The organism is Candidatus Nitronauta litoralis, assembly GCA_015698285.1.
Lineage (GTDB): Bacteria > Nitrospinota > Nitrospinia > Nitrospinales > Nitrospinaceae > Nitronauta > Nitronauta litoralis.
In genome coordinates this window covers 2,825,900-2,941,242 of the sequence record CP048685.1, presented here as the reverse complement: position 1 = coordinate 2,941,242, position 115,343 = coordinate 2,825,900, and the positions used below count along the sequence as shown (strand labels likewise).

Annotated in this window: 106 protein-coding genes and 1 pseudogene (1 of these 107 cut by a window edge); 57 read left to right on the top strand and 50 right to left on the bottom strand. The window is 46.8% G+C overall.

The genetic code is table 11. The features are described from left to right. On the bottom strand, positions 1-1,170 hold the beginning of the coding sequence (locus tag G3M70_13380; protein QPJ62814.1) for a copper-translocating P-type ATPase. The gene continues 1,311 nt to the left of window position 1, outside the view; 1,170 of the gene's 2,481 nt are visible here — the first part of the coding sequence; the start codon lies at positions 1,168-1,170; its stop codon lies beyond the left edge, outside the window. A 168-nt stretch (positions 1,171-1,338) separates the two neighbouring features. Further along, positions 1,339-1,746, bottom strand: a complete 408-nt coding sequence (locus tag G3M70_13375; protein QPJ62813.1) for a hypothetical protein — start codon at positions 1,744-1,746, stop codon at positions 1,339-1,341. A 439-nt stretch (positions 1,747-2,185) separates the two neighbouring features. On the opposite strand from G3M70_13375, the gene G3M70_13370 reads away from it, so the two are divergent. Then, positions 2,186-2,917, top strand: a complete 732-nt coding sequence (locus G3M70_13370) for a formylglycine-generating enzyme family protein (protein QPJ63814.1) — start codon at positions 2,186-2,188, stop codon at positions 2,915-2,917. Between the two features lie 406 nt (positions 2,918-3,323). Here G3M70_13370 and coaBC read toward each other — a convergent pair whose 3' ends face one another. Continuing rightward, positions 3,324-4,529: a bifunctional phosphopantothenoylcysteine decarboxylase/phosphopantothenate--cysteine ligase CoaBC gene (gene coaBC, locus G3M70_13365; protein QPJ62812.1), complete on the bottom strand. Its 1,206-nt coding sequence runs from the start codon at positions 4,527-4,529 to the stop codon at positions 3,324-3,326. A gap of 190 nt (positions 4,530-4,719) precedes the next feature. On the opposite strand from coaBC, the gene galT reads away from it, so the two are divergent. The 10 genes from galT (at position 4,720) to G3M70_13315 (ending at position 14,031) form a co-directional block, all read left to right on the top strand. Further along, complete coding sequence (galT, locus tag G3M70_13360; protein QPJ62811.1) at positions 4,720-5,721, top strand: galactose-1-phosphate uridylyltransferase; 1,002 nt, start codon at positions 4,720-4,722, stop codon at positions 5,719-5,721. A 1-nt stretch (position 5,722) separates the two neighbouring features. After that, the gene (locus tag G3M70_13355; protein QPJ62810.1) at positions 5,723-7,174 is read left to right on the top strand and encodes a glycogen synthase; all 1,452 of its coding nucleotides are present in this window, start codon (positions 5,723-5,725) and stop codon (positions 7,172-7,174) included. A 17-nt stretch (positions 7,175-7,191) separates the two neighbouring features. Further along, complete coding sequence (locus tag G3M70_13350) at positions 7,192-9,111, top strand: GAF domain-containing protein (GenBank protein QPJ62809.1); 1,920 nt, start codon at positions 7,192-7,194, stop codon at positions 9,109-9,111. 126 nt (positions 9,112-9,237) lie between these two features. Next, positions 9,238-9,597 carry a response regulator gene (locus tag G3M70_13345; GenBank protein QPJ63813.1) on the top strand — a complete coding sequence of 120 codons (360 nt, stop codon included), beginning with the start codon at positions 9,238-9,240 and terminating at the stop codon, positions 9,595-9,597. 36 nt (positions 9,598-9,633) lie between these two features. Next, a complete protein-coding gene (locus tag G3M70_13340; GenBank protein QPJ62808.1) occupies positions 9,634-10,275 on the top strand; it encodes a deoxynucleoside kinase in 642 nt (213 codons plus the stop codon). A 203-nt stretch (positions 10,276-10,478) separates the two neighbouring features. Then, a complete protein-coding gene (panB, locus tag G3M70_13335) occupies positions 10,479-11,330 on the top strand; it encodes a 3-methyl-2-oxobutanoate hydroxymethyltransferase (GenBank protein QPJ62807.1) in 852 nt (283 codons plus the stop codon). Beyond that, positions 11,330-12,196 carry a pantoate--beta-alanine ligase gene (locus tag G3M70_13330; protein ID QPJ62806.1) on the top strand — a complete coding sequence of 289 codons (867 nt, stop codon included), beginning with the start codon at positions 11,330-11,332 and terminating at the stop codon, positions 12,194-12,196. Before panB ends, G3M70_13330 begins: the two co-directional genes overlap by 1 nt. Next, positions 12,178-12,570: an aspartate 1-decarboxylase gene (locus G3M70_13325; GenBank protein QPJ62805.1), complete on the top strand. Its 393-nt coding sequence runs from the start codon at positions 12,178-12,180 to the stop codon at positions 12,568-12,570. The genes G3M70_13330 and G3M70_13325 overlap by 19 nt, the downstream gene beginning before the upstream one ends. Beyond that, a complete protein-coding gene (locus G3M70_13320; GenBank protein QPJ62804.1) occupies positions 12,567-13,331 on the top strand; it encodes a tetratricopeptide repeat protein in 765 nt (254 codons plus the stop codon). The genes G3M70_13325 and G3M70_13320 overlap by 4 nt, the downstream gene beginning before the upstream one ends. Before the next feature lie 151 nt (positions 13,332-13,482). Beyond that, a complete protein-coding gene (locus G3M70_13315) occupies positions 13,483-14,031 on the top strand; it encodes a helix-turn-helix transcriptional regulator (GenBank protein ID QPJ62803.1) in 549 nt (182 codons plus the stop codon). A gap of 17 nt (positions 14,032-14,048) precedes the next feature. Here the strand turns inward: G3M70_13315 and mutL are convergent, their stop codons facing one another. After that, a complete protein-coding gene (gene mutL, locus G3M70_13310; protein QPJ62802.1) occupies positions 14,049-15,926 on the bottom strand; it encodes a DNA mismatch repair endonuclease MutL in 1,878 nt (625 codons plus the stop codon). 144 nt (positions 15,927-16,070) lie between these two features. Between mutL and G3M70_13305 the strand changes: the two genes are divergently transcribed. Both G3M70_13305 and G3M70_13300 read left to right on the top strand, forming a co-directional pair. Beyond that, positions 16,071-17,486 carry a motility associated factor glycosyltransferase family protein gene (locus G3M70_13305; protein QPJ62801.1) on the top strand — a complete coding sequence of 472 codons (1,416 nt, stop codon included), beginning with the start codon at positions 16,071-16,073 and terminating at the stop codon, positions 17,484-17,486. Positions 17,487-17,515: 29 nt separating this feature from the next. Beyond that, positions 17,516-18,082 (top strand): tetratricopeptide repeat protein, encoded by a 567-nt coding sequence (locus G3M70_13300; protein ID QPJ62800.1) that lies wholly within the window; start codon positions 17,516-17,518, stop codon positions 18,080-18,082. 30 nt (positions 18,083-18,112) lie between these two features. On the opposite strand, the gene rnd is transcribed toward G3M70_13300, so the two are convergent. Together rnd and G3M70_13290 are read right to left on the bottom strand one after the other, a co-directional pair. Beyond that, the gene (gene rnd / locus G3M70_13295) at positions 18,113-19,294 is read right to left on the bottom strand and encodes a ribonuclease D (protein ID QPJ62799.1); all 1,182 of its coding nucleotides are present in this window, start codon (positions 19,292-19,294) and stop codon (positions 18,113-18,115) included. A 172-nt stretch (positions 19,295-19,466) separates the two neighbouring features. Further along, entirely contained in the window at positions 19,467-19,676 is a 210-nt protein-coding gene (locus G3M70_13290) for a hypothetical protein (GenBank protein QPJ62798.1), read from the bottom strand. Positions 19,677-20,011: 335 nt separating this feature from the next. Between G3M70_13290 and tsaB the strand changes: the two genes are divergently transcribed. Together tsaB and G3M70_13280 are read left to right on the top strand one after the other, a co-directional pair. Further along, positions 20,012-20,701, top strand: a complete 690-nt coding sequence (gene tsaB / locus G3M70_13285; protein ID QPJ62797.1) for a tRNA (adenosine(37)-N6)-threonylcarbamoyltransferase complex dimerization subunit type 1 TsaB — start codon at positions 20,012-20,014, stop codon at positions 20,699-20,701. Positions 20,702-20,826: 125 nt separating this feature from the next. Then, positions 20,827-21,054: a DUF465 domain-containing protein gene (locus tag G3M70_13280; GenBank protein QPJ62796.1), complete on the top strand. Its 228-nt coding sequence runs from the start codon at positions 20,827-20,829 to the stop codon at positions 21,052-21,054. Positions 21,055-21,099: 45 nt separating this feature from the next. On the opposite strand, the gene G3M70_13275 is transcribed toward G3M70_13280, so the two are convergent. The 3 genes from G3M70_13275 to G3M70_13265 all read right to left on the bottom strand — a co-directional run bounded on the left by G3M70_13275 (position 21,100) and on the right by G3M70_13265 (position 25,754). Continuing rightward, a complete protein-coding gene (locus tag G3M70_13275; GenBank protein QPJ62795.1) occupies positions 21,100-22,407 on the bottom strand; it encodes an NAD(P)/FAD-dependent oxidoreductase in 1,308 nt (435 codons plus the stop codon). Between the two features lie 25 nt (positions 22,408-22,432). Next, positions 22,433-23,149: a methyltransferase domain-containing protein gene (locus tag G3M70_13270; GenBank protein ID QPJ62794.1), complete on the bottom strand. Its 717-nt coding sequence runs from the start codon at positions 23,147-23,149 to the stop codon at positions 22,433-22,435. Positions 23,150-23,237: 88 nt separating this feature from the next. After that, positions 23,238-25,754 (bottom strand): DUF1749 domain-containing protein, encoded by a 2,517-nt coding sequence (locus G3M70_13265; protein ID QPJ62793.1) that lies wholly within the window; start codon positions 25,752-25,754, stop codon positions 23,238-23,240. 502 nt (positions 25,755-26,256) lie between these two features. Between G3M70_13265 and G3M70_13260 the strand changes: the two genes are divergently transcribed. The 5 genes from G3M70_13260 to G3M70_13240 all read left to right on the top strand — a co-directional run bounded on the left by G3M70_13260 (position 26,257) and on the right by G3M70_13240 (position 33,353). Next, positions 26,257-27,678, top strand: a complete 1,422-nt coding sequence (locus G3M70_13260; GenBank protein ID QPJ62792.1) for an MBOAT family protein — start codon at positions 26,257-26,259, stop codon at positions 27,676-27,678. Next, the gene (locus G3M70_13255; protein QPJ62791.1) at positions 27,653-28,741 is read left to right on the top strand and encodes a hypothetical protein; all 1,089 of its coding nucleotides are present in this window, start codon (positions 27,653-27,655) and stop codon (positions 28,739-28,741) included. Before G3M70_13260 ends, G3M70_13255 begins: the two co-directional genes overlap by 26 nt. Positions 28,742-29,930: 1,189 nt before the next feature. Beyond that, positions 29,931-30,698, top strand: coding sequence for a phosphatase PAP2 family protein (locus G3M70_13250; protein QPJ62790.1), 768 nt, complete (start codon positions 29,931-29,933; stop codon positions 30,696-30,698). Positions 30,699-30,879: 181 nt separating this feature from the next. After that, a complete protein-coding gene (locus G3M70_13245) occupies positions 30,880-32,316 on the top strand; it encodes a hypothetical protein (protein QPJ62789.1) in 1,437 nt (478 codons plus the stop codon). An 8-nt stretch (positions 32,317-32,324) separates the two neighbouring features. Continuing rightward, positions 32,325-33,353 carry a peptidase M14 gene (locus G3M70_13240; GenBank protein QPJ62788.1) on the top strand — a complete coding sequence of 343 codons (1,029 nt, stop codon included), beginning with the start codon at positions 32,325-32,327 and terminating at the stop codon, positions 33,351-33,353. 123 nt (positions 33,354-33,476) lie between these two features. Here the strand turns inward: G3M70_13240 and G3M70_13235 are convergent, their stop codons facing one another. After that, positions 33,477-33,830: a hypothetical protein gene (locus G3M70_13235; GenBank protein QPJ62787.1), complete on the bottom strand. Its 354-nt coding sequence runs from the start codon at positions 33,828-33,830 to the stop codon at positions 33,477-33,479. 850 nt (positions 33,831-34,680) lie between these two features. Here G3M70_13235 and G3M70_13230 point away from each other — a divergent pair. Genes G3M70_13230 through G3M70_13220 form a run of 3 tightly spaced genes read left to right on the top strand, consistent with a single transcriptional unit; the run spans position 34,681 to position 40,384 of the window. Continuing rightward, complete coding sequence (locus tag G3M70_13230; protein ID QPJ62786.1) at positions 34,681-35,820, top strand: efflux RND transporter periplasmic adaptor subunit; 1,140 nt, start codon at positions 34,681-34,683, stop codon at positions 35,818-35,820. Next, entirely contained in the window at positions 35,817-38,939 is a 3,123-nt protein-coding gene (locus G3M70_13225) for an efflux RND transporter permease subunit (GenBank protein QPJ62785.1), read from the top strand. The genes G3M70_13230 and G3M70_13225 overlap by 4 nt, the downstream gene beginning before the upstream one ends. Next, the gene (locus G3M70_13220; GenBank protein ID QPJ62784.1) at positions 38,939-40,384 is read left to right on the top strand and encodes an efflux transporter outer membrane subunit; all 1,446 of its coding nucleotides are present in this window, start codon (positions 38,939-38,941) and stop codon (positions 40,382-40,384) included. The genes G3M70_13225 and G3M70_13220 overlap by 1 nt, the downstream gene beginning before the upstream one ends. Positions 40,385-40,486: 102 nt before the next feature. Here G3M70_13220 and G3M70_13215 read toward each other — a convergent pair whose 3' ends face one another. After that, a complete protein-coding gene (locus G3M70_13215; protein ID QPJ62783.1) occupies positions 40,487-41,470 on the bottom strand; it encodes a transposase in 984 nt (327 codons plus the stop codon). Positions 41,471-41,830: 360 nt separating this feature from the next. Here G3M70_13215 and G3M70_13210 point away from each other — a divergent pair, with 360 nt between their 5' ends. Beyond that, positions 41,831-42,097, top strand: a complete 267-nt coding sequence (locus G3M70_13210; GenBank protein QPJ62782.1) for a hypothetical protein — start codon at positions 41,831-41,833, stop codon at positions 42,095-42,097. 176 nt (positions 42,098-42,273) lie between these two features. On the opposite strand, the gene G3M70_13205 is transcribed toward G3M70_13210, so the two are convergent. Together G3M70_13205 and G3M70_13200 are read right to left on the bottom strand one after the other, a co-directional pair. Next, positions 42,274-42,414, bottom strand: a complete 141-nt coding sequence (locus G3M70_13205; protein QPJ62781.1) for a hypothetical protein — start codon at positions 42,412-42,414, stop codon at positions 42,274-42,276. Positions 42,415-42,547: 133 nt separating this feature from the next. Continuing rightward, a pseudogene (locus tag G3M70_13200) lies at positions 42,548-42,802 on the bottom strand (hypothetical protein). A 545-nt stretch (positions 42,803-43,347) separates the two neighbouring features. On the opposite strand from G3M70_13200, the gene sucC reads away from it, so the two are divergent. Beyond that, a complete protein-coding gene (gene sucC, locus G3M70_13195; GenBank protein QPJ62780.1) occupies positions 43,348-44,511 on the top strand; it encodes an ADP-forming succinate--CoA ligase subunit beta in 1,164 nt (387 codons plus the stop codon). After that, a complete protein-coding gene (sucD, locus tag G3M70_13190; GenBank protein ID QPJ62779.1) occupies positions 44,508-45,377 on the top strand; it encodes a succinate--CoA ligase subunit alpha in 870 nt (289 codons plus the stop codon). Before sucC ends, sucD begins: the two co-directional genes overlap by 4 nt. Positions 45,378-45,420: 43 nt before the next feature. On the opposite strand, the gene G3M70_13185 is transcribed toward sucD, so the two are convergent. Together G3M70_13185 and G3M70_13180 are read right to left on the bottom strand one after the other, a co-directional pair. Then, the gene (locus tag G3M70_13185; GenBank protein ID QPJ62778.1) at positions 45,421-45,861 is read right to left on the bottom strand and encodes a DUF1841 family protein; all 441 of its coding nucleotides are present in this window, start codon (positions 45,859-45,861) and stop codon (positions 45,421-45,423) included. A gap of 56 nt (positions 45,862-45,917) precedes the next feature. Further along, positions 45,918-46,205: a hypothetical protein gene (locus G3M70_13180; GenBank protein ID QPJ62777.1), complete on the bottom strand. Its 288-nt coding sequence runs from the start codon at positions 46,203-46,205 to the stop codon at positions 45,918-45,920. Between the two features lie 153 nt (positions 46,206-46,358). On the opposite strand from G3M70_13180, the gene G3M70_13175 reads away from it, so the two are divergent. The 19 genes from G3M70_13175 (at position 46,359) to G3M70_13085 (ending at position 63,284) form a co-directional block, all read left to right on the top strand. After that, positions 46,359-46,658 (top strand): hypothetical protein, encoded by a 300-nt coding sequence (locus G3M70_13175; GenBank protein QPJ62776.1) that lies wholly within the window; start codon positions 46,359-46,361, stop codon positions 46,656-46,658. A gap of 383 nt (positions 46,659-47,041) precedes the next feature. Then, positions 47,042-48,262, top strand: coding sequence for a ferredoxin oxidoreductase (locus G3M70_13170; protein QPJ62775.1), 1,221 nt, complete (start codon positions 47,042-47,044; stop codon positions 48,260-48,262). Positions 48,263-48,379: 117 nt separating this feature from the next. After that, on the top strand, positions 48,380-49,249 hold the full coding sequence (locus tag G3M70_13165; GenBank protein ID QPJ62774.1) for a ferredoxin oxidoreductase: 870 nt from the start codon (positions 48,380-48,382) through the stop codon (positions 49,247-49,249). Positions 49,250-49,267: 18 nt separating this feature from the next. Continuing rightward, on the top strand, positions 49,268-49,981 hold the full coding sequence (locus tag G3M70_13160) for a ferredoxin oxidoreductase (GenBank protein ID QPJ62773.1): 714 nt from the start codon (positions 49,268-49,270) through the stop codon (positions 49,979-49,981). A gap of 21 nt (positions 49,982-50,002) precedes the next feature. Then, complete coding sequence (locus G3M70_13155) at positions 50,003-50,266, top strand: pyruvate ferredoxin oxidoreductase (GenBank protein ID QPJ62772.1); 264 nt, start codon at positions 50,003-50,005, stop codon at positions 50,264-50,266. 91 nt (positions 50,267-50,357) lie between these two features. Continuing rightward, on the top strand, positions 50,358-50,774 hold the full coding sequence (gene ndk, locus G3M70_13150; GenBank protein QPJ62771.1) for a nucleoside-diphosphate kinase: 417 nt from the start codon (positions 50,358-50,360) through the stop codon (positions 50,772-50,774). A 33-nt stretch (positions 50,775-50,807) separates the two neighbouring features. Continuing rightward, positions 50,808-51,275 (top strand): hypothetical protein, encoded by a 468-nt coding sequence (locus G3M70_13145; protein ID QPJ62770.1) that lies wholly within the window; start codon positions 50,808-50,810, stop codon positions 51,273-51,275. A gap of 83 nt (positions 51,276-51,358) precedes the next feature. Next, the gene (locus tag G3M70_13140; GenBank protein QPJ62769.1) at positions 51,359-51,568 is read left to right on the top strand and encodes a zinc ribbon domain-containing protein; all 210 of its coding nucleotides are present in this window, start codon (positions 51,359-51,361) and stop codon (positions 51,566-51,568) included. A 43-nt stretch (positions 51,569-51,611) separates the two neighbouring features. After that, complete coding sequence (locus tag G3M70_13135) at positions 51,612-52,037, top strand: 6-carboxytetrahydropterin synthase (GenBank protein QPJ62768.1); 426 nt, start codon at positions 51,612-51,614, stop codon at positions 52,035-52,037. Then, positions 52,021-52,584 carry a GTP cyclohydrolase I FolE gene (gene folE / locus G3M70_13130; GenBank protein ID QPJ62767.1) on the top strand — a complete coding sequence of 188 codons (564 nt, stop codon included), beginning with the start codon at positions 52,021-52,023 and terminating at the stop codon, positions 52,582-52,584. Before G3M70_13135 ends, folE begins: the two co-directional genes overlap by 17 nt. Positions 52,585-52,667: 83 nt before the next feature. Further along, on the top strand, positions 52,668-53,708 hold the full coding sequence (locus tag G3M70_13125; protein QPJ62766.1) for a PhoH family protein: 1,041 nt from the start codon (positions 52,668-52,670) through the stop codon (positions 53,706-53,708). After that, positions 53,709-54,176, top strand: a complete 468-nt coding sequence (ybeY, locus tag G3M70_13120; GenBank protein ID QPJ62765.1) for an rRNA maturation RNase YbeY — start codon at positions 53,709-53,711, stop codon at positions 54,174-54,176. 30 nt (positions 54,177-54,206) lie between these two features. Then, on the top strand, positions 54,207-54,695 hold the full coding sequence (locus G3M70_13115; GenBank protein QPJ62764.1) for an HIT domain-containing protein: 489 nt from the start codon (positions 54,207-54,209) through the stop codon (positions 54,693-54,695). An 8-nt stretch (positions 54,696-54,703) separates the two neighbouring features. After that, positions 54,704-57,364, top strand: coding sequence for a DNA mismatch repair protein MutS (gene mutS, locus G3M70_13110; GenBank protein QPJ62763.1), 2,661 nt, complete (start codon positions 54,704-54,706; stop codon positions 57,362-57,364). After that, entirely contained in the window at positions 57,361-58,275 is a 915-nt protein-coding gene (locus tag G3M70_13105; protein QPJ62762.1) for an NAD-dependent epimerase/dehydratase family protein, read from the top strand. Before mutS ends, G3M70_13105 begins: the two co-directional genes overlap by 4 nt. Then, positions 58,244-58,948 (top strand): DUF4390 domain-containing protein, encoded by a 705-nt coding sequence (locus G3M70_13100; GenBank protein QPJ62761.1) that lies wholly within the window; start codon positions 58,244-58,246, stop codon positions 58,946-58,948. The genes G3M70_13105 and G3M70_13100 overlap by 32 nt, the downstream gene beginning before the upstream one ends. Next, positions 58,926-61,205 carry a HAMP domain-containing protein gene (locus G3M70_13095; GenBank protein QPJ62760.1) on the top strand — a complete coding sequence of 760 codons (2,280 nt, stop codon included), beginning with the start codon at positions 58,926-58,928 and terminating at the stop codon, positions 61,203-61,205. Before G3M70_13100 ends, G3M70_13095 begins: the two co-directional genes overlap by 23 nt. Positions 61,206-61,364: 159 nt before the next feature. Further along, on the top strand, positions 61,365-62,804 hold the full coding sequence (locus G3M70_13090) for an aldehyde dehydrogenase family protein (GenBank protein ID QPJ62759.1): 1,440 nt from the start codon (positions 61,365-61,367) through the stop codon (positions 62,802-62,804). Positions 62,805-62,861: 57 nt separating this feature from the next. Next, complete coding sequence (locus G3M70_13085) at positions 62,862-63,284, top strand: DUF1566 domain-containing protein (protein ID QPJ62758.1); 423 nt, start codon at positions 62,862-62,864, stop codon at positions 63,282-63,284. Here G3M70_13085 and G3M70_13080 read toward each other — a convergent pair. From G3M70_13080 to G3M70_13000, 17 genes are all read right to left on the bottom strand, one after another. Then, complete coding sequence (locus tag G3M70_13080; GenBank protein ID QPJ62757.1) at positions 63,281-64,906, bottom strand: hypothetical protein; 1,626 nt, start codon at positions 64,904-64,906, stop codon at positions 63,281-63,283. The two genes, G3M70_13085 and G3M70_13080, sit on opposite strands and share 4 nt — an antisense overlap. Positions 64,907-65,034: 128 nt before the next feature. Further along, a complete protein-coding gene (locus G3M70_13075; protein QPJ62756.1) occupies positions 65,035-65,388 on the bottom strand; it encodes a MerR family transcriptional regulator in 354 nt (117 codons plus the stop codon). Continuing rightward, positions 65,366-65,689: an integration host factor subunit alpha gene (locus G3M70_13070; GenBank protein ID QPJ62755.1), complete on the bottom strand. Its 324-nt coding sequence runs from the start codon at positions 65,687-65,689 to the stop codon at positions 65,366-65,368. Before G3M70_13070 ends, G3M70_13075 begins: the two co-directional genes overlap by 23 nt. A gap of 29 nt (positions 65,690-65,718) precedes the next feature. Beyond that, positions 65,719-67,815, bottom strand: coding sequence for an elongation factor G (fusA, locus tag G3M70_13065; GenBank protein ID QPJ62754.1), 2,097 nt, complete (start codon positions 67,813-67,815; stop codon positions 65,719-65,721). 83 nt (positions 67,816-67,898) lie between these two features. Continuing rightward, positions 67,899-70,352 (bottom strand): cyclic nucleotide-binding domain-containing protein, encoded by a 2,454-nt coding sequence (locus G3M70_13060; GenBank protein QPJ62753.1) that lies wholly within the window; start codon positions 70,350-70,352, stop codon positions 67,899-67,901. Continuing rightward, positions 70,282-71,628: a ribosome biogenesis GTPase Der gene (locus tag G3M70_13055; protein ID QPJ62752.1), complete on the bottom strand. Its 1,347-nt coding sequence runs from the start codon at positions 71,626-71,628 to the stop codon at positions 70,282-70,284. Before G3M70_13055 ends, G3M70_13060 begins: the two co-directional genes overlap by 71 nt. A gap of 14 nt (positions 71,629-71,642) precedes the next feature. Next, a complete protein-coding gene (locus G3M70_13050) occupies positions 71,643-73,472 on the bottom strand; it encodes a hypothetical protein (protein ID QPJ62751.1) in 1,830 nt (609 codons plus the stop codon). A gap of 110 nt (positions 73,473-73,582) precedes the next feature. Then, positions 73,583-74,329, bottom strand: a complete 747-nt coding sequence (locus G3M70_13045) for a metallophosphoesterase family protein (protein ID QPJ62750.1) — start codon at positions 74,327-74,329, stop codon at positions 73,583-73,585. Positions 74,330-74,384: 55 nt separating this feature from the next. Then, the gene (gene nusB, locus G3M70_13040) at positions 74,385-74,819 is read right to left on the bottom strand and encodes a transcription antitermination factor NusB (protein QPJ62749.1); all 435 of its coding nucleotides are present in this window, start codon (positions 74,817-74,819) and stop codon (positions 74,385-74,387) included. A gap of 3 nt (positions 74,820-74,822) precedes the next feature. Continuing rightward, positions 74,823-75,299 (bottom strand): 6,7-dimethyl-8-ribityllumazine synthase, encoded by a 477-nt coding sequence (locus tag G3M70_13035; protein ID QPJ63812.1) that lies wholly within the window; start codon positions 75,297-75,299, stop codon positions 74,823-74,825. Positions 75,300-75,334: 35 nt separating this feature from the next. After that, on the bottom strand, positions 75,335-76,555 hold the full coding sequence (locus tag G3M70_13030; protein ID QPJ62748.1) for a bifunctional 3,4-dihydroxy-2-butanone-4-phosphate synthase/GTP cyclohydrolase II: 1,221 nt from the start codon (positions 76,553-76,555) through the stop codon (positions 75,335-75,337). A 25-nt stretch (positions 76,556-76,580) separates the two neighbouring features. Then, positions 76,581-77,195 (bottom strand): riboflavin synthase, encoded by a 615-nt coding sequence (locus tag G3M70_13025; GenBank protein ID QPJ62747.1) that lies wholly within the window; start codon positions 77,193-77,195, stop codon positions 76,581-76,583. Continuing rightward, positions 77,195-78,265 carry a bifunctional diaminohydroxyphosphoribosylaminopyrimidine deaminase/5-amino-6-(5-phosphoribosylamino)uracil reductase RibD gene (gene ribD, locus G3M70_13020; GenBank protein QPJ63811.1) on the bottom strand — a complete coding sequence of 357 codons (1,071 nt, stop codon included), beginning with the start codon at positions 78,263-78,265 and terminating at the stop codon, positions 77,195-77,197. The genes G3M70_13025 and ribD overlap by 1 nt, the downstream gene beginning before the upstream one ends. 108 nt (positions 78,266-78,373) lie before the next feature. Beyond that, on the bottom strand, positions 78,374-79,177 hold the full coding sequence (locus G3M70_13015; GenBank protein QPJ62746.1) for an OmpA family protein: 804 nt from the start codon (positions 79,175-79,177) through the stop codon (positions 78,374-78,376). 18 nt (positions 79,178-79,195) lie between these two features. Then, positions 79,196-79,984: a motility protein A gene (locus G3M70_13010; GenBank protein QPJ62745.1), complete on the bottom strand. Its 789-nt coding sequence runs from the start codon at positions 79,982-79,984 to the stop codon at positions 79,196-79,198. Positions 79,985-79,993: 9 nt separating this feature from the next. Continuing rightward, positions 79,994-81,340, bottom strand: coding sequence for a response regulator (locus tag G3M70_13005; GenBank protein QPJ62744.1), 1,347 nt, complete (start codon positions 81,338-81,340; stop codon positions 79,994-79,996). 292 nt (positions 81,341-81,632) lie between these two features. Beyond that, complete coding sequence (locus G3M70_13000; GenBank protein QPJ62743.1) at positions 81,633-84,020, bottom strand: SUMF1/EgtB/PvdO family nonheme iron enzyme; 2,388 nt, start codon at positions 84,018-84,020, stop codon at positions 81,633-81,635. 261 nt (positions 84,021-84,281) lie between these two features. On the opposite strand from G3M70_13000, the gene G3M70_12995 reads away from it, so the two are divergent. Beyond that, positions 84,282-84,932 carry a rhomboid family intramembrane serine protease gene (locus tag G3M70_12995; protein ID QPJ62742.1) on the top strand — a complete coding sequence of 217 codons (651 nt, stop codon included), beginning with the start codon at positions 84,282-84,284 and terminating at the stop codon, positions 84,930-84,932. A gap of 15 nt (positions 84,933-84,947) precedes the next feature. Here G3M70_12995 and G3M70_12990 read toward each other — a convergent pair whose 3' ends face one another. Both G3M70_12990 and G3M70_12985 read right to left on the bottom strand, forming a co-directional pair. Beyond that, the gene (locus G3M70_12990; GenBank protein ID QPJ62741.1) at positions 84,948-85,145 is read right to left on the bottom strand and encodes a hypothetical protein; all 198 of its coding nucleotides are present in this window, start codon (positions 85,143-85,145) and stop codon (positions 84,948-84,950) included. A 53-nt stretch (positions 85,146-85,198) separates the two neighbouring features. Next, complete coding sequence (locus G3M70_12985) at positions 85,199-86,452, bottom strand: competence/damage-inducible protein A (GenBank protein ID QPJ62740.1); 1,254 nt, start codon at positions 86,450-86,452, stop codon at positions 85,199-85,201. A 156-nt stretch (positions 86,453-86,608) separates the two neighbouring features. On the opposite strand from G3M70_12985, the gene G3M70_12980 reads away from it, so the two are divergent. The 6 genes from G3M70_12980 to G3M70_12955 all read left to right on the top strand — a co-directional run bounded on the left by G3M70_12980 (position 86,609) and on the right by G3M70_12955 (position 93,893). Then, entirely contained in the window at positions 86,609-87,073 is a 465-nt protein-coding gene (locus tag G3M70_12980) for a tetratricopeptide repeat protein (GenBank protein QPJ62739.1), read from the top strand. Positions 87,074-87,112: 39 nt separating this feature from the next. After that, positions 87,113-88,339, top strand: a complete 1,227-nt coding sequence (locus tag G3M70_12975; GenBank protein QPJ62738.1) for an MFS transporter — start codon at positions 87,113-87,115, stop codon at positions 88,337-88,339. A 99-nt stretch (positions 88,340-88,438) separates the two neighbouring features. Next, positions 88,439-91,624 carry an SUMF1/EgtB/PvdO family nonheme iron enzyme gene (locus tag G3M70_12970; protein QPJ62737.1) on the top strand — a complete coding sequence of 1,062 codons (3,186 nt, stop codon included), beginning with the start codon at positions 88,439-88,441 and terminating at the stop codon, positions 91,622-91,624. 81 nt (positions 91,625-91,705) lie between these two features. After that, positions 91,706-92,344 carry a threonylcarbamoyl-AMP synthase gene (locus tag G3M70_12965; protein ID QPJ62736.1) on the top strand — a complete coding sequence of 213 codons (639 nt, stop codon included), beginning with the start codon at positions 91,706-91,708 and terminating at the stop codon, positions 92,342-92,344. Positions 92,345-92,527: 183 nt separating this feature from the next. After that, entirely contained in the window at positions 92,528-92,905 is a 378-nt protein-coding gene (locus G3M70_12960) for a holo-ACP synthase (GenBank protein ID QPJ62735.1), read from the top strand. Between the two features lie 67 nt (positions 92,906-92,972). Further along, positions 92,973-93,893, top strand: a complete 921-nt coding sequence (locus G3M70_12955) for a lysophospholipid acyltransferase family protein (protein QPJ62734.1) — start codon at positions 92,973-92,975, stop codon at positions 93,891-93,893. Between the two features lie 66 nt (positions 93,894-93,959). Here G3M70_12955 and G3M70_12950 read toward each other — a convergent pair whose 3' ends face one another. The 13 genes from G3M70_12950 to G3M70_12890 all read right to left on the bottom strand — a co-directional run bounded on the left by G3M70_12950 (position 93,960) and on the right by G3M70_12890 (position 105,784). Further along, positions 93,960-94,721, bottom strand: coding sequence for a FliA/WhiG family RNA polymerase sigma factor (locus tag G3M70_12950; protein QPJ62733.1), 762 nt, complete (start codon positions 94,719-94,721; stop codon positions 93,960-93,962). Between the two features lie 14 nt (positions 94,722-94,735). Further along, positions 94,736-94,987 carry a hypothetical protein gene (locus tag G3M70_12945; protein ID QPJ62732.1) on the bottom strand — a complete coding sequence of 84 codons (252 nt, stop codon included), beginning with the start codon at positions 94,985-94,987 and terminating at the stop codon, positions 94,736-94,738. Next, a complete protein-coding gene (locus tag G3M70_12940) occupies positions 94,984-95,811 on the bottom strand; it encodes a MinD/ParA family protein (protein QPJ63810.1) in 828 nt (275 codons plus the stop codon). Before G3M70_12940 ends, G3M70_12945 begins: the two co-directional genes overlap by 4 nt. Positions 95,812-95,900: 89 nt before the next feature. Beyond that, positions 95,901-97,007 carry a flagellar biosynthesis protein FlhF gene (gene flhF, locus G3M70_12935; protein ID QPJ62731.1) on the bottom strand — a complete coding sequence of 369 codons (1,107 nt, stop codon included), beginning with the start codon at positions 97,005-97,007 and terminating at the stop codon, positions 95,901-95,903. Next, a complete protein-coding gene (gene flhA / locus G3M70_12930; GenBank protein QPJ62730.1) occupies positions 96,997-99,063 on the bottom strand; it encodes a flagellar biosynthesis protein FlhA in 2,067 nt (688 codons plus the stop codon). Before flhA ends, flhF begins: the two co-directional genes overlap by 11 nt. Positions 99,064-99,325: 262 nt before the next feature. Then, a complete protein-coding gene (gene flhB / locus G3M70_12925; protein ID QPJ62729.1) occupies positions 99,326-100,408 on the bottom strand; it encodes a flagellar biosynthesis protein FlhB in 1,083 nt (360 codons plus the stop codon). A gap of 28 nt (positions 100,409-100,436) precedes the next feature. After that, a complete protein-coding gene (gene fliR / locus G3M70_12920) occupies positions 100,437-101,213 on the bottom strand; it encodes a flagellar biosynthetic protein FliR (protein QPJ62728.1) in 777 nt (258 codons plus the stop codon). After that, on the bottom strand, positions 101,213-101,482 hold the full coding sequence (gene fliQ, locus G3M70_12915; GenBank protein QPJ62727.1) for a flagellar biosynthesis protein FliQ: 270 nt from the start codon (positions 101,480-101,482) through the stop codon (positions 101,213-101,215). Before fliQ ends, fliR begins: the two co-directional genes overlap by 1 nt. Positions 101,483-101,490: 8 nt before the next feature. Continuing rightward, positions 101,491-102,246 carry a flagellar type III secretion system pore protein FliP gene (fliP, locus tag G3M70_12910; protein ID QPJ62726.1) on the bottom strand — a complete coding sequence of 252 codons (756 nt, stop codon included), beginning with the start codon at positions 102,244-102,246 and terminating at the stop codon, positions 101,491-101,493. Then, positions 102,243-103,535 (bottom strand): FliO/MopB family protein, encoded by a 1,293-nt coding sequence (locus G3M70_12905; GenBank protein ID QPJ62725.1) that lies wholly within the window; start codon positions 103,533-103,535, stop codon positions 102,243-102,245. Before G3M70_12905 ends, fliP begins: the two co-directional genes overlap by 4 nt. Positions 103,536-103,800: 265 nt before the next feature. Then, on the bottom strand, positions 103,801-104,175 hold the full coding sequence (fliN, locus tag G3M70_12900) for a flagellar motor switch protein FliN (protein QPJ63809.1): 375 nt from the start codon (positions 104,173-104,175) through the stop codon (positions 103,801-103,803). A 12-nt stretch (positions 104,176-104,187) separates the two neighbouring features. After that, entirely contained in the window at positions 104,188-105,168 is a 981-nt protein-coding gene (gene fliM, locus G3M70_12895; GenBank protein ID QPJ62724.1) for a flagellar motor switch protein FliM, read from the bottom strand. Between the two features lie 46 nt (positions 105,169-105,214). After that, entirely contained in the window at positions 105,215-105,784 is a 570-nt protein-coding gene (locus G3M70_12890; protein ID QPJ62723.1) for a hypothetical protein, read from the bottom strand. A 576-nt stretch (positions 105,785-106,360) separates the two neighbouring features. Here G3M70_12890 and G3M70_12885 point away from each other — a divergent pair. From G3M70_12885 to G3M70_12865, 5 genes are all read left to right on the top strand, one after another. Continuing rightward, positions 106,361-107,647 carry an ammonium transporter gene (locus G3M70_12885; protein ID QPJ62722.1) on the top strand — a complete coding sequence of 429 codons (1,287 nt, stop codon included), beginning with the start codon at positions 106,361-106,363 and terminating at the stop codon, positions 107,645-107,647. A gap of 222 nt (positions 107,648-107,869) precedes the next feature. Continuing rightward, positions 107,870-109,042 (top strand): porin, encoded by a 1,173-nt coding sequence (locus tag G3M70_12880; protein ID QPJ62721.1) that lies wholly within the window; start codon positions 107,870-107,872, stop codon positions 109,040-109,042. Positions 109,043-109,238: 196 nt separating this feature from the next. Continuing rightward, positions 109,239-109,574 carry a hypothetical protein gene (locus G3M70_12875; protein QPJ62720.1) on the top strand — a complete coding sequence of 112 codons (336 nt, stop codon included), beginning with the start codon at positions 109,239-109,241 and terminating at the stop codon, positions 109,572-109,574. Further along, entirely contained in the window at positions 109,561-110,604 is a 1,044-nt protein-coding gene (gene ltaE, locus G3M70_12870; GenBank protein QPJ62719.1) for a low-specificity L-threonine aldolase, read from the top strand. The genes G3M70_12875 and ltaE overlap by 14 nt, the downstream gene beginning before the upstream one ends. 76 nt (positions 110,605-110,680) lie before the next feature. Next, positions 110,681-110,902: a DNA-directed RNA polymerase subunit omega gene (locus G3M70_12865; protein ID QPJ62718.1), complete on the top strand. Its 222-nt coding sequence runs from the start codon at positions 110,681-110,683 to the stop codon at positions 110,900-110,902. A gap of 267 nt (positions 110,903-111,169) precedes the next feature. On the opposite strand, the gene G3M70_12860 is transcribed toward G3M70_12865, so the two are convergent. From G3M70_12860 to G3M70_12850, 3 genes are read right to left on the bottom strand one after another with little or no spacing between them, the layout of a single operon-like run. Next, entirely contained in the window at positions 111,170-112,903 is a 1,734-nt protein-coding gene (locus tag G3M70_12860) for a c-type cytochrome (protein ID QPJ62717.1), read from the bottom strand. A gap of 51 nt (positions 112,904-112,954) precedes the next feature. Then, positions 112,955-113,968, bottom strand: coding sequence for a cytochrome c (locus tag G3M70_12855; GenBank protein QPJ62716.1), 1,014 nt, complete (start codon positions 113,966-113,968; stop codon positions 112,955-112,957). A 14-nt stretch (positions 113,969-113,982) separates the two neighbouring features. Next, positions 113,983-115,338 (bottom strand): cytochrome C, encoded by a 1,356-nt coding sequence (locus G3M70_12850; protein QPJ62715.1) that lies wholly within the window; start codon positions 115,336-115,338, stop codon positions 113,983-113,985. Between the last annotated feature and the right edge of the window lie 5 nt (positions 115,339-115,343).

The following is a 115,343-nucleotide window of genomic DNA, read 5'->3' as shown; positions in this document are numbered from 1 at the left end:
CGCACCAAGCCGTGTTGCTTTGACTTTGATGAATCCCGTGAGATTTACGCTCGCTCCTACAACATCGTGCCCGGTGGTTTTTTCAACTGGCAGGCTTTCTCCAGTCAGCATGGATTCATCAATAGTTGTGGCGCCTTCCAAAATTTCACCATCCACTGGAATTTTTTCTCCGGGACGAACCAGAATTACATCCTCTGATTGCACTCGTTCAACAGCAATTTCGATTTCCTCTCCATCTTTAAGGACCCGAGCGGTAACAGGCCTTAGATCCATCAATTTTTTTATGGCATTTGAGGCCTTGCCTTTGGCACGTGCTTCCAGCAGGCGTCCCATCAAAATAAACGTGGTTATCATGACGGCAGTATCATAGAACACAGCATCACCGGCCCCTTTAAAGACCTCGGGAAAAATGGTAATCGCCGTGCTGTAACTGTAAGCAGTGAAGGTTCCGAGCGCAATGAGTGTATTCATGTCCGAGTAACCGTGGGTCAATCCTTTCCACGCTCGAACAAAGAACAGACTGCCTCCATAAAACAACACAGGAGTGCTCAACCCCAGCATTATCCAACGAGCCATTTGTGCGGGTATCCCGCCGCCAAAAAGAAGATCCTGCATACTGATCAACATAACGATAGCGCTGGTGACCAGACTGAACAGAAACCTGTTTTTTAGAGAATGGTATTCCTTTTGATGAGGATCATCCTCTTCACCTGTCTGAAGTTCAGATTGTTCAGGTAGTTTTATTTCGTAACCTATCTCTTCCAACGCCTTTTTAAAATCCGCCGGGCCAACTTTGTTTTCCAAATACTCCAGAGCAACCTCTTCTGTCGCCAGGCTGGCTCTCGCTTCCAATACACCGGGCAGGCTTGCAAGTTTGGACTCAAGCCGCGATACGCAGGACGCACAGGACATTCCGACCACACCAAAGGTTCCAGAGGATTTTCTGACCTCAAAACCAATAAGTTCAATCTTGTCGATAATTGCTTGTGGATTGATACTAGACGAGTCAAAATCAACCGTGGCCTGCTCTGCGCCAAAGTTTACAGACGTTTTTTCCACCCCCTCAAGGCTCCCAACAACTTTCTCGATTCTGGAAGCACAACCGGCACAGGTCATCCCCCCTATCCCAAAGGAGAGCGACTGAATTTCGGTTGTTGGTGACGTCGGCATGACAAATATCCAAAAAATTCTAATAAGTTAAAAAAAACCAGAGAACTATGAATATTATATCGAAAATCAGGTCCTACTGGTAAAGGTCGGGTTGAAAGAGGAAATTAAAGAGGGAGAAAAGGATAAAACCGATTCAGGGAAGAGGCCCCAAAAGAAACTATTGGGTAGTCACTTTTTGTTGAAAAGGTTCTTGATCGTCATAAATCCATAAAGCAGGAACAAAACAGCGATCAGGGCATTCGAAAAGGAGCTTTGGGTCAGGGAATGGGAGAAAAAATAAAGTCCGACTGAGCTCAATAAAACACCCAACACAAAAAAAGCCAGATTTCGTAACCAACCCTTTTCAGGCTTTTCATTCTGTAAATTCTGGCGTTTCTGTTTGAGCTGCCACCGCCAGCGGAAGATGTAGTAGGTCTGGCGAATCCAGGGAATCAGGCCGGTTTCCTCTGCAAGGCTGGTCTGACAATACATGCAGATGGTATCAGACTGGCGATTGGGAAACCCGCAGTTCAGGCATAATCTGTGCTGCTGGTTCTCAGGGTTGAGAATGATGGGTTCTTTTTTTGGTTTATCCATCTTAACCGTAAGCGCTCGAGTGAAATCGAAAATTTGAACCAAACACCAATTGCCCAATTTGTTGTATGCTTAAATTAAACTGATTGGGCAAGGAGAACCCAAAACTCAAGCTAACAACGTTATTTTTGGTTGCAGCAAGGCACAACCCACAATTTTTCCCGATGGACCTTTAAATTCTAGCCCGATCCTTAAAGGGTGTCAATGAGGTGGTCTGGAATTGACTCTGACATGCAGGAAACATTGTTTTATAATGGGCCAATCCAATAGTTTTGGCCAAATACAGGTCAGAAATTAACTACTCGGCATCTGTTCGAATCAATTTTTTTAAGGTGATTTCATGGTAAAGGTTTTTCATTTTTTTCTATTACTGTTGCTAATTTCGAATCCCTCATTTGCGGATTCTCCAAAGAATGCAAAAACTCCTGAACCCCCTGAGGGTATGGTGTTAATTCCTGAAGGTTTCTATGAAATGGGAAGCAGACGATCCCTCCGGGAACTGAATCCTACGGCATTATTCCAGGCTGACCGGCATATGCTGGGTCCGGAAGATCCCGCCCATGAAGTATTCACCGCTGCCTTTTTTATCGATAAGAACGAAACCACTAACGCCCAATACAGGAAATATATTGAGTCGACCGGAGCCCGTGCTCCCCGCTTTTTTAAAGACGACAAATTCAATCACCCGGACCAGCCGGTTGTGGGAGTTAATTTTAAAGAAGCACAGAGCTATTGTCTTTGGGCAGGAAAACGTCTTCCCACAGAAGCCGAATGGGAAAAGGCCGGCCGCGGACAAGCTCCCGTCCATTTTCCCTGGGGGAATGAACCGCCAGATGGCACACGTACCAATTTCAATGAAGAACATGGAAAAACCACAATAGTTGGCTCGTTTGAATCAGGCAAGTCAGCTTACGGGGTATATGATTTATCCGGCAACGTTGCCGAGTGGGTGCAGGACTGGCATTTTCCTGAGTACTATCTGTTTTCTCCCAAGAAAAACCCGAGGGGCCCGGACAAGGGACAGTACAAAGTCATCCGTGGAGGCAACTGGCGCAACAACGGGGCTGATATTCGACTGACCTACCGCAATGCCACCACACCAAAAAACAGGAGTAATTCGATAGGTTTCCGATGCGTAAAAGATATTGGAGACCGACCCGTACCGGAAGATTAGCAGATAAAACTGTGCCGGACATCACTTCGCCTCAATATTTCATTCTTGATTTAATTCGGGTTCGGGGATGAAAAGGAACTGGCTCAAAACCATAACTCTCCCCCTCTGGATATTTGCAAATATCACAGTTTTCGTCATCAGTCTGATCAATATTGAATCAGATTTTATGCATGATTTTTTTGCCTGGAGTATGATTTATTTAGGATTCCCGGTGAACTATGTCCTGCTGGCAATTATTGGTATCTCGCTTGAGACTCTTGAGGATAAATTCTCAATAACATTTGAGTTTTTAACCATACCGGCTTATTACCCAAGATTGATTATTTTTTGGATATTGTTGTTTTCTGCCGGGTATCTGCAATGGTTCAAGCTCATTCCATATCTATATAAAAAATCCAACTTATTTTTAAAGACGCGACAGAATCCGGTTCAGTAAACGATCCGCGATTTCCACCTTCAACATTCTAGGCAGGTTTTCCTGATCCCCGGGTCCACTGATCACAGTCACCTGGTTTTCTTCGGATTGAAATCCAATTCCCGGTGCACTGATATCGTTGGCCACAATCATATCGAGTTTTTTACGATCCATTTTATCCAGAGCATTTTCCAGAACATTTTCCGATTCTGCCGCAAACCCGACCACGAAGGGCCTGGTACTGAGGGCACTGACTTCTTTCAGAATATCCGGTGTGGGGATCATTTCCAGCGTGATTGAGGCATCCCCCTTTTTCTTGATTTTTTCTTTGTTGATCTCACGTGGGGCAAAATCACCCACCGCCGCTGTCATCACAAGAACATCACATCCCGGAATGTGTTCCATAACCAGATCACGCATTTCAGAAACCCGCTCACAGGATAAAAACCTTACACCACAGGGCGGTGTGAGAGCTGTAGGACCTGAGATGAGTGTTACATCAGCCCCCCGCAATCGAGCCTTGTCAGCAATGGCATAGCCCATTTTTCCAGATGAGCGATTAGTGATAAAACGAACAGGGTCTATCGGTTCACAAGTCGGCCCGGCAGTGACTAAAACATGCTTACCTTTAAAATCAATCGCCTGTTCCAGTCGCGTTGCAACCGCCTTCAGAATCACCTCCAGTTCCGCCAACCTCCCAGGACCAATGGCACCACAGGCAAGTTCTCCTGCCTCCGGTTCGACTACGGTAACCCCTCTTGCCTTGAGTATCCTGATATTGTCCTGAACCGCCGCGTGAGCCCACATTTGGTCATTCATTGCTGGTGCGACCACAACTGGACCTTTAAAGGCAGAATAGGTAATCGACACTGGATCGTCAGCCAATCCCCGGGCCATCTTGGCAAGAGTATTCGCAGTCAATGGGGCAACCAGCAACAAATCGGTACTTCCAGCAGAAACGATATGTTCCATCCGCCCTGCACCTTCTTCAAATATTTCGTGATAAACCAACTGTCCCGACAAAGCTTCAAAAGTTAAGGGAGTGATAAACTGTTTTGCGCCAGGAGTCATGAGAACAGAAACTTCTGCTCCGGATTTTTGCAGTAATCTCAGAAGTTCGGCTGACTTATAGGCAGCAATACCACCTGAGACACCGAGTGCAATTCGTTTACCTGAAAGAAAGCTTTCTCTTGGCATTTTGGTCGGGTCGTTAAGTTAATTGATTGAAAAGATTATACATTACACATGTGAGTTTTTCGACCTTACAAACGGCCAGTCAAATTGACTTTACTCCCGGCATTCATTAGTATGGCTCCGCTTCTTTCATCCACATTATAAAAAGGGAACCTTCTGCAATCACTATAAATCAGAGGTTTACTCCATTAATATGCCTGAACTCCGCAAAGACCCGATAGTTGACCGTTGGGTCATCATTTCTGAAGAAAGAGCGCACCGACCCGGAGACTTTCCAAGTCCTTCCCAGAAACAGCAAGTCGACTTTTGCCCTTTCTGCCCCGGAAACGAGTCAAAAACCCCTAAAGGCATTCTGGCCCTGCCTGAAAGTGTTGGGCCAAATAATAAGGGATGGACGCTCAGGGTAATCCCGAACAAGTTTCCAGCCCTTAAAATTGAAGGGGATGTCACCCGAATTGGAGAGGGCATGTTCGACAAGATGGGTGGTTTTGGTGCTCACGAAATAGTCATTGAGCACCCCGATCATAAGCTCTCACTGGAAGAAGGGTCCGAAGGCATTCTTGCGGATACTCTATGGGCTTTTCAACAACGTTTTCTTGATCTAAAAAAGGATTCGCGGTTCCGCTATATCCTGATTTTTAAAAATCATGGTGAATCGGCAGGGGCAACGATTGAACACACACACAGTCAACTCATTGCCCTGCCAATCATTCCAGAAATGGTGCTTGAAGAAATTCAGGGGGCAAGGAGGCATTGGGAATATAAAGAGCGCTGTATTTTTTGCGATATGATTGCCCAGGAAAGAGGAAACGGATCGCGTGTGGTCATAGAGAATCAGGATTTTATTGCCCTGTGCCCGTATGCTCCCCGATTTCCTTTCGAAACCTGGATTCTGCCAAAATACCATTTGGCCCGGTTCGAGAACGACACCCCGGACCACTATGCCCAAGCGGCAACTTTGCTGAAAGAAGTCCTGCTTAGAATTCGCGCAGCTTTAAAAGTTCCGCCCTACAATCTGGTATTTCATACTTCTCCCATTAACGGGGATCACGACGCAATTTACCACTGGCACATTGAAGTGATGCCAAAGCTTACCAAGATGGCTGGCTTCGAACAGGGTACCGGATTTTACATCAACCCCACACCTCCGGAAACGGCTGCGGAAATTTTAAGATCGGTCCGGATACAACCCTGATATGGGGTCACCGCTCAATATATTAATCGCTGCCTCCGAAGTCCATCCATTTGCTAAAACAGGTGGGCTCGCTGATGTATGCGGGGCGCTCCCAAAAGCCCTGAAACGACTTGGCCATAATGTGAAGGTTATTTTGCCTTTATATGGCTGCGTAAACCTGTCCCAATACAATCTCAAACAAAATTCGGAAACTGTCTCCGTTCCAGTAGGCCCACACAAGAAAGAAGCGGTCTTGTTTGAAGGTGAGCTGGCACCAGGGGTTTCTGTAATCTTTGTCGGTAGAAAAGAATATTTTGATCGTGAGCACCTGTATGGGCCACCTGGCAAAGCTTACAGTGACAACGCGGAACGTTTCATATTTTTCAGTCGAGCCCTGATAGAAACCTGCAAGGCTATAAAATTTAAACCCGATATAATTCACTGCAACGACTGGCAAACAGGTCTTGTTCCCGTTTATTTAAAAATACTCTACAACTACGATTCTTTTTTCAGAAAAACACGAACAATTTTCTCTATCCATAACCTGGGTTACCAGGGAGAATTCGACCGAAATAACCTGCCTGTTGCCAACCTGCCTTTCTCCTTATTCAATCCGGCAGAAGTCGAATCTTTTGGAGATTTTAATTTTCTAAAAAGCGCTCTGGTTTATTCAGATTTACTAACCACGGTAAGTAAAACCTACAGCCAGGAAATCCTGACACCTGAACATTCCTTTCGAATGGAAGGAATACTCAATTCAAGAAAAAACGAATTGTTTGGTATCACCAACGGTATCGATTATTCTGAATGGGGTCCTGAAAAAGATCCCTGGATCGCGAAGCATTTTTCTCCCACCAATCCTGGCGGAAAATTGGCTTGCAAGAACGCCTTGCTGGAGCATTACAAGTTAAAAGCAGACAATTCGCGACCCATAGTGTGCATGGTGACTCGCCTGACACCTCAAAAAGGAATTGACCTTGTTATCGAAGCTTTTGAACATTCTCTCCTCAAGGATTTTCTGTTTGTACTCATTGGATCAGGAGACTCCAGATACGAAGAATATTTACGCACACACAAGGGCAGTCAGCTTGGAGTTTACATAGGATTTGATGAGCCCCTCGCACATCGGATTTTAGCAGGATCCGATTTTGTCCTGATGCCATCTATTTACGAGCCTTGCGGACTCACCCAGATGCAGGCTATGAAATATGGCACGGTCCCCATCACCAGTTCCGTAGGCGGGCTGAAGGACACAGTCCAGCAATACGATATCAAAACCGGTGAAGGCCTGGGTTTCAAATTTTCCCCTTATGGCTTAGAATTTTTTCATCAGAGTGTGTTGGAAGCCCTCGGCATTTTTCGCGACAAAAAACATTGGCAACAGGTGGTCCAGAACTGCCTGAAAGCAGATTTCGGATGGGACCGCTCAGCAAGCGAGTACGAGCGTGTGTACAGGATTGCATTAACCAGATAATACCTGAGCCTCATTAAATGGATATTCCGACAAATATTGGGCTAGAGATTCTGAGCGAAGTTGGCCATATTTCCAACTCAACAATGGAAGTTGACACGATCCTGAGTCACACCATTAACATCATCAAAAACAAACTTCAGATCGATGCCTGCGCCCTTTATCTGACAGAAGGGAATCATCAGAACCTGCACTTAAAACTGAAGGCTTCAAGCGGTCTTCCAGTAAACCGCACAAGCAAAATATACCTCCCCTGGGGCAAGGGAGTCACCGGTTGGGTAGCAGAGCACGGCCAACCTCTGGCTCTCAGCGAAGCCATGCAAGACCCCCGTTTCATTTACTTTGCAGAGATCGAGGAAGAACGGTACCAGTCCATGCTCTCTGTCCCTATGAACTTTAAAAATGATTGTATTGGGGTCATCAACGTTCACTCCATCGAAAACCGGTTTTTTAAGCCAGTGGAGGTAACCCTTTTAAAAACCATCAGCGAGCAGATTGTCGGGTGTATCCGCAATGCCATGGAATATGAAAAAAGCCAGCTGATGTTGAGACAACAGACACTTTTGTATGAAATCAGCCAGGCGGTTCAGGCGGAGCCCTCACTTGAAAACAGGCTTTGGCTTCTTCTCATTGGAATTGTCCTTGGCGAGGGTAACGGATGCCATCGAGCCGGCCTGTTTCTGCTGGACGAACAACAGACTCGACTCAAGGGAACCATGGGTGTAGGCCCTGACACCGAAAAGGAGGCGGAAAAATTATGCAGAGACTGGCTGACACCTGGAATAAAAGGAAAACAATCCTATCCTTTGGAAAAAAACTGTTTTGATTTTCTGAGAAAAACAAAATTTCATCAAAATATCCAGAGCCTTGAGTTTCCCTATCTGAAAGAAAACAATATCCTGGCTGAAGCTTTGTTTCTGGACTCTCCTAAAATCGTGGCTACCAAAGAAATCAATTCCCCTGACACAGAGAAGTTGGCTCATTCACTTGAGGCAAACGAGTTCGCCATCGTTCCATTGATAGCCCACGACATTCCGTTCGGGGTCATTCTGATTGACAACCTTTTTACAGACACAGCCATCAAAAGCACCAACCTGCAACAGTTCATTCGCCTGGCAACCCAGATCAGCTGGGCAATCGAAAACTTTCGCCTGTTCACCAAACTCATTCAATCCAACCGGGAATTACTGAGCACTAAAGAACGATTAATCCAGAATGAAAAACTGGCCGCTCTGGGTGAATTGTCCGCAGAGGTAGCACATGAAATAAAAAATCCCCTGGTTTCAATAGGGGGTTTTGCCCGAAGACTGCAAAGCAAACTTTCCGGAAAATCTATTGAAGCCCCTTCACCAAATCTCGAAACTTTAGGTGAATATGCGGATATTATTGTCTCAGAGGTGGAACGTCTGGAAGACCTTTTAAAAAACATTTTGATCTTTCCAAAAGGGAACAAACCATATTTAAAGTTAGGCCATCTAAGCCCCATTGTCAGGCAGGTTTTAGATTGTTTTGAAATGGAACTGAGAGAAGCATCCATTGATGTTCAACTGGACTTTAAAAACGATCCCGGCCCATTGGCATTTGATGAGGAACAAATAAAGCAGGTCTTGATCAATGTAGTTTTTAATGCAATTGAGTCCATGTCTCAAGGTGGAACACTCGATATCAAAGTCGAACAAGTGGAACCTGAGCCTGGGTTATCTATGGCAGAAATCGTAATTAAAGACACCGGGGGCGGAATTGCCCAGGAAACTTTTCAGAATATTTTCAATCCTTTTTTTACTACCAAGGAAACCGGATCCGGACTTGGGCTCTCTATTTCCCGCAGGATCATGGAAAACCATGGTGGCCAAATCCTGATAAAAAACAATGTCAATCAGGGAGTTACCGTTCAATTGGTTTTACCGTTGCAAAACGACGGGCTTTCGAATAAAACATAGAAGTTCAATTTTGGCAGTAATAAACATATCTGGTTGATATTTAATTCCCCCGAAAGGAGATTTTTTCGGGGTTCTGCCAGAAATATTTTAAAAAATTCGGGAAATTGAGGCATTATGACATCCGAAGTGATTAAAAAGAAAGTCCTTGTGGTCGATGACGAAACCAACATTCGGCTTCTTTATAAGGAAGAGCTGGAAGACGAAGGTTATGAAGTCCTTTTGGCCCAGGAGGCAGAGGAAGCACGAAAAATTATTGAAAATGAATCTCCCGACCTGGTCACACTGGATATCAAAATGCCCGGATTGGATGGCATTCAATTTTTAAATCAATTGAAAGAAAAATACGAGGACTTACCCGTGATCCTCTGTTCAGCTTACGGCAGTCACAAACAGGATTTCAGGGTCTGGTCATCTGACGCTTATGTTGTAAAATCAGCAGACCTCCGGGAATTAAAACTCATGATCCGGGAGGTTCTGGGCTTTTAACCAATTCGGTCTCCCACCCTTTCATTTTTTTCTCACATGGAACTCGAACCCAAACTCATCGCTATTGAAGGCCCTATTGGTGCAGGCAAAACCACCTTATCAAACCTGCTGGCCCAGGAATTCAGTGCACGCCTTGTACTAGAAGTTGATGAAGAAAACCCGTTTATTTCAAAATTTTACGAAGACCGGTTGTCTAACGCCTTCCAGACCCAGATTTTTTTTTTAATGAGCCGGTACAACCAGTACCGTGCATTGGAACAGCGCGATTTATTCAGCCAGGTGATCATCACGGACTACCTGTTTCAGCGTGACCGGATATTTGCAGGGATAAACCTCGATGGAAACGAACTCCATCTCTATGAACAGATCTACAATCTGATAAAAATTAAAATTCCCCAGCCAGATCTGGTAGTTTATCTGCAGGCAGATACTCCTATTCTGTATGAACGTATCCAGAAGCGGGGCCGGGAATACGAAGCTCTTATTGAATATTCCTATCTTGAGGAGGTCAATCGGGCCTTCAATAATTTTTTCTTTTATTACACCGAAACACCTCTTCTGGTTGTCAATACGAATGAAATTGATATAGTGGACAAAAAAATTGACCTGCAGGAGTTGATAAAAAAAATCAATCAACATAGAATTGGAAGAGAATATTACAATCCGCTTGGATCCTGACGAGACCGGGACGGAGCTTTACCGACCAAATTGCAGCTACGCCATTATGGAAAGCGACCCTATAGGCGCTAAACCTGAAAGAGCGTAAAAGCATCAAGGTAAGAGACCTCCGTGCCCACCGGAAATTCCGGTAGGGCATTTTTAATTTTCGTCTCTTTCTCCCCCCGGCCCCTCTACATTCCAGGCATCAAAAAGGTTTCGCCATGCCAGGAAATCCGGTAACCATTCCTCAATTGATGGAATGGAAAAAAAGTCAACGAAAAATAACCGCACTCACAGCCTTCGACTTTCTAACCGCCCGCGCCCTCGACAACGCCGGTATCGATCTGGTACTGGTCGGCGATTCGCTCGCCATGGTTGCTCTGGGACACGACACCACCCTTCCCGTCACTGTCGATGAAATGCTGCACCACACGCGTGCCGTCGGGCGGGCTTTGAAGCGAGCCTTACTGGTTGGCGACATGCCGTTTATGTCCTATCAATCTTCCACGGAACAGGCAGTTGCCAACGCAGGACGTTTTTTAAAAGAGGCCGGTGCCCAGGCCGTCAAACTTGAGGGAGGAGCCCAGATTGAGTCTCAGGTAAAAGCCATTGTTGCAGCCGGTATTCCCGTGATGGGGCATCTGGGCCTAACTCCTCAATCAGTGCATCAATTGGGTGGCTATAAGGTTCAAGGTAAAAGTTATCTTGATGCTCGTCGCATCAAGGCAGATGCCGTCAAATTACAGAAAGCCGGCGCCTTCGCTCTCGTATTGGAAGCGATCCCGGCCGACCTCGCCGGAGAGATAACAGGTGAACTGGACATTCCCACTATCGGTATTGGAGCAGGCTCTCAATGCGATGGTCAAATATTGGTAACACAGGACATGCTGGGAATGAATCCGGACTTTGTTCCAAAGTTTGTGAAACAATTTGCTGACATCGGCAAACAGATGGAGCTTGCTTTGAAAGGTTACGCAAAGGAAGTGCAGGAACAAACCTTCCCCGAAGCCCAACATTCTTATCTAATGGATTCTGGAAACATTAAGTCTGTAAAACAAAAAAAGACCGGCTGATGAAGCAAATTTCCAACATCTCCGAAATGAAGAGCTGGTCCCGCGCTGTCCGCGGAAACGGACAGACTGTGGGGTTCGTACCAACCATGGGATATCTACATGACGGTCATTTAGCCCTCGTGAAGCATTCACTAAAAGAGTGCGACCGGACGGTAGTCAGTATCTTTGTAAATCCCATACAATTTGCGCCTGGAGAAGACCTGGATAGCTACCCCGCCAACCTGGAGCGAGACATAAACCTGCTTTCCAAGCTGGGAGTGGATGCGGTTTTTGTACCCACCAGGGATGAACTGGTCCCGAAGGATCTTGACACTTTTGTTGAAGTAAAAAATCTCACGGAACATTTATGTGGGAAAAGCCGACCTGAATTCTTTCGGGGAGTGACTACTATTGTGCTCAAATTGTTTCATATTGTGCAGCCCGATATCGCAATATTTGGAGAAAAAGACCGACAACAATTAGAGGTCATCCGGAAAATGGTGGCTGATCTAAATCTCGATATCAAGGTCCTGGGACTTCCCATTACCAGAGAACAGGACGGCATTGCACAAAGTTCCCGCAACACCTACCTGAATCCTGAGGAACGTATCTCAGCCAGATCTCTTTGCCAGGCCCTGGAATCGGGAAGGACCATGATTTTAAATGGTGAAACTTCTGCAAAAATTGTAAAGAATCAAATACGATCTGTAATAGAATCCCAAACCGGAACAAGGATCGATTATGTTTCGGTTTGCGATCCCAAACGCTTCGATGAAATAAGCCAAATTGGAAATTCCGTCATGCTGGCTCTTGCAGTCCATATTGGGAAAGCCCGTTTAATCGACAACTGTCTTGTGGAGAAAAGCTCATGCAAAGAACCATGCTAGTCGGCAAGCTTCACCGTGCTATTGTCACCGACAGAAGCATAGATTATGAGGGAAGCATTGAAATTGATGAAGACCTGATGGATGAGGTGGGAATACTGTCCTATGAACAGGTTCACGTGTACAATATAAACAATGGCAACCGGTTTTTGACTTATGTCATACCCGGAAATCGGGGGAGCGGACGTATATCAGTCAATGGTGCAGCTGCCAGATTAGTAGAGATTAAAGATCGAATCATCATTGCAGCTTATGGTATTATGGCTACAAAAAAGGAAGACGGGCACAAGCCCAAAGTGCTCCTGCTGGATGACAATAACGGAATCCTTGAACGGCAGGGGGCACTAGCATTCACCTCAAGCAAACTATCAGCATGAATATTTTTATTTTTCTGGGTGCAATATTATTGATCTGGATGGTCTGGGACTGGATCAAACGCAAAGAACATTTTGTATGGTTGATCATCATGTTCTTCCTCTTTCCTGTAGGGGCACTTGCGTATTTCTTTTTTGTCAAATCCAGAGCTCCGGACCCTGCGACTCCATCCGGAAGCCCGGGGTTTTTCAATAATCCGCCGCAGACAAAGGAAATTGACACCCAGGAAACCCTGCAGCTCAAAGACATGATCGGGAAATTCAACAAACCTTATCATCATCAGGAACTGGGCCTGCTTTACCTTGAGGAAAAAAAATATGAATTGGCAATTCCTCCGTTAAAAGAAGCCGTAACCCGAGATCCGGATCTGATCGATGCGCAATACGGCCTCGCAAAATCTTTCTATGCGTTACAAAGATATACGGAGGCTGCTGAGATTCTCGAAGAACTTGTTAAGGTAAACAAAAAGCACGATTATGGAAACGCTATATTCGGACTAGCAGAATGTTACCGGTTGTCAGGCGATGATGAAAAAGCCCTTAAAGCTTATGAAGCAGTCATTAACTCTTACCATTTCTTCAAAGCCTACTATCACTACGCCCTGCTCCTGGATAAACGCGGAAAGAAGCAGGAAGCTATCGACACAATGAAAAGTCTTATTGGGAGTTCAAAAGATCTTCCAGATTATAAACTGGAAAAAGAACGACACTGGATTGAAGAGGCTTACAAATTTCTTCGAAAGAACGGCATTGAACTGGCGTAAATGTAATTCTTAAAATTATTCTTCTCGCTTTTTTGGTAAAAAAAATCCCCCTCTCCTGCTAAAAAACAATTCTCCCTCCAGTTTATTTTTGCTATCATCCCTCGACTCTTTTTGGCGGATCTTTTTTATCCAATGAAAGAAAGTAGTGGTGATGACAATCCTTTCCAGAAACATGAAAGTAATTCGAAACAATCTCAACTGCACACAAACCGCTTTTGCGCAAGTCCTGGGCATAGGGTTTAGAACCTATGTCAGATATGAATCTGGAGAAAGGGATGTGCCCGCTGCAACCCTTGTTAAAATTTCGAGCCTTGGCAATGTCAGCCTGGACAGGCTCCTGACCACCCCCCTGGACTCAGAAGAACTAAATCAGCCTGATACCCTGATTCCTCCCAACAAACCGGAAAAATTATATGTAATCAGTGGTTCTCTGCCCGAAGGCAGATTGATGGTCAAAGGATATCGAGATGATTTTCTGATAACGGTAAATTCAAGAGAAAAAAAAATATTAAACCATTTCAGGAAACTGCCCCCGAAGACTCGGGAGAAATGTCTGCGGGATGTGGAAACCTTGAGCCTGGACAGCCAGACGATTCCAGCCAATAAGAAAAAACGTGCTTCCAGTAAAGCTGTTAAAAGAAAAAACACCAGCAAACTAAAAAAACTGGCACGCTCCATAAAAAAAATCACAATAAAATAAAAATTCACGTTCCTTATCTATTTCCGATGGAACTTCCTTAGTATTGAATCCATTTCAAACAGTAGAGCAATGGGTCGTCCGTGGGGACAGGTGAAGGGCATTTCAGTTTGCTCCAGGTCGTAGATCAGTTTTTGAATTTGAGGAAGATTCAACGGATGATTTATTTTGATGGCCTGTCGACAGGCCATCATGATCTGAACTTCATCATATTTATCCTGAAGTGGATCACTCCCCTGACCTCCTCCCAAAGTTTTCGCAATATTCCTTAATACCTCTTCATGATCCTGATTCTTCAGTATGGCTGGTACGGATCTCAGGATGAATCCTTGAGACCCCAGTGCTTCCATTTCCAGCCCCATTTCCTTTAACCAGGTTAGATGCTCGGTCACTACCGTTGCTTCAGCCGGAGAAAACTCGACTGCTAAAGGAAACATTAAGGTTTGCACCTCAACACTCTTTCTGCTTGCGGCTTCACGAAACCGTTCATAAAGCACTCTTTCATGCGCGATATGCTGATCTACCACCAGAATGCCTTTAGGCCCCTGCATGATGATAAACGAATTATTTAACTGGCCTAAAGGTTCAAATTCTGCATAAATCAGGTCCGAGACTGGCCGAGGAGAGGAATCGAACAAGTTTACGGGATTAGGAGACCCACTCCATTTTTGTTCCCTTTCATTATTTGAAGGGCTTCCGATAATCTGTTGCCAACTCTCTGTTGCAAACAATGAAGAAGGACACTCGGCCCCGGATCCCGCCATGCTTTGGGACGGATTTAATTGAGGCGAGTGGGGGCGAGAAGTATCTTCTACATTAGGAACGGCCGTTTTCTCATAGCCTTGATAAAAAGTCTGACCCGGTTGACCTGAAACATTTGTATCGGAGGGTGGCGACATCTCTTCGGGTTTAAAATTATCGCGAAGAGCATTTTTCACAGCCCTCATGATAAAAAGATGCACCTCCTGCTGGTGCGCAAACCGGACTTCCGCTTTGGCTGGATGAACGTTGACATCAACTTCCTTCGGGTCCATGGTGAGAAATAAAAAAATCGCGGGATGCTGGCCTCGAGGTAGCAAATGGCTGTAACCCAGTTGAGTGGCGCTCAGGATAATTTTGTCTTTTACAAACCGGGAATTGATGTAGCAATACTGGGCATTTCTGTTGGATTTGGTAAAAACCGGACTGGAAACAAACCCTTTAACCTGGAGAGATCCTTCTGTCTGGTCGACACTGATCAATTCCCGGGTCATGTCTGCACCGAACAATTCTGCAATACGGTATAAAGTTTGATCTGTGGAAAGAGTGTCGATCACCTTGCGACCTCCGTTGATCAACTGGAAGGCGACTTCAGGCCAGGCCAACGCCTGTTGCGTTACCACCTGGGTGATGCTTCGAGTTTCTGCAGAGTCGGCCTTTAGAAATTTTTTGCGGGCCGGGGTATTGTAAAACAGGTCGGACACTTCCACGGCAGTGCCTTGGGAATGGGCTATCTCACGAACAACTGAGGCACTGCCACCCTCAATCACCACTTCCGTCCCGGCTCCTCCACCGTCTTCAGTAGCTGTCGTGAGCCTGATCCTCGAAACCGAGGCAATACTGGGTAAAGCTTCTCCACGAAAACCCAGCGTTTCTATCCCGAACAAATCATCAGGGGTCGCCACCTTGCTGGTGGCATGCCGCTCAAATGCCAATGCCGCATCCGCAGGGGACATCCCTTTACCATTGTCAGAAATGCGGATGGTGTTTTTCCCCGCCCCCTCAATCTCAATCCTGATTTTTCGTGCACCGGCATCAATCGCATTTTCTACCAATTCCTTGACCACAGAAGCAGGACGATCAACAACCTCCCCAGCGGCAATCTGGTTAGCAAGGGTCTCAGGCAACACCTGGATCATAGAGGGCTCTGGGGTGGGAAGTTAGAAAAAAAGTGAATACCACTGTAGCGTATCGTGAATTCTATCCTAAATAAGTCCGATTTCAAGTTTACCTCAGCTTGATGGTATGATGGGACGTTGTCCCGCCAGAAATTAATTCGCCGCATGAATTCAACTTTCCTGAAAAATATCGAAGCTTTTAAAGCAGAAATACCTGCCCTTTCCAGACTGTCTGGATCGACGTCAAAGTCTGTTGAATTATTTCCCAGTCGATCAGGACCCACAACTGGACGTTTTAAAGATATTTTACTCCACAGCTCCTATGACCCTACAAAAGAAGCTGCAGGGTTCGCTTCAAAAATAACATCAGGTAGCCGAATTGGACTTTATGGTTTCGGGTTGGGATATCACATTAAAGCGCTCCTGAACAAAATTGGCCCGGAAGGTGAGCTCATCGTCATCGAACTCAACCCGGATGTTCTCACAGCGGCCTTCAGCTTAAACGACATGGCCTATCTTGCAAAAGATCCGAGGTTTCAACTGGTCTACTCAGACACTGAAACTGAAGCTGCAGATAAAATATCAGAAGCCATGGGCAGATTATGCCCTGAAGACGGACAGCCACCAATCTTATTGTTTCATCCCTCTTCCTACGAGTGTCTGCCCAAAAAATTTCCGAATATCTTAAGAGCTCTTGAGGTCCTGCGTCTTGAACGTAAAGTCCCTGCCCTATTTGGGAACCTGGAACAACAAAACGCTGAAATTAACTGGGGAATCGTGACTCAAAGCCCGGGAATTAGAATGTTGCAGAATAAATTTCCATCTAAGCCTGCCATATTGGTTTCTGCGGGCCCATCCCTGGACGGGATGATGCATTTCCTGCCTGCACTCACTGATTTTTGTATTACGGGTTGTGTGGACACGGCCTTCCCACTTCTCGAGTCGGCAAGTATTCAAGCCGATTATGTTTTTTCTGTGGATCCACAAAATGAAAGTTTTTTCCATTTCGAAAACCATCTTGCAAGCCAGACCTCGCTTGTTTTTCAACCAACATCGCACCCAAGAATAATTCGCCATTTTCAGGGAAATAAATTTGTGGTCTTTAAAGACGGCCATAAAATCACTCTCGACCATGCGTCGTTGGCCGCAGAAAAAGGAATGAGCAAAGCGGGAGGTTCTGTTTCCTGCCTGGCATTGGATTGCCTGATCCAGATGGGTTGTGACCCCATTCTTTTAGTGGGACAGGATTGTGCCTTCCCTGGTGGACGTGTCTACGGTCGGAAAGCGGAAAATCAGCTGGAAGAGGCAACAAACCTCACGCGCGAGATTGCGGCTGGTGGATTACAAAATACACGTTCCAGGAGGTATGAAAAAATCAAGGTCCCCGGGTGTCATGGACAAAACCTTTTCACCAGCCCTGCCCTGTTCAGTTATCTCAGAACGATTGAACAAATAGCGGAAACGCACCCGGAAATTCGCATCCTCAACCTTTCCTCACAAGGGGCCCATATTGAACGCGCGCCCTATATTGGCTCTCTCAAAGAATTGATGAACCTGTTTCCGGATTGCGGTATTCTTTAGAGAATGGAATCTTTGGGAAATATCTTTCAATGAGCAACGACTTTTCAAAAAAACCAACGCTGGCTTTAGCACTGATGACTATGGCTGCCCTTATCGCCGCATTTGTGGACGGGCCCGGACTTCATGAAAATAATACCTCCGCAACCAGTCACAAACATGAGGAGGGGTCCCATGCAGACCACCAGGATCCGGAAGCTCAACGGCGAATGGCCATTTTCCATTACAATAAAGGCAACCAGTTTTTGCGGTCAAATCAGTGGGACAAGGCGGTACACCAATACGAAATGGCCCTTGGCCATGAATCCCGGCTTCTTCCTGTTTATGTGAATATGAGCACAGCACTCATGAGACAGAAACGATTTCCCCAGGCGAGGCAGATACTGGATCGGTTAGAAAAACAGGCCCCTGAAATGCCTGAGCTTCATTACAACCTGGCTTGTTATTTTTCACTGACGGGAGATGTAGAAAAAGGATTGGAAGCTTTGGCAGAAGCTGTCCGCAAGGGATATAGCGATATGCAAGGGTTGGAAACTGACCCGGACTTGAAAGCCTTACGTGATCATCCAGGCTATTCAACAATCCCAAAACGATTATAAAAAACGTTTTTTAAAAATCAAAATGTCAACTCAGGACGAAGAAGGTTCGCTTCCTCCATAAACCAGGACTACGCGCCCCTGATCATTTATCGAAAGACCTGCTTTCCCTGTCAACATGTCATGCAGCTCTGCTCCAATCAAAGTGTGCCTCCAACCTGACAGTAGAGAGTGGCCTTCCAGGTTTTCTTTTAGCTCGTGACGTTTGACAAAATCGTGTATCTGTTTTCTGTCAGCCAAAACATGAGGCTCAATTTTCAAATCTTCTGACCTGACCTGAACATAGGCGATCAATAGTTCTTCGACCCCTCTTCGAGTGGAGTAACTGTTCGATTCTGGAATTTTCGGAATATTTTCCTCCGGCATTTCCAGTCCACGCTCAATAGCTTTCAATATTTTTTTCCCGCTGTTCTTGATTTCCTTTCCATGAATCCCCCGGATCATTTCAAGGGCTTTAATATCGCCGGGCGTTTTCCGGGCCATTTCCAGAAGCGGCTCATCACGGATAATAAATTTGGCGAGGCAATCCCGACGCATGGCCTCTTCTTCTCTCCAGGCTGCAAGCTCACAAAGGACAGCCAGGTTACGAGGTTTTAAGGTCCGGAAATTTTTTATCCTCATAAACTGACGGGAAGGTTCTGCAGGAGTAAAATTTTTGGGATCTGTCAACGGTAGAAACTCTTCCTCCAGCCAATCCAAACGACCCATTTTTTCCAGCGACTTCACAAGGTATTCATAGACAGGAACCAGGTAACGCACATCATCGATGGCATAATCAATCTGGCTTTTGCTCAAAGGACGTCGGCACCAGTCGGAATAGGTTTCCGTTTTATGGATCGTTTTTCCCGTTACGCGTTTGACAACTTTGGCAAAAGAGATTTGTCCTCCCCAACCTAGAAGAGAAGCTGCAATCTGGGTGTCAAAAATTGGATTGACTGCTTCTCCCATAAGGTTATAAAGGATTTCCAGATCCTGTTTGCCCGCATGAAACACTTTTAAAGTTTCAGGGTTTGCAATCAGGTTAAGCAAGGGTGTCAAATCCTTTATCGATATCGGATCTATTGCTGCGTAATGGCCTTCGGCCCCAACCTGCACCAGTCCCAGTCTGTGGTAATAGGTTTTTTCCCTGACAAACTCGGTGTCAATAGCCATCATTTCTGGCTGACCCAACTTTTCACAAAACTCGGCCAGTTGCTCCGGAGTGGTGATATACATAAAATCCCTTAAAAAATTAATGGCACTGGAAGGAAAGCCCCCCAGAGAAAACCATTGGCGTTAAACAAGCCTGTTATTCTACAATAAATAGAGGATTAAAATGGCACACTTCGCAAAACAATAAAAAAAGCCGGCCCCCATTCGGGAACCGGCTTATAAAATATAGCTTCGACTATTCATAAACTTCATTTAATACTTCAACCTTTCCACTAGAAACCTCAGGTTTCCATTCTGGTTCTGACTCCACTTCCTCGTAATTTTGCTTTCCTGAGAACTCTTGTGGCTGAGTATGCTTGTCCCAAAACTTCTTACTCAGTTTTTTAGATGAGATTACTTTTTTGATATCACCTGTTTTGTCTAAAACCCTGACTTCATAGAACATGCGGCCTCCTCATCCCCAATATGGATGGTTGGGATCCAAGTTTTATTAAAAAACAGTTCGCATCCTGTACAGCCAGTAATTTCAAACTCTTAGAGTTTAATTACCATTTCACGCACAGTAAAAATAATCCCGAACCATAAATTTGTCAAGAAAATAAGTTCAATAAATTCAATAGTTAAAAGGACCCCATCCGAAGAATTCCTACAAGAGTAACAGGCGTTTGACATTTTCCAGCCTATACCCTATTTTTAGTAAAGGAAAATTCAACACTTCTCTCTATAGGGCGCCGATGACTTTGTCCCTGAGATTCCCCGAATACAGCATGGAGCTGCGACATGAAGTTATTGTCGATTGACAGTTCCACACCGTTGCTTAGTGTCGCTCTTCTAGACAAACAACACATTTTATCCGAACAAGCCAGAGACCATTCCCCACCTGCACACAACCCACTATTATCATTGGTGGATCAGGTTCTATCCGACGCAGGCATTCCCTTGAAAGAAGTTTCCGGCTATATTTTTACCAATGGTCCGGGGTCCTTTACAGGATTAAGAGTGGGGCTGAGCCTGATCAAGGGGTTTGTTCTGGCAACTGAAAAACCCGTTTTAGGTGTATCGTCTTTAAAAGCCTGGGCAAGCCTGTCGGGGAACAATTCAGAAAGGGTCTGTTCTTTACTGGACGCGCGGAAAGGAGAGGTGTATTATGCCCTCTTTCAAAAATCAGGGGACGATCTGACACCCCTTGGAGATGAAGAAGTACTCAGCCCGACCGAAGTTTTAAACCGTATCGACCAGCCTGTAGAGTTTGTTGGCCCCGGGTCTGATCGGTACAAGGACTTTTTTACCGAGCATCTTAAAAACCGGTTTCAAAAGTCAGCTCCGCCAGGTTCCCCAACCGTGGCGGGGGCAGCAGGAAAAATCGGACTTAAAAACTTTGAAAAAAACTCCAGCTTCAACTTAAATCAATTGAACCTCCGTTACCTCAGAAAACCAGAGGCGGAAATTAACTTTAAAGGAAACCCATAGCATCCTGGGCGGTTCTGCGTAGCCACGGGGTTGCTTTAAAAAACCAAATTACCGGGCGCAAAAAAACCTAAACGAACTCCCGGAGACTGAACCTGCATAAATGCTTTTATCTGGAGGAAAATGGAATGGAAATTGAGCTTGGACTACTTGAAAAAATCAAGGGTGAAAATCTAGAGTTCAAAGAACTCTATGAAGAACACACAAAACTTAAAAACCGGGTGGAAGAATTAAATGGCATGAAGTTTTTGTCCCCCGAGCAGGAAGTTGAAAAGAAAACCATTCAAAAACAAAAATTGAAAACTAAAGATCGTTTGGGTGAAATTCTGGAACAATATCAAAGCAACCTGCATTGAGGCTAATTCCCAAATACAACTTAAGAAAATAAATATTTTTTCCGATTACAAAGAGGTATTTGTCAACGCCGGAGACTTTTCCATCTCCGGCGTTTTGTTTTTCCCATTGGGTCGAATATTTTTACCGGAATTACCTCCACCAAGAAAACCCGATACCAGCTTCATAGCAAATACAGGGGAAACCACTTTCCCCGGAGACAAATAATCTCCAATCACCCCCACCAGTGCATCTGCTAGGTCAGGACGCCTGTCCAATAGCGACACGGTACTTTTGCAAAGATACCGGCTGGCAATCAGATGTTGCAGCAATCGACATAATAAAAACTTTTTACCGAATTCGCTTTCACGTCGGGCCTCATATTCAGCCAGCACTGTCCTGGAAAAATTTTTGGTGGCAAAAGCATTCTGGGCGCAATCCACCGCCAACCGGGCAGACCTCAACGCAAGGTAAATGCCCTCACCGGTAAAAGGATCAATAAATCCCATCGCATCTCCCACCAGCATCAAACCGCCAACCGGTACGGAATCAATCTGAAATGCCAGAGAATCTATGGCTCTTACCTTTTCAAGAGGCCGGGCATTTTCCAGAAAGGATCGCCTTCGTGGATTCGACATTATGATTTCTCTATAGGCGGTATCTAACCCCCTTCCCTTAATAGCCTGATGATCCACCACCAGCACAACGTTTGCTCCACCCCCCGTTGTCGGGGACATGCCCGTGTATCCCGGTCGACTGATATGCATATAACAAAATTGTCCGGCAAAGGTCGCCCCTTCCCAATGGGCGGCCAAAGCAATTTTTTTACCTCCCTTTTCATTTTTTCGAAGGCCAAACTTTCGCAGGGAAACGGCGTTCCTTCCACCAGCATCGATCACGAGCGGTGCTTTGATCTCGAAGTCAGACTTGTCCGGGTCTCGCACATTAACACCAACAGCATGCGCGTCATCAATAATCAGGTCATACACCTGGTGCCCTTCCCTCACCTCTACCCCGACGGCCTTCGCCCGATCAATCAATAACTGATCCAGTTGCAACCGCTCAAACGACAAACTGGTGACCGGCCCCGTAATTCCTGGGCGTTCCGGATAAGGACAAACCACTTCCTTCCCACCGTAGGCGGAGACCGCCACGCCGCCCAGTCTCAATGGAGAATGCGATTCTATTTCCTCCAACACTCCAAGCTCGGACAAAAGGTCGTCTGCGGCGGGACTGATAAATTCGCCGCAAACTTTGTCGCGGGGAAACCTGGCTCGATCGAGAAGAACCACTCGCTTCCCCGACTGAGCCAGAAATATTGCCGAGGCGCATCCAGCAGGCCCACCACCAATGACAATGACATCAGGTGAATTCATATTTTCAGCTTAACAGGAGAACAGTTCAGTCGCCGGTCTTGTTTTCAACTAAAGCCAGCCGGTATGGAAAATGTCGGTGAACCTTGTGGTGCTTTAAACCAGCTTCACGCGCCATAGCCTCCATTTCGTCCGGAGTGAATGCGTTATACACCGATACCGGGGCATCGTAACGGGTCAGGCGATTTTTTGTCAGCAATCGGGTCAATATCCAGATGGCGGCATGGGCGACACGACTACGATGCAGATCGTTGATGATGAATCCCATCCGACTGAGCCTGGAAAACTCACTCATCATTTTTATCGCATGCTGGCGCTCAAAATGGTGCAAAGACAAATTGTTGATGACTACATCAAAACTGTTGTCCTTAAATGGGAGGTTGAGCACGTCGCCCTGAACAAAGCTGATCTCAGGATATCCTCTTGTCTCTTCTCTGGAAAAACGCAACATTTTTCGGTTGATATCAAGAGCGGTGATTTGGACGGGCCAGTTTTTCTGGCGTGCCAGCTTGATAACCGCGCGAGGTTGATCCGCTGATCCCGTCGCGGCGTCCAGGATGGAAAGCGGTGCACCCTTTGCTGCTTTGAAAAATTTTTCGATATGATGGAGGAGAACGCGATAACCGCTCAGATATTCATTGACCGTCTGGACATCTTTTAAACTGTCTTTTACTTCTTCAAACGGAGCTTGATCAAGATCAAGCAGCTCTTCACGGAATTTTCTTGGTGGGGTAAGGATAGACATATAGTTCCAGCATTATTTTCAGAATACACACAGGAAAATTTTGTCAAGCGGGCTTTCTTAAGAAAACCCGCTCGAATAAAAATTCCAACTATGGTTTTCCACTGTGGTAAGACCAGCCAGACCCCAGACCGAGGTTGAGTACGGGAGTATAGGCTGTGATAGTTGTCCCATCCTGTACAGCAGTCATCAGGTCGCCGGTTGACGTGTCAAAGATCAGAAAATCCGCCTTGTTACTGACGTCGTAGTTGCCAACATTGACAAGATCCCATTGAGATAACAGTCCGCCCGGAACATAAAAACTCTGGAATACGAGACCATCCATTACCAGCACACCGAGCGCCCCGGTACTATGGAGGATCAATACATCCGTCTTACCGTCACCGTTGAAATCACCCGTGTCTTTCACTGACCATCCGGTTGCCGGTGCAAAGGTGAATATGGATGTAGGGCCGGTAGCTGTCGAACCATCCATTTCGATCACAGCAGATTCACCCGTGACCGTGTTGGTGATGAGTAGATCCGTTTTATTGTCGGAATTAAAGTGTCCTGTATTTTCAAGTGTCCAGTTACCTGCGACATCAATGACAGTTGCCTCTTCAAAGGAGGAGAAAATACCACCAGTAAGATAAACCAGGCCGGTGAACCCGCTGGGAGGATGGTAGACAATGATCTCGACTTCACCATCGCCATCAAAATCACCGACGCCGCGTGGTTCAACACCAATCACAGGATCGATGGTGAACACCACCGTATCGCTTAAGACGGTGGCACCATCCAATAAAACGGTACGGTATTCACCGGTGGTTGTGTTGTAGAGCAGCAGGTCCGCTTTCTTGTCCCCATTGAAATCTCCAGTCGCATTAACCGTCCAGCCCGCGACTGGGTCCGCCTGGGTGAGGAACCCGAACTCCTGAAACACTGAATCTTTTACCAGAACAGAAATCAGCAATCCGCTTGAATGAACCGCAAGAACATCGGACTGGGTATCGCCATCAAAATCAGAATGCCCCAATGGATACGGTACCAGCACCGTGAAGCCTGCAGGCGGTAGGTCCTGCACCATCATATCTTCGGCAAGCACCACTTCGACTCCTCCTACCTCTGCTACCAGAGTAAAGATATCAGTAGGAGAAGATCCACTTGCTGGAGTCAGCAGCACGGTGAAAACCCCAGGGTCCGCGAAAGGTACGATCACCGTATCCATCTCAATAGCACCTTCATCGGATACTTCCATCAAATCCGCTCCGGGGATTTCAATCAACTCTGAAGAGGCACCCGCTTCCCTCACCCTCTCACCCGTTGGAGACGTCACCTGTAGCGTTACAGGATCATTGCCTTGATACTTCATGGAAAAAACAGCGCATCTCGATTGATCCATCCCGCACATCACAGCGCTGAAGTGATTCCCCTGACCGGAATGAAGGTGGTCCGTCAAAATGGTTTTAATATTCTCCGGTGGGTTATCAACCAGCCGTAGATCCTGACTGGTCCGCGCTACCACCCCATCGCCCAGATCGGTCGGGTGGCAATTCGGACTGCGCTCTCTTTTACTTCCCAGTATGGACACATAACCTTCATCCAGAGTGGGAAGAGTTTGCTGAGACAGGTTGGTTAAAAACTGATTGTCGATATCTTCCCCAAACAGGTTTTTACCCTGGTAAACAATTTCGTTGGCAGGGGAACACGCGTAAAACGTGTCACGGATACCATGGTTACTGGGTCCTCCAAAGAAACTGAGATCCGCTCCCCGGTGCGGAGATCCGTAAGCAATGGATTTGGTGACATTGGTTGCGGCCTGCGGATGATTGGCAAGATAGTACCTTGCCACCTGTCCACCGTTACTATGCCCCATCACCATGATGGGTGAGACCCCCTGGCTTTTTAAATAATCTATGGCGACTTCCAACTCTTCCGCCTGATGGATCAACCCCTGGGAATCCGGATAGGTTGCCGTATCATCGCCAAAATCCATCGTGAAAAAATCACCATTAGCGTTAAAGTTTTCCGGAACCAGATTGAAATTGTCGCCAACAATTTTCAGATTACCGCCGCGGGTCCAGCCCAACTGCTGTTCCAGAAACTGGGTCGTATCACCAAACGTGCCGCCAGAGCTGCCCGTGAAACCATGGAGAAACAAAATGGGAGTTGCGGGAGGATCCGCCGATATCACATGGGGAACGGCGGTCACGACTTCACTCGAATCGCTCAATTGCCCGTTGGTCACGGCCCGAACCGACAATGAATATTTTTTTGAATTTTGTAACGGAGTCACACCATCCGGCAGGAATTGAATGGCAAGGGAAGCTTCCTGCTTGTCTCCACCCAAATCACGGATCGTTTCTGGAGTAAACTCATAAAAACCTTTTGGAGAGATGGTTCCTGTATCCTGATCCACCTCTGCAATATCAATTCTGTATTGATCAACAGTTATATCAAGATGATCCCACGACAGATGAATTTCCTGATTGCTGACTACCGCCCTGATATTTGACGGAGTTTCATTACTGGTATTGTCGGATTCGACGCCAAAAGAAACCGAAGGCAGGACAAGGAAAACAAGTAGGACAATATTGAAAGCAAGTTTGAAAACGCGTGGGCAGGACATGATGTCTCCAGATTGAACTTGTAAATTAAGGAAGCCTCTGACTAACGTCCCTACTATACAAAACTCGTGGAGAAGATCAAAACTTCAAGCGAAGGCTAAATCGGAGAATGGTTTCGAAAAAAATAATGTACCCGAACGACAATTCCGCGCCACGATATACGCTTGCGTCAGCCTACGAACACCCCTCCCGAAAACCATTCAATTTAGCCCACTTAAACGAACTAAGGTTTCCCGTTATGGTAAGACCAGCCAGAGCCAATATCCCGTTTGAGTACGGAGGTGATAGCAGTGATAGCCGCACTTCGACAAGCTCAGTGTGACACATTAAATTAGGGCAATGTCTTTATAAGCCCTTCTTCGCTAAGGATAAACTCCTCGAATAATCTCACCTTTACTTCAGGTCTTTGAGTTATTTAAAGGTCTCCTTTCTAACCGTCAACATAATATGTAGAATGAAGAGGTTGTTAATTTCTGCCTATCACACCCCAACCTTACCTCCAATATGCTGTTTAACTCCCTGACATTCGTCGTTTTCTTCGTCATCGTGCTGGCGTTGCATTATTCCGTATCGTCTTGGAGAATTCAGAAGACCATCCTGCTCCTGGCAAGTTATCTTTTCTATGCGGCGTGGAATCCTCCGTTCGTCATTCTCCTCTGGATCTCTACACTGGTCGACTGGTACGTCGCCAAGGGACTTGAAACGGAAGAGGTCAAAGCCAAGCGTCGCCTCCTGCTTTCAATAAGCCTTGCGGTCAATCTCGGGTTACTGGGGTTTTTCAAATACGGCACCTTCCTGCTGGAAAACTTTATCGAAGCCATGAATATGATGGGCATTCCGTTTGAAGCGGCGGCACCCAACATCATTTTGCCGGTTGGGATATCGTTTTACACGTTCCAGACCCTGTCTTACACGCTGGATGTGTACTTCCGCAAAACACCGCACTGCCATTCGTTCCTCGACTTCGCGTTGTACGTCACCTTTTTCCCGCAACTGGTGGCGGGGCCCATCGTCCGTGCTACCGATTTTCTTCCGCAGTGCCTCAAACCGCGCCGTGCCACGCGCGATCAATTCGGCTGGGGCCTTTACTTCATTACACTCGGTTTGTTCCAGAAGGTGGTGCTCGCGGATGGGATGCTGTCTTCTGCTACCGACAAGGTATTCAGCCACAGTGGCAGCATCTTTGTACTCGATGCCTGGCTTGGACTGCTGGCTTTTTCGGCTCAAATTTTTTGTGACTTCGCCGGTTATTCCACTTGTGCCATCGGGGTAGCGCTTTGTCTCGGATTCATCCTGCCGGATAACTTTCGTTCTCCCTACGCGGCTATCGGGTTTTCAGATTTCTGGCGACGCTGGCACATCACGCTCTCAACCTGGCTGCGTGACTATCTCTACATCCCGCTGGGCGGCAACCGGCACGGCACTTCGCGTACCCTGTTTAATCTGATGTTCACCATGTTCCTCGGCGGACTCTGGCACGGTGCATCGTGGACATTTGTTGCCTGGGGTGTGTTGCATGGGGGTTACCTGGTGGTCGAGCACCTCCTGCGCCAATGGTACAAGGACATCGCATGGGTCAAAACTGTTGCTGGCCGCTTCTTTCTGGGAATACTCACCTTCATCCTGGTGAGTCTGGCCTGGGTATTTTTCCGGGCGGGCGATTTCAAAACCGCCTGCATGATGTTCGGTTCTTTATTTAATTTTTCCGGCGGTGGCGCACTGCTGCTGCCCACGCTGGACATGATTCAAGTTTCCGTCGTAGTCGGTGGCCTGCTCGCGTCGCATTGGTTTCTGCATGAAAAGAAACTGGAACACGCAATACAAAATATGCCGTCCTGGTGGATCGTGACAGTCTGGACCGCCATGTTGTTTGGTTTAATCCTGATGCAGGGAGGGGCAAATGCCTTCATCTACTTCCAGTTTTAAAACCTATAAACTTGAACGCATTGTCCCCCAAAAGCACTGGGTGCTATTGGCAATGGTGACCGTTGGCTTGACTTCCATGCTGGTGTTGGGATGGGAAATGATGGTCTGGACTAAAGGCTATCGTCCAACCCTGAACGATACAGAAGATTTATGGGCCAGTCGCCGAGCCTTAGTAGACAAGGACCCTGGACGCACAGTACTCATTGGTTCTTCGCGCATGCTGTTTGATTTCGATATGGATGTTTATGAAAAAGAATTTGGGGAGCGCCCCTTACAACTTTCTACTGTTGGCACCAACCCGGGCCCTTATCTCGAAGACCTCGCGAATCACTCTGAATACCATGGAACAGTGATCGTCGGGGTCGTCCCCAGTTTATTTTTCGCACCCGGGGGTCCTCCGGTTAAAAGCCCGAACAATCATCTCAGACGGTACCGGGAATGGAGTCCGACCCAGCGCGCGGGACATCAACTGGCGATGATTCTTGAAAACCGATTCGCGTTTTTGAATCAGGACGATCTGACGTTGAACAAGTTGTTACTAGAACTGAAAATTCCAAATCGCGAAGGCATTAAAACGCCACCGGAATTACCGCCGTATTTTCATGAGATCAACGAAGAACGACAGGCCGGAATGACACAGCTCGCCGCGACTGATCAAAGCCTGCAGCATCGGATTCAGCAGATATGGCTCCCTCTGTTCACCCCTCCTCCAAAAGAAAAGGGCGTAAGCCACGAAGAGCATATGGAGAATGTAAAAAAGAATACCGATAAAATCCTGGAAGACACCAGGTCCCGGGTTGAAAAAATCAGAACAAAAGGCGGCCGGGTAATTTTTGTACGATTGCCCTCAACCGGAGAATTGAGGACTATCGAAAATAAATACACACCACGAGAGGATTACTGGGATCGGTTGCTTGAAAAAACAGGCGCACCGGGAATTCATTTCGAAGATTACGAAGAACTTTCGGGATTCGATTGCCCTGAGTGGTCACACCTCAGCCGAAAGGACGCGACGGAATTTACAAAACGATTTACAAAACTCCTGAAACAAAACATATTTTAGAATCAGTTAGAATCAGACTGCGGAAAAAAGAGTGGCCTTATCCATTCTCACCCAATAAATTAATTCGAAACCCCTGCCAATAATCGAGCACTACCCATCAACAAATCTAATGGTCCTGTTGTAGACAGAAAAATTCTATATATAGAGGATATTGAAACGAACGTAGAATTGGTAAAAAATATTTTAAAGAAAAGACCTCATTTGAAACTTTACAATTTTCCCAATCCCATTGCGGGGATTGAAAATGCAAATTTAATTCAACCCGATTTGATATAAATGGATATCCATTTACCCAAAATGGATGGCCTTTCCGCTTTTGAAAAAAACACAAACCGTAGAATCAATCAATAGTATTCCAGTAATCGCGTTGTCTGCCGACGCTATGGATGCTGATATAAAAAGAGCCCTGAATTTGGGATTTCAATCCTATATAACCAAACCCATCAACGTCCCAAAATTCTTAAAAATTATTGATTAAATTTTAGTCTGATTTATTTTCCTCTCCTACATGCAAGCACTCCTAATCTTTCCTAGCCCCCCCATTTCAATCCATATCTTTGTGTACCCAGACAAATATTCTTTTTAAAATCCTCAATCCAGGAACAATCACCAACCCCATTGCCTATTTAACTAAAGGGATTAACCATTAACCTCTTTTCTTTGGTTAAAAAACACAGAATACCGTCAAGCACCCCTCCCCTAAGTAATTGTAAAGTTTGCTAAACCGTGAGACACTTTAATCCAAATCCTTTCATTAATAATAAATTGACATCACACGCCCGAAATTTTTCAATCGTGATCAATTTTCAGGGGAATCTTTGTCATCAAATCTCGCCTTCATCTGAGTTTATTTCCGATTGTCTTTGAACAAGCTTTTCATAGGAGGTCACCTTTTTCCGGGTCCCATATAGACGATCTGGAAGTTTCTGAAAAAGGCAGCCCAGGGATACCTTTCAACCTTCATCGTGGATTATTTCGTTCGCTTGCCGTGGTATTGATAGGCACATTGATCTTGACCTCTGGTTGTGCCGGGAAGATACACCAAAAAACAAAACCCCATAAACCGGAAATAAATTCCCGCCTCAAAATAAAAAAACCTGCATCTTCGAAAAAAACTTATAAGGTAAAAAAAGCGACCTCAAAACTTCAGCCGCTCAGGCGTCATTCGCCAAGGCTCACAAGGCAATCAGTGAAGCCAGAGGTTGCCCCTCACCCCTACCCGGATGTAAAACTCAATACGGATTACTTTAAAGGGATTGTCACAGACGGCATTAAACTGGTCACCTCTCCCCTCCACTGGGAAACCAGGGACTGGTTAACAGCGGGATTGATCGGGGGAACCACTGTAGCGCTCGGGTTTCTGGATGAAAAGGTGCATGAGGAAATTGAAGAAAACCCCAGCAAGGCCCGGAAAGATTTTTTGAAAGTGGGTGAAGTTGTCGGTGATGGAGGATACGCCGCAGCGTATTTGTCCCTTTTCTATTTAACGGGCTTATTCAGGGACGATGAAGAACTGAAGAGCACAGCTCTGCTTGCAACTGAAAGTTTTTTAATCTCAGGCGCGTTCACATTGACGTTGAAACACCTGATAGGCAGGGAACGCCCCAACAATACGACAGAGGCTGATGACTTTGCCGGTCCATTTGCCGGTGAGGGTTTGGCTTTCCCCTCCGGGCACACCACCACAGCGTTCGCCATCGCAACGGTGTTTGCCAAGCAGTACGAGCGTCACATCTGGGTCCCTCCCCTGGCTTACACGCTAGCAACCATGACCGCGCTCTCAAGGGTCAACGAGAATGTTCACTGGACCTCCGATGTGTTTTTTGGAGCCGCAATAGGTTACTTTACCGCAGCCGCGTTACACAAACTACACAGCAACCCCAATGTACCTAAACTCATGGTGCGGCCCATGGTCAGCTCTGCCCGCCAGGGTATCGCCCTTGATTATCGCTTTTGAAGTTTTTTCGGGTACACTGGAGTTTCGTTCTCACCAGTTCCTAGTTTATTCCCTGATTTCTCATTTTTATTTAATCTTCAGTTAAATTATCAAGCTCTTCTCCACTCCTTTCCATTTAATAGTAAAATGGTAGGGAAAGTAGTCCATTTCAAGTTCTTAAAATATTTTTTTTGGATTTTATATGGGAGATGAAATTTCGCGTTGGGAATTCTCCAGCGAAGATTACAAGGAATTCAAAAACAGGCTGAGAAACGAATCTCGTATTTTAAAAGGCTGGTTCGAAAACAAAAGCTTTGAATCCACCGATGGCAAATGTGGTTTTGAATTGGAAGCCTGGCTGATGAACCCCCAATTTCAGCCCTCACCCATAAATGAAACCTTTCTTGATAACCTGGCCGATCCTCTCGTTGTCCCGGAGCTATCCAAATTCAACTTTGAACTCAATAGTATTCCCTGCTCCATCGAAGGAAATTTTCTGAGTCATTTGGAATCGGAGTTGTCCAGTTGCTGGTCGAAGTGTGCCGCCCAGGCAGAAAAATTGAATTCCAATATTCTCGCAATTGGAATTTTGCCTACGATTGAGGACAAGATGTTGACGCTCGAGCATATGTCTTCCTTGAACCGGTACCTCGCTTTGAATCGGCAGGTACTTCACTTACGTCAAGGAGAACCACTCGAACTCAAAATTGAAGGCAAGGATTCTCTCCATGCCCGGCATTACGATGTCATGCTGGAAGCAGTCGCCACTTCACTTCAAATCCATTGCCAGGTAAAGGCAGATAAAGCGGTGCGACAATACAACCTTTCCCAGATTCTATCAGCACCCATGGTCGCGGTAGCGGCAAACTCCCCTTATCTCTTTGGTAAAGACCTGTGGGATGAAACACGGATTCCTCTATTTGAACAATCCGTGTCTGTCGCCAGTTTTCCCGACTGCCACGGACAGAATATCAACCGCGTGACGTTCGGGACCGGCTATGCACGGCATTCCCTGTTCGAACCATTCCTGGAGAATCTGGACGGGTTCCCGGTATTACTCCCCATGGTTCTGGATGACGACCCCGCCTGGCTCAGTCACCTGCGTTTGCAAAACGGAACTATCTGGCGATGGACACGCCCTTTGATCGGCTTAACCAGTTCGGGCAATCCGCACCTTCGACTGGAACACCGTACTCCCGCAGCCGGACCGAGTATTACAGACACCATCGCCAATATTGCCTTTTTTATAGGGATGAAAGAACACCTGGCGGAAAGAGAAACGCCGCTTGAATTGGAAATTCCATTTGACCATGCGAAAGAAAATTTTTATAAGGCGGCACAACATGGCCTCAGGGCTGAAATAAAATGGATCGGGGGCAAATCAATTCTCATACAAACCCTACTTGAACAAACCCTTCTTCCCATAGCAAAAGAAGGGTTGCAAAAATCCGGTGTGCATCAGGTCGATATCGATTACTATCTGGGAGATGTTATTGAAAACCGAATTAAATCACGACAAAACGGTACCGCCTGGCAAAGAGGGTACATCGCGAAAAATGGCCCCGGTTTCCAGCAAATGACTGGCGCCTATTACGAAAACCAGAAACGGAACCGGCCCGTTTATCAATGGACTATTTGAGCTCTGATATGAAATTAAATATTCTGGACTCCATTCCCGATGGATTTCTGGATACTGTCCCTGAGGAAATGTACAAAATATTGGACGGCCCTTCTTTGATTCAAATAGAAGGCGAGCCGGGTCCCCCACTTTTCCTGGCCACACTCCTGCATGGCAATGAATCTACCGGAATCCAGGCGATTCAGAAGGTGATAAAATTTTACAATGAAAATGGAATGAGGCTTCCAAAACCGCTGAACATTCTGGTGGGTAACGTTGAGGCAGCCAGGACCAAAGAAAGACACCTTGAACACCAACCTGATTACAACCGGATCTGGAACGGAGGCGATTTAAAAGAAAATAAATTTGCACAGGAAGTGATTTCCTTAGTAAAAAATTCCGGGCCATTCGCGTCAATTGACATCCACAACACATCAGGCCAGAATCCTCACTATTCCTGTGTCAATAAACTGGATGCGCCTTTCATCAACCTGGCAAACTTATTCAGCGAAACCCTGGTGTACTTCACCCGCCCCAAAGAAGTGCTCTCCAATGCCATGGCAGAATTTTGTCCTTCTATAACAATAGAGGCCGGACAACCCGGAGATCCGTCAGGAATTCAGCATGTTTATGAGTTCCTGAAAAAATGCCTGCGCCTGGAAAAAATTCCACTGGACTGGAAAGGACAATACGATCCACAGGTTTATCACACCATCGCCCGTGTTCGCGTCCCTCCCGAAAGCAAAATAGGTTTTGGCGACGATTCTCAGGACAAGGATTTTTGTTTTATTGAAAAGCTGGACCAGAAAAACTTTCACGAACTGCCTGCCAACTCACTGATCGGCTGGCGTAGCAACCCTGACATGAAACTTTCGGTGATAAACGAGAGTGATGAAGAAATTGAGTCCGATATTTTTGATTATGTTGAAAAAGAGATCCGGTTAAAACGGTCGGTGGTTCCATCCATGTTCACGACCAATGAGAACATTGTGCATCAGGATTGTCTGGGGTATTTCATGGAGAGATTTGCGATCGACTCAAACAACCGGTCCATTTAAATTTTCAAATCAATTTTGCTGGGCACTCAGTAAAAAACCGGGAACAAATGGGGAACGCTTCACTGAAGCGTTCCCCGAAAATGCAATGTCTAAGCTAAGTATAGATTAAAACTAAGACATCATTTAATTGCTTCTGGTTTCTGAAACACCGTTGTAATACCAGTCCAGAGTTGGATCTTCGGGCAAGTCCATTCTATCCATACCAGCAACAGGATTTTTGGGAATTTCCTTCATGTCTTTATCCACAGGCGTCCCACCCTCGTACCAGGTATAAGTCGGATTATTGTGAGTCAAACCCCAGAAGATGTTGTCATTTTCGAAAATCTGGACATTTGGGTTATTGTTAACCGGATCATTCTGATACCAGGAATCTGTGGGGTTTTCGTGATGAATTTCTGCCTCTACCGGACTAACAAGAAGCAAAAATGCTGTTACAACTATGAGACTCAATATAGATTTTCTTGTCGTCGTTTTCATTTTGGATTCTCCTTCTTGGTCTTTAATCCATTTCGACCCTCGGTTTTTAACTAGTCTCCGATGGGTTCAAAATAGTTTATGTTGCCTTGAATTAACCAGGCTTTTGTCTAGAAATAATATTAGACTTAATTGATATTCTGTCAAGACCTCCGGAATTATTTTTTTTTGAAAATATTTTTAACTTTTTATTTTTAAAGCACTTATGATTATCTTCCAGAAAAAACCATAAATGAAAAGTTGATATAAACCCGGGGAAGCCGGTTTTTCGTGAAGTATGGCCATATTCCTGATATGGCAGGACACGGGCAAAAGCCAACGACCGATTAAAGATTATTTTTTCATCACCGGAAAGATGAATAAAGTAAAGGTGACTTGTTTGATGGAACCGTTTTTGCGTCCTTGTTAAAAAAGAACAGGACACCTAAATACCAGCACCCCCTTTTATAAAGTAAAATCCTTTTTGAGAAACTGGACTCACTTTTCCATCGAAACGGAGCCTCTCAATAGTTATCCTCAAACTTCGCAAGATATTTCATCACCTAAGCCATCTCTCCCAAAATGTGATATTGGACGGCATCGATAACCTGATTTGTCCCTAAACCTAAAGAATAGCCCCTTTTTTTCATTGAATACTTCCCTCGTCAACTTCAAATAACTAATTGTTTTACAAAGTAGTAAATAATTAGATACAATTAGCGAAACAATAAATTTCCGATTGTTCCATCGACTCCGCCTGAGGAACAAATCAAAATTGTTGATCTGTGTAGAGGGTAACCCAATGGTGATTTGGGCATCCGCCCAGGTTTTATTTTAAAATTTTTCGAGGTACGGAATTATCAAAAAGGTTTTTTTGTTCATACTGTTCATTGTCTCACTGGGTCTTTTTTTTCTGGATAATGAAGATTTCGAGGTATTGGCTCGGCAAACCAATGAAATAGGTAAATTGGCCCGCCCTATACTGGATGAAGCACGTCTCTGGCTGGCCAGTGGGCAGGATACGCAACAGAAAATAAAGCCGGGAAAAGCATCCAAAGCCGTCAAGGTTCTGGTTCAACCCGTGCGTCTGATCTCTAATAATCGTATTTTCGAAGCCGTTGGCACAGGTAGAGCCCGTTTATCTCTCCAGGTCTATCCGTCCGTTGCGGAGGAAGTTACCCAGGTTTTGTTCAAGGCGGGTGACCGGGTATCCCAAGGGGACCTCTTGGTACAGCTCGACGACCGGGAAGAAATACTTGCCGTCCGCCGAGCGGAAATCCAGTTGAAGAATTCCCGCAGTTTATTGAACCGTTATGAAAAAGCAGTAAAGGAGGGAGCCGTTCCCGAGAGCGAAGTCGACACCGCGCGGGCCGATTTCGAAGCCGCAAAAGTTGCCTTGGACCAGGCGAAACTGGCGCTGGAGGACCGACGCGTGAAAGCCCCGTTCGACGGTGTCGTCGGCATCCCCAAAATCGACCCTGGTCAACGGATTACCACGACCACCATCATCACCAGTCTGGACGATCGTAAAATCCTCCACGTCGACTTTGAAGTTCCCGAAGCATTGGCTGGGGCGCTCAGAAACTCCCAGTCCAAAAAACGGCCGATCACCGCCACCACCCCCGCTTATCCCGGACGTACTTTTGTTGCCACTATATCCGCGCAAGAGAGCCGGGTGAACGCCGACCGGCGGACCATCCTCACCCGTGTCAGCATAGAAAACGAAGAAGATCTGCTTCGCCCGGGCATGTCATTCACCACTCGCTGGACAATTCCTGGAAAAAATTATCCGACCATTCCGGAAATTGCTCTGCAGTGGGGGCGGCATGGCTCATTCGTCTGGCTTGTGCGCAAGAAAAAAGCAGTCCAGGTGCCCGTGCAGGTCATCGCACGCAAGGCGGGCAACGTCCTTGTGCAAGGAAAACTATCGATCCGGGAGCCCGTGGTGGTGGAAGGGATCCAGCGTATGCGCCCTGGTGTGCCCCTGCAGATAGTCGGTGAAGCAGAGTCATGAAAAACCTGGGGAACAACCTGACCGAACTCGGCGTCCGCCGTCCGGTTCTCATCACAGTTATCAACCTTCTGATTATGCTGGCCGGTCTCGGCAGTCTCATGGGCATTGATGTCCGCGAATTGCCGGATGTGGATCGCCCGGTCGTCAGTGTGCGCGCCATTTATGAAGGTGCCTCGCCTGAGACGATGGACACCGAAGTCACCAGCATTCTTGAAGGCGCGGTGGCCCGCGTTTCCGGTGTCAAGAACATCAAGTCTTCCAGCGAGGAAAACAACATGCGCCTTCATGTTGAATTTCAACCGGAGATTGACCTCAACGATGCCGCCAGCGATGTACGGGAGGCAGTAAGCCGGGTCCAGCGCGAACTGCCGGAAGACATCGATCAACTGGTTGTGCTGAAAGCGGATGACGACGCCTCTGCAATCGTCCAGATCGCCGCGTTTAGCGGCACATTGTCAAAACAAGCATTGGCCAAACGGATCGAAAAGGATGTTTCTCCCGAACTTCTTTCCATATCCGGTGTAGCCGATGTTCAACTAAACGGCGACCAACCCCGCGTCCTCCGGGTATTACTGGACCCGGCGCGCATGGCCGGATATCGCCTGTCTGTATCCGAGGTGGTGGAGGTATTGCGGCAGGCCCGGTTCGATGTCCCCGCCGGGAGTTACGAGTCAAACGATCAGGAACTCATCGTCCGTGCTTACGCATCGGTGGTCGAGCCTGAAAAGGTGGAACGTCTGCACATCCGCGACACCATCCGGGTCAGTGATGTGGGCACTGTATTCTACTCACCGATGGAAGCAGAATCCTATTCTCTGTTGAACGGACGTATGGTGATCGGACTCGGAGTCGTCCGTCAGGCCGGGGCGAACACCATAGCGATATCCAATGAAGTCAACAATCGCGTCCAGCGTATCAACGAACGATCCCGCGACTTTACTCTGTCGATTATTTCAGACGATTCGATTTATATTCGCGGAGCCCTTGAAGAAGTATTGTGGACCCTTGGATTCGCCATCCTGATCGTGCTAATTGTCATCGCCGTTTTTCTCGGCCAGTGGCGGGCGGTACTGGTTCCCGCAGTGACCATGCCCATCTCTCTGGTGGGTACCCTGGTGGCCATCTGGCTGTTGGGGTTTTCCATCAACCTCCTCACCTTGCTCGCGCTGGTTCTTGCGACTGGCCTGATTGTAGATGATGCAATCGTGGTCCTGGAAAATATCCAGCGTCTGCGGTCAAAGGGATACGAAAGTCTGGTTGCGGCAGTGTTTGGAACGCGACAGGTATTTTTCGCGGTGATCGCCACCACAATCACCCTCGTCGCCGTGTTTTTCCCCATTGCTTTTCTTCCAGGGGAGACCGGGCGTTTATTTCGGGAATTCGGGCTCGTTCTCGCCATCGCGGTAACAATCAGTTCGTTCGTTGCTGTTACCCTATGCCCAATGCTGGCCTCCCGCATTCCCGACTCAAAAAAACCAAACATTATCGCGACATTGGTTCGCAATGGCCTGAATGCCTTGGGGAGAGGTTTTGGCGCTTTCTACTTCAAGACTTTGAACCTGCTCCTGTCCTGGTCGTGGCTGGCGATTCCCCTTTCGTTGTTGATAGCCGGAGGCGGGGTTCTCGGATTTCAAATGCTGAATCAGGAACTCCTGCCACAGGAGGACAGAGGTTCTTTGAGTATTATATTAACCGGTCCAGACGGTGCTTCCCTTGCATATTCCGACCGGCAGTCACGTAAAGTGGAAGCCGTTCTCCAGCCCTACCAGGCTCAAGGGCTGATCACCGATATCTACACCATTGTCGGCCGCTGGGACAAAAACCGTACGTACACCGAGGCGACGTTGATTCCCTGGGAAGACCGTAAAGTAACCCAAATGGCGCTCGCGAAAGAAGTTACCGGTGCCCTGAAGGACATGCCCGGGGCCCAGGTAAGGCTCCGCCGAAGCAACAGCCTCAACGTGCGGGGGGCCGGTTCCGGCCTGGAAATCGCTCTCGTGGGAAATGACTACAAAACCCTCAGTAAGGCGGCGGACCTCATGGCCGATGCCCTGAAAAACCGCGTGCCGGAAATCGATGATATCCGGATTGATTTCGATACCTCTCAACCCGAGCTTGCTTTTAATATTGACCGGGAAAAGGCCCGGGATCTCCGGGTACCCATGGACCGCATCTCCCAGACTCTCCGTGTGATGGTCGATAAATTCGAACTGATCGATCTTAGCATCGAAGACCAGGCGGTTCCCATCATGGTGGGGTCTACCCAGGGGGCGATAAACGACCCCGGCGACCTGCTTAATATCTTCGTCACAAATTTGGACAATGAACTGGTTCCGCTCAGCACCATGATCAATGTGAGGGAAACCGGCGTAGCCGCTGAGCTCGATCGCCACGCCCAGCGCCGCGCCATTGAGATGGACCTCGGCGTTCCCCCAGGTACCGCACTTGGTAAAGTCCTCAATCAGGTTCGCAGTGTTGCAGCCGATGTGTTGCCCAAGGAAGTCAACATCCTGTTTCTGGGTGAAGCGGCGACGCTCGAAGAATCGTCTTACGATGTGGCGGTAACCTTTGCCATTGCATTGGCCGTGGTCCTGCTGGTTCTTGCAGCCCAGTTCGAAAGCCTGGGCAGCGCCCTCATTGTCATTTTCACCGTTCCCTTTGGTCTTGCCGCGGCCATTTTTGCCCTGCTCAAAAGCGGCCAGTCCATTAACCTGTACAGTCAGATCGGCTTGGTGATGCTGGTTGGTCTCATGACAAAAAACGCTATTCTGCTTGTAGAGTTCATGGACCAGATGCGTGACGAAGGCATGAGCGTCCACGATGCCATTATGGAAGGCGTGCGAGTACGCCTCCGTCCAGTGACCATGACCGTCATGTCTACCGTGGTGGGTGCCTTACCACTCATACTCAGCACCGGTCCGGGAGCGGAAGCCCGCGAAGCCATCGGCTGGGTCGTCTTCGGGGGGCTGGGGCTGTCCACTCTGTTCACTTTGTACCTCGCACCGGTGGGTTATTACTGGATCGCGCCCTTTATCAAACCCCGAGCGCAAGCAGGCGATGAACTCAAAGCCCAGCTGGAAAGGGTGGAACAAGATGGCCTGAAAATGGAGAACGCATAATGAAGAGGATCTGCGTGTCAGTTTTTCTGATGCTGATTCTGTCTTGTTCCGCCTGTGTCGTTGGTCCCGATTACCAAAAACCAGAAATGGAAGCGCCCGAATTGTTTGTGTCGCAAAAGGTACTCGCCCAACTTAATGAAGGTAAAAATGACACCGCCATAGCCGCCGACTGGTGGAATGGCTTTGCCGACAACACCCTCAACGAACTCGTGCGCAAGGGGTTGGAAAACAACTACAGCGTGGCTGCCGCCCAGGCTCGCGTGAAAGAGGCCCACGCCCGCATTGTTCTTGCCGATGCAGGCGACAACCTGAAAGTCAACGCCGGACTGGACAACGTTATTGACGAGGAATTATCTCTAGACAACGGAACTAATACCCCGACAGGCAGTGTACTCAGTACCCTGGCCTTGAGCCTTCCGCTGGACGTAGCGGGGCGGTTCGAGCGCAGCGTTCAGGCTGCACGAGCTGGTTTCCACGCAGCACAGGCAGACCTCCGTGCCAGCGTTCTCGGAATCAGTTCCGAAATCACCCGCGAATATCTACGACTGCGGGGCAACCAGCGCCAACTTGATCTGCTGAAGGAGTCAGTGGACCTGCAGGCTAAAACACTGTCCATCGTTCGAAGTCGCTATGAAGCCGGTCTGTCTCCAGAACTGGACATGCGCCGCGCGCAAACCTCGGTTGAAAACCTGCGCGCAGGAGTACCCTCGCTTGAGCAATCCCTTCTCAATTCCCGAAACCGCCTCGCCAGCCTGACCGGACAGTATCCCGGAGCTTATGAAGACCTGTTGGAAAAGCACCAGGACATCCCCGTCTACCAGGGGAAAATACCCGAGTTTGTTCCTGTTGAAGTGCTTTCAATGCGGCCGGACATTCGCGGAAGCGAAGAAAAGCTGAAGGCGGCGGTAGCGAGGATCGGCGTGGCAGAAGCGGACTACTACCCCACTTTTGAACTGATCGGAGGAATCGGCATCGGCGCCGCAGGGGTGGTAGGCGCCCCAACGATGGACATCCTGATCGCATCGCTGGGAACATTGATAAACCAGATCATCACAGGGGGAGGAACCCGCCAGGCGAATCTGGATATCGCCAAGGCCCAGGCGGAAGAAGCCCTGGCGAACTACAAACAACTTTTGCGCGGAGCCAGTGAAGAAGTGGAAAACTCGCTGGCAGCTATCCAGGCATCCTTGTCTCGCCAGAGCTCGCTGCGCAAAGCGGTCGATGCCAGTGGCATCAGTTTTTACCAGGCGGAGACGCTTTACAAACAGGGATTAATCAGCTTTATCGACGTGGTAGACGCCCAGCGTGTACTGGCCAACGGTGAACAGCAGCTGGCTGCAGAACGCACCAACTACGCAACCCAGATTGCCACCCTGTTTCGCGTCCTCGGAACCCATATCAAATCTCCTGCACCCGAGACAGAAAGTAAACTCAGAATTCAATAACTCACCTGCTCGCTATCACTGGCCCCATCCAGTGTTGAACACAACACCCTGATCTGATCGATCAACCACCTCCCCCAGAATTTTTGCGCCAGACCATTGGGGTCAAGTCTTTATTTGACTACATTTTTTCCTGAGCTTATCTGCAAGCCGTTTCAATTTTTTATCTTTATTCATCTCATTTTTGATACGGAAATGATGTGATGCTACTGTCCGATAAGAACGCGCTCCAAATGTCTCTGCAATTTCTCGTTGGGTTAACCCCGTCAACTCCCAGGACAAATATAACGCCATATTCCTGGCCATGTTGAGTTCGCCGCGTTTTGATTCCATTAAGGCACTCAGTGGCACTTTGAACTCTCGCCTCACGACCCTGATTACAGTCTTTATTCCAATTTCCCCCTGAGCTTTACGACCTTGAGGAATTTCCTCCGTTCCCGCCTCTATGTCGGCCACCCTTTGCTTCATCTTCTCCATAAAGCCTTCATCGCCTAACAGCCATCCTATTTTTTTGCGTTTATAAAATTCTTCTAACCGGGGATCCTGAGGTTCTTTCATAAACCCCTTATATTGCTCCAAGGCTTTGCCCGGCTTTGCTGAAAACCAGGTCAACACTTCCCTGTTGCAAAGCCAGTCCGGTGCAGTTTTAGGTTTAATATATCCCTTGTGACTGCACCAACGATACGACTCCGGCTTCAAACACAACCTGGCCTTGACCGGGTTCATATGAATATATCGGACCACTTGAAGCAGGTAAGCATCCGCATCTATAATGAGAGCCCGATACCGCCCTCGAAACAAGGGGCCGTCTTTGCCGTTTTTACGATTGAATCTTTGCGTGTAGACCCCATTGACGTGTCGCATGAAACGGGACAGGTTGGCGTTCGGAGTATTCACCAGAAGGTGATAATGGTTGGGCATCAGGCAGTAAGCGCCAATTTTTATCCCAAACATCCGGCAGGCCTGGCTCAGTGTATTGAGGAAAAGAGTGTGGTCCTCGGGATCCTTGAAGGTGGCATGACGACGCAACCCACGATTCATCACGTGGTACCAGCCGCCCGCTATTTCAAGTCGTAGAGGTCGAGACATACTCTAATATTAAAAAAACAATAACAAATAGTCAAATAAAGATTTGACCCCTTTACTTTAATGACCCCTTTATTATTGCGGAAATAGATTGGCAGAAAGAATGAAAGGTAAACTTGATCATTGTCCCCCATGTGAAACAATATCTGGTAGAATTGTTCCTGTGGGGACTGTTGGATATCGGTTCGACCCACAACCTCCTCATGTAATTTCGCATGGTGTTGCAGGAGACCATTTAAATCTATTAATTGCAAACCAAAACCCTGAAGAGGGTTGTAAATGTTTTTGGGCTCCACAAAACAAGGCTGTGCCGCCTCCTCCACAGCCTCAGTGGATTGAAGCAGAACCTTTTAAAAATTGATTATGAATTATTTAGACGGTCAAGAAATTAGGCTAGGCGACAAGGTGGTTTTTCCAAGGGAAGTTCCAGATTCTTATGGAATCGTTGTTTTTAGTATTGATACAGATGAATATAGTGCCGAATATCCAAAAAAAGGATGGGAGTATTTAGAAAAGGGAGTGATGATCGATACTACTTGGGGAGGACTTGTACACTACTCTGAACCCTCTGATGAATTTGAGCTAGTTGAAAGGAATTCTAAGTTTAAAGTAATACATAAACTTGATTGATTATTTTTGGTAAAGAGCTACCCATTAGCAGGCTCCGTGTCAAGGAGCGAACGTGCCCCTATCCTCCAGATGTAAATTCTTCCCGAAGTTAATATTCAGTTTAACAGGCCGGAGTTGATGTTACGCGTTCTGGTTTTCGTTCTGGTTGATGTCGTTCCTTGACGGATACGCATCAGTCACCCAAAATAATCCATCGGCACTTTGAATTTCATGGCGGCTCCCATAAGGGACTGGTTCAGGTAAAAATCGTGTTCGGTGGATAAACGCTCAAATGTCCGCCAGTGCATTCCTTTGGGTTTTAATCCATTGCCGTTCAATATTCCAGGTTCCCATCCCAGTCGATCTCGAATCTTGTCTGCCCGCCTGTAAAGGGGTCAAGTCTTTACTTGACTACAAGTTGAAAAAACACACTCCTCCAGAAAACCATTCTCCATTATTCTCTTTCTATCCTTAAAAGTAAGTCATAGGTATTTTGAATTTCAAAGCTGCTTCCATGAGGGACTGGTTCACGTAAAAATCGTGTTCGGTGGATAAACGCTCAAAAGTCCGCCAGTGCATTCCTTTGGGTTTTAATCCATTGCCGTTCAATATTCCAGGTTCCCATCCCAGTCGTTCTCGAATCTTGTCTGCCCGCCTGGTTGCCCGATCCATTTCGTTCTCCATCTGACTGGTATAAAGCACTTGATTGCATTGCCTGCAGATAAAGGGGTCAAGTCTTTACTTGACTACAAGTTAAAATTATACAACCTCCGCAAAACCGCTCTCCAATGTTTTCTTCCATTAATAGTACGACTTTGGGACTTGGAATTTCATTGCGGCTCCCATGAGGGACTGGTTTGCATGAAAATCGGCTTCGACTTACAGTCGGACATAAGGAGCCTGGGCATACAAAGCAATAAAAAGAAGGCAAATCCATATATTCACTACAAGTGGAGAATCACCCTGCTTCGCGTCCCTCTTCGGAGAAGAGGGAATATTGTACTCCCCAAAAAACTAAAGCCCAGGGCGAGGTTCTTCTATTCAATACGTTAAACTCAGAAAAACAAGCTATGGTTTTTTGTCACCCCTTCGGCAGGGTACTGGTGTACGGTCAGGGAGATGTCTGCTGAAATCCGCGCAGGAGTTAATTCAGGCTCGAAATCGCTTTTGCAATCTGCCCCACCGCAGGCTGGAAACTTTTTGACAATCCGGGTGGCATGTGATAAAAATCGGCCTTCCATTTCACGACAAAAACCACTGAAAACACACCTATGAAAATTCACGAGTATCAGGGCAAACAACTGTTAGGCAAATACGGCGTTCCGGTTCCCAATGGCGTTCTCATCCACGATGCGAAGGATGCGGCCAAGGCGGCTACCAAAGTCGGCACCAAAATCACCGTAGTCAAGGCACAGATTCACGCTGGTGGACGCGGCAAGGGCGGCGGTGTAAAACTCGCCAAAAGCCCCAAGGAAGCGGAACAGCACGCCAAGAAGATTCTCGGCATGACGCTGAAAACCCACCAGACCGGGCCGGAAGGTCGCCTGGTGAAAAAGGTATGGATCGAAGAAGGCACAGACATCGCCCGCGAGCTCTACTTCAGTATGTTGCTCGACCGGCAGACCAGCCGCGTCATGATCATGGCTTCACAGGCGGGCGGCATGGAGATCGAGGAAGTTGCTGAAGAGACCCCTGAAAAGATCATCATTGAACAGGTCGATCCGATCATCGGGGTCCATCCTTACCTGGCACGGAAAATCGCGTTCGCACTGGGCCTCAGCGGAGCATCCCTTAAAGCAGCAATTCCATTTTTCATCAACCTCTACAAGTGTTTCATTGAAGAGGATCTGGCGATGCTGGAAATCAATCCGCTGGTGGTGACAGGTGACGACAAACTGATCGCTCTCGACGCAAAGGTCGAAGTGGAAGACAACGCCCTGTTCCGGCATCCCGAGACCAAAGAGTTTCGTGATCTGGACGAAGAAGATCCCAATGAAATTGAAGCATCCAAGCATCACCTGAATTACATCCAGCTTGATGGCAACATCGGCTGCATGGTCAACGGTGCGGGACTTGCCATGGCGACGATGGACATCATCAAGCACAGTGGCGGGGAACCAGCCAATTTCCTCGATGTCGGCGGTGGAGCCGATGAGGAGATGATTGAGAATGCTTTCAGGATTCTCAATGCAGACCCACGAGTCAAAGTAATTTTTATCAACATACTTGGCGGCATTCTGCGGTGCGACATCCTGGCCAACGGGGTGGTTTCCGCAGCTAAAAAGTTAAATGTCGATTGTCCTATTGTGGTGCGTATGGAAGGCACCAACCAGGAAGAGGGTCGGGAGATTCTGCACAACTCCGGCCTCGATTTCACAATGGGTGAAGGCATGAAAGACGCTGCCAAAAAAGCGGTACAGGCACTGAAAAAATGAGCATTCTAGTCGATGAAAAAACCCGGTTGATCGTCCAGGGTATTACGGGGCGTGAAGGCATGTTCCATGCCGAGCAATGCATGAAATACGGAACCAATGTTGTGGGCGGAGTGACCCCCGGCAAAGGCGGACAAAACGTCCTAGACAGCGTTCCTGTTTTCAATACAGTGAAAGATGCGGTCGACAAGAAAAAGGCCAATGCCACGATGATCTTCGTACCGCCGCCTTTCGCTGCCGATGCAATTCTGGAAGCGGCGGATGCAGGAGTTGAGCTGATCATCTGCATCACCGAGGGCATCCCGGTCAACGACATGATCAATGTCTACCGTTATATTGAAAATTCGGATTCCAGGCTGATCGGGCCGAACTGCCCGGGCGTTATTTCCCCCGGCAAGGCCAAAATCGGCATCATGCCTGCCCGGATTCACAAAAAAGGCAACGTGGGCATCATTTCCCGCAGTGGAACCTTGACTTACGAATGCGTGAGCCAGCTCACCGGACGCGGTATTGGGCAGTCCACCTGTGTCGGCATCGGCGGTGACCCCATTATCGGCACCCGCTATATTGATGTTTTGAAAATGTTCCAGAAGGACCGCTCAACCAAAGCGATCTGCATGATCGGTGAAATTGGCGGGACAGCTGAGGACGAAGCGGCTTACTTCATTAAAAAGAACATCACCAAGCCCGTGGTCGGATTCATCGCAGGGCAAACCGCGCCTCCCGGTCGAAGGATGGGTCATGCTGGAGCGATTATCTCCGGTGGCCAGGGAACAGCAGAAGGCAAGATGAAGGTGATGAAAAAGTGCGGCATTAAAGTGGTCAAGAGCCCTGCGGATATGGGCGCGACCATTGCAAAAGTTCTTTAAAAACCCCAAATAAAACCTAAAGTAACACTTGAAGCAGGAGGGCCTAACCCTCCTGCTTTTCTTTATTTAGGTACAGTTGGTCCAGTTCAGCCTTGTAGTCCAGGTTACTGAAAGTATCCCCCCGCCTGAAGTTCTTAAAATACATATCAGCATAAACTCCAATGATGGCATGCAGGATTTCATGCTCCTCACCGCCTTCATTTTTCAGCCGGTTGAATGTTTCAAGGACAAAGTCTGGAGTCTCGTCTGCTATCTGCTTATCTACGGTCACGTGTAAGACAGTATGAACAAACGGGTTGACCACTTTGCCATCTATCTCCTGCGGATAGACCGCCATTTCGCCCATCTTCCAGATTTCTTCGTATTCAGGATGCAGGTCCATTACATGAGCAATGCGCTCATCAATTTCGTCAATGTCCTGCCCTTCTATTCGCTGACCGGCAACGCGCAAGATACGTTGCTGGGTTTCCTTATCAAATTGCATGTCAAATTACTTTCAGTTAAAAACACCTTTGAAATCAAGGCGCTAGAATTATTTCATCATGGAGTTTCTGAGAAGTGGGTGCGCCTGGGTTTTCCATCGGCACCCCCATAAACCATGAACACCCGTTTGCCCTGGCGCACATGGTACTTGGCCCACGCAGGTGATTTTCCATCGTAGAAGGCACCGGGGTCCTCGCCTTCCGCCTTGAGAAAATCCGGCCAATCCAGGCCGGCCTCGAAGACATCGCCTAAAAGAGCATCCGAGGTAAACCCCTGCCCCTCCAAGCTGATTTTAGCCAGAAACTCCTGTATTTTTGCTGGGTCGTTTAACTCTAAAGGTTCCATAGTTAAAAATTAGAGGCAAAATGTGGATAATAGTTGCAAATTTTTTGAACCTTATGGTTCATTACGCTGTCCAAATAATAAGGAATTTGAGCCGACACCACAACCCGGAACAATATTTTGAGCGCAGACAATAACCTTCAGGAGCATTAAAGCATGCTGATTCAGGATAACTTAATTTTAAGCCGGGCAGAGCCCAGCGGCCATGGCGGGGTTCAATTTTTATATAGAGTAGGCAAATACGGAGTAGCTTGCGTCAGTCGCCCGCAGGAAGATGTCGCCCATATTAATTGGGAGGTCGATGTCATAAAATATAAAAACGACACGACCGTGCAATATGACCTGTGCCATACAACCGATCTGGCAAAAAAGACACTGAGCTTGAGGAATGACAAGGCCATGAACGAATTTCTTCAAAACGCATTTGACCATTTCAAGCAAATCCAGCAAAGCTAAGGTGGTTTTAAAAGAACGGATTTCCACCCCACTCCTTAGTTTTCTCTGCGAAAACTGCCAAATCATAAAAAACTCAACGAGCCCCGAAAACATTCACAAAAAAGGAAAGACAACTTAACCCCATTCAAATCAATGACTTGAATATAGAATTGAAAATAAAAAACCAGAATTATTAATGCGACCAGCGGAATGTTGAATTCATTACTAAAATTTTCAAATCCAAGGTTCAAATTGTTTGTAATGCCCTGACAAACATGGTAATTTTAGGGGCTGAAATCGCTGACCGGGGCAAAATAGCCCGGTTTGCGTGAAATCTATTTAGAATTTCACAGTTAGTGAATTGAAATAAATACGATAGACATCCAAGAACATGAGGAGTGGACATGTCCAATACGACAGCGCAAGTAGCCGGAAAACCCGCTGACTGGGTTCCCGCAGGTGATTTACAGGAAGTAAAAGACCCGGAATGGCTTTTTCATGAAGCTCCTCGGGAGCAGATTTTTATCACCGGCTCAGAAGCCGCCCGTGAAGCTATTCGAAGGAGCAACGTTGACATTGCCATTTCCTACCCGATCACCCCGCAGTCAGAAACCATGCAGCAGTGTGGTTACCTTTATGATGAAGGCTTTATCAAGGAATACTATCGCGGTGAAGAGGAAATTGGGGTTATGTCCGCATTGGGTGGGTCCTCACGTGCAGGTGTTCGTTCACTCACGGCAACATCCGGCCCTGGCCTGATGCGTGGCCTGGAAGCGATCTCCTCCTGGCCTGGTGCACGCACCCCGCTTGTCCTGCTTAATATGTGTCGCGTCATCAACACCCCACTCGCGATTCAACCGGATAACATTGAAATTTCTTTCCTGCTGAACACCGGTATCCTGCACGCACATGCCGAAAACCAACAGGACTTCTTTGATTACTCGATTGCAGCGTTCCTCGTTTCAGAAGAGGTTGACGTAACACTTCCTGCTGTTGTTTCCGTGGACGGGTTCTTCGTAACCCACGCTCGCGGCAACGTAAAGCTCTTTGACGAGAAATATAAAATTCCACCACGCGATGGCTGGCGTTCCGCTGTCCCGGCAATGGACAACGAAAATCCTCCGGCGCGCATCTCGCGTGACGCTCCTATTCAGAAAAGTAACTTCATCAGCTACCACATGCACGCTTCCTGGCAACAGGAAGTATTCGCAGCAGTTGAGCGCTCAGCCAAATACTGGCGCAGGTATATCGGCGATCTGGTTGAAGTGGTCAACCCTGATGCAGAAGAGTTCTTTGTTTCCTCAGGATCAGCGGTTTCCCAGGCACGTGAAGCGGTTCGCCAGGAAGAAGAAAAAGGCCGCAAGGTCGGGCTGGTTAAAGTCAAGACCACACGGCCATGGCCTAAAAACGAACTCATTGCAGCTCTTAAGAACTGCAAGCGAATTCTGGTTCCAGAATTCAATCAGGCTGGCTGGTTTCACAAAGAACTCTGCTCTACCATGTATGGCAATATTAAAGCAGACATCATTGGCGGTCCTCGTGTTTATGGTGGAATGACCATGCCAACTGAAATGCTGCTGGACTGGCTGAAAGAAACCCGTAAAGCAGCTGGCGAAAAAGTCTAATACCGTCAGGCTCGAAAATAACCGGGCCTGTTTCTTAGTAGATTCCAGAAGTCATGAATGTGGTGGCTTCCATAAATTTTAATAAATCCAGTTAAACATATAGAAAGGGAATATCCCATGTCATTTGAAACCATTCGTCCTTCCCCCGGTTATGAAGACATTCTCCCAATTGAGTACAGAGATCTGATCGAGCATGGACAGTACGGTCGCGATGTCAAGGTGACCGAAATGGGCAAATTTAAAGAATTGATTGAAGAACATCCCATGTGCGCAGGCTGTGCAATGACCCTGTTCATTCGTCTGGTCATGATCGCACTGCCCAATCCTGAGCACACTATTAATGTAGGAACCGCCGGGTGTGGACGTTTGGCTATCAGTCAGGCTAATATCCCGTTTATTTATGGCAATTATGGTGATACCAACTCGGTAGCATCAGGCCTGAAGCGCGGACTGGAACTTCGTTTCCCCAATCAGGCCAAGGACGTTGTCGTGATGGCGGGTGACGGTGGACTCATCGATATCGGGTTCCAGGGATTGATGCATAGCTGGTTCCGGAAAGAAAGATTCACGACCATCATGCTGGACAACGAAGTTTACGGCAATACTGGTGGGCAGGAAAGTGGTATGACCATGCAAGGTGCTGTATTGAAGATGGCTCCACGTGGCAAGGTTGTTGAGAAAATTGATGCATTGGGCCTGGCTCGAACAGCCGGTTGTGCTTACATTGCACGTATCGCTCCAACCAACCCAGCTCGTGTAGTTCGCACTGTCCGCCGGGCAATCCTGATCGCTCGCGAGATCGGGCCGACTTACATTCAGGCCTACACTTCCTGTAATATCGAGTACGCTATTCCAACTCCTGAAGTCATGCAGGACGCTTTTGATATTGAAAAAGAGCGTTATGGGTTCCATGAAGAAATGACCGATGAAGCCAAGGAATATATCACCCGTATTGAAAAAGAAGCGAAACAAAAAGCCAAGGCTTAAACAAGGAGGCATTTTTTCATGTCACAAGTTAAACGTTATAACGTCCGAATGGCCGGTCTCGGTGGTCAGGGAGTTGTTACCGCATCCCACATCATCAGTAATGCGGTAGTTATCTCCGGAGGACACAGTTCACTGGTCCCATTTTTCGGGTCTGAAAAAAGGAACGCTCCGGTTGAAAGTTATGTCCGCATCTCAAATAACGAAATCTATGAGATCGGGGAAATCGTTTATCCCAATGTTCTGATGATTTTCAGCGCACAGGTCATCACCTTGGGTAAATCTTATACGATGCCTTTTTACACCGGGTTGAAGCAGGGTGGTGAAATTCTCATCAACAACAACAAGCCCCTTCCATTTGTAGCGGATGAACAGCGTGAGTTGGAAGAGAAAGAAGCCAATATTTATTACCTGCCTGCAACTGAAATGGCCAATGAGGTCGCCGGAACTGAACTAGCAACCAACATGGCCATGTGTGGTGCCATGGCTGCCATTTTTGGAATGCCTGACATGAAGTCATTGGAAGCCTCTGTACAGGATCGCTTTATCGGTAAGGGAATCGTGGTATCCGGTGGTACGGCTGCTCTCGACTCCGTTATTGAAAAGAAATTTGCCAAGAAGCAGAAATTGCTCGAAGCGAATTTTAAAACCATTAAAGCATCCTACCAGTATGCCGTAGACCATAAATGGGGCGCTCAAAAAGACTCAGTCGACGGAAAACCCGTTCTGGTGTAATCTCTCTTAACTGGAGTAACCATGTACTACATTGCAGACGTAAATAAAGAGATTTGTGGGGCGACCAACTGTCACCTGTGTACCCAGTATTGCCCCGAAGCAAACTGTATCAATTACAGCGAGGAAGACAAATCCGCTTATGTATCCGTGGACCGTTGCAAGTCCTGCGAAATATGCGTTTACATTTGTCGGGATGTTGCCAAGAACAATGCCATTGAAATGAAATGGATCAATGATCTTAGCGACAAGTTTGTTATTAAAAAAGTCGGAGTTGTCATCCGCTGAGCACGATCTTTTAAAAAGGCATTTGGGCACAAGCCCAAATGCCTTTTTTTTGTTTTAGAAACCACCTATCAAAAGGATTCAATTCAACACTATGGAACTCACCTTCGCTATTATCAAACCTGATGCCGTAGAACGTAACCTCAATGGAAAAATTCTCGAACGGATTGAATCCAACGGGTTCAAAATCGCTGCGATGAAAAGAGCCCGGCTTACCCAGTCCGTTGCTGAAGGATTTTATTACGTCCATAAGGAACGCCCGTTTTTCAAGGACCTCACAACCTTCATGGCTTCCGGGCCTGTCACCTTACTTGTCCTTGAAGCAGAAGGGGCCATCAAAAAGTGGCGTGACCTGATGGGAGCTACCAACCCCAAAGACGCGGCTGAAGGTACCATTCGAAAGGATTTTGCCGTTGATATCGAAAAAAACTCGGTTCACGGGTCCGATTCGGCTGAAAATGCAGCTTTTGAAATATCATATTTCTTTAGCCAAACTGAAATCCTACGATAAACTGGGAGTATCTCTACTTTTGAGGACACTTCCATGAAAACTTCAAATTTTGTTTTAAAGTTCTTTCTTTTTCTTTTAATCGCAGGCTTCAGTTCAGCAGCTTTTGCCGTTGAGGAAAAAACTGAATACCACCTATTCAAAAATCCCGAAAATTACGGCCTCCTTATTTTTCCAAAGGGAGCTGCATCCAGGGAACTTGAAGAATTCATAGGGACCTTGGATTTTATCCCTGTAGCCTCTGGCAATGCAGTCATGCGTTTTGGTGAAAAGAAAGAAAACATGACCAAAATGATGCCACTGGAAGTTCAGGAAAAGCATGGAATAAAAAAGTTCATCATCCTGCAAATTCTGGCAGCTAAAAAGGGCATTTTGGTGGGAATCTACGAGCAGCAATATGGACTGACACTTCCACCTACGATTTACAAACTGGAAGACATTAAAAAGAATATCCCAAAGACTCTCGACCTGTTCAGGGATCAGGATGGTCAACGAAAAACCTGACTGTTGAAAACAGCAGACTCACCCCTGTCCGCCCTGCCCTATAAAGACAAACGGTCGAGTCGAATGTAAGAAAGGCCAAGAACATGCCATTTTATGAATACGAATGTGAAAAATGTAAGGAAACATTCGAAGCACTTCAAAAACCCAGCGACCCACCATTGGAAATGTGTGACCCGGAAACCTGCAAACACGGCGGCGGGGGAAAGGTTAAGAAAATCATCACCGGTACAAATTTTCATTTATATGGTCCCGGGTTTTACTCAACAGATAATAAAAGAAAATACCTTAAATAATCTGGAACACCAGGTTTAACAATCCAAACTCAAAAAAACTGACATGGTATTTATTACTAAAAAACTGGACTTCTGTGCCAGCCATCGACTCTACAACCCTGCTTTTTCTGATGAAAAAAATCAGGAGATATTTGGGCTTTGCAACAACCCGAACGGGCATGGCCACAACTACGTTCTCGAAGTAACCGTTTGTGGTGAGGTAGCAGAAGATACTGGGATGGTTCTCGATTTAAAGTCACTTAAAGGGCTTGTTCAAAAGGAAGTCATCGACAAGGTGGACCACAAGAACCTGAATGTGGATGTCTCTTTTCTCAACGGTGTCATCCCGACAGCAGAAAATCTGGCAGTAAAATTCTGGGATATTCTTGAGCCTCACATACATGGGGGGAAGCTGTACCAGATCAAATTATTCGAATCCGAACGCAACTTTGTAATATATCGAGGGGAACACTGTGAAAGACTTGATTAGAGATATTCTGTTGCAACTTGGAGAAGACCCTTCCCGGGAAGGCCTGCAGAACACGCCGGAACGGGTTCAAAAGTCTCTCAAATTTTTAACCAGCGGCTACATGACCAATATCAAGGAAATCGTCAATGATGCCCTGTTTGAAAACCATGAAACCGACGAAATGGTCATTGTCCGGGATATCGAGCTCTACAGCCTGTGTGAGCACCATATGTTGCCTTTTTTTGGGAAAGCCCAGGTAGCCTACCTGCCGAAGGGCCGCATCATTGGTCTCAGTAAAATCCCCAGGATTGTCGATGCTTTCAGTCGCCGCTTGCAGGTACAGGAAAATCTCACCACCCAGATCGCCAACTGCCTGCAGGAAACTCTGGACCCACAAGGGGTGGCTGTTGTGATCGAGGCCCATCATCTTTGCATGGCCATGCGCGGTGTCCAGAAACAAAATTCCTACACCACCACAAGTTCAATGCTGGGCCTTTTTAAAGAGGATCCTCGAACCCGGGGGGAATTCCTTTCTCTAATCCGAGGCACCACAGGTCCCTCCTGGTAGCCCGCTCAAACCTTTTATTTAAAATAAATTAGAAGATTCCCCGCTTTGACAAGTGAAAGCCGCGCCCGCTATAATAGCAGTAAATGACTGCTAAAAACCAAACCTCACCACCCTCTTCCACCACCCGGGAACGGGTCCTGGAATCCAATGAGTTCATTCCCGAAATTTTCGGGACCCAGGACACAAACCTGAAGGCCATCGAAAAAAAATTTGACGTCCGTATCACAACACGTGAAAACCAGATCCGGATCAACGGTCCTGAAAAAGCAGTTGAAACAGTCGACCGTCTCCTTGTCCAACTGCACACTTTGATGGGAAAGGGGGTACAGCTGGTCAATGGCGATATCAAATTCGCTATCCGGCTTATGGCTGATGATCCGGATGTAGATTTGGTTGGCCTGTTCAACGAACGCATCTCGGTTTCCCCAAAGATTGGTTACATCACACCTAAAACTCCAGGGCAGCGCGAGTTAATTCACGCTATCCGTGAAAATGATATCGCACTGGTAGTTGGGCCGGCTGGAACAGGCAAAACTTATCTCGCTGTGGCTCTCGCTGTGGAAGGTTTCCTAAAACGTCAGTTTCAGCGCATTATTCTGGCGCGCCCAGCGGTAGAAGCTGGTGAAAAACTGGGATTTCTTCCCGGAGACATATCAGAAAAAATTAATCCTTACCTCATGCCATTGTACGACGCTCTTTATGACATGGTAGAGTTCAATCAGGTTCAGCAAATGATCCGGGAAGGTTATATCGAGATCGCCCCTCTTGCCTATATGCGGGGCCGTACGTTGAACGATTCATTTATCATTCTTGACGAAGGGCAAAACACAACTCCGGAACAAATGAAAATGTTCCTCACCCGGCTCGGCTTCCGCTCTAAAATGGTAGTGACCGGAGACATCACCCAGGTGGATCTTCCCAGAGGTACCCTGTCAGGCCTGATAGAAGCCCATGAAATCCTGAAAGGGATCGAAGGGATCAAGGTCATCAAGTTCACAGAAAGGGATGTTGTCCGGCACGAACTGGTTAAGAAAATCGTTCGGGCCTACGATCGAAAAGACAGTGGTTCCAATTCCGGACAAAGAGGTGCCGGTTTTGCGCCGGTTGAGAAACGCCCGGAATAAATGGAAGTACTGGTCAGAAACGCTCAGAGGAAAATAGCGCTGGATAAGGCTCAGGTAAAGTCCAGAACAATTAAGGTGCTAAAGGCATTAAAACTTGAAAAAATAGAACTCAGTGTACTGATCACAAACGATGTTAAAATCAGGGAACTGAACTACAATTACCGGGAGCAGGACAAACCAACCGATGTCCTTTCTTTTCCTCAGGAAGAGGATGCAATAGACGAAAACGGGTACCGGCTATTAGGTGACGTAGTGCTCTCGGCTGAGACCGCAAAAAAGCAGGCTGAAGAACATCACCTGACTCTCGATCAGGAGTTGATGTTGCTCATCATTCATGGCGTTTTACATCTTTTAGGGTACGACCATGAACAGTCACGTAAGGATGCGGCTTTTATGAAAAAGAAAACCAAAACTTTATTCCTGGAATTGTTTCCCGGAGTGCTACCCTCCGGAACCAGCAATTTCTGAATGGGGCATTGCCCCGGAAAGAACTGAGAAATGGAATCCCTCTGGGCTCCATGGAGAATGGAATACATTCAAAGTATCAAATCCGGTGAATGCATTTTTTGCACGCTCCCTCCCCAGAACGACGATCACAAGAACAAGATTCTCTATCGCGGTACAACTTGTTTTATCATAATCAACACATTCCCGTATTCAAACGGTCACCTGATGGTCACCCCTTACCGACATCTTTCCTGCCTCACCAAGGTCAACCCGGAAGAACTCGAAGAGTCCGGAAAGCTGATTCAGAAAACTGTAGAAATACTTCGGGAAGCTTACAACCCCGATGGTTTCAATGTCGGATACAACATTGGAAAAAGCGCGGGGGCAGGGTTTGATGAACACATCCATGCCCATATCGTTCCCCGTTGGGCAGGCGATACTAACTTCATGCCCGTGTTGAGCGAAACTAAAGTTCACCCTGAGCATCTCGAAGCCACCTATTCCCGTTTACAACCCCACTTTCAAAACCTCTCCCTCTAGTCAAGCTGATGAGCAAGGTCAAAAACAAGACGTCTTCGTCTGTTGAAGATACACCTATGATGCAACAGTACATGAGCATCAAAGGAGAACATCCCGATTCGATTCTGTTCTTCAGGATGGGTGATTTTTATGAAATGTTTTTTGAGGACGCAAAAAAAGCAGCATCTATTCTTGAAATCGCTCTGACCAGCCGCAATAAAAATAAAGAGCAGCCGATCCCCATGTGTGGCATCCCCCACCATTCATCTGCACTTTATATTGCCAAGCTCATTAAAAAGGGACAGAGCATTGCTATCTGTGAACAGGTAGAAGACCCGAAACAGACCAAGGGAATTGTTAAACGCGAAGTCGTACGCGTGATTACACCGGGAACCGTCCTTGAAGATCACCTGCTCGACCCAAAGAACAATCACTACCTTGTTTCAATTTATCAGGATGAAAAGGGCACCGGTCTGGCCTCGGTGGATATCTCTACCGGACATTTCCAGGTCACACAAATTGAGGGAAAGGATGCACTTCATCTCCTGCAGGATGAACTGGCTCGAATGGAGCCCAGGGAAATTATTTGCCCGGAATCACTTCTGCCGTCAAACGGAAATGGAATGAGCACTTTATCAACCTTGTGCGAAAACTGGCGTCCCCGGGAGAGTTGGACCTTTCACGCCGCACAAGCCAAACGCAGTTTGCTCGAACATTTTAAAACGCAATCTCTGGATGGCTTCGGATGCAGTCATCTGCCCCTTGCCATTTGTGCAGCCGGGGGCCTGATCCACTACCTGATTGAAACTCAAAAAACTACGCTCCAACACATCAACCGGATTTCCACAGTTCATCTGGACGACTTCATGTTACTGGATGAAGCCACGGTCCACAGTCTCGAACTGGTGCGCTCAAGCAATGGTGAAAGAAAACACTCTCTGCTGGGGCTGCTTGATCAAACGTTAACGCCCATGGGAGCTCGCACGGTTCGTGAATGGATTTTAAAACCTCTTGTCCACTGCGAACAGGTGGAGTCGCGTCTGGATAAAGTGGGTTTGTTCACGGAGAACCCTATGCTCCGCCAGGAAATCCGGGAGCACCTGTCCGGGGTCCTCGACCTCGAGCGATTGCTGGCCCGCATCTCACTTGTCACCTGCAATCCACGCGAACTGGTTTCCCTGAAAACCTCCGTCGCCCGCTTTCCCTTACTGCAACAAACCCTTGATTCCGTTTCCTCTCCTGTCTTAAAAAGTTTTCTGGACCATTGGGATAACTTGCAGGAAGTCCACGACATCATTGATCGATTCATTGTCGATGACCCTCCTCTGGCATCCAAGGGCGGGCATATTATAAAAGAAGGCCAGGATCCGGAACTTGACCGATTAAAAACGGTTTCGCGAACAGGGAACCAGGAAATCGCCGCTCTTGAATCGCGTGAACGCGAAAGAACACGCATTACCCAGCTTAAAGTCGGCTACAACAAAATTTATGGATACTTTCTTGAGGTCACCAAAAAAAACCTGGACCGCGTACCCGACGACTACATCCGCAAACAATCGCTGGTGAATGCGGAGCGATTCATCTGTCCTGAGTTAAAGAAACTTGAGGAAGACATCAGTGGGGCTGAGGAAAAAATAAAAGAAATGGAACAAGTGTTGTTCCAGAAAGTACGGGAACAAATCTCTGCTGAAGGCAGACGCATTCAGGATATGACCCGGATAATCAGTCAACTCGATGCACTCGCTGGATTTGCCGAACTATCCCACCGCAGCGGATACAATCGACCGCAAATGAATAACGACGACCGACTCATTATAGAAAATGGAAGGCATCCCCTGGTAGAATCAATAGACCCCTCTCAAAATTTCACTCCCAACGATTGCCACCTCGACTGCCAGGACCACCAGGTGATTATCATCACTGGCCCCAACATGGCCGGTAAATCTACCTATTTGAGACAGATTGCATTGATCGCTTTGATGGCTCAGATTGGCTGCTTTGTTCCTGCCGACGCGGCAAAGGTGGGGCTGGTCGACCGGATTTTTTCACGGGTGGGAGCGCAGGACCATCTGGTTAGAGGTCAGTCCACCTTCATGGTGGAAATGAACGAGACAGCGAATATCCTGAACAATGCCACTTCCCGCAGCCTCATCATTCTTGATGAAATCGGACGCGGCACCAGCACCTTCGACGGCCTAAGCCTGGCCTGGGCCATTGTTGAATATCTGCATGGATCAGATGGGCTTGGGGCCCGGACCTTATTTGCGACGCATTACCATGAATTGACCGAACTGGCGATACTTCACCAAGGCGTGCAAAACAGGCAGGTTCAGGTCAAGGAATGGAACGACGAAATCATTTTTCTACACAAAATCGCTGAAGGCGGGGCTGACAGAAGTTACGGCATTCAGGTCGCCCGCCTGGCTGGTCTTCCGGAATCGGTCCTGCAGCGAGCCAGAGAGATTCTTGGAAACCACGAAAACAATGAGTTCGATGCCGCCGGATTCCCCAAGCGAGGACTTAAAGAAAGACCCCATGAAGAAATACCGCAGCAATTAGGTCTCTTCCAGGAGTCTGCCTCTCCTCTTGTCAAAGCCATCCAAGAAGTGGACCCGGATAGCCTTACACCGCGTGAAGCGCTCGACAAGCTGTACGAATTAACACGGCTCATCAAAATGGACAAACCATGAATATCCTGCTCACAGGGGGCGCAGGGTTCATAGGTTCACATGTCGCAGATGCCTATCTTGCCGAAGGCCATAAGGTGGTAGTAGTCGATAACCTGTCTACCGGAAATAGAGAATTGGTCCCAAAAGGCGCAATTTTTTACCCTGTCGATATCACGTCTTCGGATATTTATCAGATCATGGGTGATGAAAAGATTGAGGTCATCAACCACCACGCGGCCCAGATTTCGATTCAGGAGTCGGTCCAAAACCCGGATAAGGACGCTAACTCCAATATTATCGGGACTTTACAATTACTCCAAAATGCTATATCTTTTAAAGTTGCGAGGGTTGTCTTTGCCTCAACGGGGGGCGCAATTTACGGAGAATTGAACAGTGTATCGGCTGATGAATCTACACCCCCTGCTCCCTACAGTCCTTATGCCATTTCAAAACTGTGCGCTGAACATTATCTAGACTTCTTTAAAAATGTGCATGGGCTGGACCGGGTAATTTTGCGGTACAGCAATGTTTTTGGCCCAAGACAAAACCCCCAGGGGGAAGCGGGGGTGGTTGCCATCCACTGCCACCGGTTAGCCAGGGGAGATCAACCCATCATTTTTGGAGATGGAGAGCAAACACGGGATTTCATTTTTGTCCAGGATGTGGTCTCTGCCAATATAAAGGCTCTGGATGAAAACATTACAGGGGTTTTCAATGTAGGAACCGGTCGGGAAACATCGGTAAACGAGCTGACCAAAACCCTTATTGATATCTCCGGAAAAGAGACGGAAATAGACTATCAACCTGCTAAAGCGGGTGATTTGATACGAAGCGCCATCAACCCCAAACGATTTAACAACCTTGGCTGGTCATCTGAACACAGCCTTAAGGACGGCTTACTTGAAACATATCGATACTTTGAAAACTCCTGAATCAACCCGATCCAAAATCTGCCTGGCTCTTCTCGCAAGTATGCTGATATTCGTCACTCCGTCTTTTGCGGACGAAGACCCTGGCATTGTGAATATTGGTGTCAAAGCAAGTGAACGCCTGGTTATGGTCGATGCGTTACTCATTGAGGCTTTTACCGAAAGTACCATGGAAGCGGTGGAAAGCGGTGTTCCCTTAACGTTCACCTATGAAGTTGAACTGGTTGAAAAAGTAGATGTTCTGCCAGACAGAACCGTCAGCAGGAATACTGTTGTGAATACGGTCCAGTATGACAGCTTAAAGGGCGTTTACACTTTCACCTCAAACGGTAAGGGAGTGAAACGTAAAGTCGTTACCAAAAGACCAAAACGTTTTCAGGAGTTAATGCTGACACTACAGAATATCCCACTCGCACCCGTTCATAAACTTGACGAAGATGTACAATATTTTGTGCGAGTCCGTGCCGAAATGGAGGCCGAAGGATTCGGCTTTCCCTTCAACTACCTGTTGTTTTTCGTTCCTTTCGATGAATTTGAAACCGACTGGGCCGAATCTTCTCCGCTCATACTGGATCCTGACCTGACGTTTTCCATCGAAGCAAATGAAGGTGAAAAAAGCTCACCGAACGAAACCGATTCGAGGGGAATAAAGAATGTCGTCCGGTCCTTCAATTAGTTCTAATCCGTTTAACACCACCCTCACTGAAGCTGAGATAAGAAAAAAACGTTCACGCGCACGATGGCGCCTTGCGCTTATTTTCCTTGCTCTGGTCGGCCTGACGGGGCTTGAAGTCTATCTGCTACAGGAACGTTCTTCAATATCGGACAATATTCCTGTTCTGCTGCTTTTCAATATAATCCTGATCCTGCTGTTTCTCCTGATCGTCCTGATCGTTCGAAACTTTGTCAAACTCCACAACGAACGAAAAAGCCGCATTCTGGGTTCCCGTTTCCAGACAAAACTGATTGTCGCGTTCCTGACACTGGCGCTGGTACCTTCCATTCTCCTGTTTTTTGTTGCCAGTAAGCTTTTCAGCTACAGCGTAGGAAACTGGTTCAGTTTTCAGGTCGAAGATTCGCTGCAGCAATCCATGGAAGTGGCACGGGAATATTATTCCTATGTAGAAAAACAGAGTCACTTCCATGCTCAACAATTGGAAAAACAGATCACCGGAAATCAATTGTATCGCCAGGAAAAGCGGGTAGACCTGGATCAACTCGTTGCTAACAAGGTAGTGGATTACAATCTTGGAGCCCTTTTCATTTACGATAATGCCGGGCAACTGGTTGCGGCAAGAACCCATCCTGATTCTAAATTAAATTCTGAACCCGAAGATTTTCTGAGTTTGATCCGGGCCAGCACAGGAGATGAAAGAATCTCTGAAGTTCGTTCTTACAGGGGAGAAAACTATCTTTCAGTCCTGGTTCCTCTTACGCAGAAAGTAGAAGATGGGTCCACAGTCTGGGGCTATATTGTGACCCTCTCTGAAATCCCGAAATCGTCTTTGATGAAAATCGGCAATATACAAAACATGTTTGAGCAATATAAAAAGCAAAGCTTGCTTAAACTCCCTGTCAGTGCCAATTATTATTTCACATTCCTCCTGATCACCCTGTTGATTTTATTTTCAGCCATCTGGCTTGGAATTTATCTCGCACGTGGAATCACCATCCCCATTCAACAGTTGGCTGAAGGTACGCGGCGCGTTGCGAGTGGTGACCTTAACGTCCGTATTCGACTCGACACCACGGATGAAATCGGAATACTCGTGACTTCATTCAATCAAATGACCGGTGAGCTGCAGGAAAACAGAAAGCGGATTGAGCAAGCTAATGAAGATTTAAAATCAACAAATTTTGAGCTGGAGCGTCGGCGAAACTATATTGAAACGGTACTTGAAAACGTGGGTGCCGGAGTAATTTCTATCGACAAGAAAGGGCTTGTCACTACATTCAACAATGCTGCGAAAAGAATTCTGGGGTATTCCAAAAACAATCCCATGGGCTCCACTTACAAGGATGCATTTCCACCCTCCTTTCACGACCCTATCCGACAAATGATCAGAAAGATGAGTCGGGAAAATAGCAGGCTTATGCAGGAGCAGGTTGAAATAACCTTGGGAGACGCCCCGTTGAATCTGCTTGTGAATCTGAATTTTATGCTCGACCACTCCAAAAAATATCTTGGGTTGTTGATCGTGTTCGAGGACCTGACACAACTGATCAAAGCGCAAAAGGTAGCTGCCTGGCAGGAAGTGGCACAGGGAATTGCACATGAAATCAAAAACCCGCTAACCCCGATTCAACTAAACACACAACGACTAAAAAAGAAATACTATGAGGACAAGGTTACGTTCTCCAAGGTCTTTGATGAAAGTATTGACATCATCACCCAGGAAGTGGAAGGGATGAAACAACTCCTCAATGAATTCCTGAGATTTTCCCGCATGCCGACACCAAGCCCCAGGGCGACCCCGATACACCCATTGATCAAAGATGTGATTCGACTATACGAAGGACATGAAAAAAATATACGCATCACCACTCGTTTTGATCCTAATCTGCAGAACCTGTTCCTGGACCCGGATCAGATTCGTCGGGTATTCATCAACCTGTTTGATAATGCTCTTGATGCCCTGTCTGCAGAAGGTAATATCATCATCAACACCTGGCTTCATTCCGATACCGGGCGAGTCCGAATAGAATTTTCCGACGATGGCAAGGGAATCCAGCCTCAAAACAGGGAAAAGTTGTTCTTACCGCATTTCACAACCAAAAAACGAGGCACGGGGTTGGGACTTGCGATTGTCAGCCGAATCATTATCGACCATAACGGATTAATTCAGGTCCGAGACAACCACCCAAGGGGCACCACCTTCATTATCGAACTTCCGGTTTCAAGTTCACAGGACATCCCGGAAAGAGTGGCCTGAACCATTTTGTCATTAACCTACTCAAAATCTTATTTTTGAATAAGCGCAGCTCCCCTTGAAACATTTCAGTTTTTTCTTACAATAGGTACCACAACTTTCTAAAAACGAATAAAGGCCCTGACAACCGGCCTGCGAGTAAATAAACTTCAGGATTTTCAAATGACGCAAAAACATCCCTTTATGATTGGAAGGTCCTGGGAAAATGCAGACCACACCATCCCGGTAACCAATCCCTACACACAACAGGTATTCGCAGAAGTGAGCCTGGCCAACCCATCTACGATTGACCGAGCTATTGCGCTTGCAGGGGATGCCTTCGAAACCACTCGACGGTTGCCCTCTCATAAGCGAGCCAGCATATGCTCTCAAATTGCCAAAGGGATAAAGAAACGACAGGAAGAGTTTGCCGAAACCATAACCATTGAATCCGGAAAACCCTTACTGTATTCGCGAGGTGAAGTCGCCCGATCCATTTCAACATTTAATCTTGCTGCTGAAGAAGCGACCCGTATTCCAGGGGAAATGCTTAACCTGGATATCACCGAAGCCGCGCAGGGAAAAACAGGAATCGTAAAGCGTTTTCCTCTTGGGCCTGTTTCCGGTATTTCTCCTTTCAACTTTCCCCTGAATCTGGTGGCTCACAAAGTTGCCCCCGCTTTAGCGGTTGGCAATCCCATTGTGTTAAAACCTTCTTCGCTGACACCCCTCACCGCTTTGCTATTGGGAAGGGTGATTGCCGAAACGGATGCTCCAGAAGGATCAATCAGTATTTTACCCTGTCGATCATCCGATGCCACGGCACTAGTTGAAGATGACCGGCTCCAAATGGTGACATTTACAGGCAGCCCTCCAGTCGGGTGGGATATCAAATCGCGAGCCGGAAGGAAACGCGTCACACTGGAGCTTGGTGGCAACGCCGGTGTGATCATCGAACCGGATGCTGATCTGGAAACTACAGCCAAACGCGTATGCTTCGGAGCCTTTGCCTATTCTGGTCAGGTTTGCATTTCCGTCCAACGCACCTTTGTACATGAATCAATTATTGATTCTTTTAAAGATAAACTTCTGAATGAAGTTTCAACTCTGAAACGAGGGGATACTTTGCTGGACACGACCACCATCGGCCCTCTCATTGATCTCGAAAATGCGAAACGAATTGAACAATGGATTGACGAAGCGGTCAGTGGCGGTGCCAAGCTTCTCACTGGCGGAAAACGCGATGGTACTTTTGTAGAGCCTGCTGTATTGACTCAGGTCAATCCAAAATACCAGGCTGTCTGCCAGGAAGCTTTTGGCCCCCTGATGATTCTTGAACCGTATGGGGATTTTCAAGACGCATTGCGTTCAGTCAATGATTCGGCGTTTGGTCTGCAGGCAGGTGTCTTCACTAACCAACTGGACAAGGCTTTCAATGCTTTTAACGAACTCGAAGTCGGAGGGGTTGTGCTAAATGATGTTCCCACATTTCGTGTCGACAACATGCCCTATGGAGGTGTCAAAGATTCGGGAATGGGTCGCGAAGGCATCAAGTACACCATTGAAGAAATGACTGAAATCAAACTACTGGTCATGGACCAATACCTGGGGAACGACTTATAATAAAACTCGAAATAAAAACTTTCCCAATCCATCTGCTAACCCTTCAAGGACCTATTCATGAGCCAGGATGAACGATTTATTGACAACGGAAACGGCACCATAACTGACAAGAAGCAAAACCTGATGTGGAAAAAAACAGATTCTTTCCAGGACACAAAAAAATGGAAGAACTGGTTTACCGGTCATGAATATATGCAAATCGTAAACCTGGAACGATTTGCCGGACATGAGGACTGGCGGTTTCCCTGGGAGTTTGAGGCCTTTAACCTTCTTGATCTTGAGAAAAGCAATACTGATAAATATGGTGACTCTATTTATATCGACCCCATTTTCGAGCCCGGTAGTGCAGGGGTGACCTGGACAGAAGATACGAAAGATTCATCCGCCCTCATCATCCAGTATGAAGATGGCATGAAAGTCTGGCCCTCCCAGTATGCCAACCTGAACATGGCTGTCCGTCTTGTTCGAGACCTGTCTTAAAGCCCTGCCCTCTTTTCCAGTTGCATCATACTCGGTGGATATCTAACTTTAACTGTTTCTTCCGAAGTGGGTGTGTAAGGAAACCAGGGGTGAACAACAAATTTGATAGCACTTGGAGTCGACACAAACCGCTGTCCCAATTCGTTATAACGCTCAGCTGTTACTTGAAGCTCAAGTTCCGCTCCTTCAGGCAGAGTGAATAACCGAAATGCAGATTTCTTGAGGTCAAGGCTCGCGGCTCCTGTCACAAACTCAGGGCCCTCCTCACTTCCGTTTAAAACCACCTTCCCCGTATTTTTTGGAAAGTTTAACGTCCAGAGGTAACGGGTTTTAAATCCTCTGGCCCGGGCGTTCAATCCAATGGGATCGAGAAACTGGACCATCGGCCTTCCATTTTCCAGGAAAAAATAAAGGTTCAGTAGCGGCCATTTGACCTGGTCTTCTTCAAAAACTTTTTTAGCCATTCGAAAACAGCGTTCATGTTTCATGATCTCGGACACTTTTATTCGTCTGTCCGCTGCAAGACTTCGTCTTAACTTCAGAGCTTCGGGGTCATTGAGGTAACAGGTTGAACGCGCAATCCAGTCAGCGCCTTCGTTGCCTCTGGAAGGGTCGGCCGCCTCGTATAAAACTGACATCAAGGCCTTTTCAACTTCAGGAAAAGTGTTGCGCCCCATTTCTGTGACAAGTTTGAACAATTGTTCCCATTGTCCTGATGCAACCAGAGCTTTCGCATCGGCAATCACCTTGTCTTTAAATACAGACGGCCCAGGCGATGACATGACCACATCCTTGCCATCGAACACAGTTTGTTTTAAAAATTTGTATCGCGCCGGATGGGAATACTTGAAGTAGGGATAATGAATGTACGCTGCAATTGAATTAGCAAAATCTTCTTGTGGATTTTCCCTGGAATAGGTTGGGAGATGTCTACCCGACACGGGAGCATAGTTGGGTATTTCAGGGTCATTTTTCAGGGTGTAGATATAATCTCCATCAGGTCGCGCATCAAGAGGCGGCAAATTTAAAATACTGAAACCGGCAATTTCGAGCCAATCTTTACCAAAACTCAGCATGCCTCTCGAAATATCCATTGCGTGTCCCATTTCATGGTGCACAATATTTTCCAGATCCGCTTCTTCTTCGGAAAACAGGGAATCATAAAACTCCAGCCTGAAAGTATCATCCTGAAACACCGCCATGTGAGATTTCAAGACCTGGCGGTAAACAGTTGTGAACTTCGGAAAAGTGGCTGCGGGAATTCTTCCACCGGCCCCCTGCTGATGTTTTGATGGGAAGGCCGAAAGCCGTATCAATTTTGTAAGTCCTGGTAGTCTGTAAAAACTGTCTGGCAGTCGCTCAAACACCCGGTGCATGGTTCTTATCTCATCCGCCTTCCATCCCGGTGAAGCATCCATAAGTTCATAACCAAAAGCATCTTTGAATTTCTTACGGAGTGTTTCTATTTCTTCCCGATAATTCCCTTTATATTCGTAAAACTTTCGCTTTTGGGTTTCGGGCTTGGTGGAAGGAGGCGACTGCGCAAGAGTAGAAACGCAAAAAGCCATGGAGAAAAACAAAAACCCAAACACACCTATTGATGATCGAACCATTCGGAGCATGTTTCACCTCGGAAAAAGAGCCTTACTTCCAAGTTACCAAAACGAACCGTCCAACTACAAGGAAATAAAAAGGGAATTGGTTTACAGCCAGATTGTGAGAAATAAAGCGGGGGGAAAAGGAAGGGAGATTAGCTTTCCAGAATTTTTAAAATAGATTTTAATTCAGATTTGATCTGATCTTTCCACCCATGGAATTTTTCGCGGTCAAAGCCAAAGTCCAGTTGGGATCCGGGTTTTTTACGCTCTTTCAGCTTTTGCTTGGCTCCAGCCAGAGTAAACTTATCAGTGTATAGAAGTCTTTGAATTTCCAGCACCATTTCAACATCCTTTTTCTGGTACAAGCGCTGCCCGGATCGGTTTTTTGTTGGCTTCAACTGATCAAACTCGTCCTCCCAATAACGAAGAACATGCTGTTCCAACCCAGCAATCTCTGCTACTTCCCCAATTTTAAAAAATAATTTATCCGGAATCATCTGACTCATGGGTAGTTCGGTTGGTTGCCTCCAATAAATGGCGGCTTGGTTTAAAGGTAAGGACGGTCCGGGGCTGAATCGTAATGGGCTCGCCTGTTTTGGGGTTGCGCGCTCTACGCGCATTTTTCCGCCGGAGGTTGAAGCTAGCGAATCCAACGATTCGAACATTCTCTCCACGCCCCAACGCGGATTTTATTTCTTCAAGAATCACTTCTACGGCATTGAGCGCTTCAGACCGGGTGAACCCGACTCGCTCATAGACATGATCTACCAGATCGGCTTTGACCACCGTTTCCTGTTCAAGTGCCATAGATGGTCTTTTCTCCTTTTGTTGGGAGATTACTCCTTACTTTCAACTTTTTTCGATTGAGCTTCTTCAATAATTTTAGAGGCAATGTGTTCAGGAACATCATCGTAGTGGTCGAATTCCATTTCAAACTCGCCACGCCCTCCGGTGATCGCCCGTAATTCGGGAGCATAGTTTAATAAAGAAGCCATCGGAACGTGTGCCCGGATATTCTGTGTATCTTCATCAGCTTCAACACCCAACACCTTCCCACGTTTTGAGTTGAGGTCACCAATGATATCGCCCATAGATTCACTCGGCACAACGACATTCAAGAGCATTACAGGCTCAAGCAGGATCGGTTTGCAATCCAACACACCTTTTTTGAAGCCCATCGATCCCGCGATCTTAAAAGCCATTTCAGATGAGTCGACATCATGGTAAGAACCATCATAAACCGCAACCCTGATGTCCACCATCGGGTAATGAGCGACCACGCCTCCTGCCATGGCTTCCTGCACTCCCTTTTCCACAGCCGGAATATAGGTTTTAGGGATCGCACCACCAACAATCTTGTTTTCGAATTGAAAACCAGCGCCCTTTGCAAGCGGCCCGATCTCCAACCAGCAATCTCCGTATTGGCCTCTACCCCCGGTCTGCTTTTTATACTTTCCCTGTACCTTTGTGCTCTTTCTGATCGTTTCCAGATACGGTACCTTCGGTGGCTTAACATCTACTTCCACTCCAAAGCGTCGCTTCAGCCTTTCCAGAATAACATCTAAATGGACTGCGCCCATACCGGAAACTATTAATTCGTGCGTCTGGGCATCCCTTTCTACTTTTATAGTCGGGTCCTCTTCACAAAGGCGGTTCAGGGCATTACTTATTTTTTCTTCATCGGCACGGGTTTTGGGGACCATACCACGAGCTAGAACTGCGTTGGGAAAGGGTATGTCTTCGAATTTTACTGCCCCTTTAGCATCGGGACCCAGCGAATCACCAGTACCGGTCACTTTTAATTTTGCCACGCAGGCAATATCCCCTGCAACCACTTCAGGTAATTGGACCTGTTTTTTGCCCTGGAGCGACATGAGTTGCCCCACTCGCTCATTGGCTTCATGATTCGTATTATAAACAGACGAATCTCCTGTCAGCTTACCAGAAAAAACCCGAAACAACGTCAACTTACCTGCGTAGGGGTCAGCAATGGTTTTAAAAACCTGAGCGGTGAAAGGCCCCGAAGCGTCAGGAGAAATTTCTGTTGTTTCTCCGCTTTCCACTTGGGTTGCCAATTGAGCATTCCGTTTATCCGGGGAAGGAATGTATTCGACCATAGCATTCATCAATCGATCGACACCGATATTGTGAAGAGCGGCTCCCAGCAAAACCGGTACAAGGTTCCCACTCGCTATTCCACCCTTTAGCCCCTTTAAAAATTCTTCTTCGGAAAGCTCACCCGTTTCGAGATAAATTTCGATGAGCTCATCATCAGCTTCGGCGACAGATTCAACCAACTCCATCCGCGCCGTTTCCACCTCGTCTGCCAGGTCATCAGGTATGGCGGTCACTTTTCCAACCCCTTTACCGCCTTTTTCATATTCAAAGTATTTTTGTTCTACCAGGTCCACAATACCCTTGAACCCATCGCCGCTGCCCACTGGGAGGTCCAGCAATACCGGTTTGATTGAAAATTTTTTTCGAACCACTTCCAGGATACTATCGACCTGGGACTCCTCGGAATCCATCTTGTTAATAAACAGAATCCTGGGTATTCCCTGGTCATTCGCCCATTTCCATGTTTTCTCAGTGTAAAACTGAACCCCCGTATCTGCAGCAATCACCACGACGGCACCGTCAACCACTCGAACACACCCCACGGTATCCCCTACGAAATTATTGGTTCCGGGAGTGTCGATCAGATTGATTTTATGTTTTTGAAATTCAAATGTTGCAAGGGAGGCGTTTGTTGAATTACCGCGTTTGATTTCGTCAGGATCAAAGTCCATGACGGAGGAGTTGTCTCCAACTTTACCCAGCCGGTCGGACACCCCGGCAATATACAAAACAGCTTCGGCGGTAGAAGTCTTCCCTGATCCACCATGCCCGATTAATCCGACGTTCCTGATATGCTCCGCATTGTAAGATTTCATTTTTTACTCCCGGGAAGATACAGGGACCGTTTTCAATCCCCGGCAACACATCGGCGAAACCACTGATTAAAAAAACACTCTAATCAGTTTTTGGACAACCTTGCTTCCAACTTTTTTATCTTCTGGTATACCGTTCCGTAAAATGACGGATACAGCTTGAATATCTGGGTAATCTGATCCGGTTCAAGTTGCACAGCAAAAACCTTATCGGAATCTGCAAGAATATCAGCCTTTTTAACGATTGTTTTCCATTCAGAAATTTCACCCATAATATCCCCGCTGGATAGAAATGCAATCTTTTTCCCCTTTCCACAGGACACCTTAACCTGCCCGGACAATAACAAATAGACAGGAGCCTCTTCACTTTTCTTTGGGAAAATATGTTCTCCTTTTTTCCAGTGGGCCAGGCTGCCAAACCCCAGGGATGCGACAAGACTAGGTCTCACCACTTCACTGAAATGATTATCAAGACGGTAAAAATCATCCATGATGGTAGGTAATCCGGAATCCAGATAAAGTTTTTTGGATATTTCAAGCAACGTCAGCTTTGACAAGGCACGAACGGTACCTCGTCTTAATGGATTATCGGTAGTGATCGCAAGTTCACCAAAAAACATCCCTTTTTCATAAATCGCATTCATCTTCCCACCCAGGATGATTTCCGCAAACCCATCGAGAATAACGTAAAAAGTTTCTCCAATATCATTTTTGGTAAAAACAGTATCACCCGGGTTGTAATGAACTGCTTTGGATTTCTTTTCAAGGTTTTTTAAAGCCGAAGCTCCCACTCCCTGAAAAAGGCTGATCTCCTTTAAAAACTCAAGCGTAGTGGGTCCCTTCTTTTTTGGCATTGGGATCACAGCCCTGGTTTCGCCTTCATCAGCAAAATGGAAATACGGGTGGTTGATGGAGCTTTTATGCTGATGGGTCAGAATCATTTTCTTTGCTATTTCCGGCTTCAATTCCGTTAAGGCACCGAATTCGGTATGCAGCTGCCCCCCTCCCACCTCATGTATGATCAAATCCGCATCCCAGATAAACCCCATAATGGCCTGGTAGCGGTTCCGGGAAAAAATCCCCTGTTCATACCAACGGTGAATCAACTCTCGATCATACTTTGTATCACCCGAATGGCTGATACTCTTTTCCTTCCCATTTTTATCTTTATAGGTCAGGACCAGCCTTCCTGAAGGAATTGAATGAAAGGAATAATCGAACTCAATGTAGGTATTTTTACATTCCGGCAGCTTTATTTTTTTCTTGGGTTCTAATTCGATAAAATCAATAAAGCTTTCTATGACTTCGCATGGAAACAGTGTGATCGCTTCAATTTTTCGAAGAAAACTTTCAAAAATGATGCGGGAGGTCATCACTTTCAGGCGTTGTCCTGAAAGAATTTTTTCAATAAAACCGGCATCATGATCAGAATGCACATGAGATAAAAACATTGAGCCCACATCGTTTTCCGTAATACCGTGCGCCAGCAGAGCTTCATTATTATCGCTAAAAGCATCCACCATCAGGCCTTTTCCCTCAGCCCAAAGGATCATACAGCTGTTACGACGGTTAGCAGAAAACCCTGACCCCACTCCAAGAAACGTCGCACCTAAAAAAGGCCGATCAAGGAGATTGATTGTTTCCGGGATTAAGGGGGAGTCTATTTCATTAAAATCCAACTCTGCTTTGAGTTTTTTCCCTTCGTAGATTTCGAAATAGGATGGACTCACTTGAACCACATTCAGTTTTTTCCTCGAACTTTCCTTGCTTTGCAAGGTGACCGTCTTATCTTTTCCAAACAGGTGGAACTCCACCAGACGATCCAGAAATTCCTCTCGGGTGCAATCACGAGTCAGACTGAATAACTCCATTTCACGCTGTAACTGAAAGCATTGAAGAGTATTTTTCGCAAACAGGTTTGCCGGGCTTTTGGACTGTTTCTGCATCCAGGCTTTGGTTTTTAAAATCTTCTTGAAATGACTGGAAAGCTCTTTCAGCAGAACCTCGGCAGACACCTGCGTTTCCATCATTCCCTGTAGCTTACCTAGCAGTTTTTTATCGCGCGAAAGGCTTAAAAGGTATTTTTCAAACCGGGTATTCTCACCTGAGGTAAAACCCGAACGCTTCATAAAACTACGGAATTGGGCACATAGCATTTGATGCAGGGTCGGACCAAAAAGTGTTTCGCTCATGATGGCATGGAAACGTTCTTTCTGGTCCTGCGTACAATAGATATTTATTTTTGATTTTTGACTGCGAATAAACAGGAAGTTATAAACAATAAATTCGAAGTCGAAGTTATTCTTCCCTTTTACCAGGGTCCGGGTCGGAAGAATATAGTGAGAGGTGAGGTCTTCTTCTCGCCTTGCAAAGTCTTTGACAATTCCTGGCGGACAACCAAACGTAATTTTCTCGTACCCCGGGATATCCAGAACACGAAAATTATACCCTTTATAAATCTTTACTTTTTTATCGAGAACCCTCACGCCGAGAACCAGGATGCCGGCTTGCGAATAATAGCCGGATTGGAGTTCCTTCAAAACCAAAGGAATTTCGAAGGCTGTTTAAGAGATAACGTTCGTAGGAAAAGTGAATTCCTTCCGGGTAATTCACAAAACACTGGAACGTGGGAGGCCGGCTTTTAATCTGAGTTGCATAAAACAGCTTTAAAAACTTGCCTCGAAAACTGCTCATTGGCCGCCTCTGTATCGCCTTAGCGAAACAATCGTTCAAACGAGATGTGGTGATGGTGCGTGTGTACTCCTTATACACCTTCTCCACTTCAGGTAATAACCTTTGAAGCCCCTTACCCGTTTTGGCGGAAACCGGCATTATGGGTGCAAATTCGAGAAATTTCAATTTGTTTCTGACTCTCGCTTCAACCTCTTTCCAATCAAGGTCTTCCGAATAAGCAAGATCCCATTTATTCACACATACGATCACTCCCCGACCTTCCTCATGCGCATAACCTGCAATGGTTGCATCCTGATCCGTGACTCCTTCAACCGCATCGATGAGTAGAACCGCGATGTCGCTTCGCTCTAAAACTTTCAGGGACATTATGACACTGAACTTTTCCAGAACCTGGTGAGTTTTCCCCTTACGCCGGATTCCTGCAGTATCGGTCAAAATAAATGTAGTGTCTTCATATTCAAGAACCGTATCCACTGAATCACGGGTCGTCCCGGGAATTTCGGAAACAATGCAACGTTCTTTTTCAAGAAACTGATTGATCAGTGACGATTTTCCGACGTTAGGCCGCCCTATGATCGCCAACCGAATTCCTTCCTGTTCTGTTTCTTCTGATTCCTGCAACGGCAATGCTTCAACCAAAGGCAACATCAAATCATCTATCCCGAGCCCATGTTCTGCAGAAATAGGATAGACAGAATCCAGACCTAATCTGAAGAATTCGTTGGTGTCCAATTCCTGTTTTTGAGAATCGATCTTGTTGACCCCAATGTAAAAAGGTTTGCCTGACCTCCTTAGCTTCTGGATTACTTCTTCATCCTGCGGAGTCAAGCCCTGTCGTCCATCAGCAATAAACACGACAACATCGGCTTCCGCCAATGCAAGATCCCCCTGCACGAGAACCATATCCTCGATTTTTCCACCCCCGTCGATATCGATCCCACCTGTATCAATCAACATGAAGGGTTTTTTATAAAAAGTTACCTGACCATAAATTCGGTCACGGGTCACGCCTGACTGGTTATTGACAATAGACCGCCGTTCCCCGACCAATCGGTTAAACAGGGTGGATTTACCAACGTTGGCGCGGCCAATAATTGCCACGACGGGCAGTGGTGGGGCCATGTTTCTACCCTCCCTTAAATGGAGGGTCCTTTCTCGCGGATGAACCGGTGGATTCCCTGTGCAATGGATTCCGCCAGCCAGTATTGGTAGGAAGTGTTCTGCAGTCGACGCTCTTCAAATTTATTGGTGAGAAAGCCGACTTCAATCAGAATACTGGGCATATTAGTACGGTGCAAAACATAAAAAGGACCCTCTTTCACTCCAAGGTCCAGTACTTTTGAAAATTTTCGGGGCATGACTCCAGACAAACGTTTTTGCACATCAGCTGCAAGCCGGGCGGATTCGTTTATTTTTGTCGTGCTGATAAGGCTGGCCAGTATTTGCTGCACCTCATCATCTTCAACAGACCCCACCAGTTCCCCGTTTTCCCGCGCCGCTGTTTCAAGTGCACGATCTCCTGCACCTGCCCCAAGATAATAAGTTTCAATGCCACGGGCAGATTTTCGGGGGGCCGCATTGGCATGAATGGAAACAAAAAGGTCTGCATTGAGCTTGTTGGCCAGATCACCACGATCTTTTAATTCAATAAAAGTATCCCGAGTGCGGGTCAACTCCACACGATATTTATAACGTTTTTCCAGAATCTTCCTGACCCGTTTCGAAATTTCAAGGTTAACCTGTTTTTCCAAAATACCCGTTCGCCCCTTGGCACCCTCGTCCTTTCCACCGTGGCCAGGATCCAGAACAATCAGGGTTTTACCATTTTTCTTTCTAGGTTTTGCCGCAATTGGAGGAGCCCGGGGAATGACCTGTTCGAGTTCGGCCGCTTTTTGTATCGCTTCAAATTCCAGTACGAACTGATTCCCAACACTCCTGGTCGTGACTGACACAGGCCCTGCACCAGTCATCTCAACCATCAGGATTGAGGACTTCTTGTCTCCTTTTTTCGGCTCCACGTGGGTCAATATTCCTGACTCCAGCGTTACCACTTTTTCCATATTGGGGTCCCAGGTACCATTTTCGAATGTCACCTGAACCCTGTCCGGGTTGTCCAGGCGCTGCTGGGTAAACTTGACCGGACCTTCTGCATTAAGCATCACCCTTGCGATCTGGTTTCCATTCTCGTAAGCCAGGCCAAACAACCGCACATTTTTCGCCAGAGTTTTTTTACTTGCAGAGGGTTTTGATACAGTTGATTTTTTCTTCCCGGAGATTTCCTTGCCATGTGAATGGGTGGAATGACTATGAGTCGAATCAACTTTTGTTTCAGTTGAGGCTTCCTTTTTTCTACCAGAAGGTGTGGGCGGATTATCCGCAATGGTTGTGCTGGGTTTTACTGAGGCAAGTTTGGAAAGAATCTTCAATTCCTTGCGGGCCGTGGATATCTGATCTCCCTTGGGGAATTTATCAATCAACAGTTGGAGCCGTGCACGTGATGCACCCATCTCCCCCCTGTTTTTAAATAGTGTTGCCTGATGCATGAGGGCATCATCGGTCAATCTTCCCGGTGCAAACCGGGTGACAACTCGATTAAAGTATTCGATGGCTCGGTTTTCATCTTCGGCACTGCCGCTCAGCTTGTTCATTTCCAGGGATAATAACCCCTGAGTGAATGTTGCTTTATAAGCCTGATGAGAAGAGGGGTACTGATCCACTACTGCCTGAAATAGCGCAATTGTTTTCAGCCAGTTCTGGCGGTCCAGTTTTGCCGTGGGGGAATCGAGCACCTGATAATAGGAGTTTCGGGCTTTCTCGTAAAGGGCATCGGGACTCGCAGCTTTTCCTTTTGCTGCAAACCCGGGCTCTGGCGAAACAAAACAAACCAGAGCAATCAGGATTCCAGTGAAAAAACTTTTAAAAATCCCCATCCCTTTTGACTTTGTAATTTTGGAAACTACAGGCACTAGAACCTCTCAACATCCAACCTTAAAAATTTAGACTTAAACCATTATATTTATTGCGCTTTTGACTATAGCACGTTCAAAAAAAAGGGTCAACAAACGACAAGGATCCCTTATTTTCCAAGTGCCAACCGGTCGGATAGATAGGCAGGAAGACTTGCGGCTTTGATTTTTGATTGAGCGGTTTTGACATCATATTGGAACCTCCGCACCTGATAGGTATTTTCATCCGAATCAAAAATGGCGAAGGCCGGATCGGGGTTGCCATCCCGAGGCTGACCGAGGCTGCCCACGTTGAAAATATACCGATGCCCTGCTTTTAACTTCCAATCAGAGTCATAATACTCATGAACTTTATTCGGCTCCCTTTCCTCGATAATGACAGGTCGGTGCGAATGGCCAACAAAACAAACTTTCTCTTTGAAGTGGGGAAAGTTATCGATTCCGTCGTAACGATTGTCAATATAGTGCCATTCTTCAGGCTCGAAAGGAGAGGAGTGAGCCCAGCAAATTTCGTCTCGCACTTCTTTGGCAGAAAGTGATTTCAGATAATCCCTGTTCTCATCTGTCAATACACCAGAAGTCCATTGACAAGCATCGAAGGCATATTGGTTGAAATATGATGCGTCGGTTTTGTCAACCACTGCGTAATCATGATTGCCCCCAAGCACGATATGACAATGCTCTCGAACCCAGGCGATCACTTCATTAGGGTTGGCACCGTACCCTGCAATATCTCCAAGGCACACCAACTTGTCAAAATGAAATCCTGTTGAGAGTTTCAAGCTATCCAACGCTTCCAGAAACCCGTGCAATGCTTCAAGATTGCTGTGCAAATCTGAAATGATGACGTACTTCATTTTTCGATCTTTTTCGAAAAAAATGAAAGCAGAAGGCCTTCAGGAAACAATGCTATCAGGAGGCAGGCGATGTGGTAACGCGACCACCCTCTATTTCACCCTTGATCTTATCCAGAACACCATTGATGAATGCTGGTGATTCATCACTGCCATACCGCTTGGCAATTTCTACCGCTTCGTTTATCACAACCGTGGCTGGAGTTTCCTGGGAATAAAGTATTTCCGTAACGGCAAGCCTCAGCAAATTCCGGTCGATCACTCCCATTCGGGAGAGGGCGAAGTGATCACTGAACTTTTGCACCAGGACATCAACATGTTCCCGGTGTTCAAATACTTTTTCAAGCAAGCCCTCAGAAAATCGAATAATATCTTTTTGACAGGGATTGCGCTCCCAGTATTGCTCCAGTTGTTCTTTCCACTCCCCGGAATTTAATTCACAAAGATATAAAAATTTTACGGCGAGTTCTCTTGATGACCTTCTTTTTCCCATAAGTTAAGACAGTTTCTCGTACAAGTTGATCATTTCAAGAGCCGCCAACGCTGTTTCCCAACCCTTGTTTCCAGAATTCCCGCCCGACTTTCCACCGGACCTTTCTTCAGCCTGCTCTACAGAATCAGTGGTCAACACACCAAATAAAACCGGTGTAGAGGACTTCATGGCTAGTGCACTGACTCCACGAGCGCATTCCCCGGCGACAAAATCAAAATGTGGTGTTGCGCCACGAATCACTGCCCCCAGACATATCACAGCCCCGTATTGATTCCGCTCACAAAACTTCTTGGCAGTCAGAGGAATTTCAAAAGCTCCGGGCACCCAGGCGACATCTATGTCTTCCTCAGACACTCCATTCTGTTTTAAGCAATCGAGCGCACTGTTCAGCAGCTTTTCGGTGATGAAAATATTGAACCGGCTGACCACAATAGCCACCTTGCATCCGGCTCCCTTTACCTCACCTTCAATCAAATTCACCATTTCTTTTCCAGAATGAGTCACAATAAAAAAAATTACTTAACGTTGCGGATCAAATGCCCCATTTTTTTCTGTTTCGTTTTCAGGTATTTCAAGTTTTCCTGTTTTGGAGAAATTTCAATCGGAACCCGCTCGATTAATTCCAGCCCGTAAGCCTCCAGCCCCACTATTTTACGGGGATTGTTACTCATTATCCGGATTTTCCCAAGACCAAGCTCATGCAAAATTTGAGCTCCAATTCCATAGTCACGCAAATCTGCCTTGAAACCCAAAGCTTCATTAGCCTGTACCGTATCGTGTCCGGAGTCCTGGAGTTCATAGGCTTTCAATTTATTCAGCAGGCCAATTCCGCGCCCTTCCTGGTACAGATAGAGGAGCACCCCGTGACCTTCTTTCTCAATCATTTCCAGGGAATGGCTGAGTTGTTCGCCACAGTCACACCGATAGGAACCAAACACATCCCCTGTCAGGCATTGTGAATGCACCCGTACGAGAGTCGGCACATCAGGGTCTATATCACCTTTTACCAGGCAAACGTGAATTTGTTCATTGAGCACATTCCGGAATGCCACGGCATGAAAATCTCCAAAATGTGTTGGCAGAGGTGTGTTCGTAACTTTTTCAACCAGTGTTTCCTGCCGCAGGCGATAGGCCATCAAGTCTTTGATGGTGATCATTTTCAAGTTGTGTTTTTTGATAAACTCCCGGAGCTCTGGAACCCGCGCCATGGTGCCATCTTCATTCATGATCTCGCAGATCACCCCTGAAGGAATCAATCCAGCAAGTCGGGCAATGTCTACCGAACCTTCAGTTTGACCTGCACGAACAAGAACACCGCCTTCGCGGGCTCGCAGGGGAAACACATGTCCAGGCATCACCAGGTCCTGAGGCCTGGTATTGGGGTCCATGGAAACTCTAATAGTATGCGATCGGTCTGCTGCTGATATACCCGTAGAAACCCCATTTCTTGCGTCAATCGATACGGTAAACGGGGTTCCAAATTGTGATTGGTTGTCATCCACCATCATAGGGAGCCCCAATTCACGCGTGCGGTCTTCGGTCAAAGTCAGGCAGATCAATCCGCGACCATACTTGGCCATGAAATTTATCGCTTCTGGGGTGACCATTTCCGAGGCGATCATGAGATCCCCTTCGTTCTCACGGTCCTCATCATCGACAATGACGATCATCCGCCCTTGCCTTACCTCCTCAATGGCTTCTTCAATTGTACTAAATGCGTTTTCGGTGTTTGTCACTTAAACCTCAGGATGTTTTTGGTCATCAAGAATCATTTCCCTTTGACTGCATAACAGTTTCGCAGGCTTTAAGGATGTATTTGCCAATCATATCACATTCCAGGTTTACCGAATCCCCGGGGCGTTTCTCATTCAGATTGGTATGCTCCCAGGTAAACGGAATTATAGACACGGTGAACTGGTTGTCCCGGCAATCGAAAACGGTGAGACTGATCCCATCAACCGCGACCGACCCTTTTTCGATGAAATGCGCAGCAAGTTCTGGAGGATGCGAGAACCGGATCAAGGTTTCTCCCGGTTGATGATCCATCGAATTGATAGTTCCAACTGCGTCCACATGACCCATAACAAAATGGCCACTCATTTTTTTGTTCGGAGTGAGCGACCGTTCAAGATTGACTGTTTCGCCTTCACCCACCTTGTCAAAACTGGTTCTATTCAAAGTCTCTGTGGATAGGTCAACAGCAAAGGTTCCGCTGTCATGCGTCACCACAGTCAAGCACACTCCATTAACCGCAATACTTTCTCCCAGTTTAAGGTCATTGACCTCCTCCTGAAAAGCAATGACAAACCGGGCCCTGTTTTCATCCCGTTCAATTTTTTCAATCCTGCCGCAGTTTTCAATAATTCCTGTAAACACTAGAGTTCCCCTTCGATCAAAATATCGTGCCCTACCTTTTCTACTTTTAATTTTTTTAACCGCCAGGCGTCTTTCAATTTTTTAGCTCCCTCACCCCCAAGACCACTGACAGCATCCCGCCCTCCAATTAATATAGGAGCAAGAAACCACATCACCTGATCCACCTCACCATCTTTGAGAATCCGACTACTGGTTTCGCCACCACCTTCTACAAGAAGGCTGACGATATTCATTTTTCCAAGATTTTCCAAAACTTTTTTAAACGGAATCGTCCCTCGTTTTTCCGGGATTTCAATTACAAACACCCCTTTTTTTTCCAGTGACTTTTTACGCGCCCGGTGACCGGGGCGGGTGACAACCGCAACCCGTTCCTTTTTAGCGTTATAGAAAACATTTGCGTTCAAAGGAACTCTCAGGTTTGGGTCCACCAGCACCCGCATGGGATAGCGTTCGCTTTGTGGGGTGGGCCGGGCGGTCAACCTTGGATTATCTTTTATTACCGTTTGAGCACCAACCAGAATTGCGTCAACCCGTGCTCGAATCTGATGGACCCGTTTTCTCGCTTTTGGCCCTGTGATCCATTTCGATTCTCCGATTGATGTGGCAATTTTCCCATCCAGGGAAACGGCGGATTTCAGGATCACATAGGGTTTGCCCGACTGAATAAATTTCGAAAAATACTTAATGAGAGCCTGGCATTCCTCTTTTAAAATTCCAGATTCAACTTTTAGTCCGGCAGATTTTAATTTGCGGATTCCTTTACCTCGGACCTGCGGATTTGGATCGCGCACCCCAATCACCACTTCCTTTATTCCAGCCGATATGATGGCATCCGTGCAGGGTGGAGTTTTCCCCTCATGGCAGCAGGGCTCGAGGGTCACGATCAGTATCGCGCCTTTCGCTTTTTCACCCAGTTTCTTCAAGGCTTCGATTTCTGCGTGAGGACCACCCGCCCTCTTATGATACCCCTCTGCCAGAACTTTTCCCTGTTTGACAATTAAGGCTCCCACCATAGGGTTTGGAGAAGTCCGGCCCTCAGCCTTGCGAGCCAAATCAATGGCACGACGCATCCACTGCTGTTTTTTTTCATTTTCTTTATTCAAAAATATACCAGGCTGGCGATGGCTTTTTTATTTTACAGGCAGGTCATTATAAATCAATTTGGTCTCAGAAATATACTAACGGCGACGTAGCACGTCGACCATTTTACCTCGGATACTACCGCGCTGATAAACAATTTCAATGCGCCGGTTCTTCGACCGGTTTTTGGCAGATGTATTGGGAACCTTGGGATGAAATTCTGCGAATCCTACAACTGAAAGTTTTTCAGGAGGAAATCCGTTCTCCACAAGCAACCTTGCCACATCGGCGGCACGCGAAGCAGAGAGTTCCCAGTTGGAGGGGAACTGTTCCGTATGTATCGGGCTGTTATCCGTGTGGCCTTCAATCCGCACATCGTAGTTGAACTGTTGAAGGAGGTCGAACACCTGGTCAATGGTTTTTTTGCCGGCATAAGTCATTCGCGAACGACCTGGAGGAAAAAGAACTACATCCGAAATGGTTATCACCGCTCCACGTTCATCCGACGACACCTCGACCTGGCCGGACAGCTTATTCTTATAGACAAACTCCTCAACCTCGGAAGCGATTTCTTCAACTTCCTTGGCCACCATTGCACCCACCTCGTCTACTGCGGCAATGGTATCCTCATCTAATTTTGCATCAGGATCCTTGATGACATCAAGCCCCACACGGGTACCGGTTTCTGGAATTACGTCTGTTCCCAGGGCAGATTTAAGGGAGGCTTTAATCTGCTTCCATTTTTCCTGCTCAATGGTTCCCATCGCAAAAAGCAAAATGAAGAAAACCATGAGCAGGGTAACCAGATCAGCAAAGGTCATGACCCATGCGGGTATCCCCTCTTCGCACTCGTGCTCCTCTTCTTCAGGTTCTTCTGCTGGAGGGCTTTCTTCTTCAGCCATGGCCGTTAATCTCCCTCATTACTTTTTGCCGCCGCCATCATCATCTTTCTTGATCTTAACTCCAAGCGCATTTTCCAGGTAAGTTTCCAGCGTTTCTTTCATGAAACGTGGGTTGACTCCCTTCCTGATGAATATAATCCCTTCAAGCACCAGATTCATCTCCAATGCTTCAGCAGCACTTCGGCGCTTCAGTTTGACAGTCATCGGAATGAAAATAAGGTTAGCTAACAATGCACCGTAGAAAGTAGTGATGAGGGCAACGGCCATTTTGGGGCCCACCGAGCTGACATCATCCAAAGCAGATAACATCTGTACCAGACCGATCAATGTTCCAATCATGCCAAAGGCAGGGGCAAACTTCCCCATTTCATTCATGATTTCCCAGCCATCTTTATGAGACATCTGAATCTGTTTGATTTCTCCACGAAGCAGGGAACTCACGGTGGCTTCATCTTTTCCATCTACAGTGAACTGCAAACCTTTCTTCAAAAAATCATTGTCGATTTCATTCAGTTTAGACTCGATCGCCAATACACCACCTTTACGCGCCACGTTACAGACCATCACCATACTTTCAATCAGCTGGTTAAGATCCGTTTTTTTGGTCACGAACACTTTGATGAACAACCCGGCCACACGAAACAATTCATTCATCGGGTAGGCGATCCCGGTGGCGGCAATTGTCCCGCCAAACACAACCGCTGCAGAGGGTAGATTGATAAACAAATCCAGGCCGCTGTTCAGGAGAATCGACCAAAGGACCAGGCCGATTCCAAGTATGATTCCGATTAAAGTTGTAATATCCATGCTATCTGACTACTTTCGCTTGACCTTGATCGACCCCAGGATCGGGTCCACATTATGAAACTTGAGAACACGGCTCAAAATATCCTTTTTTAACACCGTGCCCTTTCTTAACAAATTGATCCCCGACTCGGAATAGATGTCCGATGCCAGTTCCATCCCTTCTTTTAAAGCAAAAATGTTGTAGTCTACGGTGGAAATTTTTTCCGGATTCTGTTCATCAATCCAGTCGCTCAGCACCCCCACCAGTTTTTCGTCGAACATGAGACCGGCTTGGTCTTCTACTTTGGCAAACGCTTGTTCCAATTTATCCTGTCCACCAGAGATCAAGGCATGATCGAAATAACTCGCAAGCGATACAATCCGTGATCCAATCGGAATACGATCCCCTGAAAGGTTGTCAGGAATTCCCGAGCCATCCACATTTTCATGCAAATGGCGGATGATATTTGAAACCAACTCAAAGCCGGGGAATGATTTAAGCAACATTTCTGCCACCAGAGGATGGTGTGTGAAACTCCTGTTACTCAATTCATCCGTAGCCTCCTCTATCTTTTTTTCATCAGGCAAACTTACAATACCCAGTTCATGGATGAGAGCAGAGGTTTTGATATTTTGGATCTGTTGATCAGGCAGGTCTATTTTCTTTGCGATATACACGGAAATTTCAGCAACCCGCTCGGCATGCCCCCGGTGTTCTGACTGATGTAATTCGATAATATTGGATATCAGGCTCACTGTGGATTCAAAACGTCCCGCCAGTTCTTCGTTCATGGACAGGATCTGGCCGTTCTTTGATTCCAACTGCTTGTTCAGGGTCACCACTTCTTTCAGGTTTTCATTCAACCGGCGCTTGTCCGATTTCAATTCCTCATTCAGACCATTTAATTTCTGCTGATATTGTTTGAGTTGTTCAACAGATTTTTCCAATTGCTTGTTTTTGGTCGTTACTGCTTCACTCAGGCTGGCTATCCGGAGCACAAAATTGACCGCAAATAACAATTCCCCTTTTTTAATCGGTTTGGATAAAAATGCGTCGGCACCTGCTTTGCTGGCTTTAATAGCGTTGTCCTCTTCAACATCATAGGCCGACATCAGAATGATTGCGGTCTGAATTCCATGCTGTCTGACCCTCCGACAAATCTCCAGACCATCCATTTGAGGCATTTGGATATCTGACAGCACGATATCGGGATGCAGGGCCTGAATCATCTTGATTCCCTGCTCACCATTATTGGCTTCATGGATTTCCAGAACTTCCGGTGGGAAATTTTTTGATAATATCCTGTGCACCACCTTTAAAAGGGCAGCATCATCATCAATACAAAGGATTTTTTTGGTTTTAATCTCAACCGTCATAAACCAACTTTTCTTAAACAGCTATTGAAAATGTTTATGTAAAAACCGCAGCATTCAACCCCCTACCAGAAAAACAAAGAGCCTCCTCTAACTATCGGAATATTTTCCTGAAAATCAAGGCTTTGCACCCGGTAGATTGAATACTGATACAAACAATTAAAATGTTGGAGAATCTTACAATATTAAAAACCTGGGTCCCAAAATGTCAAGAAAAACCTATAGTTAGAGATATTCAGGCGATAATCCTCAAACAAATATCGTTACTCCCTAAGATTTTTTATCCTGTCTATTATTACTCATCATCATCGGTTTCAGCTAAATCGGGGCTCACGCAACGCAACCCGACACCAGGATGGTGCTCTGCGGGATCAAATGAATTCCGGAACACGCATTTGGCATGCACCATATAATTCATCCAGGCTCCCCCTCGGACCACCTTTTGGGTGCTGAATTTTGAAGAATACAATTGGACACACCATTCCCAGACATTTCCGGCCATGTCATAGCAGCCGTAGGGCGAGAGGCCATCCTCAAAAGACTCAACAGCGCTGGTCCGGCCCAGAACAAAATCGGCCGTGTTGGTGAAGCCAGACTGGTATCCCAACGCATCACCCCAGGGGTAATCCCGACCATCTGTTCCCCTGGCAGCTTTCTCCCATTCTTTCTCGGTCGGCAACCGTAATCCCATCCATAAAGCAAATAGGGTGGCTTCATAGTAATTTATTCCAATCACGGGTTGATCATCATCATAGGAAAATTTTGGATGTCGTAATTCCCCTTCTGGATCGAACTGTTTCCACAAGGCATTGGTAACGGGGCACTTCATGATGGCAAATTCTTTCAAATAAATATGATCTTCTTCATCCCGTTCATTCTGGTAAATGAATTTCCCCTGCGATACGGTGACCATTTCACCCCAGCGCTTCATCACTTTCTGATCTACACTTTCCGGGTCGCTCCGCTCTTTAAGAAATTCATGGAGCTCCGGCAATGCATTTACGGGTGAAAAATCCTGACAATCGATCACATCAATAAGCTTTATTTTATGAAGGGTGCATAACAAATCCAGGACACCATACAAGATACGCGTGTTCCGGTTTTCTCTTTTGAGTAATTCGCAAATCATCTCCCGAGTTTTTTCCTGCCCCAAGGCACTGATCACTTTAGGGGGTTGCACCAATCGATTGCGCGAAAATTGCGGGTACTGCTCGCGGTCCTGATACTTGAGCAACTGCCCCACCATTAATCGGCGCGACTCGGAAAGTTTTTGCGCTTCCGGAAGGGCGTTACCTGCGAGAAACAGAGCGCCTGTTTCAATTAACAGGTCGTAAATCGTGTCAAGGGAGCCAGAAATAGAACCGATGCTGAATTTCAACAGACTTTCCCAGCGAGTATCCCTTCCCCTTGCTTTAATCAATTCATCCCGTTCCGGCTTTCGGGCCAGGTGGCGCCCGGCGAAAAACTCCTGGAAAACAGGGTGTCGATATTCCCACTTGTGCTGGGTCTGGCGAAGAATGGGATCCAGATTCCAAAGCAGGGTCCCGTCATTTAGAAGTGACGGATCACCTTCAAGAAGATCCATTTCATATCCGGTATCGGCCTCTTCAAACCGCTGAAATCGATCCGCTTCCGCCAACTCGAGCGAAATGGTGCCCAGTCGGGACAGTATCCGGTGTCTCAGTTCCACCTCTTCTTTATCCTCTCCCTCAGGCAAGACAAGAGAAAGCCAGGTTTCAAAAAATGTGGTCTGGTTTCTAACTTCTTCAAGTCGCCCGGCCTGGGCTACCGATCTGAGAAGACGTAGCAGATAGGGTGTCTGGAAAATTTCTGAAGAAAACAAACGCATGTTGTCTATAAGCGGTTTGTTTCCTATTTCACCGAGGTAGGCTTTGCACGATTTTTCATCGAGTTTTTGAAAGGTCATCCGGAAGCAGGCATCCTGCCCACGTTTAACCACAGACGTGGTGGCCATGGGTCCAAACCCAACCGGACGCATGGCCATAACGGCCAAGTTGTCATGAAGGGCATCTCCATCGACCACAACGTCATAAAAAAACTGGAACCGGTCATCCGCTGCCATCCGGTCCAGGCCATCCAGCAGGAACATCACCTGGCCGGTGAGCACCATCCGCTTCAGGGTTTGCTTGAGGATCTCTTCATCTAAAACCAGGTCCGGCTGCTCTTCCTTCTCCCGCAAAATCATTTCCGACACATGGCTGAAATAAAGCGGATAAAACTCATTGAACCCGGACCCTTTTGGAAGCAGGCCAAGGTCCAGATAAACTGTCAGTGGGTATTCCTCTGCTTCTCCCCTCTGAAGCCGCGATTCCTGATAAACTTTCAGGAAAGTACTTTTTCCCATGCCGGCGGGAGCTTCAAGAAGCAAATTCGATTTTCCAAGATCAAGAAGATCTTCATTAATCGCACGGGGATTGGGGAAAATTTGTTCCTGCAGACTTTGACGATGGTGAACTGGATTTGTGTCAAGTAACACAGGGGGCAGGTAGCACTGGGGCCCACGGTTTTCACCAAGGTCTTTGTCCAGTTCCTGGGTTAATTCACGTAAACGATGCCGGGAATATGCCGCAATGATCCAGCTGAAATCCTCTTCAGGCCGAGTACGTACTGAAGGAGCACTGGACTCTGAGCGGGCTAATGAAGTGTCATCGGTTTCACTCATTTACCACAACCTTAAGTTGGGAAGAAATATGTCCCCTGAGGTGAGATGCTTTTTGGATAGTTTTCTCCTGGACCGGTGATAGGCTTTCTATTAAAACGTGAGGTAAAAATTTCATGCGACAGATATTCTCAAGAAACGGCCCTCAATGTCTACTGGTCTATCAGTAAAGTGAGTCCAGTCCATGGCGTCCACTACTGTTAAAATATTTAAAATGTCCATTTAAATCAAAATATTACCACATACTCAGGCCACGCCCAATTTATGCTTCCTCTATATGATGAAAATCCCAGGAGATCGTTTCCAATCTTCACTATTTCATTAATTGCCCTCAATATTACCGGGTTTGTAATGCAATTACAGGCTCCTGGGGGCATGTCGGCCGCAATCAGTCAATATGCCATGGTGCCGGCTGATTTCCTGAGCAATCCGTTCAGCCAGTATCCGACTTTAATCACCTCCATGTTCATGCATGGAGGCCCGGCACATCTGGCTGGAAACATGCTCTACCTGTGGATATTCGGGGACAATATAGAAGATCGCCTCGGCCGATTCGGCTTTGTTTTATTCTATTTCCTGTGTGGAGTTCTCGCCGCCATAAGCCATATGGTGGCAGACCCATCTTCATCTATTCCGGCGGTGGGTGCCAGCGGTGCCATTTCAGGTATCCTCGGGGCCTATTTGGTCCTGTTCCCTGGAGTTCGCGTTCGCACCCTTATTTTTCTCGGATTCTATATTTCCATGGTGCGCATCCCCGCAATTATTCTATTGGGAATCTGGATTTTAATGCAGGTTGCAAACAGTGTTTCAGTTGGAGCAGAGGGAGAGGTTGCCTGGCTGGCACATATTGGCGGGTTTGCTGCGGGAGCTATTTTGATAAAGCCCTTTCAGGGAATGTTGAGACGCCGGGCCTGACTACCGCAATCAGAATCAATCCATGGTGAACCAGGAGATAGCGAGCATGATCACGAGCACAACAAACAAAATCCAAATTGTGATAATCACACCACCGCCACCAAACCGGGGATAATTGGGAATCTGGGTAGAAATTGGTGCACCACAACGCTGGCAATTTTCGCCAGTTTCTTCCAAGTCAACTCCACATTGATAACAAACCGTCGGTCTCATCCAAAAGTCACCTTGATAAGGTTATGTTAATTCTCCAAACATCTCGCAATAGATTATTCAAGTTTTTCCCCAGACAGTCTTAGCCGCACCAGGTTTAAAGCTGCCTGGGCCGCACGATCCTGATTTCGTCCACGATCCTGATGAAAAACGTGTTGCTCTACAAACTCCCCTTCTTTATCACTCACCGCAATGAAGGTCAAGCCCACCGGCTTGTCCGCACTGCCGCCCCCTGGCCCCGCAATGCCGGTCACCGATACGGCAATATCAGAATCTGATGCCAGACGAATACCTCGCGCCATGGCGGCGGCAACGGGCTCACTCACCGCCCCATGATCGTCCAGAATTTTTGAAGGAACAGACAATCGCTCCATCTTGGCCTGATTGCTATAAGTCACAGCGCCTTCCTTGAAATAATCTGAACTACCGGGCACTCTCGTAATGCGTGAAGAGATCAAGCCGCCCGTACAGGATTCTGCCGTAGCCAGAGTGTATTTGCGTTCTCGCAACAACCCTCCGACAACCTCTTCCAGCGTTTCACCATCCACAGAATAAATATAATGTTGCAAACAATCGCGTAACGATGCTTCTGCGCGGTCAAGATCAGCAACCAGTGTTTCTTTTGTGTTTCCTTTTGCTGTCAACCGAATACGCACTCCGAGGTGGGAAGGCAGGGAAGCAATCGACACCCCCTTTTCAAAATCTGCTACGGGACCTGTCTTGTCCCATAAGGCCGACTCGCTTATACCGGTTGTATTTAAAACCCGATGCACAATGGTTGACTTCCCTTCACCTTCGAGCTCTGGCACAACCCAGGTTTCCAGGAGATGCTCCATCTCAAGCGGGACTCCTGGCAAAGCGAATACTTTCCTGTTTCCGTCCTTAAATAAAAAACCCGGTGCAGTACCTTTTTCATTAAACAAAACAGTGGCACCTTCAGGCACCTCAGCCTGCGACAAAATACGATCTTTTATGGGCTTGCCTCTTTTTTTAAAAAAGGACTCGACCATGCTATGAACCCGTTCATTATGTACCAGGGGTTGCTCAAAATATTCTGCAAGCACGGCTTTGGTTATATCGTCGTGAGTGGCCCCCAGACCTCCCGTAATAATCAAAATGTCTGATCGTGAGAGGATTCTTTTAATCTCCTCCAGTATGGCTGCCCGGTCATCTCCAATCGATGTGAAACGGGACACCCAGACTCCGATCTCGTTTAGCCGGGAAGCCAGTTTTCTGGCATTGGTATCCTGGATCAAACCACTGATCACTTCATTACCAATCGTCAAGATTTCCGCCTGCAAATTGTTCATCAATTTTTTCTTTTTCAGAAAAGCAAAACTTTCCAATGGATGTTTATTACCCTCACCCCTGATATACTATACAGAACTGGCCTTAAATCCAATGGTACATGGTAATGATTGCAACTGGAATGTGAAGATGCCAATATCTTTCCCATATGGATTCTGATGAACGATCTTCAAAAGTTACTGGATGATTTAAAAGAGCCCGACCCTTCAGTGCGAAAAAGAGCGACTGCAGCGCTTTGGCTCCGATGGCATGAAGAGGCTGGTGATGAAGCGACTTCCAGACTTCAAATGGGAATTCAGCTTTTAAACGAAGATCAATTGGACGACGCGGAAGAATTATTTTCTCTTCTGGCCTCTGATTTTCCAGATTTCCCTGAAGCCCACAATAAACTGGCGACAGTTCTTTTTCTCAACGGGAACTACGCGCTTTCAATAGAAGAATGCGAAATAACACTCGACCTCAATCCCTATCATTTTGGCGCCTGGAACGGGCTCGGTTTGTGTCAGTATCAAACCGGACGCTTTCAGGAAGCCATTCTAAGCTTTCAAAAAGCCCTGGAAATCCAGCCCTATTCCCAAACCAATCGGGTTTACATTGCAAAGTGTCGTGGCAAACTGAACTGACCTGGCAAAAAGCAAACTGGTTTTTCTACAGGAACCGGCATGCGGTTTAAAAACCAGCCGCTCACCAGCCATCAGATCACGGAAAAAACTTACCGGCTAGACCTGTTACGCGGCTCATTGCGCGGAATCCTCACCACCGGCACACAAACCTTCGTCCTGTTCATCGCCATACGTTATTTCCAGGCGAGCGATAATATCAAAGCAATTATCGGAGCAGCCCCCTTTCTCGGAATGTTCCTGTCAGTTTTCGGGTTGCATTACCTGGCTCGCACGGGTTGGAGAAAATCCCTTTGTGGAGCCATCCCTGCAGCTCTGTGCGGGATGTTTCTGTTCCTGTCATCTTTTTCCAATTCTCTCGCTTCTTTTACAACCTGGACAGCATTGGGTTTTATCTGCCTGCACCTTCTCACTCCGTTTATCACTTCGATCTATAACGATAATTATCCGGACGACAAGCGAGGCGCTTACTTTTCCCTGCCAATGGTCATGACGGTTGGGTTCAGTGTAATCTTTGGATTTCTTGCTTCCAGGTTTATGGACCAGGATATTGAAACTTTTCGATGGGTCATGGGCATTCTGGGAATCGCAGGACTTGGTAAAGCCTGGGCCATTTACTCCATGCCCTCGAAACCCATCGAATCGCAAGCTTCTTCTAATCCTCTGGGAAATTTTAAATATATTTTTGAAGACCGGTTATTTGGGTATGTCCTCCTCACCTGGTTCATCATGGGGTTTGCCAACCTCTGGGTCCTTCCTCTGAGAGTGGACTATGTCACAAACCCGGAGTATGGCATAGAGGGGTCCGCCCTGTTGGTGACCCTGCTCATAACAATCATTCCTGACGGAATGCGGGCGCTGTCGATCCCATTTCTCGCCCGCATGTTCGACCGGGTCAATTTCATTTTGCTACGCATGATGTTGAATCTGACATTCGGCTGTGGCATTGCCTTGTTCTTTTTCACAAAAGATACTGGCATCATTGCTTTGGGTTCCGCCTTGATTGGAATAGCATTTGGAGGGGGAAGCGTGGCCTGGGCACTTTGGGTCACCAAGTTTGCTCCTCCTGGAAAAGTCGCGGCGTACATGTCGGTCCATGTAAGCCTGACCGGGATTCGGGGCACCTTTGGGCCTATGATCGGATTTTGGGCGGTCCATCAGATTGGCCCTGTAAATATTGGCTTGCTTTCATGCGGAATGATGGTTTTGGCTACAATTATGTTGATTCCTGAGATCAAACACGGAAGGTCCAACAAACCTCTTAACTGATTTAATTTTAAGCCGTTATGATAAAATAGATCTAAATTTTCCTCAATCAGCATCGGCACATTAACTTCAGGTTCTTCTTTAAAACCAGAGACCGATTTGATGTCTAATTCACTGTTCAGCCTTCAGACCATTGACCACCTGGTCGATCGATATCCATTACATGATCCTGAAGGTCACCGCCTGCTTAAGGTTTTAAGACATCTTACTCCCACAACTCAGGACCTGAAATCACCCCAGGGATTTTCCACCCAAAAAATCATCAAAGAATTTTATAAAGAACAACTCTCCCAGCCTGTTGCTTCAATGGCTGTTAAAATTGAAGCCACTCGGGAAGTACTCAATAAAAATCTTCTGGAAATGTTTGATAAAAACTCAAACCCGGCTGGAATTCTGGTGGGGGATGGGTTTTCTTTCATCCAGTTAAAGAGGCACAAGTTTAAACCGTCCGAACTCGCTTTCCGCCTGCCGGAAACATTGCATGAAGAAATCCAGACCAAAGTTCAATTGTTGAACGAGCAAAGTCAAGAAGAGGAAAAACGCCTGGAGGCATTAAAAGAAAAAGAAGATTCTCTAATTGCACAACAATCCGAAATTGAAACCAATGCATTCACTTTTCGAAAATCTCATAAAGAACAACTGGAAGATTTAAAGAACTCTTTTGATCTCCAGCAATCCAAATACGAAGAAGAAATTTATCGCCTGAAAAAGGAATTGGCCCAATTGCAAAACCAACAAATGGCCAGCCAGAGCAACCAGGAAAATAAACTTAAAGAAGATATTGATGAAAGGACACAGTTAGATCAAGTGCTCGAAGCACAATTCAGCACTCTGGAGACTAATCAGAAGGAGTTTGCTTTCCTGATTAAAAAACTAAAGAAACAGGAAATCGAATTTATTCAACTAAAAAAAAGGGAGCGTAAAAGAGTTCGCCAAAGAGAACTTTACCTTAAAAAAACAGCTGAAGCTCACCTTGAACGGATTCAAGCCTGGGACCAGAGGTTAATTGAAATCAATCAGTCAGAGTCTGTGCGACGCAAGCAGCAGGAACAGGACTTCAGGAAGAACCTTCAGGAGTTGCAACAGGATTTCAAGCGTCAGTTGCTCCACTTTCAGCTTCAAGCCAATGAAGGAGCCGAAAGGAGTATAAAACTGGAGGAAGAACGCCAGCAAATCATGATCAAAAAACAGGCTCTTAGTGGGGAAATTCAAAGTCGCACAGAAGAATTCCTGAAAAAACGCCAAAAAGAACTCGAACAAAAAGAAGGAGCCCTTAAGAAAGGGCTGGATCACATAACAAGGCTTTCGACTTTATTGAACAAAGAGAAAACGAAATGGCTGGATTCCGCCATCTCTGACGAAGGAACCCTTTACACAAGGGCAGAGTTTGAAAGCCTTGTTCAGGAACAGGAAAAATTGCTTCGAAGCCTGAACAGCATGGTCAAAAATTTTGAGGTCAAAAAAAGGCAAGAGGAAGAACTTCTGGAGTACCGGCAATTAGGACTTGATAAGGAACGAAAGGAGTTGTTTGCTCAAGTTCAAAAAGAAAGGGAAACCCTACAGGGAAGCATTAAGCAATTGAACTTGAGAGAGGAAGGCGTGATCGAGAGGGAAACACAGGAACTGGCCCGGCTTCATGAAGATTACGAAGATCTCCGCCTATCCCTTGAGGTGAATCAAATAGAAAAAGAAGAACGGCTCAGTGAAAGAGAAGCCAGTCTCCGGCAAAGAGAACTGGACCTTCAGGAGTTATTCAAGGAATACCAGGAGGCCAATCGCCATGCACGAAATGAATGGGTAAAGCAGGAGGAAATGATTCAGACCGAACTGGAAAATTTACTTTCTTCCAAACTGGAGCAGGATACGTTACAGACGGAAGCTCGCGAATTTTTGGCTGAAATGAAAACCACCTTTGAGCATAGGATGACTCTGCAAAAAGACGATTTTGAAAACTTTCAAAAACAGATGGAAAGTATCAAAACAGATGCAACCAGGATTAAAAATCATCTTGAAGAAGAGGCTGAATCCGCCCAGTCCACCCAGGCTTCAATGGGACAAACGCTGAAACAAAGAATCAGGCAACACCAGAAACTTATAGAAACTCTTGAAGAAAACTTAAAAACCCAGGTAGAGCATTATCACGATCAAAACCTTCAACTTCGAGAATCCCGGGAGGATCTGCATAAAAGTGAGCGCACAAACTTGAAAACTTTTCTCGAAAACATGAATCGTCACCATATGCGATTGCAGGAAATTGGGCAGGCACTGGAAGAATTATCCGACACCTATCTTCGAGAACAGGCTCTTGGGGGTATTCAACTCGAATCTGCTCAAGCTGCTGAGCCCACAATTTCAAATGACGAAGGATTTTCCGAAGATCGGGCTCTTGATGAATGGGATCACCTGCTTCACCGACTTTCCAGGATGCGCGGCGATAGAACCCCCGAAGTTCAACCCCGATTTCTGGATGAATGGTGTATACGCTGGAATCAGTGGGTATCCATCGAACCCGGTGAATTTTTGATGGGCGCAGGTAATAAAAGGGATGCACTCCCTGAAAAAAGAACACGCATCGAACATCAATTGCAGGTGAGCCGCTACCCGATCACCAATGTTGAATTTATGCGTTTTGTTCTTAATACCGGGTACCAGACAGAAGCCGAAACGGGGCATGGAGGCATTGTTTATTTTTCCGGACTCCCAGACAATGGCAATCCTAACAGGGTCTCCTCCTCCACCCCCACACTGGAGACAATGAACAATGCTTCCTGGTGGAGCCCGGATGGTCAAACAGACTCCATCAAAGATAAGTACAATCATCCTGTCACTCTGGTGACCTGGAATGATGCCCATGCTTTTTGCCAATGGAAAAGTGAACAACTCGGATTTATCGTGCGCCTGCCAACCGAAACTGAGTGGGAGTACCTTGCCAGTAATTTTGGCGAGAATGAAAAGGATGTTCCCTGGGGTTTTGAGGAAGGATTACAACACTGCAATCTGGCAGAATCCCGGATCGGCTCAACCACAGCGGTGGATAATTTTCCTGAGCACACCAGAACCGGAGGTGCGTTGGATCTGTTTGGAAATGTTTATGAATGGGTTCTGGATGGCCCTCCCCCGGCAGGCCGATCACCCGACCTGGATTACAAACTCGCAAGAGGTGGTGGGCATCTCACTCAATTTCAACAGGTTGCCCGCTGGCGTCGTCTGGCATTCCTATCTACCTATCGCACATCTTTCATCGGGTTTCGAGTGGTTGTCGAGACCGCCTCCGCTCTCAACGCTTAACTTGAACTGATCAAAAGTTCTTGTTATAACTCGAGGAATTCACCAATCATTCCTTCGACTAATAACCTTCAGGATAAATAAATGCCTGTCGTTCCGGCACTCGATTACCAAAGCTTTGAAGCCTGCCAACCTTCTCTGGATGCTATAAAAAAATCCTTGTCTCAGGGGGGCGTTATTGGGTTTCCCACCGACACCTTTTACGGACTCGGCGCTGATCCATTTAATTCCGAGGCAGTGGAAAAACTCTTTCATCTGAAGCGACGTCCTCCAACGAACCCCATCCTTGTCCTGATCCATGATGAATACCAACTGGATCTTTTCACCTCAAATATCAGCGAACAAGCCAGGAACCTGATTAAAAACTTCTGGCCCGGCCCTCTCACTGTTTTGTTTTCAGCGCGTGACAGCCTTCCCGATGCCCTAACAGCAGGCACATATAAAATTGGGGTGAGGCTTCCTGGCTCAAAACTCACCCGAAAATTGCTTGAAAAAATTGGCCACCCCCTCACCGCTACAAGTGCAAACTTATCTGAAGGCAACAATCCTTCGAAAGTTGAGGAGATTCCAAAAACCCTGGCCGATCAACTGGAATTCATTATTGACGGTGGACCGTCCACGGCTACTGCCCCATCAACAGTAGTTGATGCTGATGCCTCACCTCTCCGGATTATCAGAGAGGGAGCCATTTCACCTGCCTCAATACAATCCATAGTGGCTTGACCCAACTTTGGTATCATTTACCCTTATCAAGCCGTTCCAACTGTCCTATAATATTTTCTGCAGGTCATCATTTGTTTTATTGTCATGTTGAGAGTAATTTTTTCCCAAATCGTTCAAGGGCTTCCTGCCTTTACGTTGAATGAAAAGTAATAACCTTATTCAGGAATCTTTAATTAATTAGTCATGATTTTTGGAACCGGCCTGGACATCATCGAAATCAAACGGATCAAAAGTTCTATTGGTCGTTTTTCAGGTAAATTTGAAGAACGCATCTTCACTGCCGATGAAATAGCTTATTGCCGGGCACGCTCAAACCCTTTCCCTCATTTTGCAGGCCGGTTTGCTGCGAAAGAAGCGGTAATGAAATCCCTTGGCACGGGCATGGCCGAAGGCATTCGATGGAAAGACATGGAAGTTCTTAGCCTTGAAAGTGGCAAACCTGAATTAAAACTGACCGGAAAAAGTAAAGATTTGGCGGATTCGAAAAATATTAAACACATCCACATTTCAATTTCCCACGACCGCATCTATGCGGTCGCACACGCCATTGCCGAAAGTTGATTGAACTTTCCCGAATATCAAGACAAAGGCGACACATCACGATTCACATCTCATCATTAAGGAACTCTTGAAACCGTTACGTTACCTTTTTGAATATGGCGTCTTCCTGCTGGCTCGTTTTCTGGTCAAACCGTTCTCCGCAGATACTGTCTATAGTTTTGGAAAATATCTCGGCCTGCTTCTTTACCGTCTGGCAGGGAAACGAAAAAAAATAGCACGCATCAACCTTGACATTGCTTTTGGCAAAGAAAAAACTCCCTTTGAAAAAAATAAAATATTCAAGCAATGCCTGATCCAGCATTGTGTCTCATTAATCCAGTTCCTTTGGATGAGTCACGATCCGGAATATCGCACCAAACAATTGATAGAAGGAGAGCCGGAAGGGCTCGACGTTGTTCAGGAATGTGTGGACCGGGGAAAGGGAGTCCTCTTTTTAACAGCCCACTATGGAAATTGGGAAATCATGGGCGTTTATCACGGTCTTCGAGGAATTGGGAATCTGGTATCCATAGCGCGGAAACTGGATAATCCATGGCTGGAAAAGTTTGTATTGCGGTTGCGAACCATTTCAGGGAATCGAATCCTTTATCGCGATGAGAACCCAATCAAACTGGTTCGAGCCCTGAAAAACAATGAATGCCTTGCGGTGATGATGGATCAAAATGCCGGAGACTGGGGCACTTTTGTTGATTTCTTCAGCAAACCCGCCTCTACAGCTCGCGCCTTACCTCTGCTGAGCTATAAACATGGAACTCCAATCCTCCCCATGTTTTGCTTTCCTACAGGCAAAGGTAAATACCGAATCGTATACGGTCCGGAGTTGCGGTTAAAGAAAACAGGTGACAAGGACAACGATGTGGTGGCCTGGACCCAAAGCTGCCTGCAGCATCTGGAGTGGGTTATTCGGCAACAGCCAGAGCCATGGATGTGGATTCATCGAAGATGGAAATCACGTCCGGAGGGTGAACCCAGGGGGTCGGTTTATTGACCTGAGATGGTTATTCGGAAATACCGGAGATTCTTTTTAGGTTGGGATAACGAAGACTAAATGCGCTCAGCCTTCTTCTGCAATGAGGACGCGCAATTTGGTGCGCAGGCGGAATACCGCCTTGGAGTGGATCTGCGACACGCGGGATTCTGTTATGCTCAAAACTTCCCCGATTTCTTTCATAGTCAGTTCCTCATAATAATAAAGCGAAATCATGAGGCGCTCTTTTTCGGGGAGTGTATCGATAGCTTTGGCAATGATTTGCTTAAGCTCAGTAAGACGAAGCTGCATGTGGGGATCAGCATCGCTTTTTCCCGCCAGACAATCCAGAAGGCTCTGCTGCTCCCCGGAGTCTTTCGCAATTCCCAGATCGTCGAGGCTTAGCATTGGCATACTGCGTGTATCGTTGAGCGTGGTAAAAAAATCATCCAGACTTACACCCAGCTCTTCAGCAAGCTCTTCGTCTTCCGGCGGACGCCCCAGTTGCCCCTGCAATCTCCGTGACGCCTGATCGACTTCCGATGCTTTTTGCCTGACAGAACGAGGGACCCAGTCGAGAGATCTTAACTCATCGAGAATCGACCCTCGAACACGAAACTCAGCATAAGTTTTAAATTTCGCGCCACGGCTGGGATCGTATTTTTCAATAGCATCAATCAGCCCCAGCACACCAACACTGATAAGGTCATCCACTTCAATATGCGGGGGTAGACGCAATGCGATCCGGTTCGCAACATATTTAATCATTGGCGCATACTCACGAACAATCTCGTCAGTATTACCTTTCGAGATTTCGATCTCCTGAGTTGCACCCGATTTTTGCGCCATAGGAACCTAAGCCTCTAAGCCGTTTCATCCAGATGGGCCCCTTTGGCCTCATCTTCTTCAGTCGTATTTGCAGATGAAAAATCCACATTCCTTTGCAATATTTTTCCCACGCAAAACGCCAGCAAACCAAACAAAGCCAAAGCTTCAATCCCCCGAATCAGAGCCACCAGAACGCGAGCTCCCATCGCCCAACTTCCAAGCGTCATAATGGTAAATGCCAACGTACCAAAACAAACGGAGATTTTAGTCAACTGTTCGTTTGTCATTGCGTTTGAAACACCGATTTCCACATAAATACCCGATCACCATTTTCAGGAATTATGGATTGTTCTTCAATAATCTTGTCACTCAGGTCATTGATACAAAGGCTCGCCTTAGCGTAAGGGTAAAGCTCAAGAAACGCCTGTTGCCTTCTCACAGCTTTTGGCACATTTGGGTCTTGAACAACGTAACCAAAATACTCCAAGGTAACATGCGTGAGATACCGGTCTGCCACGGCAGAGAGCAGACGGTAAACATCCAGGGCCTCTTTTTCTGATTTAACCGAGTTGACCACCAACCGGAAATGTTTTTGCTGGTGTTTTTGATACAACACCTTCATTAATGCATACACATCGGTATGGGACGTCGGTTCGGTTGTGGCCACCAGCAGCGTTTCGTGTGCCGCGCTGCAAAAATAAGTCACGTTAGAGGAAATACCTGCTCCTGTATCAAAAAGGAGAAAATCGAAATCGACACTCAACCGGTCGAGCTCCTCCATCAGCATCATCTTCTGTGCATTATCGAGTGAAGTCAGTTCCTGCCAGCCGTTACTCGCTGGCAACACCTGAATCCCTTCGGGGCCCTCAACCAATACCTCTTCCAATTCACGTTTGCCCGACAGAACATCACCAATGCGATACTCAGGAGCCAACCCCAACAGAATATCGATGTTATTCAAACCGACATCGGCATCAAACACCAGCACCTTCTTTCCCTTTTTGGAAAGAGCATAAGCCAGGTTGGCCACGAGATTCGTTTTACCCACACCCCCTTTGCCACTGCTGACCGCAATAACTTTAGGAGATCCAGGGTTGTTTTGAAGGGACATCACCCGCCTCAAAGTACTGGCCTGACGGCCATTATTCTGTGATAAAGCTATAGATTTCGCCACTTTAACTCTTCCACTTTAAAGGTAAATTAATCAAAAATCAAACGAATTACCCGTCCTTTTGAAGCTGTCTCTATGTCCTCCGGTACCCGTTGCCCCGCTGTAAAATAGGAAAAAGGAAGCCGGTGCCTCACGGCAAAATTAAACAGATGCCCAAAAGTAACCCCTTCGTCAATTTTGGTGAACAGAACTCGATCGGGCTTTAAAATTGAAAACTGGGAGACTGTGTAATTGATCACCTCATCCTGGGCCGTCACATTGGTTACAAGATGTGTTTCCACATCACCCTCGGCAGAATGAAAAATAGCTGCAAGTTCCAAAGCATATTCGGTATCACGATGACTTTTACCCGTTGTATCCACCAGAATGAGCTCTTTGTCGCTGTGTTTCTGGACAGTCTTTCTAAAATCGAGGCGCCCCTGGGCGGATTCCACCGGCACATCCATCAACTCCCCATAAGCCTGCAGTTGTTCGACCGCCCCTACCCGGAATGTATCGAGAGATACTATGGCTACTTTTTTATTCTGGGCCAGTGCAAAATGGGCAGCGAGTTTGGCCACTGTTGTGGTTTTTCCAGAACCCGTTGGGCCTACCAAAGCCACGATTTTGGGTTTTCCTTTTTCCAGTTCTAATGGCCCGGGACACTTCAGCATTCCCCTCATCAAACGTCCCAATGTGGTCTTCTCTGATTCATCTTCCAAAATTCCGGACTGCCCTCGTTTCGAGTTGAGCAGAGTAAATAACCGAACCGCATACTCTTCATTCACCCCCTGGCGGATGAGGTGCCCAAACAAATCCATCTGCCCTGGTTTAAGTCCGGCGGATCGGGCTCGATCCGTTTTCGTCATCAGTGATTGAATCAGGGGTTGAATCTGATCCCAACCATTACTCTGAATATTCAAGGAAGATCCATCCGGATCCTGCACCAGAGGTTTGCTGGTTTTTTCGGGTTCTTTCACAGGTTCACGTTCAAGAGCCGCCGTGATTTCGACACAGGAGGAAACTTCACCGGCTTCTTCTTCGGGATGAAATTTAATTGAACGGGTGGATAGGATGAGAGCATCTTCACCCAACTCCTGTTTTACCCTTTCCAGAGCTTCTGCATAGTTGTCTGCGAGAAATTTTTTAACCAGCATTCAGGGTCACCACTCTTAGTGTTTTTATCGGCACCGACGGCATGATTTCGTTGTGAGACAGGATGACGAGATCGGGCATAAACCTCTCAGTCAATTTTCTGAGATATAAACGAACAATCGGCGATGCCAGTAAAATTGGAGATGTTTCAACCAGAGGTGTGATCGCTTCCACACCTTCCTTGATTTTCATGAGAATTTTTTCAGCCACAGTTGGCTCAAGGGCCAGGTAAGAGCTGACATCAGACTTTTGAACTGCACCTTCAATTAGCACTTCCACTTCCCTGTCCAGGGTCAGCACAGAAATAGACCCGTCTTTTGACACATACTGTTTCGTGATGGGTCGGGCCAGGGCCTGACGGACGTATTCAGTCAGGATGTCATGATCCTCGACTTTGCCACCGTAATCCGCCAGTGTTTCGAGAATCGTGCGCAGGTCACGAACAGAAATCTGCTCACGCAGAAGGTTCTGTAAAACTTTCTGCACTTTACCTAGAGGCATCACGTTTGGAATCAGCTCTTCTACAACTTTTGGGTTGGTCTCTTTAAATTTGTCAATGAGGGCCTGGGTTTCCTGCCGTCCCAGTAAATCTTCCGCATTACGCTTAATGGTTTCCTTGATATGAGTGGTGATGACCGTTGCCGGGTCCACCACGGTATAACCCGCCATCTGGGCCTCCTGCTTGGTAGCTGCGGTAACCCAAAGTGCGGGCAATCCAAACGTCGGCTCCTGGGTTTGAATACCATCGATATTTTTCTCGGTTCCGCCGGAACTCATCGCCATGAACCGACCCATCATAATCGACCCACGTGCCACTTCCACCCCTTTAATAAGGATGGCGTATTCACTCGACTTCAACTGGAGGTTATCGCGAATATGCAGGGGAGGCACAATGAAACCCATCTCCAGAGCAAACTGCCGACGCACCGATTTAATACGATCAAGCAGTTCTCCATTTCGTTCGGAATCGACCAGAGGAATTAATTCGTAACCGACCTCCAGCTCCATGATATCCAACGGAAGAATGGACTCCACTTTTTCTGGTATAGGAGCCTTGGCTTCCTCTTCCATTTTTCTCATTTCAATCAATTCACGCAGTTGCTTACCTTTGATCTGTCTGAAACTAAGGAATCCTGCAGCACCAGCCAGGATGAAAAACGGGATATGAGGAAGGCCCGGAACCAAACCGAACAGGAATAAAACCCCGGAGGCAATACTGAAAGCTGCCGGGTGGTTCATCAATTGGTCAATCAATTCATTGGGAAGATTTTTTTCGGACGTGGCCCGGGTGACCACGATGCCTGCGGCGGTCGAGATTATCAAAGCCGGAAGTTGAGTGACCAGACCGTCACCGATGGTGAGCAGGGTATAGACTTTTGCCGCTTCGGCCGCCCCCATGTCATTCTGCAATACACCGATAGCAAACCCACCAATGACGTTGATCAACGTGATCAGAATCCCCGCGATGGCATCACCACGTACGAACCGGATTGCACCATCCATGGATCCATAAAAATCAGCTTCACGCTCAAGTGACCGCCGCCGGTTGCGTGCGTCCTCTTCAGAAATAAGCCCTGCGTTAAGATCCGCATCAATACTCATCTGTTTTCCTGGGATTGCATCGAGAGTAAACCGGGCAGCTACTTCAGAAGTCCTCACTGAACCCTTGGTGATAACGATAAAATTGATCAGAACCAGAATGAGGAAAATGATGGCGCCGACAATGAAGTTGCCGCCAACAACAAACGAACCGAAAGACTGGATTACCTGCCCGGCTGCCTGTGAACCTTCATTCCCATGGAGGAGGATAATTCGGGTGGAAGCAACGTTCAAAGACAGCCGAAGCAGGGTGATCATCAGCAAAAGCGATGGGAAAACTGAAAACTCCAGAGGCGCCAGCATGAAAATCGACACCAGCAGAATAATCAGTGCAAACGTAAGGCTGAATGATAATAGAAGGTCGAGCAGAAACGGAGGAATCGGGATAACCATCACCACCAGAACCATGATGAGGCCAGCGCCAATTGCAATTTCCTGAAATTTTCCGACCACTCTCATGCTTTAACCTTTATATGATTCCCAAATTCACCAAAATTTTGACACCGGACCACGTCTTCATTACGAGAAAAAAAACACTGAAACTGCTTTTGAACAAAAGGTTTCCAGAGATTCGATTTCCAACTGGCCATCGGTTCAACTTACTTGTTGTGTATTCCCAAGCTAAACTGCAATCCCTATACCATCCCATTAATTATCAAATGGATAGGGCCAACTATTCTTCATGGGTTCCAGGCTCACCTTTGTCCATTTTTTCCAAAGATCACGGTTTGATTTCCTGCCCTGCAATGCCCTTCAGTTTATAAACATAGGCCAGTATTTCTGCCACGGCTCGATAAAGATGCGTTGGGATTATTTGTCCGATTTCAACAGATTTATAGAGTAAACGTGCCAACGGTTTATCCTCCACCAGCGGGACATCATTTTCTTTTGCAATTTCCCGGATTTTAAGTGCAATATCCCCCTGCCCTTTCGCCACAACCACAGGGGCTTCGTGCTTGTTCCGGTCGTATTTGATCGCAATGGAAAAGTGAGTCGGGTTGGTGACGACGACATCAGCTTCTGGAACCGCAGCCATCATGCGTTTACGCATCATCTCAAGCTGAACGGTACGAATTCTTTGCTTGATCTGTGGATTTCCCTCTGTATCTTTGCGCTCGTCTTTTACCTGCTGCTTAGTCATCCGCAGGTTTTCTGTATAGGTAAACTTCTGGAACGCGAAGTCGATGAGCGCAATCAGGATAATCATCAATAAAACTTTGATCATGATTTCGATCATGACTCTGCCAAGAAAAGCCAGGATCTGCCCCACACTTAAACCCATCATAGGAGGAATTTCAGCAAAGTGCCCTTTGATGGTAATGAAGGCTATCCAGGAGATTACGGCAATCTTGAAGATAGATTTAAACAGCTCCATCACAGAATTTTTGGAGAACAGCCTTTTAACGCCGGTAAGAGGGTTCAGCTTGTTAAACTTTGGTGTCAGCGGATGCGCTGATACTTTAAAGCCGCCCGTTTGAAAAAGATTCGCGACCACCCCACCAAGCATGATCGACAACAACACCGGGCTTAAAATAATCATTATATTTTTTGCAGTCCATCCCAGAAGGCCCTGCATTTCATTTACGGTAAGCTGAATGGTATGAACCTGACTGATCATGTTGTGCCAGGTTCCCATCATATGTTTTGTGCTGAATGATCCCGCCATGATGAAGGATAAGGTTGCCATCATCAGAATAAAAGCGGATGTCATTTCCCGACTGTGGGCAAAGTTACCTTTATCTTCTGCGTCGGTAAGACGCTTCGATGTCGGCTCCTCTGTTTTCTGGTCTTTGTCTTCTTCCATTCGATTTTCCTTTCAGTGGCAATAGACCCTAGAAAGACCTGAGCAATGCAGTCAACTCCACTGGCAGGTGCGATAACTCGTTTTGAATGATCATTCCGAAAAACGACATGGAAAATCCAATCATTAACAATCCTGCTCCGATTTGAAGGGGAAACCCTACGATAAAAACGTTCATCTGCGGGACAGTCCTGGCGACCAATCCCAAACCCACGCTGATAAAAAATAAAATGGCCATTATTGGAGAGGCAATTTTTATTCCGACAATAAAGGTATCGATAAAAAGTTTAACGACAATATTCATTGCAGTTCCTCCAAAATGAAATGCCTGAATATTGATCAATTGAAAACTTTCAACAACAGCCAGAATCGTGGTGTGGTGAGCGTTCACCGACAGGTAAATCAGAATTGCAAATATATTTTGGAACTGCGCGGTGATTGAAACCTGTGTCTCAGTTTGAGGATCAATTACGTTGACCACGCCGAAACCCATTTGAAAATCCACCATCGTCCCACCAATCTGAACGGCTGTAAAAATCAGGCGGGATGCAAATGCGATTGCAAGCCCGATCAAAAGCTCGATGGTCAAATACATGGTGAGCTCAAACATGCCCTTGGGCGCCTCGGGCAGCATGGGCTTCACCATTGGATAGACAGTCAGACTTAAAAGGAGGATAAAACCTATTTTTACAAGGACAGGAAACTGACGGCTCCCCAATATAGGGGCGAATAAAATAAAAGCAGCCACACGAAACAAGACGAACAGAAACGACTCAAAATCAGCGTAGTTGATATTGAGCAGTTCCATCACCCAATGTACGTCGGAAAGTCAGTCAGAATACGGGCGGTGAAGTTCAACATTAATCTCATCAACCAGGGGAAAAACAGGATCAATGCAAAAAACACGGCTAGAATTTTAGGGATAAAAGTGAGGGTCAGTTCCTGGATGGAAGTAACAGCCTGAAAGATGGATACCAGCAAACCCGTTACCAATCCGAAACCCAGCATGGGCGCCGACAATAGAAGTGTGGTCTTTATAGCCTCAAGGGAAAAGTCGATAATGAATTGTTCAGTCATGTGTTCACTCAGGTGATGCTTTTGACCAGGGAACCGACGGTGAGGTGCCAGCCATCGACCATGACAAACAGCATGAGTTTAAAGGGCAGTGAAATCAGAACAGGAGGCAGCATCATCATACCCATGGAAAGCAGGATACTGGCTACCACCATATCCAGAATCAAAAATGGTATGTAAATTAAAAATCCGATTTGGAACGCAGTCTTGAGCTCACTTATCACAAAAGCCGGTACGATCACATGCAACCCGACTTCTTCAAGAGTTGCTGGCGCTTCCTGTCCTGCCACTCGGAGAAACAGAGCCAGATCTTTTTCCCGCGTCTGCCTCAACATAAAGCTTTTGATGGGTTCCTGGGCAATGTCAAAAGCCTCGGTCTGGGAAATCTCTTCATTCAAGTAAGGCTGCAAAGCCTTTTGATTCACTTCGGTAAAAATCGGATTCATGACAAAAATCGTCAGAAACAAAGCCAGCCCGATTAATACCTGCGTGGGAGGAGTCTGCTGGGTCCCCATGGCCTGGCGTAAAAAAGAAAGGACGATCACAAAACGTGAGAATGATGTCATCATTACCAGAATGGACGGCGCCAGAGTCAAAATGGTGAGCAGGAATAGAACCTGCAGAGCACTGGACACTTGCTCTGGAGAATCTGCATCTTCCATCCCGACTTGCAGTGTCGGGACAGTCAGTGCCTGCGCCTCCACTATTGAACCGGCGAGTGTCGCTCCGACCATCGTCAGGAATATGATGAATCGAGTCAGCTTCATACGCCCACTTCTACTTTCCCGGAACGTTGCCGAATCATTCGTTTCAGGTCATTGACCGCCTGGTTGTTTCCCTCTCCAGACTTGGAAAACTGTTTAACGTATTTTGAGAATGCTTCTGCCGGAGCTTTGGAATCGGATGGGGATGCTTTTTTCCTACTGGTATAAATATCCGGCTTTTCGTCTCTAACTATTTTCTTTTTGGGCTGGCTATTCCTGGCTTGAGATTGCTTTTTAATAGGAGGCAGTTGATCATTTTGTCCCTTTGTGTCGTTATTGACCAGGCGTGCAACCTCATCCTCATCCTCTAACGAAGACAACAGAGTTATCTGTTCGTTTGCCACTCCAAGGATTAGGACCCTTCCTGCAACCTCCACCATCGCGATGCTTTTCTTAGGCCCAAGGAAACCAGTAGACAAAACGCGTATTGGTTTATCTGCCGTTCCAAACATACCTTGTTTGGCCACCAGCTTTTTAAATATATAAAACAAGAGAAACATGAGACCGACCACAAAAGCTAATGTCGTCAGCATTTTGAAACCCGATTCCCAAAGAGAATCTTCCGTTTCCGGTTTTTCACTTCCAGCCAGGAGTAATGGCTCACCAGATTGATCTTTAAGTTTTATTGGAGTGGATTTTTTCATGGCAGGTATTTTTGTTTCCTCAAATTCCCCAATAGCTTCTACATTACTGGAGCTCAAAGGCTCTGGTTTCTGAGCTGCCTTTTCTCCTACTCTTTTTATTTTTTTCACTATCGGTTCCTTAAGAACTGTTTCTGCTCGCTGCGGTTCCGGTTTTTCCTTCTGCACAGGTTTAAATGCAGAGGCACCCACTGCTCGCTTGATTAACCGATCCAGTTCTTCGTCATATGCTGAACCTGGATTCTTGATTCGAACCTGTAGACTTCTTCCTGATTTTTGAAAATTGAAGTGGTGTTTACTGAGCCCGTTTTCTTCAGCAAGAATGAAACGGACCCGCATCAAACGAGAATCGAATTGAGACACATACACCTGCGTCACAGGACCCTCTTCAATCGCGTAATGGCGCTTGGGTGGATCCACATAAGTAAGAGAAAAATCCAACTGCACGGACCGTTTGAAATATTGTGGAACCAACTTTTGACGAATCGGATTTTTAAAATCAAACCGAAGCAGAAGTTCATTCCCTTCGCGCGAAACATCTACATGATGCAGGGCGTTGTATTCGGTTAATGGGATATCCCGTGCCGGGCTGGCACTCGGTTGGACCATAATGCCTAATATAATGAAGAATAGCGGTATCCAATGTTTCATGGCGTTCAGTCTTTCCAGAGTCGGGTCATTCTTTGAGCGTCAAAAAATCAACCAACGCTCCTTCAACTCAGGGAAGTGCAAACGCCATACCGAAGTTGACTGAATTTATTTTTTAGGGAGAAACCGCTTTAAAAATGGAGGGATATTGCTTTATTGGCTTTTTTTATTTGGCAGTTTTCTTACAGAGGAGTTTTTGACAAATCCGGATTTTAATAAAAATCACATGGGGATGGTATGAGGTGCAAAGTTTCGCAACTACTCAGAATCATGTTAGAGACTGGACGCGTTCCATTGGAGACACAATATCGGTCAGACGCACACCAAACTTTTCATTGACGACTACTACTTCACCTCTTGCCACAAGTTTATGGTTCACTAGAACCTCAAGGGGTTCACCCACCAGCTTGGTGAGTTCAATCACGGATCCCTGCCCAAGCTGCAGCAGATCGTTGATGAGCATTCTGGAGCGACCCAGTTCAACGGTCACTGTTAAAGGAATGTCCAGGATAAGGTCAAGGTTTTGCACCTGTCCCTGATCGGATCCCGAGGTTGGCTGAACAGGCGGAATCTCTTCCTCCCCGACCGTATCCGTTGCATCTACGTCGTCAATATCCTGTAAAGAATCCAGGTCGTCGTCCATTTCAGCCATAACCTACCTTTGCCTTTCGAGTACTTGAGTGATTTTCAGTGCTTTTTGTCCACGCGACACACCGGGGAAACCTTTGAACTTGGGTATCTGCTGGATCTTGACCGATAAAGGATCCGAAACATCATTGCCTAGCATTACCGTGTCCCCTACTTTTAATCCCATCAACACATCCGGTGTTATTTCTGTGCTGCCCAGCTCAGCAACCATTTCAATCTGGGTCTGCATCAATTCTCCCCGAAGGCGATTGATCCAGACCTGATCCGCTTCCATCTGTTCACTCTGGAAATTGGCCTTAAGCTTGGGCATGATCGGCTCAACAGCCGCGTAGGGGATGCACACCGTGAGAGTTCCAGAAGAATTTTCCATTTCAATATCAAACACGACGACCAGAACCACATCTGTGGGGGGAACAATGGCGGCAAACTGGGGATTTACCTCTGAGCGAACATAAGTCGTTGTCACCGAGTGAACGGGCTTCCAGGCTTTTTCCCAATCCTCAAGAGCGGTCAGAATCACGTTTCGAGTCATTCGGATTTCAATAGCCGAAAAGTCCCGACCCACAATTTTCACTTCCGAGGTGCCGGTGCCCCCAAAAAAGTTATCCACCAGTGCGAACACCAGTTTACTTTCCACCACCATGAGACCAAATCCGCGCAACGGTTCCATGCGAAACACATGAAGACTGGAGGGAACGGGAAGCGATCTTAAAAACTCACCGAATTTTAGGGAGTCGGTGGACACCGTGCTGACATCTGCAGACTTCCTCATCAAACCGGAAAAGGAGTTCCGGAACAGACGCGAGAACATCTGGTTGATAATATCCAGAGTGGGCAGGCGGCCACGGATAATTTTTTCCTGGCTTGTGAGATCGTACGGGACAACACCACTGATCTCCTCCGGTTCATCCGTTTCAACCGGAACATCCCCGTCGCTCACTCCGCGCAACAGTGCGTCGACTTCTCCCTGTGACAGTACCTGACTCATCTTATCCCTATCAAAGTCCTCTTAAAGGTTTAGTATAATCCTGTCTTTACTGGATCACAAATTCAGTAAAGTAGATGTCTTTTACGTGTCCCACCAACAAAAAGCGATTCACCCGTGTTGTGATTTCGTCCTTCAATTTGAACTTACCCTGTACCGAATACACCTCTTCAAATGTCTTGCTGCTAAGTAAAACGAGGATAGAATCAACGATTTTTTCCGTATTATCATTATATTCGGGTCGGGTACCAGGATCATTCAACTCCAGAGTCATTGTGACTTTTAGAAACCGCTTCCCCTGACTCCCTGCGAGATTGACAATAAACGGCTCAAGGGGAACCATCACTCCAACCGGTTCCTGTTGTTTTGCAGCAGAACCAGTAGCTGTACCCTGTCCCGAGGTTTCCCCCTGACCTACCGCTGCCGACCCGTCTCCAGGAGTCTCAGCCGAAGTTTCTTCTTCAGCCTGCTGGAAAAAATTCATATAAGCAAAGTACCCGCCGCCACCCAGTGCCAAAACCAGAACAAGAATAATGACCATTTTTAAAGGGAACTTTCCCTTACCCCCCTCGGCCTCTCCTGCTTCCAGTTCAGCTAATATGTCCTGCTCTTCAGCCATTCCCGTTCCCCTGATGACGACAGTTTACTATTAGGAAAATATTGTTTTCAGGCCTTTTTCAGCTATATCATCAGAACGGCCTTTTATTTCAAAACCTTAAATGTTTTCTTCCTCTCAACTAAGAGCAAAGATGATGCCAATTTTGGCTGGAACAAAAACTATCATTTAAGTCCTTATTTAATAATAATTTAGCTGGCTTCTATTCCATTTTTAATACATTCATTTTTTCAAATATATTTAAAGATTGTCAATATTATGACGGACCTGAAGCTTATCGCCGATTATGCAGGGTCAGAACTCATTACTTTTTCTGGTTAAAAATTAAGCATTTCAAAAGTTCTCCTGCATGCTTTGGTAGCACACTTGGGGTTAAAAACTTTTCCAATATCGTAAGCCTGGATTGCGCCAAATAAGCAAGCCCTTTAAGTGCAAGGGTTTAAATAAATTTAACACCTCATATCCACATTTTCCCCTAATTGGTATAGGAATTGAAATCAATCTATCGAAGTTAACAATTGTCCAGCACCTAAGGTATTGGGTAACTCTGGTCAACTAAAAGGAAGAGGGAGACAATCCATGCTGCCGATATTTGTTCGTCTGGGAATCTTTACTTTACTATTTTGCATCGCCGCCCCCAGCGCGGTCGCTCAGGAAGAAGCCCAAATCAGTGGGGCAGATACCGCCTGGATTCTGATTTCCTCTGCTATGGTCATGCTGATGCTGCCAGGCCTCGCTCTTTTCTATGGAGGAATGGTAAGGCGTAAAAATGTGCTGAGTACCCTTATGCACAGTTTCGTTCCTCTTGGAGTAATCACCATCCAGTGGATATTGATCGGTTACTCTCTATGTTTTGGGGAGGATATCGGTAAATTTATCGGTGGTCTGGATAAAGCATTTTTTGCCGGGATCACAGAAAACACCCTCAATGGGTCCATACCTGATTACTTGTTCAGTATGTTCCAACTCATGTTTGCAATCATTACCGCAGCCCTCATCAGTGGCGGGCTTGCCGAAAGAATAAGCTTTAAGGCCTATGTCATTTTCATTTTTCTATGGTCGACCCTTGTGTACGACCCCATCTGTCATTGGGTATGGGGCGGTGGCTGGCTCGGTGAATTGGGCGCTCTGGATTTTGCCGGAGGGACCGTAGTTCACATCTCCTCGGGAACCGCCGGGCTTGCCGCCGCTCTGGTTTTAAAGAAAAGGCGGGGTTATCCAGGACCGATGATGATCCCCCACAACCTCCCCTTCGTATTATTGGGAGCAGGGCTCCTCTGGTTCGGATGGTTCGGCTTTAATGCAGGAAGTGCCCTGGCAGCAGACCAGAATGCAGCTCTGGCATTTGCCAATACCCAGGTTGCCACCGCAGCAGGGATGCTTGGCTGGTTGTTCATGGAATACATTAAGTCTGGCAAGGCAAGTGCCCTGGGAGCTGCATCAGGAATTGTTGCAGGACTGGTCGCCATCACCCCCGCAGCAGGATTCGTGACCCCTCAGTGGTCTATTGTTATCGGGCTTATAGCAGGAATGGTGTGCTACTACGCAGTCATTTTGAAAATGAAACTGGGCTACGACGATTCTCTCGATGTATTCGGAATCCACGGAGTCGGCGGGGCTTGGGGTGCTTTGGCAACCGGCCTGTTTGTCACCGTGGGTTCAACCACCGGTCTTCTGGATGGAAACCTGAATCAGGTCTTCATACAGATCATTGGGATAGCCGCTGCGGGGTCCTATTCTTTCATCGTTACTTATGGCTTGGTTTTTGCCCTTGAGAAAACCATTGGTTTTCGCGTCGATGAAGAGGAGGAGGAAATGGGGCTCGACACCACCCAACATGGGGAAGCCGGCTACAACATGGTTTAGTAAAAAACCAGAAACAAAAGCTTAACAAAACATGGACTTTTAACTACAAACAATTCAACCACTTAACATAAAAGCCCATAAATTCAATAACTTAACATCAACCACTTATTGACAAGCCCTTTAGTCGGCCTTAAACTTAAAAAATCCAAATAGTTAAGGAGGCTTTCCCCTCGTCCACCGGACGGCGGGAGAGAAATAAGCATCTTGTCGTGGGGGAGGACCATGAAATTTCATTTAAAAGTTATTGCTGTCCTGTTGCTCGGAGTTCTGGGAATAACCAGCCAGGCCCAGGCTGCGAACAAATTTAAAGTATTGGAAGATATTGAAATTCACGGATTCGCATCTTCTTCCTATACGTTTAATTTCAATTCATCCGTAACCGAAACCAGCTGTGGTACCGGGCCCACTTGTTTACGCATCTTTGATGTAGACGATAACAGTTTCAAGTTCGATGCCGGCGAGTTGGTATTTCTTAAAGATGCCAATGATAAAAATGACATTGGATTTCGTTTTGACCTGTCGTTTGGCTTCAGTCTGCCGGAAGTCGCCCAGCGCCCGGGAAGCTCTGCAACTGCCGCCCAACCCAGCACCAGTGCACCCTCTGCCCCTGTTGACGACGATTTTGATGTCCAGCAGGGCTTTGTAACCTGGAACGCTCCTGTTGGAAACGGACTTAAACTTGATTTCGGTAAGTTCATTACTCATGTAGGTGTTGAGGTTTTCGATGGTTACGATGGCTGGAATCAGAACTGGTCACGCGCCTTCACGTTCGGCCTCGCCATCCCGTTTACTCACACAGGTCTGCGCGCCTCCTACGATATCAATGACAAGTTTTCTGTCATGGGTGCGGTTTTCAACGGTTGGGGTGGTGGCGGTGTTTCGGATAATAACGACACCAAGTCCTTTGGCCTGCAACTGGCCTACGCTCCCATCGACTGGGTCGACTTTGTTGTGAACTACGTGGGTGGTGAAGAAACGGTAGCAGAAAATTCATGGCGGAACATTGTTGAGTTGATCACCAATATTCGCCCGTTGGATGATTTACTGTTTACCCTTAACTTTGTTTATGGTGACGAAGAAGGAACCTCGATTGCTCCTTTAGCGGGAGATTCCCAATGGTGGAGTTTTGTCGGGTATGCCCGCTATGATTTCAACGACTGGTTCTCCATGAATCTGCGTGGCGAACACTTGAATGACCAGGATGGATTCGCAACTGCGGTGGCAGGTCAGGAGCTTTGGGCACTCACCGTTACCCCGGAGTTCAGGGTCCACCAGAACATGGTGATTCGTCTGGAATACCGACATGATGAATCTAACCTCCTGACTTTCGATGATGAAAGAGTACCGGAGGATAGTCAGGACACGGTCGCGGTCAACGCACTGGTCCATTTTTAGTCAGAAACAGTTAAAATACCGATCAAATCCCGGGAGATTTTTCTCCCGGGATTTTTTTGTTGGACGGCACAGCTTTATTCCCTCCATCCAGAAGGATACAATGGAACATTAAAAGTTCCTGTTTGAAGCAGGTATCCTAACTGTTCTCCAATCCACGAATTTTTTGCTTCAATAAACCAAAAACGGTAGCCCTTTCATGCTGAGCCCGGATCAGAAACAAATTGTCACCTTGATGTTTTTAAACGGAATACTGTTTCTTAGCCTGAACGTCATCGCCCGATCTATCGTGTTTCCGGGTCCAAGGAAATCGAAAAGAATGGGCTACATTTTAATTTTGATCGCAGTGCTTTCCATGGCGTTCACCTGGGAATACAGGCTAATGACAGGAATGTCATTTTCGGTTACCTGGGCTCGCAATATTTTACTTGGGGGATTTGCCGTTCCTGTTTTTTTTATCTCTCTGGTTTACTACCGCATTATGAAGAATCGGGCGGAATCACAGAACAGGAGAAAACCTGATGCCATCGATTGACCTGAGAAGCGACACCGTTACCCAACCCACAGATGCCATGCGCGAAGCTATGGCCAAAGCTAATGTTGGGGATGATGTACTTGATGAGGACCCAACCGTTCACGAGTTGCAGGACCTGGCAGCAGATATGCTGGGAAAGGAAGCGGCGCTGTTTGTTCCCAGTGGGACCATGGGAAATCTGATCAGCGTACTCGCTCACTGCGGACGTGGAGATGAAATCCTTTTAGGTGACCGCAGTCATATTTTTCTAAACGAAGTCGGCGGTGTTGCGGCATTCGGCGGTGTTCACCCACGGACTCTGCCCAATGAGTCGGACGGAACTTTGCCTCTGGACTTAATTCGGCAATCTGTCCGTGCGCCTGACTTGCACTACCCTCCAACCCGGCTTCTCTGCCTCGAAAACACCCATAATTATTGTAACGGTTCACCTCTTTCCGGAGATTACATGAGGGAGGCCAAACTACTGGCTGAACAAACCGCATTAAATGTTCATCTGGATGGGGCTCGGTTATTCAACGCTGCTGTTGCGCTGGGTATTGATGTTAAGGACCTCACCTGCCATGTAGATTCTGTAGTGGTTTGTTTGTCCAAAGGATTGTCGGCTCCTGTGGGTTCACTTATGGCTGGGAACCACGATTTCATCGACTGTTCAAGAAAGCTCAGGAAAATGGCGGGGGGAGGCATGCGCCAGGCCGGTCATCTTGCAGCAGCCGGGCTGATTTCTTTAAAAGAACAGGTTCATCGTTTAGGCGAAGACCACCAGAATGCCAAAACCCTGGCTGAAGGAATTGCGGCAATAAAGGGCCTGGCCATCAATACGGATGAGGTAAAAACAAACATTATTTTCTTTAAAATGGAGAACACAGGTATCAGTCCTGGTAAGTTTGTGGGGCTTTTGAAAGAGAACGGTATCCTGATCCTTGAAATCGAACCCTTCGTCTTTCGTGCTGTGACTCATCGCCAAATAACCCCCGAATTGATTTCAAGGGCCCTGGATGTTATGCAAAGGGTGCTAAAAACGAACAAATAACATTCACCTGGTTTATTGACGTACAGGAAAAACAAGGCTAGAATCATTCTTTAACAATTTGCAAAAAAGGAAGCTCATGCAGGAAATTCTTGAACTGGAAAAGAAAGCACTGGACGTCGTCAAAAGCCGTTACCTCCTTTGTATTCTGGTATCCCAGAGGATTCACCAATTGGAAAAGGGTGCCCAGCCTGTCATTGAAGGTGACGATATTGAAATAGATTCTCCTAAACGGTATTACCAGTTGGCCCTCCGGGAAATATATGAGGGGAATATGGATTTGGAACAAATCAGCAATTAAGGTTTAAAATGCCAACATAAGTCAGGGACGTTCCTACCCTTTAAAATAATTAAAAGCCTGCCCAATCAGGGCGGGCTTTTTTTTGTCCACTCCGGCTCCCAATATTCAGGAATAGCGCCAACCCTTTTAAAAGTTGGAGGGCCTCCCTTTGCTTCACTGCTAAAACCCAAAACCTTGCGTGACTTTGGCAGTTAAATAAAAATAAAAAAAGGCCCACCTTTTCAGGTGGGCCTTTCTATATGCTATGACCTTTAAGGTCATTTCATTTTACTTCCAGGTGCCATCTTTAACCATATCTCTGGTTCGCTTGGTCATGCGAACAAGCCAGAGCTGAAAACCAAAGAAGGCAATTGCCATGATAGGTGGCATGTAGTTCAAAGATGCTGGCAATGCCGGCTCCAGAATGGTGTAAACCCAGGTGGAGATGGCCATATGCTCATCATGCTCTTTGTCAAAACCAGACCACTGCATGAAAGAAACCGGTACATAATTTGCTATCGGAAACTGAACATCAGTTTTGTTCGGGTTTTCAGTGGACAAAGAACGCTTGAACATAATTTTGACACGTCCTTGATGAAACTTGGATTGAACAATTTCAACCCCGCCCGGTGTTTCCTTGGGCTCAACCGCATCAAATCCATGGCCTACAAGTTCCTTCACACTGATGTCAAGATCGTAACCAGCGGGATTGGGAGCATTGGTAGGATTGTAATCCTTGGCCATGAAGTTGGCTTTCCAAATGTCTACAGGCTTCTTGGAATCACCATAGATGAAGTAGGGTTTTTCCGCTCCAAACAGATCTTCCAACTGACCAGGCCATTGCATGGCAACACCGTCAGGAAACTCAGGATCAGTTGAAAGGAAGCGGTCGTGATATTCAACCAGATAGTACACAGCCTGCTCTTCATCAGACCAGCGTGACATTACCCAAAGGTTATCAACTTTGGGGTCAAAATTACGCTCACCACGAGTGATCTGACCGCCCATCGCGATGTAATGCCAAAACTGGTCACCACCGTTATTGACGTATTCTTCAGATCGTTCGTAGCCTGGAAGACGATCATCATGCTCAGGAGCTTGCCACATGGGATCATCCATATTCGGAGCTACAGGACCTACCGTGTACTTTGATTTAATCAGGAAGTCAGTGACCGGCTTGTTTACCAACGGGTCAATATTCTTCCTGGGACAAAGCGAATTCACAAATGCAGCGAGTTGCCAGCGTTCTTCAGGAGTGATTTTTTCCCGGAAGTTCGGCATCGGAGTACCGTTGATTCCGGTTGAGATCGTCCTGACAACGTTAAAAGGATCAAAGGCATTCCGACGGCTTCCCCGGAAATTCCAGCACTGAGTCCAGTCAGCGGCAACAATCGGAAATCCCCAGTCATCTTTCATAGTGGGGTTACCATCACCGCGGCCTTCACCACCGTGACACTCAAAACACTTGTTTTTCTTAAACAGTTCCGCACCAGCAGAAATAGCTTCTTCAGGAACCCCGGTAAAATAAGGGCCAGTTACTCCCCACGGGTTTTCCCCATTTTTCTGCCCACCCCAGTCCATGACTTCCATATCTTCATCTTCATCCTTGAAGTCGCGATCCTGAACCAGTGACTTGACAAACTGAACAACTGCCTTGACGTCAGCATCGGAGAGAACCTCACCCCAAGCTGGCATAGCAGATCCGGGAAGTCCATTTTTCACTGTTCTTTCCAGATCTTCATCCCGAGGCAGCTGACCGGAGTCAGTCCAACGGATTTTAAATGTACCCTGGATAAAGTTACGTGGACGGGTGAACAACCGGTCCGCAGATGGACCGTCTCCTCCGCCCTCTACTCCATGGCACCAGACACACCTTTTAAAATAAACCTTTTTACCGTGTTCAAGCTTGTCTTCCTGAATTGGCTCCGGCACTCCTGCCAGTGCTACCGAAGGAAGCACCAGCATCATTGCCATTCCAAGAAAACCGAGAACAGGTTTGATTGATTTTTTGTTAATTGTCATGATTGCCTCTTTAGATCCCTATTTAAATTGGTAACAGAGTTAAAGTTAAGGTTAATGGCCGCCGCCACCTTCTCCACCAGAAGATGACTCTTCATCGAAGGTTCGCGGATGCCAGCCTGTGTACCAGTATTCAAACAGGACGACCTTCCAGATTTGTTCCGTTGTTAAATGTTCTTCCCATGGGGGCATTGCTGAAGACCAGGGGGTGGACTCATTCGGTAAACCAGGCCCACCTTTGGACACCCTCCAGAAGAGGAACGATTCACGAAGCATGGCGATGGTTCCCGGATCGACAAAGTTTGCCGGAGTCGGGTTGAATACGTGGGAGAACATACCCAGACCATTCAACTGGTCACCATGACAATAATGACAATTTTGGAAGAAGACAGTTCCACCCTCAGTTACATACTTCATGTACTCGACAGATTCTGCATCGAGGAAGGGAAACTTACCCTCTACCGGAAGGTGAGTTCCACCCTCATAGTAGTTATCCTGCTCATCCACCCGATAAGGATTTTGCAATCCTTCCAGAGTGTATGTCTTTCCATGAACCTTGGTCGTAGCTGGAGGCGCAGGATGCACAGTACGCAACTCCACCGGCTCTGGATATGTGGGATAAATAAACTTGTAGGTACCCATACCAACCAGCACCGGGAGCGCAGCAAACACGATATAACGGGCAATTTTAAATTCACCTGTAATCGTTTTCACAATTGGTTCCCTGAATTCCGCAAATGTTTTGGAATCCTGCGAAATATAAAGGAAGGTACCAATGGTCCACAGCATCATGTAAGTGATGAACAGGGTCCACGGAACGTGTGGGTACAGAATTTGATCATAAAAGTAAAAACCCAGTCCCCAGACATACGCCGCTTTCATAGTCATCACGGGAGAAAGCCTGAGAATCAGGTTCACTGCAATTATCGATAGCACCAGAACTATAAAGAAGGCGTACCGATTGAAAATCATGGTGGGCTCCTTGGGAAGGAACATCGGCTTTACCCCAAAATGCAAGGCAAGCGCCACACCTAATGTAACAATAAGACTTAAAAAGGTTTTGTTCATTTTGTCCTTCTCCTTTAACCTTCGGAGCCTGCTTCAGTATTACTAATGAAATCAACTAGTTTATTTAACGCATTTACAGACAGTTTACTACCAAAGTCCTGCGGCATAACACCATCAGGATAAGGCTCACCCTCTTCCTCGTTCATAACAATGTACACACTTGGATTGAGGATAGATTCCTGAACATATTCCTTGGTAGTTTTTGCAGTACCTTCATAGCGCGCGTCTTTCATGCGACTTGGAGCGTTAGTTTTTTCATGCAGCTTCGGACCCAGCGCCCCAACCGCACCCTCAACTCCAGGAATGGTGTGGCACAGCGGACAACCAAGGATATTGATTATCTCCTCGGGAGTTTCATCACCCGTCACAAACAACGGAGCTTCTCCGCCATCATCCGCCGGAGCTTCTTCTGCGGCAGCGTCATCACCAGAGGGTAGAGGAACCGTTACCTTGGCAAATTCACCCGGGGTGTCTTTCGACTGCAACCAGGCAATTACCGCATTCAATTCAACCGGACTCAGACTGATCGGCGGCTTATGGATCAGAGGCATAGGACTGATCGTATCACCCTCTTTACCATACCCTTCAACCACGTAACATGAAGGACACATCAGGGATTCACGAAGATAATCTTCCCCATTAAAGTCCGGGGATCCACCTCGTCTGTATTCCTCAGGAACCTCTTCAGCCTTACCTTTAACTATCCCGGAACCACCATCTTTAACTCCGACCGCAATAGGACTATTTAAATAACGGTCCTCTTTAATCCGAGTATGACTACGCTCCTCAACACCGAACAAGTTGGGACAACGACCGATGTTATCACCTGGATCAAATGTATGGCACAAGGGACACTGCCCCTTACCAATTGATTTCTGACCAGCGACCTGTTTCGCACTAAAAACAATAACGCGCCCCATATCGACAAAGTCTTCCATTGTGATATCCCCGGTGATCACAGCACCCCCCTTGGGAGGGGGGTCTGAACGCTGCTGCGGAAGCCAGTTGGTATAACCAGCCAAAAGGATAGAAATGGTTGAATAGAAAAATGCCGCCCTGACAATCGGAGGTGACTGATCCTCAACATCATTTCCCTTGAAGAACAGCCCCCAAGCCAGCAGGAGAAAAAACACCGTCAAAACCTGCCACCTGATGTAACCCAATTGCTCCTGCTGATTCAGGTCGAACATGTGATTAGTTTGATACAAACTCAGAAGAATAAAGGCACCAAAAATGATACCCCATTTCTGAGCGTTCACCCCCGGGCGAGCCCGGCAGTTTTGGATTACGTTAATAAAAACGTAAACCGAGAACAATGTGAACATAATAGTCACAAATGTCCACAAGATATCCTGTTGCTCTGGAAGCATTCCTA

What these genes read in the sequence shown, in the direction of transcription:
- G3M70_13375 (QPJ62813.1), bottom strand. Translation starts at nt 1,746, where the DNA reads ATGGATAAACCAAAAAAAGAACCCATCATTCTCAACCCTGAGAACCAG.
- G3M70_13370 (QPJ63814.1), top strand. Translation starts at nt 2,186, where the DNA reads ATGGTGTTAATTCCTGAAGGTTTCTATGAAATGGGAAGCAGACGATCC.
- coaBC (QPJ62812.1), bottom strand. Translation starts at nt 4,529, where the DNA reads ATGCCAAGAGAAAGCTTTCTTTCAGGTAAACGAATTGCACTCGGTGTC.
- galT (QPJ62811.1), top strand. Translation starts at nt 4,720, where the DNA reads ATGCCTGAACTCCGCAAAGACCCGATAGTTGACCGTTGGGTCATCATT.
- G3M70_13355 (QPJ62810.1), top strand. Translation starts at nt 5,723, where the DNA reads ATGGGGTCACCGCTCAATATATTAATCGCTGCCTCCGAAGTCCATCCA.
- G3M70_13350 (QPJ62809.1), top strand. Translation starts at nt 7,192, where the DNA reads ATGGATATTCCGACAAATATTGGGCTAGAGATTCTGAGCGAAGTTGGC.
- G3M70_13340 (QPJ62808.1), top strand. Translation starts at nt 9,634, where the DNA reads ATGGAACTCGAACCCAAACTCATCGCTATTGAAGGCCCTATTGGTGCA.
- panB (QPJ62807.1), top strand. Translation starts at nt 10,479, where the DNA reads ATGCCAGGAAATCCGGTAACCATTCCTCAATTGATGGAATGGAAAAAA.
- G3M70_13330 (QPJ62806.1), top strand. Translation starts at nt 11,330, where the DNA reads ATGAAGCAAATTTCCAACATCTCCGAAATGAAGAGCTGGTCCCGCGCT.
- G3M70_13325 (QPJ62805.1), top strand. Translation starts at nt 12,178, where the DNA reads ATGCAAAGAACCATGCTAGTCGGCAAGCTTCACCGTGCTATTGTCACC.
- G3M70_13320 (QPJ62804.1), top strand. Translation starts at nt 12,567, where the DNA reads ATGAATATTTTTATTTTTCTGGGTGCAATATTATTGATCTGGATGGTC.
- G3M70_13315 (QPJ62803.1), top strand. Translation starts at nt 13,483, where the DNA reads ATGACAATCCTTTCCAGAAACATGAAAGTAATTCGAAACAATCTCAAC.
- mutL (QPJ62802.1), bottom strand. Translation starts at nt 15,926, where the DNA reads ATGATCCAGGTGTTGCCTGAGACCCTTGCTAACCAGATTGCCGCTGGG.
- G3M70_13305 (QPJ62801.1), top strand. Translation starts at nt 16,071, where the DNA reads ATGAATTCAACTTTCCTGAAAAATATCGAAGCTTTTAAAGCAGAAATA.
- G3M70_13300 (QPJ62800.1), top strand. Translation starts at nt 17,516, where the DNA reads ATGAGCAACGACTTTTCAAAAAAACCAACGCTGGCTTTAGCACTGATG.
- rnd (QPJ62799.1), bottom strand. Translation starts at nt 19,294, where the DNA reads ATGTATATCACCACTCCGGAGCAACTGGCCGAGTTTTGTGAAAAGTTG.
- G3M70_13290 (QPJ62798.1), bottom strand. Translation starts at nt 19,676, where the DNA reads ATGTTCTATGAAGTCAGGGTTTTAGACAAAACAGGTGATATCAAAAAA.
- tsaB (QPJ62797.1), top strand. Translation starts at nt 20,012, where the DNA reads ATGAAGTTATTGTCGATTGACAGTTCCACACCGTTGCTTAGTGTCGCT.
- G3M70_13280 (QPJ62796.1), top strand. Translation starts at nt 20,827, where the DNA reads ATGGAAATTGAGCTTGGACTACTTGAAAAAATCAAGGGTGAAAATCTA.
- G3M70_13275 (QPJ62795.1), bottom strand. Translation starts at nt 22,407, where the DNA reads ATGAATTCACCTGATGTCATTGTCATTGGTGGTGGGCCTGCTGGATGC.
- G3M70_13270 (QPJ62794.1), bottom strand. Translation starts at nt 23,149, where the DNA reads ATGTCTATCCTTACCCCACCAAGAAAATTCCGTGAAGAGCTGCTTGAT.
- G3M70_13265 (QPJ62793.1), bottom strand. Translation starts at nt 25,754, where the DNA reads ATGTCCTGCCCACGCGTTTTCAAACTTGCTTTCAATATTGTCCTACTT.
- G3M70_13260 (QPJ62792.1), top strand. Translation starts at nt 26,257, where the DNA reads ATGCTGTTTAACTCCCTGACATTCGTCGTTTTCTTCGTCATCGTGCTG.
- G3M70_13255 (QPJ62791.1), top strand. Translation starts at nt 27,653, where the DNA reads ATGCCTTCATCTACTTCCAGTTTTAAAACCTATAAACTTGAACGCATT.
- G3M70_13245 (QPJ62789.1), top strand. Translation starts at nt 30,880, where the DNA reads ATGGGAGATGAAATTTCGCGTTGGGAATTCTCCAGCGAAGATTACAAG.
- G3M70_13240 (QPJ62788.1), top strand. Translation starts at nt 32,325, where the DNA reads ATGAAATTAAATATTCTGGACTCCATTCCCGATGGATTTCTGGATACT.
- G3M70_13235 (QPJ62787.1), bottom strand. Translation starts at nt 33,830, where the DNA reads ATGAAAACGACGACAAGAAAATCTATATTGAGTCTCATAGTTGTAACA.
- G3M70_13225 (QPJ62785.1), top strand. Translation starts at nt 35,817, where the DNA reads ATGAAAAACCTGGGGAACAACCTGACCGAACTCGGCGTCCGCCGTCCG.
- G3M70_13220 (QPJ62784.1), top strand. Translation starts at nt 38,939, where the DNA reads ATGAAGAGGATCTGCGTGTCAGTTTTTCTGATGCTGATTCTGTCTTGT.
- G3M70_13215 (QPJ62783.1), bottom strand. Translation starts at nt 41,470, where the DNA reads ATGTCTCGACCTCTACGACTTGAAATAGCGGGCGGCTGGTACCACGTG.
- G3M70_13210 (QPJ62782.1), top strand. Translation starts at nt 41,831, where the DNA reads ATGAATTATTTAGACGGTCAAGAAATTAGGCTAGGCGACAAGGTGGTT.
- sucC (QPJ62780.1), top strand. Translation starts at nt 43,348, where the DNA reads ATGAAAATTCACGAGTATCAGGGCAAACAACTGTTAGGCAAATACGGC.
- sucD (QPJ62779.1), top strand. Translation starts at nt 44,508, where the DNA reads ATGAGCATTCTAGTCGATGAAAAAACCCGGTTGATCGTCCAGGGTATT.
- G3M70_13185 (QPJ62778.1), bottom strand. Translation starts at nt 45,861, where the DNA reads ATGCAATTTGATAAGGAAACCCAGCAACGTATCTTGCGCGTTGCCGGT.
- G3M70_13180 (QPJ62777.1), bottom strand. Translation starts at nt 46,205, where the DNA reads ATGGAACCTTTAGAGTTAAACGACCCAGCAAAAATACAGGAGTTTCTG.
- G3M70_13175 (QPJ62776.1), top strand. Translation starts at nt 46,359, where the DNA reads ATGCTGATTCAGGATAACTTAATTTTAAGCCGGGCAGAGCCCAGCGGC.
- G3M70_13170 (QPJ62775.1), top strand. Translation starts at nt 47,042, where the DNA reads ATGTCCAATACGACAGCGCAAGTAGCCGGAAAACCCGCTGACTGGGTT.
- G3M70_13165 (QPJ62774.1), top strand. Translation starts at nt 48,380, where the DNA reads ATGTCATTTGAAACCATTCGTCCTTCCCCCGGTTATGAAGACATTCTC.
- G3M70_13160 (QPJ62773.1), top strand. Translation starts at nt 49,268, where the DNA reads ATGTCACAAGTTAAACGTTATAACGTCCGAATGGCCGGTCTCGGTGGT.
- G3M70_13155 (QPJ62772.1), top strand. Translation starts at nt 50,003, where the DNA reads ATGTACTACATTGCAGACGTAAATAAAGAGATTTGTGGGGCGACCAAC.
- ndk (QPJ62771.1), top strand. Translation starts at nt 50,358, where the DNA reads ATGGAACTCACCTTCGCTATTATCAAACCTGATGCCGTAGAACGTAAC.
- G3M70_13145 (QPJ62770.1), top strand. Translation starts at nt 50,808, where the DNA reads ATGAAAACTTCAAATTTTGTTTTAAAGTTCTTTCTTTTTCTTTTAATC.
- G3M70_13140 (QPJ62769.1), top strand. Translation starts at nt 51,359, where the DNA reads ATGCCATTTTATGAATACGAATGTGAAAAATGTAAGGAAACATTCGAA.
- G3M70_13135 (QPJ62768.1), top strand. Translation starts at nt 51,612, where the DNA reads ATGGTATTTATTACTAAAAAACTGGACTTCTGTGCCAGCCATCGACTC.
- G3M70_13125 (QPJ62766.1), top strand. Translation starts at nt 52,668, where the DNA reads ATGACTGCTAAAAACCAAACCTCACCACCCTCTTCCACCACCCGGGAA.
- ybeY (QPJ62765.1), top strand. Translation starts at nt 53,709, where the DNA reads ATGGAAGTACTGGTCAGAAACGCTCAGAGGAAAATAGCGCTGGATAAG.
- G3M70_13115 (QPJ62764.1), top strand. Translation starts at nt 54,207, where the DNA reads ATGGAATCCCTCTGGGCTCCATGGAGAATGGAATACATTCAAAGTATC.
- mutS (QPJ62763.1), top strand. Translation starts at nt 54,704, where the DNA reads ATGAGCAAGGTCAAAAACAAGACGTCTTCGTCTGTTGAAGATACACCT.
- G3M70_13105 (QPJ62762.1), top strand. Translation starts at nt 57,361, where the DNA reads ATGAATATCCTGCTCACAGGGGGCGCAGGGTTCATAGGTTCACATGTC.
- G3M70_13095 (QPJ62760.1), top strand. Translation starts at nt 58,926, where the DNA reads ATGTCGTCCGGTCCTTCAATTAGTTCTAATCCGTTTAACACCACCCTC.
- G3M70_13090 (QPJ62759.1), top strand. Translation starts at nt 61,365, where the DNA reads ATGACGCAAAAACATCCCTTTATGATTGGAAGGTCCTGGGAAAATGCA.
- G3M70_13085 (QPJ62758.1), top strand. Translation starts at nt 62,862, where the DNA reads ATGAGCCAGGATGAACGATTTATTGACAACGGAAACGGCACCATAACT.
- G3M70_13080 (QPJ62757.1), bottom strand. Translation starts at nt 64,906, where the DNA reads ATGCTCCGAATGGTTCGATCATCAATAGGTGTGTTTGGGTTTTTGTTT.
- G3M70_13075 (QPJ62756.1), bottom strand. Translation starts at nt 65,388, where the DNA reads ATGAGTCAGATGATTCCGGATAAATTATTTTTTAAAATTGGGGAAGTA.
- G3M70_13070 (QPJ62755.1), bottom strand. Translation starts at nt 65,689, where the DNA reads ATGGCACTTGAACAGGAAACGGTGGTCAAAGCCGATCTGGTAGATCAT.
- fusA (QPJ62754.1), bottom strand. Translation starts at nt 67,815, where the DNA reads ATGAAATCTTACAATGCGGAGCATATCAGGAACGTCGGATTAATCGGG.
- G3M70_13055 (QPJ62752.1), bottom strand. Translation starts at nt 71,628, where the DNA reads ATGGCCCCACCACTGCCCGTCGTGGCAATTATTGGCCGCGCCAACGTT.
- G3M70_13045 (QPJ62750.1), bottom strand. Translation starts at nt 74,329, where the DNA reads ATGAAGTACGTCATCATTTCAGATTTGCACAGCAATCTTGAAGCATTG.
- nusB (QPJ62749.1), bottom strand. Translation starts at nt 74,819, where the DNA reads ATGGGAAAAAGAAGGTCATCAAGAGAACTCGCCGTAAAATTTTTATAT.
- ribD (QPJ63811.1), bottom strand. Translation starts at nt 78,265, where the DNA reads ATGCGTCGTGCCATTGATTTGGCTCGCAAGGCTGAGGGCCGGACTTCT.
- G3M70_13015 (QPJ62746.1), bottom strand. Translation starts at nt 79,177, where the DNA reads ATGGCTGAAGAAGAAAGCCCTCCAGCAGAAGAACCTGAAGAAGAGGAG.
- G3M70_13010 (QPJ62745.1), bottom strand. Translation starts at nt 79,984, where the DNA reads ATGGATATTACAACTTTAATCGGAATCATACTTGGAATCGGCCTGGTC.
- G3M70_13005 (QPJ62744.1), bottom strand. Translation starts at nt 81,340, where the DNA reads ATGACGGTTGAGATTAAAACCAAAAAAATCCTTTGTATTGATGATGAT.
- G3M70_13000 (QPJ62743.1), bottom strand. Translation starts at nt 84,020, where the DNA reads ATGAGTGAAACCGATGACACTTCATTAGCCCGCTCAGAGTCCAGTGCT.
- G3M70_12995 (QPJ62742.1), top strand. Translation starts at nt 84,282, where the DNA reads ATGCTTCCTCTATATGATGAAAATCCCAGGAGATCGTTTCCAATCTTC.
- G3M70_12990 (QPJ62741.1), bottom strand. Translation starts at nt 85,145, where the DNA reads ATGAGACCGACGGTTTGTTATCAATGTGGAGTTGACTTGGAAGAAACT.
- G3M70_12985 (QPJ62740.1), bottom strand. Translation starts at nt 86,452, where the DNA reads ATGAACAATTTGCAGGCGGAAATCTTGACGATTGGTAATGAAGTGATC.
- G3M70_12980 (QPJ62739.1), top strand. Translation starts at nt 86,609, where the DNA reads ATGAACGATCTTCAAAAGTTACTGGATGATTTAAAAGAGCCCGACCCT.
- G3M70_12975 (QPJ62738.1), top strand. Translation starts at nt 87,113, where the DNA reads ATGCGGTTTAAAAACCAGCCGCTCACCAGCCATCAGATCACGGAAAAA.
- G3M70_12970 (QPJ62737.1), top strand. Translation starts at nt 88,439, where the DNA reads ATGTCTAATTCACTGTTCAGCCTTCAGACCATTGACCACCTGGTCGAT.
- G3M70_12965 (QPJ62736.1), top strand. Translation starts at nt 91,706, where the DNA reads ATGCCTGTCGTTCCGGCACTCGATTACCAAAGCTTTGAAGCCTGCCAA.
- G3M70_12960 (QPJ62735.1), top strand. Translation starts at nt 92,528, where the DNA reads ATGATTTTTGGAACCGGCCTGGACATCATCGAAATCAAACGGATCAAA.
- G3M70_12950 (QPJ62733.1), bottom strand. Translation starts at nt 94,721, where the DNA reads ATGGCGCAAAAATCGGGTGCAACTCAGGAGATCGAAATCTCGAAAGGT.
- G3M70_12945 (QPJ62732.1), bottom strand. Translation starts at nt 94,987, where the DNA reads ATGACAAACGAACAGTTGACTAAAATCTCCGTTTGTTTTGGTACGTTG.
- G3M70_12940 (QPJ63810.1), bottom strand. Translation starts at nt 95,811, where the DNA reads ATGTCCCTTCAAAACAACCCTGGATCTCCTAAAGTTATTGCGGTCAGC.
- flhF (QPJ62731.1), bottom strand. Translation starts at nt 97,007, where the DNA reads ATGCTGGTTAAAAAATTTCTCGCAGACAACTATGCAGAAGCTCTGGAA.
- flhA (QPJ62730.1), bottom strand. Translation starts at nt 99,063, where the DNA reads ATGAGAGTGGTCGGAAAATTTCAGGAAATTGCAATTGGCGCTGGCCTC.
- flhB (QPJ62729.1), bottom strand. Translation starts at nt 100,408, where the DNA reads ATGGAAGAAGACAAAGACCAGAAAACAGAGGAGCCGACATCGAAGCGT.
- fliR (QPJ62728.1), bottom strand. Translation starts at nt 101,213, where the DNA reads ATGGAACTGCTCAATATCAACTACGCTGATTTTGAGTCGTTTCTGTTC.
- fliQ (QPJ62727.1), bottom strand. Translation starts at nt 101,482, where the DNA reads ATGACTGAACAATTCATTATCGACTTTTCCCTTGAGGCTATAAAGACC.
- fliP (QPJ62726.1), bottom strand. Translation starts at nt 102,246, where the DNA reads ATGAAGCTGACTCGATTCATCATATTCCTGACGATGGTCGGAGCGACA.
- G3M70_12905 (QPJ62725.1), bottom strand. Translation starts at nt 103,535, where the DNA reads ATGAAACATTGGATACCGCTATTCTTCATTATATTAGGCATTATGGTC.
- fliN (QPJ63809.1), bottom strand. Translation starts at nt 104,175, where the DNA reads ATGGACGACGACCTGGATTCTTTACAGGATATTGACGACGTAGATGCA.
- fliM (QPJ62724.1), bottom strand. Translation starts at nt 105,168, where the DNA reads ATGAGTCAGGTACTGTCACAGGGAGAAGTCGACGCACTGTTGCGCGGA.
- G3M70_12890 (QPJ62723.1), bottom strand. Translation starts at nt 105,784, where the DNA reads ATGGCTGAAGAGCAGGACATATTAGCTGAACTGGAAGCAGGAGAGGCC.
- G3M70_12885 (QPJ62722.1), top strand. Translation starts at nt 106,361, where the DNA reads ATGCTGCCGATATTTGTTCGTCTGGGAATCTTTACTTTACTATTTTGC.
- G3M70_12880 (QPJ62721.1), top strand. Translation starts at nt 107,870, where the DNA reads ATGAAATTTCATTTAAAAGTTATTGCTGTCCTGTTGCTCGGAGTTCTG.
- G3M70_12875 (QPJ62720.1), top strand. Translation starts at nt 109,239, where the DNA reads ATGCTGAGCCCGGATCAGAAACAAATTGTCACCTTGATGTTTTTAAAC.
- ltaE (QPJ62719.1), top strand. Translation starts at nt 109,561, where the DNA reads ATGCCATCGATTGACCTGAGAAGCGACACCGTTACCCAACCCACAGAT.
- G3M70_12865 (QPJ62718.1), top strand. Translation starts at nt 110,681, where the DNA reads ATGCAGGAAATTCTTGAACTGGAAAAGAAAGCACTGGACGTCGTCAAA.
- G3M70_12860 (QPJ62717.1), bottom strand. Translation starts at nt 112,903, where the DNA reads ATGACAATTAACAAAAAATCAATCAAACCTGTTCTCGGTTTTCTTGGA.
- G3M70_12855 (QPJ62716.1), bottom strand. Translation starts at nt 113,968, where the DNA reads ATGAACAAAACCTTTTTAAGTCTTATTGTTACATTAGGTGTGGCGCTT.
- G3M70_12850 (QPJ62715.1), bottom strand. Translation starts at nt 115,338, where the DNA reads ATGCTTCCAGAGCAACAGGATATCTTGTGGACATTTGTGACTATTATG.